The 83,122-nt window shown below is 61.0% G+C and carries 69 protein-coding genes and 1 tRNA gene; 23 read left to right on the top strand and 47 right to left on the bottom strand.

The window, feature by feature from the left end; genetic code table 11:
- The first annotated feature begins 199 nt into the window (after positions 1-199).
- Positions 200-406 carry a hypothetical protein gene (locus HUU46_19655; protein NUM55863.1) on the top strand — a complete coding sequence of 69 codons (207 nt, stop codon included), beginning with the start codon at positions 200-202 and terminating at the stop codon, positions 404-406.
- A 243-nt stretch (positions 407-649) separates the two neighbouring features.
- On the opposite strand, the gene HUU46_19650 is transcribed toward HUU46_19655, so the two are convergent.
- Both HUU46_19650 and HUU46_19645 read right to left on the bottom strand, forming a co-directional pair.
- Positions 650-1,138, bottom strand: coding sequence for a hypothetical protein (locus tag HUU46_19650; protein NUM55862.1), 489 nt, complete (start codon positions 1,136-1,138; stop codon positions 650-652).
- Positions 1,139-1,178: 40 nt separating this feature from the next.
- On the bottom strand, positions 1,179-3,767 hold the full coding sequence (locus tag HUU46_19645; protein ID NUM55861.1) for a VCBS repeat-containing protein: 2,589 nt from the start codon (positions 3,765-3,767) through the stop codon (positions 1,179-1,181).
- 125 nt (positions 3,768-3,892) lie between these two features.
- Here HUU46_19645 and HUU46_19640 point away from each other — a divergent pair, with 125 nt between their 5' ends.
- Together HUU46_19640 and HUU46_19635 are read left to right on the top strand one after the other, a co-directional pair.
- Positions 3,893-4,885, top strand: a complete 993-nt coding sequence (locus tag HUU46_19640) for a TonB C-terminal domain-containing protein (protein ID NUM55860.1) — start codon at positions 3,893-3,895, stop codon at positions 4,883-4,885.
- An 88-nt stretch (positions 4,886-4,973) separates the two neighbouring features.
- The gene (locus HUU46_19635) at positions 4,974-5,516 is read left to right on the top strand and encodes a hypothetical protein (protein NUM55859.1); all 543 of its coding nucleotides are present in this window, start codon (positions 4,974-4,976) and stop codon (positions 5,514-5,516) included.
- 25 nt (positions 5,517-5,541) lie between these two features.
- On the opposite strand, the gene HUU46_19630 is transcribed toward HUU46_19635, so the two are convergent.
- From HUU46_19630 to HUU46_19495, 28 genes are all read right to left on the bottom strand, one after another.
- Positions 5,542-5,961 carry a response regulator gene (locus HUU46_19630; GenBank protein NUM55858.1) on the bottom strand — a complete coding sequence of 140 codons (420 nt, stop codon included), beginning with the start codon at positions 5,959-5,961 and terminating at the stop codon, positions 5,542-5,544.
- Positions 5,962-6,024: 63 nt separating this feature from the next.
- Positions 6,025-6,657, bottom strand: a complete 633-nt coding sequence (locus tag HUU46_19625; protein ID NUM55857.1) for a V-type ATP synthase subunit D — start codon at positions 6,655-6,657, stop codon at positions 6,025-6,027.
- Positions 6,658-6,666: 9 nt separating this feature from the next.
- On the bottom strand, positions 6,667-8,043 hold the full coding sequence (locus HUU46_19620) for a V-type ATP synthase subunit B (GenBank protein ID NUM55856.1): 1,377 nt from the start codon (positions 8,041-8,043) through the stop codon (positions 6,667-6,669).
- 24 nt (positions 8,044-8,067) lie between these two features.
- Complete coding sequence (locus HUU46_19615; GenBank protein NUM55855.1) at positions 8,068-9,828, bottom strand: V-type ATP synthase subunit A; 1,761 nt, start codon at positions 9,826-9,828, stop codon at positions 8,068-8,070.
- 16 nt (positions 9,829-9,844) lie between these two features.
- Positions 9,845-10,267, bottom strand: a complete 423-nt coding sequence (locus HUU46_19610; GenBank protein ID NUM55854.1) for a four helix bundle protein — start codon at positions 10,265-10,267, stop codon at positions 9,845-9,847.
- A gap of 55 nt (positions 10,268-10,322) precedes the next feature.
- The gene (locus tag HUU46_19605; protein NUM55853.1) at positions 10,323-10,643 is read right to left on the bottom strand and encodes a hypothetical protein; all 321 of its coding nucleotides are present in this window, start codon (positions 10,641-10,643) and stop codon (positions 10,323-10,325) included.
- Positions 10,636-11,628, bottom strand: coding sequence for a V-type ATPase subunit (locus HUU46_19600; protein NUM55852.1), 993 nt, complete (start codon positions 11,626-11,628; stop codon positions 10,636-10,638). Before HUU46_19600 ends, HUU46_19605 begins: the two co-directional genes overlap by 8 nt.
- A gap of 3 nt (positions 11,629-11,631) precedes the next feature.
- Positions 11,632-12,222, bottom strand: a complete 591-nt coding sequence (locus tag HUU46_19595; protein NUM55851.1) for a hypothetical protein — start codon at positions 12,220-12,222, stop codon at positions 11,632-11,634.
- Between the two features lie 12 nt (positions 12,223-12,234).
- Positions 12,235-12,804, bottom strand: a complete 570-nt coding sequence (locus HUU46_19590; protein NUM55850.1) for a V-type ATP synthase subunit K — start codon at positions 12,802-12,804, stop codon at positions 12,235-12,237.
- Positions 12,805-12,913: 109 nt separating this feature from the next.
- Complete coding sequence (locus HUU46_19585) at positions 12,914-14,986, bottom strand: V-type ATP synthase subunit I (GenBank protein NUM55849.1); 2,073 nt, start codon at positions 14,984-14,986, stop codon at positions 12,914-12,916.
- A 9-nt stretch (positions 14,987-14,995) separates the two neighbouring features.
- Positions 14,996-15,307 carry a hypothetical protein gene (locus HUU46_19580; GenBank protein ID NUM55848.1) on the bottom strand — a complete coding sequence of 104 codons (312 nt, stop codon included), beginning with the start codon at positions 15,305-15,307 and terminating at the stop codon, positions 14,996-14,998.
- A 130-nt stretch (positions 15,308-15,437) separates the two neighbouring features.
- Complete coding sequence (locus tag HUU46_19575; protein ID NUM55847.1) at positions 15,438-15,794, bottom strand: ATP synthase subunit I; 357 nt, start codon at positions 15,792-15,794, stop codon at positions 15,438-15,440.
- 61 nt (positions 15,795-15,855) lie between these two features.
- Positions 15,856-17,310: a hypothetical protein gene (locus HUU46_19570; protein NUM55846.1), complete on the bottom strand. Its 1,455-nt coding sequence runs from the start codon at positions 17,308-17,310 to the stop codon at positions 15,856-15,858.
- A 92-nt stretch (positions 17,311-17,402) separates the two neighbouring features.
- Entirely contained in the window at positions 17,403-17,762 is a 360-nt protein-coding gene (locus tag HUU46_19565) for a DUF1428 family protein (GenBank protein NUM55845.1), read from the bottom strand.
- Between the two features lie 24 nt (positions 17,763-17,786).
- On the bottom strand, positions 17,787-18,155 hold the full coding sequence (locus HUU46_19560; protein ID NUM55844.1) for a DoxX family protein: 369 nt from the start codon (positions 18,153-18,155) through the stop codon (positions 17,787-17,789).
- A gap of 85 nt (positions 18,156-18,240) precedes the next feature.
- Positions 18,241-18,699, bottom strand: a complete 459-nt coding sequence (locus HUU46_19555; GenBank protein ID NUM55843.1) for an SRPBCC domain-containing protein — start codon at positions 18,697-18,699, stop codon at positions 18,241-18,243.
- 15 nt (positions 18,700-18,714) lie between these two features.
- Complete coding sequence (gene moeB, locus HUU46_19550) at positions 18,715-19,881, bottom strand: molybdopterin-synthase adenylyltransferase MoeB (GenBank protein ID NUM55842.1); 1,167 nt, start codon at positions 19,879-19,881, stop codon at positions 18,715-18,717.
- A 361-nt stretch (positions 19,882-20,242) separates the two neighbouring features.
- Positions 20,243-20,536 carry a MoaD/ThiS family protein gene (locus tag HUU46_19545; protein ID NUM55841.1) on the bottom strand — a complete coding sequence of 98 codons (294 nt, stop codon included), beginning with the start codon at positions 20,534-20,536 and terminating at the stop codon, positions 20,243-20,245.
- Positions 20,537-20,575: 39 nt separating this feature from the next.
- Positions 20,576-20,932, bottom strand: coding sequence for a glyoxalase (locus HUU46_19540; GenBank protein NUM55840.1), 357 nt, complete (start codon positions 20,930-20,932; stop codon positions 20,576-20,578).
- 18 nt (positions 20,933-20,950) lie between these two features.
- Positions 20,951-21,844 carry a VOC family protein gene (locus tag HUU46_19535; GenBank protein NUM55839.1) on the bottom strand — a complete coding sequence of 298 codons (894 nt, stop codon included), beginning with the start codon at positions 21,842-21,844 and terminating at the stop codon, positions 20,951-20,953.
- 24 nt (positions 21,845-21,868) lie between these two features.
- Positions 21,869-23,053: an exo-alpha-sialidase gene (locus HUU46_19530; GenBank protein NUM55838.1), complete on the bottom strand. Its 1,185-nt coding sequence runs from the start codon at positions 23,051-23,053 to the stop codon at positions 21,869-21,871.
- A gap of 84 nt (positions 23,054-23,137) precedes the next feature.
- Positions 23,138-23,680, bottom strand: a complete 543-nt coding sequence (locus HUU46_19525) for an SRPBCC family protein (protein NUM55837.1) — start codon at positions 23,678-23,680, stop codon at positions 23,138-23,140.
- Positions 23,681-23,728: 48 nt separating this feature from the next.
- On the bottom strand, positions 23,729-24,139 hold the full coding sequence (locus tag HUU46_19520) for a VOC family protein (GenBank protein NUM55836.1): 411 nt from the start codon (positions 24,137-24,139) through the stop codon (positions 23,729-23,731).
- 49 nt (positions 24,140-24,188) lie between these two features.
- Positions 24,189-24,653, bottom strand: a complete 465-nt coding sequence (locus HUU46_19515; protein ID NUM55835.1) for an SRPBCC domain-containing protein — start codon at positions 24,651-24,653, stop codon at positions 24,189-24,191.
- A gap of 72 nt (positions 24,654-24,725) precedes the next feature.
- On the bottom strand, positions 24,726-25,184 hold the full coding sequence (locus HUU46_19510; GenBank protein ID NUM55834.1) for an SRPBCC domain-containing protein: 459 nt from the start codon (positions 25,182-25,184) through the stop codon (positions 24,726-24,728).
- Positions 25,177-25,527, bottom strand: a complete 351-nt coding sequence (locus HUU46_19505; protein ID NUM55833.1) for a winged helix-turn-helix transcriptional regulator — start codon at positions 25,525-25,527, stop codon at positions 25,177-25,179. The genes HUU46_19510 and HUU46_19505 overlap by 8 nt, the downstream gene beginning before the upstream one ends.
- Before the next feature lie 111 nt (positions 25,528-25,638).
- Positions 25,639-26,787 carry a dienelactone hydrolase family protein gene (locus tag HUU46_19500; protein ID NUM55832.1) on the bottom strand — a complete coding sequence of 383 codons (1,149 nt, stop codon included), beginning with the start codon at positions 26,785-26,787 and terminating at the stop codon, positions 25,639-25,641.
- Positions 26,788-28,431: a hypothetical protein gene (locus HUU46_19495; protein ID NUM55831.1), complete on the bottom strand. Its 1,644-nt coding sequence runs from the start codon at positions 28,429-28,431 to the stop codon at positions 26,788-26,790. It abuts the gene before it with no gap.
- A gap of 220 nt (positions 28,432-28,651) precedes the next feature.
- Between HUU46_19495 and HUU46_19490 the strand changes: the two genes are divergently transcribed.
- The 4 genes from HUU46_19490 to HUU46_19475 all read left to right on the top strand — a co-directional run bounded on the left by HUU46_19490 (position 28,652) and on the right by HUU46_19475 (position 32,902).
- Positions 28,652-29,866, top strand: a complete 1,215-nt coding sequence (locus HUU46_19490; protein NUM55830.1) for an efflux RND transporter periplasmic adaptor subunit — start codon at positions 28,652-28,654, stop codon at positions 29,864-29,866.
- 86 nt (positions 29,867-29,952) lie between these two features.
- Positions 29,953-30,561: an ABC transporter ATP-binding protein gene (locus HUU46_19485; GenBank protein ID NUM55829.1), complete on the top strand. Its 609-nt coding sequence runs from the start codon at positions 29,953-29,955 to the stop codon at positions 30,559-30,561.
- Positions 30,558-31,715 carry an ABC transporter permease gene (locus HUU46_19480; protein NUM55828.1) on the top strand — a complete coding sequence of 386 codons (1,158 nt, stop codon included), beginning with the start codon at positions 30,558-30,560 and terminating at the stop codon, positions 31,713-31,715. The genes HUU46_19485 and HUU46_19480 overlap by 4 nt, the downstream gene beginning before the upstream one ends.
- The gene (locus tag HUU46_19475; protein NUM55827.1) at positions 31,715-32,902 is read left to right on the top strand and encodes an ABC transporter permease; all 1,188 of its coding nucleotides are present in this window, start codon (positions 31,715-31,717) and stop codon (positions 32,900-32,902) included. Before HUU46_19480 ends, HUU46_19475 begins: the two co-directional genes overlap by 1 nt.
- A 6-nt stretch (positions 32,903-32,908) precedes the next feature.
- Here HUU46_19475 and HUU46_19470 read toward each other — a convergent pair whose 3' ends face one another.
- The 4 genes from HUU46_19470 to HUU46_19455 all read right to left on the bottom strand — a co-directional run bounded on the left by HUU46_19470 (position 32,909) and on the right by HUU46_19455 (position 38,308).
- A complete protein-coding gene (locus HUU46_19470) occupies positions 32,909-33,319 on the bottom strand; it encodes a type II toxin-antitoxin system VapC family toxin (protein NUM55826.1) in 411 nt (136 codons plus the stop codon).
- Positions 33,320-33,547: 228 nt separating this feature from the next.
- Entirely contained in the window at positions 33,548-33,766 is a 219-nt protein-coding gene (locus HUU46_19465) for a hypothetical protein (protein NUM55825.1), read from the bottom strand.
- An 89-nt stretch (positions 33,767-33,855) separates the two neighbouring features.
- Entirely contained in the window at positions 33,856-35,241 is a 1,386-nt protein-coding gene (locus HUU46_19460; GenBank protein ID NUM55824.1) for a DUF1501 domain-containing protein, read from the bottom strand.
- A gap of 61 nt (positions 35,242-35,302) precedes the next feature.
- On the bottom strand, positions 35,303-38,308 hold the full coding sequence (locus tag HUU46_19455) for a DUF1553 domain-containing protein (protein ID NUM55823.1): 3,006 nt from the start codon (positions 38,306-38,308) through the stop codon (positions 35,303-35,305).
- Positions 38,309-38,585: 277 nt separating this feature from the next.
- Between HUU46_19455 and HUU46_19450 the strand changes: the two genes are divergently transcribed.
- The 6 genes from HUU46_19450 to HUU46_19425 all read left to right on the top strand — a co-directional run bounded on the left by HUU46_19450 (position 38,586) and on the right by HUU46_19425 (position 47,855).
- Complete coding sequence (locus HUU46_19450; GenBank protein NUM55822.1) at positions 38,586-42,023, top strand: c-type cytochrome; 3,438 nt, start codon at positions 38,586-38,588, stop codon at positions 42,021-42,023.
- A gap of 70 nt (positions 42,024-42,093) precedes the next feature.
- Complete coding sequence (locus tag HUU46_19445; protein NUM55821.1) at positions 42,094-43,140, top strand: ThuA domain-containing protein; 1,047 nt, start codon at positions 42,094-42,096, stop codon at positions 43,138-43,140.
- An 18-nt stretch (positions 43,141-43,158) separates the two neighbouring features.
- Positions 43,159-43,749 carry a ComF family protein gene (locus tag HUU46_19440; protein NUM55820.1) on the top strand — a complete coding sequence of 197 codons (591 nt, stop codon included), beginning with the start codon at positions 43,159-43,161 and terminating at the stop codon, positions 43,747-43,749.
- 74 nt (positions 43,750-43,823) lie between these two features.
- A complete protein-coding gene (locus HUU46_19435; protein ID NUM55819.1) occupies positions 43,824-44,300 on the top strand; it encodes a hypothetical protein in 477 nt (158 codons plus the stop codon).
- A gap of 44 nt (positions 44,301-44,344) precedes the next feature.
- Positions 44,345-46,183 (top strand): DUF2961 domain-containing protein, encoded by a 1,839-nt coding sequence (locus HUU46_19430; protein ID NUM55818.1) that lies wholly within the window; start codon positions 44,345-44,347, stop codon positions 46,181-46,183.
- A 43-nt stretch (positions 46,184-46,226) separates the two neighbouring features.
- The gene (locus HUU46_19425) at positions 46,227-47,855 is read left to right on the top strand and encodes an FAD-dependent oxidoreductase (GenBank protein ID NUM55817.1); all 1,629 of its coding nucleotides are present in this window, start codon (positions 46,227-46,229) and stop codon (positions 47,853-47,855) included.
- Positions 47,856-47,925: 70 nt separating this feature from the next.
- On the opposite strand, the gene HUU46_19420 is transcribed toward HUU46_19425, so the two are convergent.
- Entirely contained in the window at positions 47,926-49,167 is a 1,242-nt protein-coding gene (locus HUU46_19420; protein ID NUM55816.1) for a PQQ-binding-like beta-propeller repeat protein, read from the bottom strand.
- A 251-nt stretch (positions 49,168-49,418) separates the two neighbouring features.
- Here HUU46_19420 and HUU46_19415 point away from each other — a divergent pair, with 251 nt between their 5' ends.
- The gene (locus HUU46_19415) at positions 49,419-49,802 is read left to right on the top strand and encodes a hypothetical protein (protein NUM55815.1); all 384 of its coding nucleotides are present in this window, start codon (positions 49,419-49,421) and stop codon (positions 49,800-49,802) included.
- Positions 49,803-50,207: 405 nt separating this feature from the next.
- On the opposite strand, the gene HUU46_19410 is transcribed toward HUU46_19415, so the two are convergent.
- From HUU46_19410 to HUU46_19395, 4 genes are all read right to left on the bottom strand, one after another.
- Positions 50,208-52,469 (bottom strand): hypothetical protein, encoded by a 2,262-nt coding sequence (locus HUU46_19410; protein NUM55814.1) that lies wholly within the window; start codon positions 52,467-52,469, stop codon positions 50,208-50,210.
- Positions 52,470-52,710: 241 nt separating this feature from the next.
- Positions 52,711-53,067: a hypothetical protein gene (locus HUU46_19405; GenBank protein ID NUM55813.1), complete on the bottom strand. Its 357-nt coding sequence runs from the start codon at positions 53,065-53,067 to the stop codon at positions 52,711-52,713.
- Positions 53,068-53,126: 59 nt separating this feature from the next.
- Positions 53,127-54,491, bottom strand: a complete 1,365-nt coding sequence (locus tag HUU46_19400; GenBank protein ID NUM55812.1) for a glycoside hydrolase family 88 protein — start codon at positions 54,489-54,491, stop codon at positions 53,127-53,129.
- 43 nt (positions 54,492-54,534) lie between these two features.
- On the bottom strand, positions 54,535-55,242 hold the full coding sequence (locus HUU46_19395) for a sulfite exporter TauE/SafE family protein (protein NUM55811.1): 708 nt from the start codon (positions 55,240-55,242) through the stop codon (positions 54,535-54,537).
- 104 nt (positions 55,243-55,346) lie between these two features.
- Between HUU46_19395 and HUU46_19390 the strand changes: the two genes are divergently transcribed.
- From HUU46_19390 to HUU46_19365, 6 genes are all read left to right on the top strand, one after another.
- Positions 55,347-55,430: transfer RNA gene (locus tag HUU46_19390), tRNA-Ser, on the top strand.
- A 114-nt stretch (positions 55,431-55,544) separates the two neighbouring features.
- Positions 55,545-56,549, top strand: coding sequence for an alcohol dehydrogenase catalytic domain-containing protein (locus tag HUU46_19385; GenBank protein NUM55810.1), 1,005 nt, complete (start codon positions 55,545-55,547; stop codon positions 56,547-56,549).
- Positions 56,550-56,601: 52 nt separating this feature from the next.
- Positions 56,602-57,762, top strand: a complete 1,161-nt coding sequence (locus tag HUU46_19380; protein NUM55809.1) for an exo-alpha-sialidase — start codon at positions 56,602-56,604, stop codon at positions 57,760-57,762.
- Positions 57,763-57,783: 21 nt separating this feature from the next.
- Positions 57,784-59,373, top strand: a complete 1,590-nt coding sequence (locus HUU46_19375) for an ADP-ribosylglycohydrolase family protein (protein ID NUM55808.1) — start codon at positions 57,784-57,786, stop codon at positions 59,371-59,373.
- A gap of 96 nt (positions 59,374-59,469) precedes the next feature.
- On the top strand, positions 59,470-60,714 hold the full coding sequence (locus HUU46_19370; GenBank protein NUM55807.1) for a hypothetical protein: 1,245 nt from the start codon (positions 59,470-59,472) through the stop codon (positions 60,712-60,714).
- A 68-nt stretch (positions 60,715-60,782) separates the two neighbouring features.
- A complete protein-coding gene (locus tag HUU46_19365; protein NUM55806.1) occupies positions 60,783-61,589 on the top strand; it encodes an SDR family NAD(P)-dependent oxidoreductase in 807 nt (268 codons plus the stop codon).
- 123 nt (positions 61,590-61,712) lie between these two features.
- On the opposite strand, the gene HUU46_19360 is transcribed toward HUU46_19365, so the two are convergent.
- The 8 genes from HUU46_19360 to rny all read right to left on the bottom strand — a co-directional run bounded on the left by HUU46_19360 (position 61,713) and on the right by rny (position 75,357).
- On the bottom strand, positions 61,713-65,822 hold the full coding sequence (locus HUU46_19360; GenBank protein ID NUM55805.1) for an amino acid adenylation domain-containing protein: 4,110 nt from the start codon (positions 65,820-65,822) through the stop codon (positions 61,713-61,715).
- Between the two features lie 5 nt (positions 65,823-65,827).
- Positions 65,828-66,784: a hypothetical protein gene (locus tag HUU46_19355; protein NUM55804.1), complete on the bottom strand. Its 957-nt coding sequence runs from the start codon at positions 66,782-66,784 to the stop codon at positions 65,828-65,830.
- A gap of 16 nt (positions 66,785-66,800) precedes the next feature.
- Entirely contained in the window at positions 66,801-67,937 is a 1,137-nt protein-coding gene (locus HUU46_19350; GenBank protein ID NUM55803.1) for a glycosyltransferase family 4 protein, read from the bottom strand.
- 329 nt (positions 67,938-68,266) lie between these two features.
- Entirely contained in the window at positions 68,267-68,626 is a 360-nt protein-coding gene (locus HUU46_19345; GenBank protein ID NUM55802.1) for a DUF5615 family PIN-like protein, read from the bottom strand.
- Entirely contained in the window at positions 68,623-68,859 is a 237-nt protein-coding gene (locus HUU46_19340; GenBank protein NUM55801.1) for a DUF433 domain-containing protein, read from the bottom strand. The genes HUU46_19345 and HUU46_19340 overlap by 4 nt, the downstream gene beginning before the upstream one ends.
- A 110-nt stretch (positions 68,860-68,969) precedes the next feature.
- A complete protein-coding gene (smc, locus tag HUU46_19335) occupies positions 68,970-72,530 on the bottom strand; it encodes a chromosome segregation protein SMC (GenBank protein NUM55800.1) in 3,561 nt (1,186 codons plus the stop codon).
- A gap of 477 nt (positions 72,531-73,007) precedes the next feature.
- Complete coding sequence (locus HUU46_19330; protein ID NUM55799.1) at positions 73,008-73,790, bottom strand: TIGR00282 family metallophosphoesterase; 783 nt, start codon at positions 73,788-73,790, stop codon at positions 73,008-73,010.
- 13 nt (positions 73,791-73,803) lie between these two features.
- Positions 73,804-75,357 carry a ribonuclease Y gene (rny, locus tag HUU46_19325; protein NUM55798.1) on the bottom strand — a complete coding sequence of 518 codons (1,554 nt, stop codon included), beginning with the start codon at positions 75,355-75,357 and terminating at the stop codon, positions 73,804-73,806.
- Between the two features lie 1,459 nt (positions 75,358-76,816).
- Between rny and HUU46_19320 the strand changes: the two genes are divergently transcribed.
- Genes HUU46_19320 through HUU46_19310 form a run of 3 tightly spaced genes read left to right on the top strand, consistent with a single transcriptional unit; the run spans position 76,817 to position 83,000 of the window.
- Complete coding sequence (locus HUU46_19320) at positions 76,817-78,133, top strand: DUF1501 domain-containing protein (protein NUM55797.1); 1,317 nt, start codon at positions 76,817-76,819, stop codon at positions 78,131-78,133.
- A gap of 12 nt (positions 78,134-78,145) precedes the next feature.
- Positions 78,146-80,533 (top strand): PPC domain-containing protein, encoded by a 2,388-nt coding sequence (locus tag HUU46_19315; protein NUM55796.1) that lies wholly within the window; start codon positions 78,146-78,148, stop codon positions 80,531-80,533.
- A gap of 40 nt (positions 80,534-80,573) precedes the next feature.
- Complete coding sequence (locus tag HUU46_19310; GenBank protein NUM55795.1) at positions 80,574-83,000, top strand: DUF1549 domain-containing protein; 2,427 nt, start codon at positions 80,574-80,576, stop codon at positions 82,998-83,000.
- Positions 83,001-83,122: the final 122 nt, after the last annotated feature.

Genomic DNA, 83,122 nt, shown 5'->3' with positions numbered 1-83,122 from the left:
CGTCATCGTACTCGCACTCGAAACTCGAAACGATCGAGTACGATGACGAGCATGAGCACGAGCACGCGGTGCGGCCGTCCGAGAGACGTCGCAGTGGACGTAAAATCCTTCGGTGCGGTGAGAAATGCTCGCGAGTAAGCCCTTGAGCGCATGGCGAGATGCGCGGGACGTGCTACGATGACGTTCGGGAGAAAGACGTATGGCGTCCACACAAATCACCGACGAGTTCCGGCAGGCCATCAAGGAAGCCGTCGCCGAAGCAATTGAGGGACAGGCGGATTTTCTGCGGGCCATCGTGGAAGACGTAATCGAGGACATTGCACTTGGCCGGGCAATGGACGATGTGGCGGGCGCGCCGGAAGTATCTCGCGCTGACGTTCTGATAGTTCTTGAGACCAAATTGTGAGGTGTGTACCTGGCGCCGTTTCGCAAGGACCTGGAGAAGTTACGCGATAGCGAACTAAGAGCACAAGTCCACGAACTCATCCGAATCGCGGAAGCCGCCGAGTCACCGCGGCAGATACCCGGCATCAAGAAGTTGCGCGGCCGTACTTCGCATTACCGCATTCGTATAGGCGAATACCGTGTCGGCGTAATATATCGAATCGAACTGCGTGACGTTTGTTCGGTGTCTCAGTCGCGCGGACATCTACAGGCATTTCCCATGAGCCAGGCTCGACACGATTTCCCGTAGCTCGTCGATCAACGGCGCGCTTGCGGGCGTGTAGGTCTCATGTGCTGCCGGCGGGTTTGCGCACGCCTCCGCCAATTCGGCCACGTCGCAGATGACACGGCCCCAGCCGCGCGCCGCGACCGCGCGCGCGAGGTCCATCTGATGGTCGTTCATGTGTTCGTTGTAGCGCTTCAATCGCGGTACGACAATCAACGGACGCTTCATGCGCAGCGCGTCGGACACGCACCCGATCCCCGCGTGGCACACCACGACCCGGGCCTCGCGCTGCACCGCGAGCACTTCCTCGCGCGGTTTGAAATCGAAGTGTTCGCAATGTTTCGGCAGCGTCGTGCCCAAGCCGGTCTGAATCACGACGCGCTCGCCCGATCCGCGCGCAATGTCGTCCATCGCGTTGATCAAGCGCGGAAAGTCGAGAAACATTGTGCCGACGGTGACGTAGATCATTCGGGAACCGTGGATCGGATGCCGAGTTTCGCGAAGCGAATCATGGGGCCGCTTGTGCCTGGAACAGCGTAACGTAGCCGTCCGCACTCGGCACGACTACGTCGCTCTTCCCATCGCCCGAGATGTCCGCGACGATTGGCGCGCCCGCCGCGCCGGTCAGTTTGGATGTCCACACGGTCTTCGGAGCGCCGTTATCGTCGCGCACGGCGAGCAACTCGGCGTGGCTCGTGCCGAAGACGAACTCCTGCAGGCCGTCGCCGTCGATATCGCACGACACGGCGTCCGAGCATGTCGCCTCGATCGGCAACTCCCAGCGTACCGATCCGTCGCCCGCGTTGACGCACGCGAACGATCCGTTCTGCCTGCCATACCCGATCAGCCAATTCCCGTCGGGCAGTTGAACGAACCCTTCTTCCGCGCTGCGCGCCGCGCCGATGCCGGGAACCGCGTGCCAGAGCGGTTCCGCCTTGATACTCATCACTCCCTGAAAATAGTGGCCGCCAACCAGCGCTACCAGCGGTATCAGGTCCTTCCGTTGCAGGATCGCGGGCAACGTGTACAGCCCTTGGCACGGCTGGCTGAAAATATGCGGCGGGAACGCGGGGCCCAGTAACGCGTCGCCCGTAGCGCCGGACGCAATGCAGTAATAGTCGGGATTGGTAAATACGAGGTCTTCTTTTCCGTCGGTGTCGTAGTCGATCGTTGACGCGAGATTCACTGTCGGCGCCCAGTAGCGCTCGATGTTCCCCGGCGTTTCGCCTTTTTCCCAGATGACCTCGCCGGTACGGCCGTTGATCGCCACGCTCCGCACGATGGGCGTTCCCGCATAGAGATACAAATCCGGAGTCGCGTTGCCGGTGAATCGCGCCGTGCGTAGATATGCAAGCCGCGGGTGCGGCAGGCTGGCGCGATTTGGCGGCGGCAACTCCGAGCGCCACAGCATTTTGTTTTCCATCGAGGGCGTGACCGCTTCGATTATCGGCGTGTGCGCCGGCGCGACGTTCGCCGTCACGATCTCGAGTTTCGCATCGCCATCGAGGTCCGCGATCACCGGCATCGAACTCGAAGCGTACGCGCCGATCCCCTCGAACGAGGTACCGTTCCACGAATAGACGCGCGCCGTCGCATCCTGATACAGGACCAGCTCGTTTTTGCCGTCGTTGTTCAGGTCTGCCGCAAGCAGTTTCGGCATCGGCGGACCGACGGACGCCGGAATGCCGGTGAACACCGGTTTGTCCGGGCCCTTCACGGGTTTCTCCCACGCTTCGAGCGAAATCGATTCGGACGGATCGATTCGCACGCGGAGCCGTTCGCCGTTTCGTTCCACGCGGAGTTCTCCGCGCTTGTCGGGCGGCAGTGCGGTCACCGCGGGGTCTTCCCAGATCGTTTTCACCGCGCCGCCCTTGAACGTCACGAGGCGAACACCATCAAGTTTTGCCTTTGCGGGGTCGGATGTCGCGTTCCCGATAACCTCGTGCGCGCCGTCGCCGTCGAGGTCGGCCGTGCCGAGGGCAACGATCCCGGGCACGCGGTACTTGAGCGTTCCAGTGATGGCATCGTACACGCGCGTCAACCACGCGCCTTCGCCTTCGGAGTTGAACATGGACAACACGATTTCGATGGCGCCGTCGCCATCCACGTCCACGTCTGGCGGTTCGGGATACACCGTGGCGACCTTGCCCGTGGTCACGCTTTCGCCCCAGCCGTACCCCCACGCCTTTTCGAATTTGCCGTCCTTGTTCAACAATACCTCATGGTGTTGCGCGAACGTGGCGATGCAGAGAAAGTCGTCGCGCCCGTCCTTGTTCACGTCGGTGAATTTCACCAACCCGTAACTGCGCTCGTTGCCGGGCGCGGTGTCCCAATGGATGTGATGTTTCACCGCGCCGCTGAGCGCATCGAGGTGCCACATCCGGCTGTGCGTTTGCACAACGATCTCGTTCACGCCGTCGGCATCGATGTCGTTCTGCATGAGGGTCGGGAAGCACGTGTATTCGTCGAACGCGTAGCGCCATTTCTGTACCGGCGCGCGGGCGCCCTCGTACGCAAACAGCGCGATGTACCCATTGTCCTTGTCGGGCGGGTACGCATGCTCAATCACGATAATCTGCTTCTTCGGATCGTCCGGCCAGTAAGTGCCCGCGTAGAGATACCAGGCGTACGACATGGGCTCCACGTCGTACCGCCACAGCAGGCTTCCGTCGTTCAGCGAGACCAACGCAGCCGCGCCGAACGGTTGCGTCGGGCGCCCGGCTTGCAGCAATACTTCGGGTTCCCCGTCACCGTCGAGGTCCTCGTGCGCGATGATCGCGTCGAAATTCAGGCCCCCGGGATGCGACTCCCACCGCAGCGTCCCGGTCACGTCGTAACAGTGGAGCGAACCCGAGACGATGGCAAGACCGACGACTGTCCCGTCGTTCAACGTGGCTGCCGCGATCGCCGGCGCGCCGCGGCCAAGATCGATTTGTCCCGTGGCCACCGGCGCGGTTGTCATTCCGCCGGCAAGCGGTTGAATCGCGGTCAGCATCGGATTCTGTCGCGGTTCAGGCCAGTCACCCGGCGCCGCGTCCGCGAGGTATGCAGGAGAGATAGATGAAACCAGCAGGCAAACCGGCAGGATAATACGCATGATCAACTTTCGTTGTGGTTCGACAATCCGAATGGTCCGGCAATCGGCCCGTATTCTCTTCGGATCGGTGTCGGCGATCCACTTCTGGTAGTATAGGGGCGCTCCCGGTTTTCCGGCGAACACGTATGGAAGAACACCCGATTCACAACCAACCGCGCGACTTTCGCAGGCGCATGCGCTGGGCGGTCGCCGCCGCGATCCTGACGCATGCGCTGTTGCTGCTGTTGCCGATGGGGTTCGGATCCAACGGCACATTATTCGTCCCTCCCGCGGCCGATCAGCAGCCCGTCGTTATCGCGCTTCAGCCGGACGACAAGCCGGCGAGGCTCATCGCGCCCGGCGCGCCCGCGGATGCGCCAGTGGACCCGTCAACCGACTTGATTGCCGAGCGCGCGTCAAAGGCGCAGGACTTGGCGCCCGGCGACACGGGCGGCATCACCCCGGACGCCGGGGCAGTAGGCCCGGTTGACGACATCGTCGCGGCGCCCCAACCCGCGCCCACACCGGCGCCCGTTCCTGATCCAGCACCGCAGAACTCTCCTGAGCCGGTTGTGCCGGAATCGAATCCCGACCCCAATGCAACTCCGAGACCAGCCGCGGAGGACGCGACGCCTTCCCCTCCAATTCCCGCACCGTTGGAAAAGGTCGATGCGCCAGCCCCGGTGGTACCGGACGCGCCGGAAGCGCCACGTGACGCGGCGGTCCAGCTTGCCAAGGCGGAAACGCCCCTAATCCCGCCGCATACGATGGGCCAGACGCAAAGCCGTGCAAGCGGAGGGGTTGGAAGCCAGGGCTTCTTGAGTTTCGAGGCAAAGCAGAGCGAGTTCGCTCCTTATCTTCGGGATGTTCGGGACCGTGTCGAGAAGCGTTGGAAAGCCTTGATGCACGTGCGCTATTCGGGTTCGTCGACGGCCGAGGCCGTCATCGATTGCGTGATCGCGCCGGACGGCAAGCTCGACCGGGTCGCGATTGTCGAGTCCGGGGAGTCGGCAACCTTCGCGGGGTTGTGCAAACAAGCCATCGAGCAGGCTGGACCGTTCAAGCCTTTCCCATTTCAGGTGCCGGAAGTGTATCAGAGCAAGAATATCGAGATACGGTGGACGTTCAATTTCCTCTGAAATCCGGCGTTGCCTTGTTGTCTACAATTTTCCGGCAAGTTGTGTTAGACTGCCCGTCGGCATGATTGCACGAAGAAGGGGTCTAACCATGAACTTGTCCTATTTTCGCCTTGGATTGGGGCTCGTCCTAGCTGCTGTGCTCGCTTCCAGTCAGTTCGCGTATGCGCAGGCGGAAGCGCCCGCAACACCCGAACCCGGCGATGCGCCCGTCGTTGAGAAAGTCGAAGTAGTGCCCGCCGAACCGCCGGCAGCCGAACCGGCCGCCGAACCGGCCGAGACAGAAGCAGCCGCCGCCGATACCACCGCGACTGTCCCGTTTGATGCAAAGCGGATCGAGCAGCGGGTAGACGGGACCAATCAGCAAGAGATCATCCGCATAGCGCAGAAGCCGAAGAAGAACGTGACACGCATCGACAATAGACCGAACCGGCCCAAAGTGACGCCGATCGCCGTGATCAAGGGGCCGGTGTCGCCGTGGGGGTACGGGCCACGATATCTTGCGGGCGAGGTGAACCGGCCGGCGGCGAGGGACATTCAGGGCGTTGGTCCCGATGCCACGGGCGGTCAAGCTGGCGCACTCGCCGGTCGTCGAGGTCTCGGCGGCCGCAGGCGGGACAGGGACGAAGAGTAGGCCGAGCGGAATCGGAGGGACGCGCCTATCGCGTCGGCGTGTCCTCGTGAGCAGCCCACCAATCTTCACGGGATAGTGCGTTCCAGTACGCCTGCTCGAAGATCAAGGAAAACTTGCGCAGGCTGAAAGGCTTCGAGATATAACCGTCCGCCCCCGCGCGCAACGCCTCCGACAGCGGGTGGCTTTCTGTATAGCCCGTCATCAAGACGATGCCGATTTTCGGATACTTCTCGCGGGTTTGGCGCAGCAGTTCGTAGCCGTTCATCTCGGCCATTTCGATATCGCTAATCACCAGATCGAAGGATTCGGTTTCGAGCACGGCGAGGGCTTCGCGCCCGTTTCGGCAGGTTTCGACGGTGTATCCCCGCGTATCCAGGAACGCCTTTAACAGATCGAGGACGCCGGGATCGTCATCGACGACGAGGACTTTCAGGTGCTTGATCATGTCGATGGCGTTGCCCCGCCGTTCGATGGAACGCGACCCGGACTCGAGCGTCTCACCGCGGCGTCACGCCTCTTGGGCGAGCCGCTGGTCCTTGATCTTCATGAGACGGCTGGTGTTCGAGCGCTCCATCTCGTCCAGCTTGTTCTTGATGTACTTAATCGTTTCGCGCATGCGCGGAATGAACGAGTGCTCGAGCGCATTCACCCGCCTCCGCGTCTTCTCGATTTCCTCGCACAACCGGCGGACTGCCTCTTCGAGTTCCGCCATCTTGAGCAGCTTCGGTAAGAACTCTCGCAGACCGGCGATGGCCTGGTCAAGTTCGATCGACGTGTGCACCGTGCTGTAGCCGCCCTGCACCTCGCCGAAGGCGATATCCATATGCGGCACCGACACGCTCATCACGCGGCGCATCGTGCGCTGAATCGTCAGTTCCTGACGAGTGCTCTCGAGCGCGTCTTCGGTGACAAGGCGCGACGAGGTGACCTCTGCCAGTACAAACAATTTCATGACCCTTGGCAATTCCGCGTCGACTTCGAGGCGGAACGCGCGGTACTCGCGCGCGATAAGCATGAACTCTTTCATCAACCCGTCAAGCTTGTCTTTCAACAACTTGTGACCGCGCACGGCGACTTGCAGCCGCTTGCGCAGCCGCAGCATTTCCATGCGCGTGGGGTTGACGGGTAACCGATTCGCCATGCTTCGGCGCTATCCCTTCGACGGGTGGTACTTCTCCACCCATTTGTCGCGCACGCGCTTCAATTCGGTGCGTGGCAGCATCGCCAAGAGCTCCCAGCCGATACGCAAACTTTCTTCGATCGTGCGGTTCTCGTTTTCGCCCTGGGTCACGAAGCGGGCGTCGAAGGCGTCGGCGAATTTCACGTAAAGCAGGTCGGCTTCGCTCAGGGCGGATTCGCCGAGGACGACCGCGAGTTCTTTTGCGTTCTTGCCGCGGGCGTACGCGGAGTACAACTGGTTCATGACGTCGGCGTGGTCTTCGCGTGTTTTACCGTCGCCGATGCCTTTGTCTTTCAGGCGCGATAGTGACGGCAGGACGTCCACCGGCGGGTAGATGCCCTGCGCGTGAATCGATCGGCTGATGATGACCTGGCCCTCGGTGATGTAGCCGGTAAGATCGGGAATGGGGTGCGTCTTGTCGTCTTCCGGCATGGTCAGAACGGGAATCTGCGTGATCGACCCGCTCTTGCCCTTGATGCGGCCGGCGCGTTCGTAGAGCGTGGAGAGGTCGGTGTAGAGGTAGCCGGGATACCCGCGGCGGCCGGGCACTTCCTTGCGCGCGGCGGAGATTTCACGGAGCGCTTCGCAGTAGTTCGTGAGATCGGTGAGGATCACGAGCACGTGCATGTCTTTTTCGTACGCGAGGTATTCGGCGGCGGTGAGGGCCATGCGCGGCACCGCGATGCGTTCGATGGGCGGGTCGTCCGCGAGGTTCATGAAAAGGACGGCGCGTTCGAGGGCGCCGGTGCGGCGGAAGTCGGCAATGAAAAACTCCGATTCCTCGAAGGTGATGCCCATCGCGGCGAAGATCACGGCGAACTTTTCGCCGGTCTTGAGCACGCTCGCCTGGCGCGCGATCTGCGCGGCGAGACGCGAATGTGGAAGCCCGGATCCGCTGAAGATCGGCAGCTTCTGCCCGCGCACGAGTGTGTTCAACAAATCAATTGTCGAGATACCCGTCTGGATGAATTCATTTGGGTAGTCCCGCGCGAACGGGTTCATCGGGTTGCCGTTGATGTTCAGCCATTTCTCGGGAATGATCGCGGGGCCGTCGTCAATCGGGCGACCGAAGCCGTCGAACACGCGGCCGAGCATGTCGGGTGACACGGCGAGTTCGAGGCCTTTGCCGAGAAACTTCACCTTGAGGTCCTGCGGTGAAAGTCCGCTGGTGCCTTCGAAGACCTGCACGAGGGCTCTGTCGCCGCTCACCTCGAGCACGCGTCCACGGCGCAGACTTCCGTCCGCCTGCTTAATGTCCGTCAGTTCGCCGTACGTAATGCCGTCAACGCCTTCGACCATGATGAGCGGGCCGACGACCTGTTTTACGGTGCGGTATTCTTTCGTGATGACTGCCATGTTCCGTGTGCCTCGTTATGTTGTCGGAACGGCGTGAATCTCGCCGCTGATCTTCTTTTCGAGCGCAACAAATTCGCCGTTGCTGTCTTCGGGAATGAGCTTCGCGCGTGCAATGTCGTCGAGCGCTTTAATGCCGAGGAGCGCGGTCAAGGCGGCGCCTTTTTTCAGGGCCGCGCGCGCTTCGTCGAAGTAGTGCAACAGGATTTTCAGCAGGCGCAGTTGCTTGTGCAGCGACGTGTAGCTGTCGCGTTCGTCGAATGCGTTTTGGTGGAGAAAATCTTCGCGCACCATTTTCGCCGCCTGCATGAGCAAGCGGTCTTCGTGCGCGAGCGCGTCCATGCCGACCAATCGCACGAGTTCTTCGAGTTCCGCTTCGCGCTGCAGGAGCGCCATAGCGCGCTTGCGAACCTCCTGCCATCCCCTGTCGAGCTTCTCGTTGGCGTACGAGTCGATCACCTCTTGATAGAGCGAATAGGACGTCAGCCAGTTGATCGCGGGGAAATGCCGCGCAAACGCGAGCTTGTCGTCGAGTCCCCAGAAGACCTTCACGACGCGCAACGTCGCCTGCACGACCGGCTCGGACATGTCGCCGCCCGGCGGCGACACCGCGCCGATCAGCGACAGCGAGCCGGGGCGTTGATCCTTTCCAAGGCATAGCACATTGCCGGAACGCTCGTAGAAACTCGCGATTCGCGAACCGAGATACGCCGGGTACCCTTCTTCGCCCGGCATCTCTTCGAGACGGCCGGAGATTTCGCGCATGGCCTCGGCCCAACGGCTCGTCGAATCGGCCATCAACGCTACCGAGTACCCCATGTCGCGGAAGTATTCGGCGATGGTAATTCCCGTGAACACGCTCGCTTCGCGCGCGGCCACCGGCATGTTCGACGTATTCGCGACAAGCACCGTGCGTTCCATCAGCGGTTCGCCGGACTCCGGGTCCTTCAGGTGCGGGAATTCCATGAGCACGTCGGTCATTTCGTTGCCGCGCTCGCCGCACCCGACGTACACGATGATGTTCGCGTTGGACCATTTCGCGAGCTGGTGCTGCACCACCGTCTTGCCGCTGCCGAACGGCCCCGGCACGCACGCGGTGCCTCCCTTGGTCAGCGGGAAGAACATATCGATGACGCGCTGACCTGTAACCAAAGGTTCGACCGGCGGCAGCTTGCGCGAGACCTTGCGCGGCTGGCGCACAGGCCAGCGTTGAATCATGTTTACGTTGACCGCGCCACCGGCAGTTTCAATGGCCGCAACGGTCGTTTCCACGTTACCCTTAATCGGCGCGATGTGCTTGACTGTTCCAGACACACCGTAGGGGACCATGATCTTGTGGACGACCAGCTTGCTTTCCTGCACCGTGCCGAGAACGTCGCCCGATTCGACGGTATCGCCGATCTTCACAACCGGTACGAAATCCCACACAGCGCTGCGGTCCAACGAGGGGCTCTCCGTGCCGCGCACGATGAAGTCGCCGCTGACTTCCCACAGCTTGTCGAGCGGACGCTGCACGCCGTCGTAGATCGACCGAATCAGCCCCGGCCCGAGCTCGACGCTCAATGCTTCGCCGGTCGGAAACACCGGCTGTCCCGGCCCGATGCCCTCGGTCTCCTCGTACACCTGGATCGAGTAATCGTCGCCGCGGATTTCGATGATCTCGCCAAAGAGCCGTGCTTCGCCCACGCGCACCATTTCGAACATGCGCGAACCCGTAAGGCCCTTCGCGACGACGAGAGGCCCCGATACCTTGATTACTTCGCCTTGATTTTCGCTCACTGAAAACGTCCTTATGTCATTTTGGATTTTGGATTTTGGATTTTGGATTGAAATACCGCTCGGCCTTTTGTGGCGTTCTACTTCTCTCGGCAGACCTGCGAAGAGTCTTAATTGACGCAACCGTCATGGCCAATATCTCGGTCGTTTCTTTCATCAGCGGCTCCAGACGTTTCTTCGGCACTACATCCGCTTCAATCGGCAATTCCAACCAATACAGCGTCTCGTCGGCTTCTTCCTCGACAATTCCCAACCTGGCGATTACGTCTGCCGCGCTACGCCCACGACATGCCGCGCGATAATTCGCTCCGATGGATGTACCCGAGCGAATCAACTGTTTGGCAATAACGCTTGCTGTGGCCGTCTTCGGCAGCGCTTCCACCAGCCGGATAATACGCAATGCCAACCGATACGTTCGTTCCTTAAACTGGCGCTCGTTCATGGCCGGTGTAACCGCTTCCTTAATCCAAAATCCAAAATCCAAAATCCAAAATTTTTCACTCCTTCCCCAAAATATCCACGCCAATCGACATTTCGACGGCTTTTTTCATCTGACCAAAACTGGTGTGCTTGCTGCCTTCGTGCGTCGGAATAACGGTCAGCACCGCGCTGCTGCGCTCGCGGAACGTATCCAATGCGTCCGGCGCTTCCATCGCCATACTCTCGGTTACGAGTGCGATCGCAATATCTGTCTCGCGCGACAAATTGCCCAGTTCGCGCCGCAGCGATTCCGCGTCGTTGCACTCGACGATCTCGAAGCCCGCGCCTTTGAAGCCGAGGATGTATTGTTTCTCGCCGACGGCGACCGCTCTAAGCATGACTCTTGCGCAGCCTCCGCTTGAGCACGTCCGCATCGATCTTGCTCAGCCGCCCGCACACGACCAGTTTCAGGTTGTATGCCTGCGTTGCGAGTTCGCAGATGTACGAAAACACGCGCTCCGGCCCGAAAACCTGTCCCTTGCCCTCGCGCGACACTTCGCTCAGGTACTCGTTCGCGGCGAGCTCGAACCGCTGCGGCGCGTCCGAGTCTTCAGACGACGCAAACTCGGTCAACAGGGCGCCGATGCGTCCTTTGGCGACTCCACCCCAGTTCTTGGGTTCCGCCGCGGCGGCCAAGTCGCGCACTGTCTCGTTGGCCGGTCCATCCAGCGGGAGAATGCGCGCGGCAGGCGCGCTCAGGGAGTTGCCCGCGAGATAGCTGCGCCACATCATCACGATCGCGCGTAGCAGCGCGTGCGTTTCGAAATACTCGCTTACCAAAGGGACCTTTGTTTCCCTCGCGGAAGCGACGATGTGTTGGAGGTACGCGCCGTCGAGCGCCCGATCGAGTTCCGCGCGATTACGCCCCTCGTCGAGCAGCTGCATCGCCATGCGCGCCGTCTCTGAAAACGGCTTCGGCAACGCCAGCACATCGCCGCCCGCAACGGCCGCAAGATTCTCCGGCGTCAACATCGCATGCGGGAACGGATACACTGCGTCCTTCAACAACGCGCGCTTGAGGTTCTGATAGTCGCCCTGCAGCAGGAACAAATCCGGCACGCGTTTGTCGGGGCAGTCTTTGCGCAGCGACGCGACCTGGTGATAGAAGTTGCGATCGATAATTGCGCTCCAGTCCTCCCACGATCCCGCGGCCGTCACGTCATCGCGCAGCGGCGTTTCCTGCAAATGGCGCAAGAGGTCTTCCGTGCGCAGATGGCCCAGCAACGCGTGGTAAAAGTCCGCGCCCAGCAGCCCGCGTTCGAGCACGCACACGCGCCCGCACACGAAGCCCCACGTGAAAGCGTTTTGCGTCAAGGCCGCCATCGGTTATCCCGGGAACAATTCCGCCGCAAGTTGCGGCTCCATTTCGTGGCGCAAATTCGCCAGCAACGAATCCAGCGTCTGGTCCACGTCGTACGCGCCCGCAACGAATACGAAGCCGCCGCGATTCGGCAGCGGCGCGGACGCATCGAGCGTTACGCGCGCATCCGCTGCGCGCGCCGCGTTAAACGAAGCGAGCATGGATTCGAATGCGCCTGCGTCATCCGGGTGGACCCGCACGGCGCCGCCGCTATTGCCCGCGGCCAGTTCGAGCCGCTTGCGCATTTCCGCGGCGTACCGATCGCGCGGCATCGCGAGGATGTTCGCGCGCGCCTCGCCGAAGATGCGATCGAGCAGGGCATTGCGCCGTTCGAGCAGGCGCTTTGACGCCTCGCCCTTTGCGCGCGAGACTTTCCGCGCCGCTTCGTCTTCGATCGCCCGCGCGGCGAGCTGGTACCGGTGCGTCTGCTCGCGCCGGATCGATTCCAACTCGCGCACCACGCGATCGCCCGCATGCTGTTCCGCCGCCTTCACAATCCGGTTCGCCTCCGCCGACGCGGACGCGAGGACCGATCGTTGAATCGTGTCTAGCCCCACAGCGTAGTCCTTTTAACCTTGCGCGGCGGTTTCGGCAATGACCTTGGCGCCGCCGATGTACTCGAGCACGTTCGATGGCGACTCCGCCGTACCCGCGTTCGTCAGCCACAGGATGAAGAGAATCGCCGCCAGCAACGCGACGACCGCGTACGTTTCGACAAGTGCCGGAAACAGAATCGCGCGGCCCGCCGCGTCTTCACGCCGAGCAACCAAGGCGATACCCGCCGCAGACGCATGGCCCTGATACACAGCACTTACATAGAGGGCAAGGCCCGTGCCGAACCCAACCAGGAGCAGCGCAAAACCCGTCCCGGGCGTCACGGCGATTTTGCCGCCGACGAGACCCGTCTGCATCGCCAACATGAACGCCGCGATAAATCCGTAGAACCCCTGCGTGCCCGGCAGCGCCACCATGACGAGCAACCGCCCGAACAGGTCCGGCTTTTCGCCGAGCACGCCGGCGGCCTGTTGCGACGCGATCGCGATGCCGCGCGCGGAACCGCACCCGCCCAGTCCGAACGCAAGCGCAGCGCCCGAGTATGCCAGACCGCGGCCAACCTCAACCCAGATAGAACTGTCCATCGCCAATTGTCCTCCGTTCCGCCCGGCGCGACCGCGCGCGAGCAGGTGTCACGCCGCCCTCATTCGGTCGCCGGGCACGTATTCCCTTCCAACAATTCCATTCCGCCGCCTACGACGCCGAGTCGACGGGCCGCTGCAACGCGTGCGAAGGCGAGTCGAAGCCCACGGGATCGAACGGTTTCGCTCCGCCTTCGTAGAACCTTCCAAAGAACTCCACAAAGATCAGGCGCATCGCATGCACGAACGCGCCCAATAGACTAATCGCGAAATTGAACGTGTGCCCCAGCACGAGCACGATGACGAACAGCACCGGGCCCACCACCGGCGCGCCCCGCATGAGGTCGGCGATAAGATTGATCGTTAGCGCCACAATCGATGTCGTCAGCGCCAGCGCGAGCAGACGGCAATACGACAGCACGTCCCCGACGAACGCCGTGCACCCGTAGCTGCCGACGATCCCATACAAGCTGACGAGACCCGTGCCCAGCCTGCCGACCAATCCTTGTTGGTCGCGGCCCTGTGTCAACACCAGGCCGAGCGCGCCTATCCCGAACATGGCGAGGCCCGTCGTCAGAATGGGACCGGGAATCGGCGCGAACAGGGTGCCGACAAGTATCACCATGCCCGGCAGCGTGATGAGCCACAACAGGCCGTCGCAAATCGCCGCCGCCGTATCGCCGGACCGCAGCGCGCCGTACATCTTCAGCGCGATGCCGTAGAACTGGTTCAACATCCCGATGCCCAGCGCCGCCAACAGCATTGTTACGGGGTCGGCGAGCGGATCGAGCACGGTCAGCGACTGCTGCGCGCGCAGCAGGAAATTGCCTTCGCCAAGGTATTTCGCCTGGTACAGATCGCCAAACCACGACCCGAGGAGCACTCCGAAGATTGTCGTGCTGATGCCGGCGTAGAAGAGCAGTTTCGAAAAATTGTTCACGCCCTGGTATGCGCGCGTTTTCCGCGACAAATAGTAGCCGAGAACCGTCAGCATCAATCCGTAGCCGACGTCCCCGAAGCAGATGCCGAAGAACAAGAGGAAGTTACCGATAATGAAGGGCGACGGATCGAACGAAGAGTACGGCGGTAATCCGAAAAGATTGATCAGCATTTGAATCGGGCGGATGTTTCTCGATGACGTGATACTTACCGGCACAGGCTCGCCCGGCGCAGGGTCTTCCGCGAAGAGGACCGCCTCCGGCACGTCCTTGCGCAGCGTTTGCTCGACGCGCGAGAGATCGCGTTCGCGGCAATACCCGCAGACCATATGGACCCAGCGGCCCTCGATCGCCTCGCCCATTGCGCGTTTCGCGCGCCGCACACCATCCCAATGGCCTTCGAGCACCTGCAAGGCCCTGCGGTGTTTCGTCATCGCGGTTATGCGCTTGCGGATTTCGTCCAACTCGTCAAGGCAAGCAGCGTAATCGCCCTCGAGTTCGCGAACGCGATCGCGAACGGAACCGGAAATCTGCGGCAGCACGATTTCTTCAAACTGTTCCGCGGCCAGCGCGCGCCGCGCCGCGGGTTCGTCGTCCACAAGACACGCGGCCAGAATACGCGCGCGATCGGATTTTGCCGACGCTTTCGCGTCCGTGCCACCGTCCGCGCGAAAAGCCGCCGCGGCAGGTACCACCTCCCAGGCAAACGAACCGGGCAGGTCCGTGCGCGTCTTCAGCGATTCGATGTTCTTTGCCGGGAGAGTGCCGAAGAAGACCCGCGAATACTTCGACCGGCGCAAGTCGGACACGTGAAACGGCACATCGGCCAATGGGGCCAACGAATCGATCTGGCCTCGCACTTCGGCCATCCGGCGTTCGGCGCGCTTTCGAATATCGTCGAGCGAACGCGCCTCGTCGTGGATCGAATCGAGGTCGAAGGAATGCAGCGTCTTACTCAATTCGCTCGGCTCGACAAGAATGGGCAGTGGCGTCAGGCCTTCAAAAAATCCCTTCTCTTCCGGCGCCACCTCATTCAGCAGCGTTAAGACAAGTTTGATCTTGATTGTATGCTGGTCGGACTCGTCAATTGACGCTTCGTGGTGTTTGAAGAATTCCCGGGCGTTCTCATGAACGTCGAGCGCGTCCACCACTTCAACCGCATTCGCGTCGTACAAGGCCCGGTTAACGCGGTTCGCCGAGTGCACGGGGCACGCGATCGTGACCTTTTTCATGCGATCGATTGCCATCGGCCCGCGCTACCCCTGCGTGAACGCCGCCGCAATTTTTGCGGCATGCTCGCGAATCGCGGAGTCGGAGATGCCGTCAATCGCCGCGCACGCCGCCTGGAACTCCGCTTCGACGCCGGCAAGTTCGCGTTTGCACCGCTCCTGCGTCGCCGCTTCGAGTTCCGCGAGCTTAGCGTCGGTTTCCGCAACCAGCTTCTCTCGCGCGCTTGCGATTTCAGCCTCGGCCCGCCTGTCCATCGCCTCCGCATCGGCGTGCGCTTTCGCCACGAGATCGGTGGCCTGCGCCTCGATGGCGAGGATGTTGTTTATCAGGGTCGGCATCAACGACTCCAATTTCGGCGCATCGTGACGAAATTCACGATTTCGCCGGAGCAAACAAATTCCCACGCCGCCTTGTTTGGAGCCTCCAAACGGGAAGTCGTGGAAAGAAATCCCAGTCTCACCCTAACTGCTAGGAATTTGTCTCGGCCCCGGACTGCTCGCGCCGCCGCCACATGGCCAACCCCGTGACCAACATCACGGCCCTCGCGATGAACAGACCCGCCGCCGCGCCTAGCAGGGCGTTTTGTCCGTTTGGCGCAGCGAGGTATGCCGAAAACAAACCGAAAGCATACACAATCATCCGCGCAAAAGTCCAGCGGTAGACCCGAAACGGAATCTCTTCCTTCGGGATTGATGTAAGTGTTCTAGCGCTGCGGACGATCATCCAGAACCCAAGCGCCCCCGCCCCGCCGCCCACGGCGACCCCGCGCGCGGCGGATTCGTCCCATTGCCACGCCGCCAATGTCGCCAAAAGGGTAACGACCACCGTCCCAATTAGTGTCGCCCGCGCGAAACCTCGGTCGGATATGTAACCGGAAGCGGACACCTCAGAGTTTCTTCAGCAGGTCCAACGCCGCGCGATCAAAGACGGGCCGCCACTCCGGCGCGAGGACGGTGTCGCAGTCCTCCTGGGCATACCCCGTGTTTCGGAGCTGCTCCGTTGTCGGCGCGTAGTAGATGTAGCCATTCGTGTAGCCCGCCACAAACGTGTACTCGTGCGGCGACGCCTTCTTAATATCGAGACCGATTTGCACCGTCAACTCGCCCGGAAAGGTAATCAACACGAAGTCGCCAATACGGATGCCCATCAGTTCGACCTCCACGGCCGGCGACGCGGCGGCTTCATTTTCCTTGTGGTGCATGCGCAGCAGCCGCAGGTTTTCCTGCAACCGTGCCAACTCCTCCATCGTGTGGATGTTGTCGATGTAGTTCTGGATGTTCGCGCGGTTCTCCGCGTCATGCTTCTCGAGATCGTCCCTGCCCAACATCTCTTCGTGCATGTACCGATGGGCATAGAACGAGGGGGATTCGTCAGACAAGCCATACTTCACTACCAGCGGGACGAATGTTTTCAAATTGATCGGTGTGCCCTTGAGCGAATTCAGCAGGCGCTGCTGTTCAGCCTCCATCGCCGCGATGCGCTCCGCCGTATTGGCGCGCGGCAACGCAATTGTTTCATTCAACACGGTGAGCCGCGCATCGTCTTTGCATGCGATTGACCGCGCCGCGCGCAGCGTGCTGAGCCCAAGCAGGTTGCCCAACGGCTCCGCATCGTGCGGATGATCGACGTCCTTGTACTTCGCGGGATTGATGTCGCCCGCGCAGCCCTGTAAAAACAGCGCCATCGCGCCGTCGCTCAGGTTCTCCTCGATCGCCTTCGACGCAAACCCGACGAGATCGGCCGTATTCCCGCCGCTCGGCACGCCCTGAATCGGGTGCACCGCGAAGTTATAGACGACGGCGAGCGTTCCGCCCGCTTTCTTGTCCAACCGAAGCACGCCGATCTCGGGATCGATCGGGCCGGCCTCGGCGAACGCATCGTCCGGCGGCAACGGATACGCGCGCCGGCTGTCCGCCTGCCGCCCATCTTTCAAAAGATAACGCCGGTTCTCGCTGATGCGATCCTCGTGGCCGCTCCCCGCGCCGACGATGACGGGAACCATGTTCCGCGCCGCTTCCTTCACCGCCCGCACCGTCAACTCCGCGACGTCCGTGCGAACCGCGCCATGACAATGGCTCGCGTTCACCAACACGTTCGATGGCGCGATCCCCAAATCCTTTTCGAGCGCCGCGCGAACCGTGGGCACGAAATCGTTGCCGATATATCCAATCTCGCCAAGCGCGACCGCATCTACCGTCACAATCGCCAGCGTCGTCGCCCCATCGCCCACCACCAGCGCCTTCGCGTACAAGGGATCGTTCACCGGCCCCGCATCGCGGTTCGTGATATCGACCTTCGCCACTCCGGCAATCAAATTCGCGGCGGTGGATTGCCAGGCAATAGTAACGACGAGTAGCGCGAAGCAGATTCGCTTCCATCTCAATGCACTGTTCCCATTCCGGCACGTTGCGCGCATCGGCAAGACTCAATCCCTCATGCTCGATCGACAATCGTCTTGAACCCGCCGTACACCATGCGCTTCATGTCGAAGGGCATTTTCTTCGGCGACATCTTTGCGAGGCGCGGGTCCTTCATCACCTTCATATTCACTTTGTCGCGGTGCGCACGAGACTTGAACACGATATATGAAAAGACGACCACTTCGCTCAGCTTCGTCTTCATGAGCTTGGTGAACGAAGGACAGTGCGGCGAAGACATGTCGTCGCCGATGCACTCCTTATAGTCCAGCGCGCCGTGGTCCATCCAGACCTTTCCCGCCTTTGCTGCCATGTGTTGATACGCCTTCAGGTTTTTCTTTGGCACCACCAACACGTATCCATCGACATATTTCATGACGTTGCTCCCAGTTGCAGGTCCTTACTTCGAGCGTAGCGGAATCAGCGCGCGAATCCGCGCATCGCGCAGGAACAGCCCGCCCCAAACCAGAATGCCGAAGACGATGGGCGTCGCAACCTGAGCGATCGGATCGCCGTTGCGCACGTGCACGTCCACCGCACCGCCGAGGTAGCCGGTCAAGAGAATCGCGCCCAACACGGACGTCTGCGGCACCAAATAGAGCACGGTGCACAGCAGTTCCACAATGCCAAGCGGCACCAACGCGCCCGCGGGATATCCCATCTTCGAGAACCCGTCGACAGCGGGGGCCGCCTTCGTGATTTTGAATGTAAAGCTCATGGCCAGCATCGGCACGGGCAACAGGGACATGACCCATCCCGCCCAGAGCATTTTCTTCGATGTGACCGGCGGCGCCGCGGTATCCTGCGTCATGCGCATTCTCCTGTTTGATGAACTGCTTCGTGTACGTTGAAACCTATCGATTCTCGACGAACGCCGCGAGGCGATCCATGCACTGCGACCAGCCACCGTTGTGGGCGTCGCGTTCTTCCACGCTCTCGAACATCGCCTGGTGCAAGGCGAACGCCGTCTTTTCGCCGCGATCGGTGAATGTCAGCGTTACGACATTATCGAGCCACACGTTGCCGTTGAGGTCTTCGCGCACCCACGTGAACACAAGCCGCTCCGGCTCCTTGATTTCCTTGTACGTGCCGCTGACCCAATGGTCCATGCCGTCCGGCGCGCGCATGCAGAACCGGTACGACCCGCCGACGCGAAAATCCATCTCGCATTGCGGCACGCTGAAATCCTTCGGGCCGAACCACCGCACGACGTGCTCGGGTTTCGACCATGCTTCAAACACGAGTCGCCGTGGCGCGTCAAACGTGCGCGAGTAAATCAGAACTCGTTCCTTGCCTGGGGCCTGCGTTGGCATAGACTGGTTGCTCCGTTAATACGTCGGCATCGATGGGTCGACCGCATGCGCCCATTCGAGTATGCCGCCTTGCACATTCTTCACTCTGCGGAACCCCGCTTCGCGCAACATTGCCACGGCCTTCGCGCTGCGCACGCCGCCCTTGCAGTGCACGACGATCTCGCGCGACAAATCGAGTTCGTGCATGCGCGACGGCAGGTCTCCGAGCGGGATCAATTTGGCGCCGTCGATGTGGCATATCTGCCACTCCTCCGGGTTGCGCACATCGAGTATGTCGAAGTCCTCGCCACGATCGATCCGCGCTTTCACGTCCAGCACGGTTGTGTCGAACTCCGCGTCCAACGTCGCGCTTGCTCCTTCTTCCCCGCGTACGCCGCAGAACTGCTCGTAATCGATCAGTTCCCTGATCGACGGGTTGTCGCCGCAGATCGGGCATTCCGGGTTTCGCTTGATCTTCACTTCGCGGAACTTCATCTCGAGCGCGTCGTACAGGAGCAACCGCCCGATGAGCGGCCGGCCTTTGCCGAGAATCAACTTGATCGCTTCCGTGGCCTGAATGCAGCCGATGACGCCCGGCAAAATCCCCAGCACGCCGCCTTCCGCGCAGCTTGGCACCGCGCCGGGCGGTGGCGGTTCGGAAAACAGGCAGCGGTAACACGGTCCGCCTTTCGTCGCGAATACGGACGCCTGTCCCTCGAAGCGGTAGATCGAACCGTAGATGTTTGGTTTGCCAAGCAGCACGCACGCGTCGTTCGTGAGGTAGCGCGTCGGAAAATTGTCCGTGCCGTCGATTACGATGTCGTAGGGTTCGATCAAGCCCAACGCATTCGCCGAAGTAATCCGCGTCTCGTGCGTTTCGATTTCGATTTCCGGGTTTATCGCGCGCAGATGGTCCGCGGCCGACTCGATCTTGCGCCGCCCCACGTCATTCGTTGTGTGCATCACCTGCCGCTGCAAATTCGAGTAATCGACCACGTCGAAGTCGACGATGCCGATGCGGCCGACGCCGGCGGCCGCGAGATACAGCCCCAACGGCGAACCCAGGCCGCCCGCGCCTATCAGTAGCACCTTGGCGGCCTTCAACCGCTTCTGCCCCTCCATCGCCACTTCCGGCATGATCAAATGCCGGCTGTACCGCGCGATTTCCTGCGGAGAAAGTTCGACTGTTCGGTTGGCAGCCATTAAACGGCCTTCCCACGCGGCGCGGCGCCACTCGGATACTTGCGAGGAAAGCCCTTGAAGTCCCCCTTTGAAGGGGGATTTAGGGGGATGTCAGATGCCACACGGTGCACGGAGTGGAAATACAACATCCCCCTAAATCCCCCTTCAAAGGGGGACTTAAGGTAACGCGCATTTCTATGTCCAACCTGAGACATGGTTAACTACTCGTTCCCAAATTTCCATTTAACTACTCGTTCCCAAATTTCCGTTTAACTACTCGTTCCCAAATTTCCATTTGGGAACGCGCTCTTGAAAAGCTCCGCTTTGATCGTCCACTCCATTGAAATCAACACGCTCGAATTTACCTCGATCCGCTTCCGGGCTATCCGCCGGCCATCGCCCCGACAACGAGATACGGCTCCGTACCGCTCGCCACGGCATCCGGCAACGGCGCGTCCATCGGCTCGTTCGACAAATCTTCCTCGCACGCATAGAACCGGATAAACGCGCGCCGCTTCTTCGTCACGTGATCGCGAATTGTACCGCACAACATCGGATACTTCGCCTCGACGGCGTCGATCACCGAGCGTTGCGTGACCTCGCCCTGCACATCTACGGTAATCTCGCCCGACACATGCGCCAGCGTCTTCAGGTGCGTCGGCAGCGATACACGAATCGTCACACTATACTCTCCTCGCCAGCCTGCGGCGATTGTTCATTGAACGAAGATTAAGAGCACGCCGGACGGATCGACGACGTGCAAGACAAGGGAACCGTCGACGTTCTCCGGCGCCATGATGCGTATGTTTCCGAACGCGCCACCCGCTGTAACCAGTTTGACGTGTTCGTGCCACGCTTCCACGTCGTCAACACCCATGACGACCATAAAATTCTCGGCCCAGTCTTTGACGTAGTAGTCCTGCAGCCGAAACCGGTTGCCGTTCAGTTCGAAGTCCGCCGTGCCGCCCCAGCCCTCGGACATCGCAAAACCGAGCGCGCTATAAAAGCGCTTGGACACCTCGAAGTCCTTCGCGGGCATATAGACTTTGAAATCCTTGATACTCGGCGCCATACCAGGCTCCCATTTCTTCTACGAGGCGGCCCGCGCGGCTGCCTCCAATGCCTTGATGTCGAGCTTGCGCATCTGCAACAGCGCCTGCATGGCGAGCCTTCCGCCTTTGGGGTCTTCCATCAGTTTCTCGAGTACGCGCGGGACAATCTGCCACGAAATCCCGAATTGGTCTTCGAGCCAACCGCACATGCTTTCCTTGCCGCCGCTCCCGCTCAGCTTCGCCCAATATCGATCGACTTCCTCTTGCGAGTCGCAATGCACGATAAACGAGATCGCGCCGGTGAACGAAAACCGATGGTCCATTGCGCTTTCCATCGCCCGGAATTCGTACCCGTCCAGCGTGAAGATACCCTGTTTCACGGCGCCTTCCGGTTCGTGTTCGCCGGGGCCAAAGCGCTGAACGCTTTCGATCTTCGCGTTGTCGAAGATCGAAACGAAAAACTCCAACGCTTCGCCAGCCTTGCCATGCTTGTCTTTCACGAACATCAGGAACGGATTTATCTTCTGTTTCCTGGCGCCGAGATTGATTTGCCACGACACGCCAAACCGGTCTTGCACCCAACCGAACTTTTCGCTGAACGGGTATTTGTCCAACGGCATCATGACGAGGCCATCCTGCGACAGGCCGGCCCAAAGCCGCTCCACCTCGTCCGCCGTGGCGCAGTTCACGAACAACGAAATCGCCGGCGTGAACTGATAATACGGCCCGCCGTTCAGGCCCATAAATTCCTGGCCTCCGAGCGTAAACATCATCGTCATCACGGCGCCTTCTTTTTGGCCCGAGACGTCCGCGGCTTCCTTGCCGTATCGCGCCGTCTTTCCAATCGAGGAACCGTCAAATAGCGAAGTGTAAAGGCCGATCGCGTCTTCGATGTTGTTGTTGAACCACAAACACGGTGTGATGCGTTGCATGTGACGTCCCTTTGGCCCGTTTGCTTACGACAACGTCTGCACTTCGACCGACAACACGGCCGGCAGATCGCGCACGATCGCTTCCCAACTATCGCCGCCGTTCGCCGAGCAGTACACCTGTCCGCCCGTCGTTCCAAAGTAAACGCCGCAATCGTCGAGCGAATCGACACACATCGCGTCGCGCAGAATGTTCACGTAGCAGTTCTCCTGCGGCAGGCCCTTTGTCAGCGGTTCCCAATCGTTGCCGCCGGACTTGCTGCGGTACACGCGCAGTTTGCCCTCGGGCGGATAGTGTTCGGAGTCGCTCTTGATGGGCACGACGTAGACCGTTTCCGGGTCGTGAGCGTGCACGTCGATCGGAAATCCAAAATCGGTCGGCAAATCGCCGCTGACTTCGTACCACGTGTCGCCTGCGTCGTCGCTGCGGCACACGTCCCAATGCTTCTGCATGAACAGCGTGTCCGGCTTCGACGGGTGCAACGCGATGCGGTGGATGCAGTGCCCGATCTCGGCGGTCGGGTTCGGAATGTAGAGCGAACTCAGTCCCTTGGTGATTGTCTTCCACGTCTTCCCGCCGTCGTCCGTGCGGAAGCACCCCGCGGACGAAATTGCCCCGAACATGCGATCGTGGTTTTTCGGATCGATGAGGATTGTGTGCAGTCCCAGGCCGCCCGCGCCCGGCGCCCATTGCGGCCCGGTTCCATTACCGCGCAAACCCGCCAGTTCGTGCCACGATTTGCCGCCGTCCGTCGAGCGAAACATCGCCGCGTCCTCGACGCCCGCGTAAATCGTGTCGGGATCCGAGAGTGACGGTTCGATGTGCCAGACGCGTTTGAACTCCCACGGGTGCTGCGTGCCGTCGTACCACAGGTGCGTCGTCAGCGGCGCGCCCTTCTCCGACGTGTCGTACACGAACTTGTTGCTTTCGCCCATCGGCATGCCGTCCGGCGTGGTCGTTGGCGCACCCGCGGGTGTGCCCGGCTGGAACCAAGTCTTGCCGCCATCGTCCGAGCGTTGAACGATCTGGCCGAACCAGCCGCTCGTCTGCGAGACATAGATGCGGTCCTTGTCCACAGTCGATCCCTTCATGTGGTAGATTTCCCACCCGGCAAAATGCGGGCCGCTGACGTCCCACTTCTTGCGCTTCGCGTCCGACGTCAGAATGAACGCGCCTTTGCGCGTACCCACGAGCACCCGTACTGAACTCATGATGGACTCCCCTTGCTGCGCCGCCAATCCTGGCAAACGCTGTCGTTTCGGTCCCTTGTATCCTTTACGTGCTTTTGAAAATCTTTACGCCGCCGGCTTCTCCACGATGGCTTTCAACTGCGATAGGCCCTGCTCGAAATTCCCGCCGATCATCGTGTCCATGTCCATGAACACGCAGAATATCTTCGCAACGAAATTGTTCGTTCCGTTCATGCTCCACGTCACGTTGGTGCCGTCGCCTTCCGGTTTGAAGTCGAACTGCGCCGTGCTCACCCCCGCCATTGGCTTGAAGAACTCGAGTTCGAGTACGACGCGCTCGTTCGCGGCGCTGTCCGTAATCGTCATCTTGCCTTCGCCAACGTTGCTATTCCCGACCCACGAGTACATCGCGCCTTTGCCGGACTCCGGCCCCTCGAAAGTTGTCTTCATATTCGGGTCCAACTTCTCCCACGGCGACCAATCCTTCCACTTGCGCAAATCGTTCACCAGCGGAAACACCACGGACGGGGACGCCGACATCGTCGCGCTGCGCACAACGCGAAACTCCGACGGCCGCGTCGAGACGAAAATCAAAAAACCAACGACAACGACGGCAATGACCGCAACCAAGACCAGGACTATTCGCATCTTCCTTCTCCTTCTAATCTGTTCGGGCGGCCATCGCGCCCCGCGTTCTCACTGTTCTAGCGGGTTGATCACCATCCAGTGCACGCCAAACTTGTCCGTGAGCATGCCGAACTTGGACGCGAAGAACGTCGGCCCCATCGGCATGAACACGTTGCCGCCTTCCGAAAGCGCGGCGAAGCATTTCTCCGCGTCGGCGTCGTTCGTCACGCCTAGTGACAGCATGATCCCCGCGAAGTTGGTTTGTCCGCTATTTCGTCCGTCGGAGGCGAACAGTTGGGTCTCGCCGATTTGAATGCACGAGTGCATTACCTTGTCGCCCGTCCCCGCCGCGCACGCGTTCGGATCGGGGCTGTCCTTGTAGCGCATCAGCATGACCACCTTCGCGCCCAGCGTTTTCTCGTAGAACGCGATCGCCTCGTCGCATCGTCCATTGAAATCCATGTATGCCTGAACACGCATAGTTCTACCCGCTCCTTTTTGTTGCATCGCCAGAAACAGCCCGCTGCGTTTACGCAGCCATCGTCTTTACGTACTCGGCCAAGCGCGCCAGCGTCTGCTGGCCGCCTTCGGCCGCACCGAATTCTTTCGCGCGCCGGAATTCGTCCGCGCTGGGGAACAGCGCGCGCAGCGTCACCTTTGTCTTGCCGCCGGCGTCGTCGAGCGTCACCGTGGAACGGAACAACACGGGGCCGTCGGGACGATCGCCGGAATGTTCGTAGACCAACCGCTCCGGCGGCAGCACTTCCACATATACTATCTTATTAGGGTAATCGGTGCCATCGGGGCCGTGCATGATGAACCGCCACACGCCGCCGGGCCGAACGTCCATCTCGTGAATCGTGTTCGTGAAACCGTTCGGTCCCCACCAATGCTTCACATGTTCCGGCTCGGTGAACGCGCGGAACACCAATTCGCGCGGCGCGTCAACGAGGCGTTCTATCACCATTTCACGGTCGACGGTATCGTTCAGCATGGTTAACCCTTCAACCGACAGCGTGGCGCCGTCAACACGATTTCGATGCGCAGCCTTACGCATCGGCGCAATCTAGCGGGCAACATACGCCGCCAGCCGATCGAAGCACTCGCTCCATCCGGTGTTGTGATCGTTCCGCGACGAGTCGGACTCGAACACCGCCTGGTGAAACGTGAACTTCGTCTTTCCGTTTGCATCCTCGAAGAGGACCGTCACGATCGTCTCGTGTCCTCGTTTACCTTCCGGCGTGTCCCATGAAAACGTGAACACCAGGCGCTCGGGTTCGACGACTTCGCGATACACGCCCTGCATCCAATAGTCTTTGCCCTCGCCGGAGCGGATGTGAATGCGGTAGAACCCGCCGGGCCGGACGTCTATGTTGCAGTCCGGCGTCGTGAAATTCTTCGGTCCCCACCACTGCGCCAGGTGCTGGGGCTGCGTCCACACCTTGAACACCAGTTCGCGCGGCGCGTCGAGCACGCGCGTGATTAGTAGCACCCGGCTGGCCGGCTCGGTGATGAGGTTACTCATCGGCACGGCCGTTCCTTTCCGCCGCCTGCAGTTCGCGGAGGTATTCCTCCAACCGGTCGAGGCGCTCTTCCCAGAATCTGCGGTATTGCTCGACCCAGTCGTACACCTCGCGCAGCGGCTTGGCGCGCAGACGCGCCGGCCGCCATTGGGCGTCGCGCCCGCGCTCGATTAGCTTGGCCCGCTCCAGGACCTTCAGATGCTTCGAGACCGCCGGCAGGGTCATCTTGAACGGCCGCGCCAAGTCCTTGACCGACGACTCGCCCGACGCCAACCGGGCCAGGATGGCCCGCCGCGTCGGGTCCGCCAGTGCCGAGAACGTCATACTGAGTTGATCCGCAGACATTTTATATACCGATTGGTTAATTAACTAATAGGTAAATTACACGAAATGAATTGGTTTGTCAATAGGCTTGCAAGCTTTTTAGCACCAATATATTACGCCAAACTGTGTTGTTCAGTGCCGAAGGTGGGTAATGAGCCAATCGGCCGACTTGTCCAGCGCCGCTGGTGGAATCGTGTGTCCCTGCCGGTGGTTGTACAGCCCGATTCGCGCGGACTCACCGTAGAGTTTGTAGACGGGCAGCGCGGCTTCGACGAACGGCCATGTGCGGTCGCCATCGGCGACCGACGTGTTCGGAGGCCCGGATTCGCCGGCGAGAATCAGGAACGCGCGCGGCGCAATGAGGGCAAGCAGTTGGTGGTGGTTTAGTTTGAACGCGGGATCGCGAATGCCTTGGCCGAGATACCAGGGGTCGTGCCAGTTCGTGAAGCCCAGACCAATCCCGCCTTCGCTGAAGACGGCCGCCTTCACGCGCTCGTCGAACGCGGCGAGGTAGAGCGTTTCCTTTGCGCCGAGCGAATGGCCCACCGCGCCGATGCGTTTTGCATCCACCTCCGGCAGGCTTGCGAGTATGTCCACCGCGCACTGCGCGTCGTTGAGCATCTTACGCATGCCCAGCGTATTCGGATGCCGCTCCTTGAACCTCGCGACGGCTTCGAGATACTCGATTGACGGATCGTTCCACAAAAAGCATTGCGGACAAAACACCACAATACCCTGTCGCGCGAATATCAGTCCCAGCGCCTGAGCGTCGCGGCCCTTGACGCCGGCGACTTCGTCGATCGTGTCGGGCGTTGTCGAGTGCAGCACTACCAGCGCCGCGCGCGGCGCCTCTCCAATCGGATCGGGATACAGCAAGTAGCCATCGACCGCAATGCCTGCCTCCGATTCGTAGCGCACGCGAATGCGGCGGCAGCCTTCCGGATGATCTTCCGCGACCGTGGTCAATTTCACCGGCGGACGTTCCGGCATAGGCCCCAAGAAATCCATCCAACGGTCTCGAAGCTGCGACCGCCGCTTCTCCCATTCCGCCACATTTGTGACCGGCGAACCGTCTTCCGCGACCAGGAGCGGCTCGAAATACCCCGTATCTACGGGTTTCAAGTCCCGTGGCGCTTGCTGCACCTCTGCCAGCCACGGCACATCGCGGTGACTTTCGGTATGGGTGACACGCGCGCTCACGACCGCGCCGAGCGCGGCGCAACTCCGTTGAAAAAAGCCGCGCCGAGTCATCGCGCTTGCGCTCAAGATTGAGTCCGGCACTTAGTACCGCACATCCAATTCGATTTCGGTAAGGTTCATCTTTCCGGCAATCTCGGAGTTCAATTTCGCTGGCGCCACGACGAGCGAGTTCTCGCCGCGGGCAATGTGATCGGCGCGCAGCGCAATCTCGAACTCGAGGAACGGCGCGAGCGTCACCGTGTGCATGCGCGTGTCGCGCCCGCTCCCCGCGAAGCGCAGCGAAATGGCGCCCGCATCGATCGCGCCTCCATTCAGCGCAATGGTGAACGCATCGGTGCGCGTGACATTATCGACTTTGAAGCGCAGCGTGATTGCGCGCGCGGCGCTCAGGTCCTCGTAGCAACGAAAGTCCGCCTTCAACGTGGCGCCTTCCGCGCCGCGTTCGATCGCGGGAATCGTCGGAGCGAAGTGCCGGTACCCCGTGTCGCCGCTGAAACCGAATAGATAATGCTTGTCCTTGCCTTTCAATGCGTCCGGATTTCCGATTTCGTCCAATGCCTGCGCAACCGTGCTGAAATCGAGCTGACCGTAGTGGCGGAGGTCCGGCAAGGTCATCGGCACTTCCTTCGCGTTGGACGCGACTTGCATCGCAAGTTCGAACAGACACGGATAGTTGAACAGGTAGACTCCGTCCGCTCCCGCGCCGTACGCATTCGCGGCCGCGGCGCGATATTCCTCCAGGCCGAGATACCGCCCCGTTTGCGGCGAACAATTCACGTACGCAAACACCGGGGTGCCGTTCACGAGCAATGTCTGCCACCGCTCGATGGCCGCGTTCATGTACACCTGATACGTGCCGACGCTTATGCAGTCGAAAAGTCTCTCGGCGTCCCACGCGGCGGCGTCGAGTCCGCTCTCCAAACACAGTTCCGGCGTGAGTGGAACATTCACGGTAAGCAGATAATCCGCTCGGTTGAGCCGTTTCGCCTGTTCCGCAAGGGCGGCCTTGATCGTGCGCACCAGTTCGGTGAACAGCGGCGCGTGTTCCTTGCCCTTATCGGGCGCGAAGAAATACGGCGACCGCATGGCGTCCAATTCGAGTCCATCGACATCCGGAAAGAGTTCCATAAACTCTACCACGCGCCGGTAGAAATGATCGCGCACAACGTCCGAGGCGTAGTCGAGGCAGCCGCCGTAATATCCGTACGCGGGGCCGAGCGCGTGTTGCGCGTGCTGCTTCCAGAATTCGCTGACGTCCGGATTGTCCGGCGTCGTGAAATGCGCATCGTTCATGCGGAAGCTTGCAAGCGTGGTCTTGCCCAGTTCGCGCAGTATCCGTAGCGCCGTCCCGATGAAGCCCCCCGGCTCGGACGAAAAATTGTCCACGTTGCGGTGGGCGCGCACGCGTTTCAAATCGCCGCCGGGACTCACCGCGCTGTAGTGCACACCGACCTTGGTCGGGTACAGGGTCGGCCACGACATGTCGCCAACGCAGAACGCAACGGCGTTCACGCCGGGCCGGCAATAACTCTCGAAGTAGCGCCGCAGGTCCGCCGCGTGCAGGTCGTCGTTCATGTAAATGAAGACGTTGCCGTCGTCGTTCAGCGTCAACCCACTGCGCACCGGCCGCCTTTCCGCCGGCAACGCGCCGCCCGCCAACGCACCAACCGCCGACAGCGCGGTAGCGTGTAGAAATGTCCTGCGGTCAAGTCCCTGATGTGTCACCCTGCCTCCTTGTCATGCGGGCGCACCAATGCCCGGTATGCATACGCATGGGTTCGCAAGTACGATACACTATCCTGTACGATTAGAATATTGGTGACTTTTCCGCGGGGTTGCGGTGCAACAGCGGACGCGAAATGCAGAAAGTCCTGCGCAATCTATGAAACGTGTGTGTGACGTTCCCGCGGAGCGCGGCGCCACCACTTCCAGAATGCAGTAAGCGATGAGTCTGGACAAGAACACCCTCGATCAGTTGCGTATTGACCGTGCCGCGGCGCCCCGGCGCGGTCCGTTTGTCGCCATTCTCGCCCTAATTCTCGTGGGAGCGCTCGCGGGCGCGGGGATTATCTTTTGGTCCATGTCACCGACGCAGGCGAGTGTCCGCACCGCCCTGGCGAAGGAAACCGTCAGCGGCGGATCGTCGACACTCCTGAATTCCTCGGGATACGTCACCGCACGGCGCGAAGCGACTGTTTCATCCAAGGTTACGGGCAAGGTGATGGAAGTGCTCGTCGAAGAAGGGATGAAGGTCGAAGCGGACCAGGTCGTCGCGACAATCGATTCGTCCAACGTCACACGAAGCCTTGAACTTGCGGACGCGCAAGTGATGTCCGCGCGCGAAGCGCTCGAGGAGACGCGCGCGAACATCCTCCTGGCCGAGCGCGAACTCAAACGCATCTCGGACTTGACCGCGCAGGAGGTGACCACCGAGTCGGAGCTTGACCGCGCCGTGGCGGAAGAGAAATCGTTGAAGGCTCGGCTCGATCGCCAGCAGGCCGACGTTACCGTGGCCGAGCGCCAGGTCGCTTTCTGGAAACAGGAACTCGCGGACTACACCATTCGCGCACCGTTCACCGGCATCGTGACCGCGAAGAACGCGCAGCCCGGCGAGATCATTTCGCTCATGTCCGCCGGCGGCGGGTTCACGCGCACCGGCATTTGCACGATAGTGGACATGAGTTCCCTCGAGATTGAAGTGGACGTGAGCGAGAGCTACATCAACCGCGTGCAGCCCGGCCAACCCGTGCAGGCCACGCTCGATTCGTATCCGGACTGGAAAATCCCCGCGAAGGTCATTGCAATCATCCCCACCGCCGACCGGCAGAAAGCGACGGTGAAAGTGCGCGTCGGGTTCGATGCGCTCGACCCTCGCATCCTGCCGGATATGAGCGTGAAAGTCGCGTTCATGAGCACCGGCGAGGCCGAAACGGCGCAGCGTAGCGTTTCCGTCCCCAAAGCAGCGGTGCGCCAACGCGACGGGAAAGACATCGTGTTCGTCGTGCGCGAAGGCACGGTGGAACGGCGCGCCGTCACCATCGGCGCGGAGAACGGCGACGAGGTAACCATCGCCGCGGGAATCGCCGGCGGCGAATCGGTTGTTGTGGATGGGCCGGAATCCCTGGCAGACGGCGACAAAGTAACGGAGGTGAAAGCGTGACGACAAACGGAAACCCGTTGGTGCGGGTTCAAAACGTCGATCGTACGTTTCGGCGCGGCTCGGAAGACATCCACGTCCTGTCCGGTATGAACTTCGACGTACCCAACGGCGAGTTCGTTGCGCTGATGGGGCCATCCGGTTCGGGCAAATCGACGCTGCTCAATCTTATCGGCGGGTTGGATCGCCCGACAACCGGAACGGTGACCATCGGCGGCGAACGTATAGACAGTATGTCCGATCGCCAACTCGCCGCGTGGCGCGCGCGCCACGTCGGGTTTGTCTTTCAGTTCTACAATTTGATGCCGGTCTTGAGTGCGGCGCGCAACGTAGAATTGCCGCTGCTGCTCACGCACCTCTCCGGCGCGCAGCGCAGGAAGCACGTCGAGACCGCGCTGTCGGTCGTCGGCCTGTCGCATCGCATGAACCACTACCCGCGCACGCTCTCCGGCGGCGAGCAGCAGCGCGTGGGCATTGCCCGCGCCATCGCCACGGACCCGACGCTGTTACTGTGCGACGAGCCCACCGGCGATCTCGATCGCAAATCCGGCGACGAAATCCTCACGCTCCTGCAGGCCCTCAACAGCGAACACGGCAAGACCATCATCATGGTCACGCACGATCCGCACGCGTCCGCTCGCGCGACGCGCACCGTCTACCTCGAGAAGGGCCAACTCTCGACGGAGAAGCCGGAATGAAGTTTGTCGGCCTCGTCTGGAGCAACCTCAAACGTAAAAAGCTGCGCACGTCGCTGACGCTGCTCTCAATCTTTGTCGCATTTTTCCTCTTCGGACTGCTCAGCACAATTAAGGAATCGTTCACCGCGGGTGTCGCGCTGGCGGGACAGGACCGGCTCATTGTGCGCCACAAGGTGTCGCTCATCCTGTCGCTGCCGGAATCGTATCGCGCGCGTATCGCGCGTATTCCCGGCGTTGCGTCGGCTGTAAACTTCACGTGGTTTGGCGGCATCTACATCGACGAGCGCAATTTCTTTGCTTCGATGCCCACGGACCCGGAGCCATTCCTTGCAATGTACCCGGAGTACCTTCTGCCGGAGGATCAAAAGCAGGCATGGCTCAACACGCGCACGGGCGCCATCGCCGGCCGCGCGCTCGTAGATCGATTTGGCTGGAAGATCGGTCAGAAGATTCAAATGTATTCGCCGATTTGGATGCGCGAAGGCGATGGCGCGTGGGAGTTCGACATTGTCGGCATCTACGAAGGCGCAAAAAAAGGCACCGATACTTCCGGATTCTATTTCCGGCATGACTACCTGGAGGAAGGGCGCGTACAGGGAAAAGGCGAGGTAGGCTGGTACGGAGTCCAAGTGACGGACCCGGAGCGCGCTGTCGAGGTCGCGTCCGCGATTGATGCCGAGTTCGCGAATTCGCCGTTTGAAACGAAGGCCGAACCGGAGGGCGCTTTCATCCAGGGGTTCGCGCAGCAGATTGGGGACATCGGCACGATCATGATCGCCGTGGTCAGCGCCGTGTTCTTCACCATTCTACTTGTCGCGGGCAATACGATGGCGCAGGCCGTGCGCGAGCGTACCGTCGAGATTGGCGTACTCAAGGCAATCGGATTCACTAACGGCCTCGTGTTGGCGCTCGTCTTGGTCGAGTCGTGCATTATCGCTGTCGTCGGTGGCCTGCCTGGCCTTGGTGCGGCGTGGTTGTACACTACGTTTGTCGGGAGTCCCGACCCCGCGAGCCTTCCCGTCTTCTATCTGCCGAGCCGTGATGTGGCGATTGGCGTCGTGTTGGCGGTTGCGCTGGGCCTTGTCGCGGGCATGTTTCCCGCGCTGCAGGCGATGCGGCTGCGGGTGGCCATGGCGTTGCGGAGGGAGGCGTAATGAATTGGCTCGTTCAAGTCTACGCAATCACCCTGTTCGCGCTCCGCACCATCCCCCTGCGGTTGGGTTCGTCGTTCGCCACCGTCGTCGGCATAGCGGGCGTGGTCGGCGTGTTCGTGGGCGTGCTCTCGATCGCGGAAGGGTTCCGCGCGGCGATGTCCGTTTCCGGCACAGACGACATCGCCGTCGTACTGCGCGGCGGGGCCGACAGCGAGTTGAGCAGCGGACTCTCCCGCGAGGAAACGCGCCTCATTGCGGACGCGCCCGGGATATTTCGCGCTGCCGACGGCCCGCTGGTCTCGTCAGAACTGTTTGTTATGATCAATCTGCCGAAGCGTTCGACAGGGACGGACGCAAACGTCCCATTGCGCGGCGTCCAAAAGGCGGCAATGGACGTCCGCAGTGATTTCAAAATTGTCGAAGGCCGCGCTTTCGATTTGGGACGCAACGAGGTCATTGTAGGCGTGGGGGCGTCGCGCGCATTCGCGGGCCTCGATGTCGGAAAAAAGATTCGCGTGGGACAGAACGAATGGGAGGTCGTCGGTATGTTCACCGGCGGCGGCGGCTCCGCGGAATCGGAGGTTTGGACAGACGCCGCCGTGCTCCAGCCCGCGTACAACCGGGGCGACACATTCCAGTCGGTCTACGCAAAACTGACCTCGCCGGAAGCGTTCACCGAATTCAAAGACGCACTGACGGCAAACCCTCAGCTTAAAGTAAAGCCGCTGCTCCAAGGCCAATACCTCGCGGAGAAATCCGTCGTCTTGACGAATATTATCCGCGGCATCGGCGTGCTGATTACCACGTTGATGGCGCTCGGCGCATTGTTCGGCGCGCTGAACACGATGTACAGCGCCGTCGCCGCGCGCACGCGCGAAATTGCCACCCTCCGCGCGCTCGGCTTTGGGTCCGGGCCGATTATTCTCTCAGTCATGTTCGAGTCGCTGGTGCTCGCCATCATCGGCGGATCGATTGGCGCGGCCGCCGCCTACGCCGCGTTCGACGGGTTCCAGGCGTCAACGATCAACTTTCAGACGTTCAGCCAGGTCGCGTTCGCGTTCGCCGTCACGCCGCAACTGCTCGTCTACTCCGTCATGTGGGTCGCGATGATCGGGTTACTCGGCGGCCTCTTCCCCGCTATCCGCGCGGCACGGCTGCCGATTGCCACGGCGCTGCGGGAAACGTAGTAGGGATCAGTCCAATTTGAGTAGAGCTCGAAACCCGGCTTGCTCAAAATGTCGGTCTGTCGTCAACGCATCCGTAATCCCCATGTCCTGCATGACTGTAAATGAGATGCAGTCCGTTAGGGACCAGTCTTTATCGGGCCGCTCGGACATAAGATGCAGTCCTCGTTCCAGAAGGTGCGATCCGAGCGGGACGACGGTGACGCGCTTAGTATCTCGGACCGCCTTTAACAGCCCAAGGAAATCGGCGAGGTCCTCCGCGCGCGAAAGTGAATTTCCCAATTCAAGAATGATGAATTCGGTTGTGACAATTGCCCGGTTGCTTTTCGATTCGGCCACCGCAAGGGTGTGCGCAGCATCATTGGCACGGAGCGCTGCCAGGTAATACGAGGTGTCGGCAAATGCGGTGGACGAACGCATCAGCGCTTCGGTTCACCATTCACATAGAAGCCGTGGTTCTTCACGAAATCCTCTGGCCAATGAGGACGGGGCTTCGCGAGTTTCAGGATGGCCGCCAATAGCGGATCTTCCTCCGGAGTTAGCTCCAAAGGCTCTATCCTGACTTCCGTACCTTCGGGGAGTTGGGCATCGGGAGGTAGTACGACGACCCCATTTTGAACTTTTCCTACGTATGTCATGTCCAATACTCTATTTTTTGGGCTCGCCTCTGACGTAGTGGCCGTGATTAAGCGCGTAATCCTCCGGCCAGTGCGGACGGGGTTTAGCGACGCGGCACAAAGCCGCGAGAAATGGATCGGCGTCCGACGCCGAGTCCAATGGCTCGATCTTTACTTCGGCGCCTTCCGGTAACTGCCCTTCCGGCGGCAACACCACCACACCGTTATGAACTTTTCCTACGTACGTCATACTTTCATTCTATATCGAATCAAAGCTACTTGGCAATAGAACGAACCGCAAATTAGGTCCGACATCCGCAAGAAGTGGGTCAATGTTGTTTATGCCAATATCGGCCGAATCACGTTTCCATGCACATCGGTCAACCGCATGTCGCGTCCGCCGAAGCGGTAGGTGAGCCGCTCATGGTCTACGCCGAGTTGGTGGAGAATGGTGGCGTGGATATCGTGGATATCGACCGGGTTCTCGACTGCGGCCATGCCCATTTCGTCGGTTGCGCCGTAGGTCATGCCGCCGCGGATGCCGCCGCCCGCCATCCAGATCGTGTAGCCGCTGACGTGGTGGTCGCGGCCGTCTTCGCCGGAGGAATGCGGCGTACGGCCCATCTCGCCCGCCCACAACACAAGCGTGTCATCGAGCAGGCCGCGCGCCTTCAGGTCTTTTAGCAGCGCCGCAACGGGCTGGTCGGTGATGCGCGCGTTCTCTTCGTGCCGCAACTTCAATTCGCCGTGCTGATCCCACGGCGCGTTGTTGTTGTGCGTGAGCGGGCAGGTGATTTCGACGAAGCGCACGCCCGCCTCGATCATGCGCCGCGCGCGCAGGCACTGCAGCGCGTAAAACTTGTCGTAGTCGATCTCGCGATCGACGCCGTACATCCTTCGCGTGGCCTCGCTCTCGCCGCTCACGTCGCACAGTTCGGGAATGAGCGACTGCATGTGCGCCGCGGTTTCGTAATTCCGAATCGCCGATTCAATTGCATCTGACCCACCAACCGACGCGGCGAACGCGCCGTCTTGCTCACGCAGGAACGCCAGCTTCGCGCGCTGCACCTCGGGCGAATCCGACGGCGCGATGTTATCGACCGGATCGCCGTGCGCGCGGACCATCGCCGCCTGGTGCGTCGCAGGCAGGAACGAACTCGCAAAATTCTGGGAACCGCCATTCGGCACCCAATCGTTGTTCAGCAGCACGTAGCCCGGCAGTTGTTCGTTTTCCGTGCCGAGCCCGTACGATATCCACGCGCCGAAGCTTGGCGCCGCGCCGATGCTGCGGCCCGTGTGCAACAACAGATTCTGCGCTCCGTGCAACGGCGTCTCGCCGACTACGGAACGAATAACGCACAGATCGTCCGCAACGTTCGCCACGTGCGGAAACAAATCGCTCACCCACAACCCGGACTCGCCGCGCTGCTTGAATTCCCACAAGTGCTTCAACCATTTCCGCGACGGACTGATCGCCTGTGATTTCAGATCGGCGACCCACTGCGCCTGTTGACCGTGCCGCTTCTCGAGTTCCGGTTTCGGATCGAACGTGTCGATGTGAGACACCCCTCCGTCCATAAACAAAAAGATCACGCGCTTTGCGCGCGGCGCGAACTGCGGTGTCGGAACGCGCGGCTCCGCCGCCGCCCAACGGCTGGCAAGCCCCGCGAGCGCGAGTTGGCCAAACCCCATGCTCGTGCGCCGCAGAAACCCGCGCCGCGTCATTGCCGGTGCTTCACACCCGGGACACAGCGGATTCACCGACAGCCGATTCGATTCCGCGCGCTCACTGGACATAGATGAATTCCTTCAAATTGAACAGCGCGTGCGCCACGTCCTGCCACACCGGCTGGCAGGTCATCATCGTTTCCGCCGGGACATTGTGAAGTTCGGCGCAACGGCTTGCGAGCGCGACAACGCGCGCGACTTCCGATTCGTCCGGCATTCGCCCAAGTGCCCCCGCGAACATGTGCTGTGCGCGCTGCTCCGCCGACGCCGCGCCATCCGCGACGGCGCGATCGCCCCAATGTTTCGCCATCGCAATAACAAACGGGTCATTCAACATCGCCAGCGCCTGGTTCGGCACGTTCGTCGCGTCCCGCTTGCCCGTGCACAGCTTCGGGATCGGCTGATTGAACAGCGCGAGGAACCTCGGCGGTTCCATCATCGTCATCTCGATGTAAATACTGCGTCGGCCGTCGCCATCGATTGGTCCGTTGTAGAGGCGCTTCGCGGGGTCTTCCGCGGCGCGATTCGGCTCGATTGGCGGGCCGTACATTGTATCGTCCCACCGGCCCGCGGCAACCAGCATCGCGTCGCGGATCGATTCCGCGTCGAGCCGGCGCATCGGCATATGGTGCCACAGCCGGTTCTCGGGGTCGGCGGCGACCGCATACTCGCTCGCAGCGCACGATTGCCGCCACGTCGCCGACATGACCATCAACTTCGCCAGCTTCTTCAACGACCACCCATCTTCCATAAACCGCCGCGCCAACCAGTCCAACAATTCCGGATGTGACGGCGTTTCGCCGAGGTGCCCGAAATCGTCGACTGTGCGTACAATCCCTTCACCAAAAAGTTGACACCACACGCGGTTCACGAACACGCGCGCCGTCAGCGGGTTCTCGTCGCTGGCAATACCGCGGGCGAACTCGAGTCGCCCGCTCGAGTTCTCTTCCGCGCGCGGAGCGGGTCCGCCAAGAAAGCGAATGGTGCCACGTGGCGCGGGGTCGCCAAATTCCGTGTACGACCCGCGCACGCCGATGCGCTCGTCGCGCCCTTCGCGCCAGTCGTCCACCGAACCAACGACGCGGTCCGGCTGCAGCCGTTTCTCCGTCTCGCGATACCGCGCGACCAACTGCGCCAATTTCTCGTTCGCCAGCGCATCGTTCGGCAGCCACGATGCTGCAAGCGCTTCGTTCAACGTCCGAACATCTCGCTCGTCACATGTCTCCGATCGCCAGTTTTCGACCGCCGCCATGATCCACGCAGCGAACCGCGCGGCCGCTTCCTGCTTCGACGCGGGCGCAGCGCCATCGAACAACTTCGCAAAATGCGCGAGTTCGTCCTTCGGCCCCGCGTCCGCCGCGTGCTTGTACACGCGCGTCACGCCAAACCACGAGCGAGGATCCTTTTCGTCGGCTTCCTTGAGTCCCTGGTACGCCGCGCGCGGCGGGAAATAATTGTTCAGCGCCTTTGTCACCATTTCGAGATACACGCGGCGCGGCGTGTTGTCTGTGCCGCCCGCGAGCGCGGGCAAGTTTCGCGCCGTCATCGTCATCCACCCGGTCATGGGTTGGTTCAGAAACTTCATGCGCTCGCTGTGGAACGCATTTTCGACGACGAGCGATTGCGCCGCGTGTTTGCCACCCGCGTATCCGACCGACATCGTCAGCGGCGGTTCCTGTTCGAGCAATGGACTGCGCACCGCTCCTGCAAGCCGTGACGACCACACGTGCGACCAGCGTCCCGCTGGAAGGACGTGCGCGATCGCCGCCCCGCCCTCCTCCGCGACAACGATTTCGCCGTCCCGCACACGCCCGTGCGCCATTCCGAATCCGTCCACTTTCCACCCATCGGGAATGGCGTCGCCGGTGAAGTCCGCGATCAGTTGCAGATTGGCCGTATTCTCCGACACGCGCTGGTCGTGCTTCACGCGGTAGTCTTCCGCAACCGTTTTCCATGTGGCGTCCGCCGTCTCACCGCTTTTCATCGCGGTGATCATCGCGCGCCACAGTGCAATCGCGGAATTTGGAAACTCCGGCAGCGCCGGCTTGTCCGCCGGCTTTGCGCCCGTTGTCTTCACGGGTTCCTCCGGGGGTGTTGCGAGGACGGCGTCTACGATTCTTTGCTCCGACTGCCGCCACACCTCCGCCATCTCCGCGCGAATGCCGCCCTTGATCGATTTCAATTCGTCCAGGACAGCACGATTCGGATCGGTCGTATCCGCGGTGCGCGCAATCCACCGTGAACTCATGAAGACCCCGGCGAGGCCGAAGTAGTCCTGTTGCGCGATGGCGTCCAGCTTGTGATCGTGGCACTGCGAGCAGGCGACCGTGGTGGCGAGATACCCCTTGCTCACCGTATCGATGATGTTCGCCATCGCCTCCTGCGTCACGCCCTCGGCGTCGCCGTTGTCGCCGTGGCGCCGCTCGCCAAGCCGCATCGCCGTGGGCGCGATGAGCGATTCGTTCAACCCCGTTGTGGCGTCGAACCGCGGTTCGATGAGGTCGCCCGCGATCTGTTCGAGGATGAGTTGATTGAACGACACGTCCGCATTGAACGCACGAATGAGGTAGTCGCGGTACATCCACGCGTTTTTCGCCGGCGTGTCCCACTCGTAGCCGTGCGTGTCTGAATAATGGACGACGTCCATCCAATGCCGCGCCCAGCGCTCGCCAAAGTGCGGGCTATCGAGCAGGGACTGCACATAGCGGTCGTAGGCATCCGGCGACTCGTCAGCGATGAAACGCTCGACTTCCCCGGGATTCGGAGGCAACCCGATGAGCGCGAAGCTCAATCGCCGCGCCAGCGTCCGCCTGTCTGCCTCCGGCGCGGGAGTGAGGCCATCGGCATCGAGACGCGAGAGGATGAACCGATCAACGTCGTTCCGTGCCCAGGACGGATTCGCTACCGCCGGCGGATCGACAAGAGCGACCGGACGGAGGCTCCACCACGTAAGCCGTTCGGCATAGGCGGCTTCCCAACCCTCATTTTCGGCGGCGCCGGCGCACCACGCCGAAGCAAACGCAGCGCCAAACGCAGCGAAAAACGTGCGCGCGCGGCGTCGCATCCCAGTTGGTCTGCCGGTTGTCGATTCCATCGTTCCGGACACATCCCTTGCAGCATCGCCGACAGCCCCGTGTGGCGAGCGGCATCCAGCCTAATGGCATGGCCGCGCGCATCGCAAGCTGCCGCGCCTTGAAGCGGGCCGCCGGTTCCGATTAGATTTGCCGGGGCTGTGACTGCATTGCTCAGGGGGCTGCGGCGCAATTGCTTCGCATGCAAACGCGGGTACGTTCCCTGGTCGTTGCTCCAATCGAATGGCATTCACCAAAGGAGTCGATGTAATGAGGGTTGGCCGAAGTGTCCCCGGGGCCGTTCTAACCGTTGTGGTGGCGCTGTGCGCCGCAACCGCACACGCGCAATTCGCCTTCGAGAAGGGCGACCGCGTCGCGCTTGTCGGCAACGCGCTGCCCGACCGCGCGCAACACGACGGGTGGCTCGAGGCGTACCTTCAAACCGCCAACCCCGGCAAGGACCTCGTGTTTCGCACCTTGGCGTTCTCCGGCGATGAAGTCGCCCGGCGCCCCCGCGAAGAAGGCTACCCCAGCCCGGACGAAATGCTGACGCTAATGAAGGCGAACGTTATCTTCGCGTTCTTCGGATACAACGAGTCGTTCTACCACGACCCGGAAGCGTTCAAACGCGACCTGCGCAACTTTATTGACGAGACGGCAAAGAAGAACTACGACGGAAAGAACGCCCCGCGCGTTGTACTGTTTTCGCCAATCGCGCACGAGAACCTGAACTCACCCAATTTCCCCGACGGCGTCGAAAACAATCTGTGGCTGTCGATCTACACCGATGCGATGGCGCGTGTCGCCGCGGAAAAAAGCGTGACCTTTGTCGATCTCTACGCGCCGACCCGCGCGCTCTACAGCGCAATCGAGGACCCGCTCACGATCAACGGCGTCCATCTGAACGATCGCGGTAACCGCGAACTCGCGAAGGTAATTGTCGAAGGCCTCGGCCAGAAGATCAACGAAGATTCGATAGACATGGTGCGCACCGCCGTACTGGACAAAAACTGGTGCTGGTTCAACCGCTATCACGCGACCGACGGCAACGACGTATGGGGCAATCGCTCCATCCTCAAGTTCGTTGACGACCAGACGAACGCGGAAGTGCTGCAACACGAATTGGTGATGCTTGACGCAATGTCCGCAAGCCGCGACGTGGCGATTTGGAGCGCTATTGGAGGGAAGTGCATCAAGCCCGACGACAGCAACGTACCGAAGCCGTTGCTCGTGAAAACAAATATCGCGCCCGACGGAAAAACAGGCTCAACGGCCTACGTGCCCCCGAGCGAAGGCGTGAACACATTCAAGCTCGCGAAAGGCCTGAGGGCGAACTTGTTCGCATCGGAAGAGCAATTCCCCGAACTGGTGAACCCGGTGCAGATGGACGTCGACACGAAGGGCCGCATCTGGGTGGCGGCGTGGGAGACCTACCCCAAGTGGCAACCCGACCACGAGATGCACGACCGTCTGCTCATCCTTCCGGATGAAGACCGCGACGGCGTCGCGGACAAGGCGATTACGTTCGCGTACGTCCATAATCCCACCGGATTTACTTTCTGGAACGGCGGCGTCATCGTCGTCAGCGCTCCGAACATTTGGTTCCTGAAAGACACGGACGGAGACGACGTGGCCGATGTGCGCGAACTGATGTTCACCGGTCTCGATTCCGCCGACACGCACCACTCCGCGAACAATTTCGATTATGGGGCGGATGGGTACATCTACTACCAGCGCGGCATTTTTAACGTTAGCAACGTCGAGACGCCGTGGGGCCCGGCGCACCTGCATTCGAGCAAGTCGGGCATGTACCGGTTCAACCCGCGCTCGCACCGGTTCTCGTTTCATGCGGTGAACGAGCCGAATCCGCACGGAGGCGACTTCGACTACTGGGGCTACCATTTCGCCACCGACGCAACCTCGGGCCGCGCGTTTCAGGTGCGGATGGACGGCGACGGCAAGTTCAAGATGCACGAACTGCTCACCAAGACCGTCCGGCCCGTGCCGTCGAGCGGAATCCTGTCCACAACGCAGTTTCCCGACGAGTTCAACGGCAACTTCATCATTCTGAACAGCATCGGATTTCTCGGCATCAAGCGCTACACACTCGAAAACAAGGACGGAAACTTCTGGGGCACCGAGGCCGAAGACCTGCTCGTGTCGAGCGATCCGAACTTCCGTCCGTCGGATTTCAGAGTGGGCGACGATGGCGCGCTGTACGTGTCCGATTGGCAAAACGCAATCATCGGGCACATGCAGCACAACATTCGCGACCCAAGCCGCGATCACCTGCACGGCCGCGTCTATCGCATCACCGCCGAAGGCCGTCCGTTGCTCGACAGCGTGAGGGTCGACGGCGAGCCAATCGAGGCGCTGCTCGACCTGCTCAAGCATCCAATGAACGGCATCCGGTTGCGCGCACGCACCGAACTCAGCGAACGCGACACGAATGAGGTCATTACCGCTGTCGCGAAATGGATTCAGCAGTTCGACGTCGGCGCCGAGAAAGACGCGCACCACCTGCTCGAAGCGCTCTGGCTGCATCAGCAGCACAACGTGCTGAACGAAGGCCTGCTCACCGTCGCGCTCAATTCGCCCCATCCCGATGCGCGCCGCGCCGCCGAACGCGTAAAGTACATCTGGGAGATTGAAGGGCGCATCGGCGCGCAAAAATCCGCGGCAATGGACCACATGGCGCACCGGCACGACGCGAGTGCCGACACCGCAAGCTATCTCGAACAGGAAAAGTCGCCCGATCCGAAGATGGAAGGCGACACGATGGTCGTCCACATCCAGACGCTCAAGGAGCAGATGCGATACGACCGCAAGGCGTTTGCGGTCGGGCCGGGTATGAAGGTCAAAATCGTCTTCTCGAACCCCGACGCAATGGACCACAATATGATCTTCGTGCAGCCCGGCTCGGGGTCCCAGGTCGCGCTCGCCGCGATGATGCTCGGCGCGGACGGCATCAAGAAGAATTGGACGCCGCAGATCGACAAAATCTTCGCCGCGTCGAAAATGCTGTCGATGGGCGGCAAGGAAACCATCGAGTTCACCGCGCCGAAGGAACTCGGCCAATACGAGTACATCTGCACCTATCCCGGCCATTACCAATTGATGAACGGCATCATGCACGTGGTCGAAGACCCGCAGAAGTGGATGAACGAGAACAAGGACGTGCTGAACACGCCGGGCCGCAAGTTCGTGCAGGAGTGGAAAATCGCCAATCTGATCAATGACGTGTCGCCAATGGGAACAAGCTGGTCGCCCGAACGCGGCGAGAAGATTTTCAAGGAGGCGTCCTGCACGGTCTGCCACCTTCAGAACGAGAAGGGGGGCCGCGTTGGCCCTGATCTCACCGATGGAACCAAGCCCATGGACGCCGCGGCGATCTTGACGGAACTGCTCGATCCGTCGAAGGTAATCAACGAGAAATACAAGACGTGGCATTTGAGCGTAGATACGGGCGACATTCTCGAAGACGGCGATGTCTACGGAATTATTGTCGAAGAAAACGCCGATTACGTGCGCGTTCTCACGAATCCCTTACAGGACCTCGAAGGCAAAAAGATTTTGTACGGGCACATCAAAGAGAGAACGCCCGCGCCACTCTCCACGATGCCGACGGGGCTTCTAAACAGCTACACACGCGAAGAGATTCTGGACTTAATCGCGTATTTGCAGTCGATTCGCGTTACGAAGAATTAGCGAACTATAGGGTCGAGCGCGGCAACGCAGACGAGATAAACGGCCAAGGGCCAGATGCTGGAGGTAAGCCATGGTTAGAGCACCCTTGACTGCAATTCCAATCATCATGATGGTAATGTCGGCGGCCGTATTCGCCGCAGAACCCACCCACGTCGTCTACGAAGGCTCCGGAGGCATCGGCGCGGGCAAACACATCGTGTTCATCGCGTCCGACCACGAATACCGCGGCGAAGAATCGTTGCCCGCGCTGGCGCGCATTCTTGCGAAGCACTACGGCTTCAAATGCACGGTCATCTTCGGCACCGATCCGAAGACCGGTTTCCTCCTTCCCGGAAGCAGCGATCTGCACGGCCTAAGCGTCCTGAAAGAAGCCGATCTCATGGTCATTTTCATGCGCTTCATCAACATGCCCGACGACGAGATGCAGCACTTCGTCGACTACGTCGATCGCGGCGGCCCGATCATCGGTCTGCGCACGTCGACGCACGCGTTCCAAATCCCGAAGGAGCGCAAGTTTCACTCCTATGACTGGCAATACGCGGGCAAAGAATTTGAGAAAGGCTTCGGCCGTCAGGTGCTCGGCGAAACGTGGGTAAGCCACTACGGGGACAATCACAAGCAGAGTTCGCGCCTTGAGATCGTCCCGGAACAGAAGGAACATCCCATTCTGCGGGGCGTGAGCGACATGCACGTGCAGGCCGGCTGCTACACCGCCGACCCAATCGAAGGCAGCGTTGTCCTGGCGAAAGGAATCGTGCTTAACGGCATGACGAAAGACTCGCCAGTAGACCCGGAGAAGGGCGCAAACCCGCAGCCCGTCGTGTGGGTGCGCAACTACAAAAGCAAATCGGGCAAAGAGGCGCGCGTCTTCGCGACGACGCAGGGCGCGTCTGAAGACATCTTGAACGACGGCTTCCGCCGCCTGCTCGTCAACGCTCACCTCTGGTGCCTCGGCATGGAAGACCAGATCAAACCAAGCAACAACATCGAATTCGTCGGGCCCTACCACCCGACAACGTTCAGTTTCACCGAGTTTCGCCGCGGCATTATGCCGGCCGACGTCGCCGGCTGGGACACGCCGATCCTCAATCCAAACGCGCCACTCGTCGATAGATGATCCTCCCGTGCGCTTGACATGAAAGTGAATCCAATTAAGCTTGACGGTGATTGGAAAGCGGGTTTCGCGCTTGATGTACAAACGTTAAGTAGCGTGTATATCGGAGACGACGAGTACGGGCATCCACAATTCGAAACAAGGCGCAGCGAGGTTGGCGAATTGGTTTACCGGTTGAAGTATGCGCGGGACGAGTCAGTAGTGCGGCCACTCGCGGACACGGCGGCGGCCTTCGTCAAATTCCGGCGTTGGCCGATAGACGTCATTGTGCCTGTCCCACCATCCCGAAAGTCTCGGGAGTATCAACCTCTGCTGCTATTAGCCGATGCCGTCGGCCAAGCATTGTCGCTGCCTGTGCTCCGGAATTGTATCGCCAAGGTTAAGGCAACCCCCGAACTGAAGTCGATATCGGACTACGCGGAAAGGCTGGAACTCCTTGTGGACGCCTACCGTGTGTCGGCCGAACGGATCGAGAACCGGACGATACTATTGCTGGACGACCTATACCGATCCGGTGCTACACTGAAAGCTGCCGCCGGCGCACTTTCGGCGTCTGGCGGCGCGCAAAGTATCTACGTGCTGACGTTTACCAAGACGCGGGTAAAGCGATGACGACAATTTTCATAGGTGGTTCGAGGAAGGTTGCGCGCCTCGATCCTCGGGTCTTGAGCCGTATCAGGAATATCATGGACCGGTCCCTGTCCATTATTTTGGGGGATGCAAACGGTGTCGACAAAGCCGTACAGCGAATTCTGGCGGACGAGAATTATCGCAACGTGCGCATATACCACTCCGGAAGCGTGTGTAGAAATAATCTCGGAAATTGGTGCACGCGGCAAATCGAAACCGATTGCGCCACCGGCAATTTCTGGTTCTATGCCGCGAAGGATATTGCAATGAGCGATGACGCGGACTATGGGCTCATGGTCTGGGACGGCGAGAGTGCCGGGACCGTTCACAACATTCTCAATCTTGTAGACAAGGGAAAACCCGTCGTCGTGTACTTCGCGCCGGAAAGCCGGTTCGCGAACTTGAGGAACCCGGCCGATCTGGAATCGCTACTGGAACGTTGTCCGGGAGATGCTTTGCGGGATTTCGATCGTAAGCTTGACCTTGCCGCGCGGCTGCACGCTCGGCGCGGTAAGATCGGATTGGCCCAATAAGGGGCGCCTCACATTCTGGGCTGAAAAAAAAGGGGGACTATTCCATGAAGTGTTACGTCATCCACTTAGCCGTCGTCGTGGCGTTCTCTATTTCCTGCGCCACCGCTACGTCGCAGGAGATAGGCATGGACAAACTATACGAACTCAAGGACGCGAAGACCCGCTCGATCAGCCCGGAGAATTTTACGGGAGAGAAGGGCAAGGGCGGCATGGCCACGCTCGAGGAAGGTAACGCCAAGCGCGCGGCCCGTGAACTTGGGCAGGGGTGGAAGGTCAACCCGTACATCTACATCGAGCCGGGCCAGACATTCACCCTCGCGGAGATGAAAGGCCCCGGCGTCATCAACCACATGTGGATGACGCCCGTCGGCGATTACCGGCTGATGATCTTCCGGTTCTATTGGGACGACGAAAAGGAGCCGTCGGTTGAAGTGCCCGTCGGCGATTTCTTCGCGGCGGGCTGGGGCCTCGGCAACGAGCCGCGCATCACCTCGCTGGCGGTGTGCGTGAACCCGCGCAGCGGTTTCAATTCGTACTGGCAGATGCCGTTCCGCAAGAAGTGCCGTATCACGATGGAAAATCTCGGCGACAAGCGCGCAAGCCTCTATTACCAAATCGACTACTCGCTTGAACCCGTGGCAAAGAACACGCCGTACTTCCACGCGCAGTTCCGCCGCGTGAACCCGCTTCCATACAAAGACGTTTACACGATCGTCGACGGAATCAAGGGCCGCGGGCACTACGTCGGCACCTACCTCGCTCACGGCGCGAACAGCCCGGGCTGGTGGGGCGAAGGCGAGATCAAGTTCTACATGGACGGCGACACGGATTTCCCGACCATCTGCGGCACCGGCGAAGAAGACTACTTCTGCGGCTCATACGGCTACAACGAACGCATGGAAAACGGCCGCGACGCATACGAAAGCTTTACCAGCCCGTACACGGGCTTTTATCACGTGAAATACGAAGGTTCGCAACGCCGCTTCGGCCAATACCGCTGGCACATCACCGATCCCATTCGCTTCGAAAGCGATCTCCGCGTGACCATCCAGAGCCTTGGCTGGCAGAGCGAAGGCCGATACCTTCCGCTGCAGGACGACCAGGCATCTGTCGCGTACTGGTATCAGCTCGAACCGCACAATCCCTTCCCGCCGCTGCCTGCAAAGGAAAAGCTCGTCATCGCAAACGAGATACCGCTGGAAGGATTTCTGAAGAGCAACGTCTTCATCGACAAGACGAGCGTGGAAATTAAGGGCCGCGCCGGCGTCGCGGAAATCCGCTACACACGTGACGGCTCCGAACCCACAACGAGTTCCACACTCTACAACGGCCCCTTCGACGTGACTACTTCGTGCGTGGTGAAAGCGCGTGGCTTCGCCAACGGCAAAAGCGTTACGCCGATTCTCGAAGGCTCTTTCGTGCAAAAATCCGCGCGCGGCGCCGCGAAAATCGGCAAGACCAAACCCGGACTCGCGCTCGAATTCTTCTCGCTCGAAGATACCCTCGAATCGACCCAGGGCCTGGCCGGGCGTAAACCGGCCGAGAAGAGTGTCGCCAGCACAATCGCCCTTCCCGCAAGGGACTTGCCGGATCGCTTCGGAATGATCTTCACCGGTTACGTCACCGTCGCCGCGCGCGGCATCTATACGTTCTCGACGCTATCGAACGACGGCAGCCGCCTCTACATCGGCGACGAACTGGTCGTTGACAACGACGGTCCGCACGGCGACCGCGAAGTCTCCGGCCAGATCGCACTCGAACCCGGCGCGCACCCGATCCGCGTCGAATACTTCCAAGCGGGCAACATGAGTGTACTCGAGGCATCAATTGAAGGCGGCGGAATGGCGAAGCAGGCAATCCCAGCGCAAATGTTGTCTCACTGAGGTTCTCGACATTCAATCCAAAATCCAAAATCTAAAATCCAAAATGCAGCGGCAGTCTTCTGTGTTGCTGATTGCGCTGGCGCTGACGGGCAGCGCGTCAGCGGCCGAATATGACGCGGATGTCGCCATCTACGGCGGCACCTCGTCCGCCATTGCCGCCGCGGTACAGGTCGCGCGGATGGGCCATTCCGTTGTTGTCGTTTCGCCGGACAAACACCTCGGCGGATTGAGCAGCGGCGGTCTCGGCTGGACCGACACCGGCAAGAAGGAAACGATTGGCGGCATTGCGCGCGAGTTCTATCATCGCGTGTGGAAGCATTACGACAGTGCCGAGGCGTGGCGTTGGCAAACGCGCGAGGAGTACGGCAACAAGGGCCAGGGCACGCCCGCGATCGACGGCGACAACCGCACGATGTGGATATTCGAGCCGCACGTCGCGGAGGCGGTCTTCGAGGAGTTCGTCAAAGAGCATTCGATTCCCGTCCACCGCGATGCGTGGCTCGACCGCGAACATGGCGTAACCAAGGAGGACGGCCACATTGTCGCGATACGCACGCTCGCGGGCGATGCGTATCGCGCGAAGGTGTTCATCGACGCGACGTACGAAGGCGATCTCATGGCCGCGGCGGGTGTGTCGTACCACGTGGGCCGCGAATCGACCGCGGCGTACGGCGAGAAATGGAACGGCGTGCAGACCGGCGTGCTGCACCATCGCCACTACTTCATGGCGGAAATCAGCCCATACAAGGTCCCCGGCGATCCCGCGAGCGGGTTGCTGCCGCGTGTCTCTGCCGATCCGCCGGGCGAATTCGGCGCGGCGGACAAGCGCGTGCAGGCGTACTGCTACCGCATGTGCCTCACCGATCACCCGGAGAACCGCGTGCCGTTCGAGAAACCGGAAGGCTATGACGCCGCGCAATACGAACTGCTGTTGCGTGTGTTCGAGTCCGGCTGGCGCGAACACTTCCAAAAATTCGACCCCATTCCGAACCGCAAGACCGACACCAACAATCACGGCCCCTTCAGCACGGACAATATCGGCGCGAATTACGACTATCCCGAAGCGTCGTACGAACGCAGGCGCAAGATTCTCGACGAGCATACGCGGTATCAGAAGGGATTAATGTACTTCATGGCCAACGATCCGCGCGTGCCGCAGGACGTGCGCGAGGCAATGGGCAAGTGGGGCCTCGCGAAAGACGAGTTCACGGACAACGGCAACTGGCCGCACCAGATTTACGTGCGCGAAGCGAGGCGCATGATCGGCGCGTTCGTCATGACCGAACATGAGGTGCTCGGCAAACGCGACGTGGCGATGTCCGTGGGAATGGGTTCCTATGCGATGGACAGCCACAACGTGCAACGCTATATAAAACCTGACGGATTCGTGCAGAACGAGGGCGATATCGGCGTCAAGCCCGACAAACCTTATGCTATCGACTACCGGGCGCTCACGCCGAAACAAGACGAATGCGAGAACCTGCTCGTCCCAATTTGCCTGTCCAGCTCGCACATCGCCTTCGGCTCCATCCGCATGGAGCCCGTCTTCATGATCCTCGGCCAGAGCGCCGCCACCGCCGCCGTCATGGCTATCGACACGGGAATTGCCGTGCAGGCCGTGCCCTATGACAAACTGCGCGAACGCCTCCTCGCTGATGATCAGCGGCTGTAATTATCGCTCAGCCGCTCCGCTTCCGCACGAAATAGCGCTCGTCTTCGCCCGCGCAACCTTCTGAAGCGCCTCACCCCTTCAACTCATACGCAATCACCGCGTCGCCGTGGCGGATGTAGAGGACGCCATTGGCGACAGTGGGATGCGCCCAATGCTTGTCGTCGCCGCCGTCGGTGATCTCGAAGGAGCCGGTGCGCTCGAAGCCGGAGGGCTGCGCTTTGACGAGGCTGACGAGGCCCTTTTTCGGGCCTTCGTACACGTACAGCATGCCGTCCGCGTAGACGACGATGCCTTCCTGAATCTCGGGCGCGCTCCACTTCACCGCGCCGGTGTCGAACTCCAGGCACTCGAGCGCGGCGTCCGCGCGGTAGCCCGTGCCGTAGAGGTGTCCGTCAACCAACACGACACCGCTATGCACGCAATCGAGCGACTTGTTTTCCCACGTGGGCGTCACGCTTGCGCCATCTTCCGATAATCTCAGCATACCGCCGCCGAAACCGTCGCCCGCGACGTAATAGAGTCCGCCGTCCTTGTAAATAGGCGTGACGGCATGGATGTCGTAGGGCCCTTTGTGCGCGAAGGCCCACAGCAGTTTTCCGGTATCGGGTTCCGCGCCGACGATGGTGGCTGCGGTGGCAGTCGTGAGGATGCGCCTGCCGTTATGTGTGAAGATCGCCGGCGAGCAGTACGATGCGGTGTCTTCGAAACCGGTTGTGGTCCAGACGGTGTCACCCGTCATCTTGTTCAGCGCTGCAAGCCGGCCTTCCTTCCCACCGGGGGTACAAATGACGTTGTTGCCGTCGATCAGTACCGACTCGGCGATATGCCACATCGGCAACGCGCCGCCGAAACGTTCGAGGATATTCACGTCCCATATGGCTTTCCCCGCCGTCAGGTCGATGCAGTACAGCACGCCGATTCCGGACAGGAAGTACACGCGTTCCCCGTCGAGCGTGGGGGTCGATCGGGCGCCGGGTGCCTGTTTTTCCATGGTTTCTTTGCCGTACGGGATTGTGCGCTCGAGTTTCCCGCTCAAGTCGAAGATCGACAGCACGCCCGTCTCGTCGTCGCGCATGCCGGTCACATAAATCTTCCCGCCCGCGACGGACACCGACGAATAGCCCCTGCCGATCCCCGCCGCAACCCACAACTTCTTCGGCCCGCCTTCCGGCCACGATTTCAGCAGGCCCGTTTCATCGGCGAATACGCCGTCTCGATTCGGCCCGCGGAACTGCGGCGACTCGCCCGCCACCGCGCACGTCGCGATGACCGCACCGGCGGCAAAAACAAAAGACCTCACAAGCGAATGCATGTCGCAAGTACTCCTCTGGATAACCGCGAATCCGGGGCACGCCTGCAGCGGTACGTACTGCCCGATAACAGGCTCCATCCTACGGTCTCGGGGTCGCGCGCGCAATTCGCCGCCTCGCACAATCCCTACCGCCGGGTCTACAATGATGCGGGGGAGGCGCATCGCGCCGATACATTGGGGAACCCATCTATGTGGCATCGCGGCGCCGTTCGTGTTCGCCTTGTTTTGACAGCCATAACAGCGATCCTCGTTTGCCTGTCAATTGGCTGCGCTTCGCTGCGACCGCAGCCGGCGCCGCATCGATCGGGCTCACCATGTATCCGCCGTACCCCGCCGGGTACTTCAAGAACCCGGCCATGGCGAAACCCTACAGCTATCAAAATGGCGGCGACTGGACCTGGTTCGGCGCGCGCATGATCCGGCAGCTTGTCCGGTATGGGTTCGCCGAAGACGCTTACCGCGAACTAATACCGATGGCGCAGCGCGTTATCGACAACGACGGGTTCCACGAATGGTACGCCCTCGACAACTCGCCCCGCGGTTCGGGCCAGTATCGCGGCGCGGCCGGCGTCCTCTACACCGCCATCCGCGATCTCCGCGCGTGGGCCGAACAACAAATCGATTCAAGAGGCTAATGGTTCCCGTCAATCGATTCTGTTGATGTTTATAGCGCCCGGTCTCCGTGCCGGGCGGTGCGGTATTTGTCTGCGTGTCGGCGCCCTGTTTCTTGAGGCGCACCGAACTTTAAGAGGCACGAACCACTAGTGGTTCCCGTCAATCGATTTGGTTGATGTTTGTAGCGCCCGGTCTCCGTGCCGGGCGGTATTTGTCTGCGCGTCGGCGCCCTGTTTCTTGAGGCACACCGAACTTTAAGAGGCACGAACCACTAGTGGTTCCCGTCAATCGATTCTGTTGATGTTTGTAGCGCCCGGTCTCCGTGCCGGGCGGTATTCCACGTGACTGGGACCGCCAAATTCAAATGACGCAGACCACGAGCGCTTCGCGCTCACACGAAACCCGGACACCTTCCGGCCGGCCTGTCATCCCGCTATATACCCGTGCACGACGCCGAGGTAGTACGCGAGAAGATACGAGACGCCCTCGCGCAGCCGAGTGCCATCGGCCTTGTGCGTGAGCGCCCAGGGATCGTCGCCCCAGTAGATGGAATGGTTCTCGTCAATGCGGTAGACGTATCCATCGTTGCGATGACCCGCACCGAGGTGACCGCCCCCGGGGTCCCGCGTATGGTCGCCCAAAGGCGCCATGTCGATGCGATGCGCGTTCGACACCGGCCAATCCACGAGGTCCAGTGGATACCGCTTCAGCGTGTCGATGCTGTCTTCAAGCCACGGCCCATACGGCGACAAGTCCGTCTCGCCCCACTGATCGATCCGCGATTTCCCGAAGTTGCACGCCGCATAGACGAAATTGAAGAACGGGTTCCGCTCATACTTCTCGACGCGCCAGTGATAGTACATTGCGTTCTGAAACATGTTCAGCAGTTTCGGATCGGATTCGTACCGGACCAGGTGGTAATAGTTCATAAACGCCATGTTGTCGTCTGCCTGCCCGAACGCGCCCGGCGCCAGCACGACTTTTGGCTGCGTCATCAGGTTCATGGCATAGCCCTCGTCGGTCGCAAGGGTCATGAAAATGTCCCGATATTTCTGATCGCCGGTGATATGGTGCGCGACCGTCAAATACGTGAGGATGCTGGACGAATTGAGTCCGCGTTCGACCCACCAGTGTGAATTCCGGTTCAGATCGTCCGGCGAAAAATGCGCCCATCGCGTCGGCTTCCCGTCGTGATCGACCAGGCTGTAATCGTGCTCGATGATGTGGTCCGTTATGCGCCGCACCACTTCGCGCACCGCGTCTTTCTCGCCCTCCGTTTTACACACACGGTCGTAATAGATTCCGAATCCGAAGTAGTAGCCGTCCAACTCGTCCGAACTCGAATCGCACTTCCAATACCATTCGCCCGTCTCGTCGATCGGCCAGCGCGGCTCGATCAATTTCCACAGCGCATCGTTCTTCTGGCGGCGCTGGTTGTATTCCGCGTCCTCCAATTCGTTCGGGTTCGGTTCGCCGGTTGGCGCGACAGCCCGGGCGATGAACCCTTTCGGCGCGGGGTGTGTGCCACCTTCGGTCACCTTACTCAGAAATGCCAGCGCCTCAAATGCGCGCACTGCGTCTTCGCGTAGTTTCTCGCGCTTCGTCGCGGCGTACCCCAAACTCGCCGCACCAAGATACAACCCGCCGAAGTGCCCGTCGTTGTCCGTCGCTTCGGGGACTGACGTACTCTTATCGCCCGGTGTGGACAGCGTGGCGGGGTTCACATACCCAAGCCGCGTGCGGCGATGGTACTTGTCAATCTGCTCGGCGAAGTATGTTGCCTTGTCCGCTAAGGTTGTCGGTCGAAATTCAATTCGAGACACGCCGGCGGACGTCGCGAACCACGCGCCGCCGTCCGCATCGACCACGACGCCGCGCACATAGTTGTCGAGCAACCATCGCCGGCCCTGCCGGAACTCGAAATCGCCGTCAACGTACCGTATTGCGCCGTTCGTCGTGCCGAACCACACGCCCTTTGGCCCCGTCGCCATACACGTGAAGTCGTTAAACGGCAGCCCATCCGCACCCGTGAACAGCCGCCACGCGTTCGCGCTCTCCCGGAATCCCACGCCCTGCGGACACGCAAACCAAAGTCTGCCTTGTCCGTCGTATCCGGCCGCGCGCACGTCCGTCGGCGCCCATCGAATCGCGCCCTGATGCGGCAGCGCCATGGTCCAGTGTTCGCCGTCGCCTATAAAAAGCCCGTTCTCCGCGGCGACGGCGTATTCGCCTTCGTGTTGCGCGGCTTCGCGGATCGCGGACTCGTTGCCCACAAACTGTGCAAGGCCCGGAAACCAGTTGGCCGTTTGCCAGTCTGTATTCGAGAACGCCGACGAGTCCTCTTCCTTCGTCCAGCCTCCATCGGCAAACTTCGCCAGACCGCTTGCAGTTCGCACGACGATCGCGCCATCACCGTCTTGAGCGATCGCGTGCACGTCGTTCGATGGAAGCCCGTCCGCTTCCGTATACGCCGTGTGCACCTGCTGTTCGAATTCTCCGACCTTCACCGGAAGCGGTGAATGCGAATCGTCCGCACCGGCGCGGGCCGAAAGGCAAAATGCGGCTAAGGCGAAAAAAAGCAGTTCCCACGCTGCGTAGTTCTGTTTCAATAGGACTCGTGTTATCGGCATGGCGGCGCGCCGCCGCTCGCGCCCGATAATCGAATAATGGTTGATGTACGTATTCACAGTCCGTTCCGAGAATAGAACTTTACCCGTTACGACGCTTTCCACTTCGTGACGCGCCCTTGAAAAGCCCCGCTTCGCTCTTTCATGGTTTCCGCGCACCCGGATGCGGGTGTGACAACTATTCCAGTGCCACTCGACTTTCTTTGTTTGGTTGCGCAGAAACGCGCAAATGCGCGGCGCATCCGCACTCGAACCAAGAAGAAGCAGTTCAAGAGCGCGCGCTAACGTATCGCGAAATGGACTAACTCGGCTTCGACCCGAGAATGAGAAACGCCCAGCACCCCAGCGCCAGACCCAGCGCGCCCGCGCGTACGATCGAAAGAGTTATCTCGCGGCCCGTGTCAAAGTCGTCACGCTTGCGTTCGCCGACCAGCATGCCGGTCACGCCGATCCAAAACGCCGTCGCCATGAACGCCAGCCACAGCGCGCCGCGCTCCGGAATGATCACCCACAACACGATCGGAAGAAATACCAGCGACATCCACCGCCATGAAAGCGGCGGGGCCGGTTTGCGCTCTACAATGTCCAACTTGATCTCCCGCTTGCGAATGTCTTCGCGCGTGACTCGTTTCCGTGGCGTTGACTGCGATTGGGCCATGAAGTTTCTCCCCCGCCGCGCGCGATGAACGTAACACGCACCGCACACCATTCGCACCGTCACCCGCGATCGTAGAACGCAAGGTACGGCCCACCATGAATTGTTCGCATAAGATACACCGCAAGCTCCATCGCATGGAAGTCCCCCCACATCGATGATTCCCCTTGCGGCACGCGCTTGCCCTTCGGAACGTAGTCCCAACCGTTCGGACGATGGTAGACAGAGTGCAGGAGTATCCCTTCATGTTGATAACTTGTGGATAAGTACGGCGGCGCGAACAGCGACCGCGCAACCGTGAGGCCCGCTTGCGTGAACCGTTTCCCTTTCGCGCCGAGCGCGCGGCCAAGACGCAGCAACCCTTGCGCGGTGATAACCGCGGCCGAACTGTCCACGGGCTCGTATGGATTGTCGATTTGCGCAGGCCGGTCAATATATCCGGGCATATTCGCAAGTCCGGGTGCGCCCGTGTCCCAATACGGAATACCATCGGCCGGCGTGCGCTCGATATAGAATTCCGCCGCGGAAATCGCGGCTTTCTGGAAAATCGCGGTAAGTTTCTTTTTTCCACCGAATGACTTGAACGCCGACTCCGGAAACGCGCCTAGCGCTTCAAGGAATTCCGCGTACCCGAGCACGACCCACGCAAGCCCGCGCGTCCACGTCGTGAACGGTGAATAACCCTGCTGCGTGCTCGGGCAACGGTACCGGCCATCCTTCGTGTTGAAAATGCTCTCGTGCGCCACGCGCCCGCGAACGTCGTACGCGTCCCGGCCCTCGCCGTAGTAGACATTGTATCGTGCCGTGGCGATCGCGTGTTCGATTGCGCGGTCGAGCAACGATATCTTTCTATCGTTCTCGGCCATCAAACAATGTCCAAGTTGGTGTCCGAGCACCAGCACGCGGCACGAGCGAATCGTATCGCTGAATAGCGAGTGCGGCCCGTTGAACGAATGTATGAACCCTCCGCCATCGTGCGTCGCGGTCCAGCGCGCCGCCTGCACCGCGCCCGACGCTTTAAGGGCCATCTCGTAAAAATGGACCGCGTCCGCGCCCTCTTTTGTGCGGCCTTCTCGCGCCAGCCGGCGCAGGTTGCCGTACGTGGACACATTGTTAAATCCGTGATCGTGGACCCCGACGTGGCTGACGTGCGGCGCCATATACCGCAGCGTGTTCTCGCGGCCCATCTTCAGGAACGCGGCCTCGTTTGTGGCATCAAACTGCAGAATCTGACAACCGAATTGAAACCCCTGCGTCCACTCCGTCCACCCGCGCGACGTGTATTTTCCTGCGCGCGTGAACACCGGGGAACCCTTTGCCGGGTCCCACGCCCTGTTCAGACGCCGGATTTTTCGCCCCGCAACGCCAAAGAATTCGTGCAGGGCCGATTGCAGATCGGAAGGTCGGATTCGCATGTCGACAATCATGACGGCACCCCAAAGATCGTTGCGTGCGGAGTCGAACGAGTGGTCACAGTCCGAGAAAGCGCATCGACAGGCCCGCGGCGCAAAGCGTCGCGCCAGCGAGCGCATGCGTGTAACGCTCGAGCGCGCCGAGCCGTACGAGACTCGCTCCGCGCAAAGCAACCAACACAGCGGCCGTCATCGCCGCGAGCGTCACGAGACCGAAGACTGCTGTCACGCATGCGACACCCCACACGCTGTGCTGCGCCGCGGGATACATGAGCAGCGGAATCAACGGTTCGCAAGGCCCGAGAATGAACACGGTAAACAGCACCCACGGCGTAACGCGGGACACGTTGCCGTGGACGTGCGCGTGGGCCGGATCGTGGACATGTTCGTGCGTATGGACCGCGCCGGCCTCGTGCGCATGCCAATGCGTGTGCGGCCGATTGCGATACGCCGCGCGTATGCCCCAAAGCATATACGCGAACCCAAACCCCGCCAGCACCCACGCGGCAAGGCCGCCGCGGATGGTTTCAATGGCTTCGAGCCGGGTTATGGCGAGACCGGCCGCGGCCCCCACGCACCCGAGCAGCACGGAACTGGCTACATGCCCTGCGCCGCAGAGCAACGTGACGCGCACGGTCTTGGCCAAAGACCACCCCTGCGCCCGGCTCAACATGATGAACGGCAGGTAGTGGTCTGGACCGAGCAACGTGTGGACCAGTCCAATCGCAGCGGCGCTCAGGCAGAGTACTTCAATTTCGTGAACCATCCGGAATTAGCGTCTCCAATTCAGACGAGTATACCAGTTTTGAAAAGACCGTCGACGGTGCGCGTACGGTGCGCGATGCGGTAAACTACCATCGATCCGCCCGCGGAGGGTTAGGATAACTGGCAATCCACCGGTCTTGAAAACCGGCGCCTTCGGGCTTGTGGGTTCGAGTCCCACACCCTCCGCCATTTTTTCACCAGATTCGTTGAAGACCTTTGCGCGCCAAGGTGCGGCTGCGGGCAATGTGCCCACGTTTTGCGCGGACATTTGTATTCCTTCGGTATGGCGAAATTCGGGGGCGTATGAAATCAGTCTATTTTTCCGGACCGCGCCGCCCGTTTGAGGTTCGCGACGAGGATATGCCGGAACCGGGCCCTTGCGAGGTGCGAATCTCCACCCGCGCGAGTGGGGTGTGCGGGACCGACATCCATTATTGGACCGGAATATTACCGCTGGCGAGTCCGTGGGTGCTTGGACACGAGCCAGTCGGCGTTGTGGACGCATTGGGGCCGGGCGTGACGAGTCTGCGTATTGGCGACCGGGTCGGCGTGTCGTGGGTTCAGGAAGGGTGCGGTCGGTGCCGCTGGTGCCAGATCCGCAAGCCGGATTATTGCGCCGATCAGTATTCGTGGATGACATTGGGTGGCGGGCACCGCGAGTTCATGATCGCGCGCGCCGCGGGGTGTACGTTGCTGCCGGAGGCCCTTGACTGGCGCATAGCCGCGCCACTGTTTTGCGCGGGGTATACCGTGATGAGCGGATACCGCAACGCGAGCCCGAAGCCGGGGGACCGCATCGGCGTCATCGGCATCGGCGGGCTGGGGCATCTCGCGATCCAGATTGCGAAAGCGTATGGACACGAGGTGATCGGGATTACCTCGCAGGAGGTAAAGCGCAAAGAGATATTGCAGATCGGCGCGGATGAGGCGTTGGTCGTTCGCAATCATGTCGGCAAGGAATTGGCGGACGCGGGTGGCGTCGATGTGTTGTTGTCAACGTCGAATTTGATGCGGTACAACAGCGAAGCGATTGCGGGGATTCGGCGCGAGGGCAAGTTGATTTCGATGGCAATTGGGAAAGACGCGATTGCGATTGACCCGCTGCATTTGCTCGATCACCAGATATCGATCGTCGGGTCGCAACAGTGCGGCCGCAACGATTTGGTGGAAGTCTTAGAACTTGCCGCACGGGGCAAGGTGACACCGATGATCGAGGTATATCGCCCAGACGCGATCAACGAAGTGATGGCGCGCCTCGCGGATGGGAAGGTGCGATACCGCGCGGTCTTGGATTTTGGCGGCGCATAAGGATTTGTACGTCGGCAAGCCTGATGTTAAACATGGCAAGGAGACTTTCCGCATGACTACATTGTTTGCTATCGCATTCGTTACGGGGGCGTCAGCCGGGGCGCAATCGGAACTGATCTTCCCGCCGCAGGAGAAACACTGCCACGGAAGCGCCGTCGTCGAATGCAAGAACGGAGACCTCATCGCATGCTGGTTCTACGGGTCCGGCGAACGCAGCGCGAACGATGTGAAAATCCAGGGCGCCCGCCTGAAGAAGGGCGCGAAATCGTGGAGTCCCGTCTTCACCATGGCGGACACGCCGGACCATCCCGACTGCAACCCAACCTTGTTCATCGACTCGAGGGACCGGCTCTGGCTGTTCTGGGTCGTGGTGCAGGCGAACAAGTGGGAGCAATGCCTCTTGAAATACCGGCGCGCCGACGACTACACCGGCAAAGGTGCGCCCAATTGGTCGTGGCAGGACGTAATCCTGTTGCAGCCCGGCGACGAATTCGCGAAAGCCACCGAGGATCGCTTCAAGGAGCTGAACCCCGATGAACCAATGTGGGCGGAGTACGCGCCGCAATACACCAAAATGCTCGTCGACGCATCGAAGGACCGCATCAAGCGCCAGCTCGGCTGGATGACCCGCGCGGTCCCGGTCGCGTTGCCATCGGGCCGTATCCTGGTGCCGCTGTATTCGGATGGCTACAACGCCGGATTGATCGCCATCACCGACGATCTCGGCGAGACGTGGAAACCGAGCTTGCCGATCATCGGGTTCGCGCCGATCCAGCCCACCATCTTCCGCAAAAAGAGCGGGCAACTCGTCGCATTCTGCCGCGATAGTGGCGGCCCGCCAAATCGCGTGCTCTTCGCAACGTCGGGCGACGACGGCGCGACGTGGTCCGCGGCACGCGATACGGAACTGCCAAACCCCGGCGCAAGCGTCGCCGCGTTGAACCTGGCGGACGGCCGCTGGGCGTTCGTGTACAACGACACGGAAAACGGCCGTCACTCGCTGGCCGTCACAATGTCCGATGACGAAGGCGCGACGTGGAAATGGACGCGCCACCTGGATCGCAGCGAACCCCGCAAAGGCAGCTACGCGTATCCCACGGCCATCCAGGGTAAGGACGGCCGCATCCACGTGTCGTATACGCACTCGGACGACGCAGGCAAGTCAATCAAACACGCCGCGTTCACGCCGGAGTGGATCGTGGAAGGCGACTAATCGCCTTCAGGGAGGGCGCACATGTACCGATTTGTCGTGGCCGCGATTTATGCAAGCATATTCATTGCGTCCGCCGATACCGTGACCTTGTCAAAGGAGAAATACCTCGACAAATGCAAGGGCGCATGGGCGGGACAGATGATCGGCGTGTGCTATGGCGCGCCCTACGAATTCCGCTCGAACGCAAAACCGATTACCGATCCGCTTCGAGAGTGGACGTCCGATCGCATCGCTGGCGCCATCGATCAGGACGACTGCTACGTCGAGCTGACGTTTCTGAAGGCCATCGAAGATCATGGCCTCGGCGTAACCTACGAGCAGGCGGGCAAAGCCTTCGCGAACACCGGCTATCCGCTCTGGCACGCAAACCACTACGGCCGCGAGAATTGCCGTCACGGCATCATGCCTCCAATGTCCGGTCATCCCATGTACAACCGCCACGCAGACGACATCGATTTCCAGATCGAAGCAGACCTGTTTGGAATTCTCTGCCCGGGCCTTCCGCGCGAATCGAACCGCCTCTGCGATGTCTTCGGCCGCATCATGAACTACGGCGACGGCCTCTACGGCGGCATGTTCGTCGCCGGCATGTACACAGCGGCCTACTTTGAAGACAACGACGTGCGCAAGGTCGTCGAAGCGGGACTCGCCTGCATTCCGAAAGAGTCGCTATACCACCAGTGCATATCCGATGTGATCGAATGGCACGCGGAATCGCCCGACGACTGGCTCGCGGCATGGAACAAGATCGAGAAAAAGTGGCAAGACGACGTCGACTGCGCGCCCGGCGATCCCTTCAATATCGACGCAAAACTCAACGGCGCCTACATCGTCATGGGCCTGCTCTACGGCAACGGCGATTTCGCCAAGACCGTCGAAATCGCCACGCGTTGCGGACAAGACGCCGACTGCAATCCGTCGAACGCCGCGGGCGTGCTCGGCTGCATGAAGGGGTTCAACGCGATCGAAGAATCGTTCACCGGCGGCATCGCGGCAATCGCCGACAGGAAGTTCTCGCACACCGGCTATTCGTTCAACACGCTCTTACCCGCGTGCCAACGCGTCACCGAAGATATCGTCCGGCGCGCCGGCGGGACCGTGTCCGCGGATGCGTATTCGTTCGCCGCGCAATCGCCGCAGCCCCCAGCCACGCTAGAACAATGGACCGATCAGAAGGAAATGCTCGCCGTACCCGTCGCACAACAGGAATTGAACTGGTGGGACCCCAATTGGACCTTGCTTTCCTGCGGCCGCGACATGCAGCCCGGCGTTCGTGGGAGCGCCCTGGGCCGCGACAACGTACTCGTGCTGCATCCTGTCAGCGAATCGGAGCCCGCGGCAATCGTCGCCTCGTTCCATGTTCCCGCCGGCGGACGCCCGCAGTTGATGATCGATACGGCGTCCGACAGGCGGGGCGACTACCTGTTGAAGGTCTCTATCAACAACGAACCGAAGATCGAAAAAATCGTCGGCACCAAGGGCGAATGGACGACCGTCACGTTCGACCTCATGCCCTATACAAACAAAGACATCGACGTCCGCGTCGAGAACTGCGCCAACGGATGGTCCTACGAGGCGGCGTACTTTGCGGCAATCAAGGTTGCCAACTAGCTGACCCGAGGGCGCGGTGAAACCAACGCTTCATTATCCTTGTCCAATATCTACACTCAGACTAGGGCTGCAATCTGTCCGGCTGTGGAGGAACTCTTGAGCAATCTACCGGCGAATGGCCGCCCCCTCAAGTTCATGTTTGCGCCCATGTCCTACATGCTCTCGCACATCTGCCGGTGTGTCGAGATAGGCAAAGTGTTGCGCGACCGGGGACACCAGGTTGTCTTCGCAGTCGAGGACCCCGAACGGCCCGGCTGGCGCAGCAACGTCGCCGTCAAGAGCGGCTTCCCGTGGGTACACGTCCAGGAACAGGACTACGGGTACATCTTCAATCGCTTGGAGACCAAGGGCTTCCTGTTTGTCGGGCTCGATCTGCTCAACCTCGGCCATTGGACACCGCTGGACAAAATATTCCAGGGCTACATCGACGCAATCGACAAGGAGAAGCCCGACATTATTTGTGGGGACGCCTCGATCGCCGCCAGCAACGCGGCCTACGTGCGCGGCATTCCCGCCGCGGGAATTACGAATTCCTACGCGGGCAAGTTCGTCTCGTGGCCCTCAATTACCTATCCCGCAATTCAGGTGTGGGACAAGCTCTATCTCGAACGCTTTCGCCGTCCCATCTACGCCAAGTACAACAAGAAACCGATCGACTCCGTCCGATTGTTCAAGTCCATCCCCATGATCTCGCCCGACCTCGACGGACTCTACGAGTATCCAAAAGATTGGAACTGGAAGATGGTCGGCCCAATTCTTTCCGAGCCGCCGGTGCCCATGCCGGACTGGTTCGACGAACTGCAGGATGGCCAGACCAACATCTATTTCTCGCTCGGCACAACGGGCATGCTCGATCCGCTTTTGCGCCGCGTGTACGCCGACTTCGCAAAACTGCCGTACCGGTTTGTCGTCACCACCGGCGGCCAGGCCACGCAGGAAACCATCGCCATGGCGCCGCCCAATTTCCGCATCGCCGAATACGCGCCCGGCCGCGCCGTGCTGAAGCACTGCAAAGCGATTATCTTCCACGGCGGCAACAGCACCATGTACCAGGCGCTGGAAGCGGGCGTGCCCATGATTGCGCTGTGGAACCAGCTCGAACAAAAGCTCACCGGGGAAATGCTCCAGCGCCGCGGCATGGGCCTGTGCAGCCAGGCGCGCAAGACGTCGTCCAAATGGTTGGTCGATGCGCTGAACGAAGTCATGTCCAATCCCAAGTACCGCGAGGCGTCCCAACGCTTCTCGTCCACCGTCGCGAGCGCCACGGGTGCAGCGACCGCCGCGCGCATTCTCGAGGAGGTTGCGCGCAGCGGCGAACCGGCCGGTCACACGCTCACATAGCGCGCGCTGCCACGCCCTCCCCGCTTCCTGTACACTCTCGCCATTCCGAAGTTCACTCCAGAAATGCCATGAAAGACCTGAAGCACTACAACGGCTGGGCGCTCGTCACCGGCGCGTCGTCCGGATTGGGACGCGAGTTCGCACGGCAGATCGCCGCGGCGGGCGTGAATTGCGTGCTCGTCGGATTGGGTGAGGAAGCGCTGTCCGCGTTGGCGCATGAACTGTCGGAAAAGCATGCCATCGCATGCCGGCCGCTGGAACTCGACCTCGCGTCAGACCGCGCAGTAGCGCGGCTGGTCGAATTCACATCCGATATTCCCATCGGCATTCTCGTAAACTGCGCCGGCGTGGCGCACGGCGGAAACTTTGAGACCCGCGACCCCGCGAAGCTCGAACTGCTCGTGAAACTAAACTGCCTTGCGCCCGTTCTGCTCACGCGTGCGTATCTCCCACAAATGTTCGAACGCAACGCCGGAGCGGTCATCATCGTGTCCTCGCTGCAAGCGTTTATCTCCTGCCCCTACGAATCCGTGTACTGCGGGTCGAAAGCGTTTCTGCTGCACTTCGGCGAATCGTTGTGGGGCGAACTGCGGAACTCGCCGATCGACTGCTTGACAGTGTGCCCCGCGGGAATGAAGACGGACTTCTTCAGGACCGAAGGGTTCTCGAAGGAGGACTGCGACCGGATTCAGCAGTACTCGTCGACACCGGAGAGTATTGCCGCGCTTGCGCTGAATACCTTGGGTAAACGCGCCATCGCGGCGCCGTTCTTCACGCAGTTCGCCGCGTTCCTCGTGAGGCTTTCGCCCCGTTGGCTCACGCTGCGTCTTGTGCGCCTCATCACGCGCCAGCTCGTCAACCACGCTGGCCTGTAACACGTCGCGCCGGTCGGAAGCGCTCCGCGCACCGGGACCCCCACCGCTTCGATGGCTCTCCCCAATAACAGCCCGTCGACCCGCCTCGCCGCTCGGCCCAGGCGGCATGGAACAATAGCCCGATCAGCGCGCCGCCGTCGAGTCCGCGGTGTCGAGACACTCCGAAAGTATCCTCGCAACGTCCTTCGCATTCGGTTCGGTCAGCATCGTGATGTGGTTTCCGGGGACCGGATGCACCGACACCGGCTGGGTTGTGTAGCGCCGCCAGCCGAGCGACTCGTCGGAAAAGTATTTCCGCAGCGCGCCGGAGCGGAACAGCGTCGTCAACATGTCGCGCAAAATCTGCGGAAGCACGCGCAGCGACACGCGCCAATTCGTGACGAGCGCCTTGATGTATTTCAGTATCGATTCCACCATGATTCCGTCCGGCATCGCGGTGAACAAATCGTTCGTGCGCAGAAACGCGATTTTCCCGTCATACACGTCCGGCCGGTATTGCATGGTCGATTGCAGCGTGCGCTTGAAATTCTCGACCATGCCCCGAATGGCGCCCGTATCCGCCGTCGGCGCCACAAACTTGATGCGCTTCAACGCGTCCAGCACGGTTTCGAGTTGCCGCTCCATCGGCATCCCGCGAAGCTGCTTGTACGTGACGCCCAGGTTGGCTGAGAAGAAATGCTCGACCAGCAGAACGATACTCGCGAGCCAGATCGTGTCGTTCGTCACGTCCACGATGATGCGGTACAAATCTTCCGAACGGCCACCCGGCACGGGGGCCATGCTGTCGAGCATCACGAGCAGGCGGACCTCTTCGCCCTGCGCCCGCAACTGCTGCGCCATCTCGAACGCAATGTTCCCTCCCGACGAATGGCCACCCAACATGTATGGGCCATGTGGCTGCTGCTCGCGAATCGCCGCGATGTACATGCGCGCCGCTTCCGGTATCGACGTGATGACCGTCCCCACGCCGTCCACGGTCGGCGCTTGAATCCCGTAAAACGGCCGGTCTTCGTCCAAATGCGCGACGATCGGCATGTAACAGAACACCGTGCCCGGCGCGGGATGGATGCAGTAAAACGGCGTCTTCGTGCCCGCGCCGTGCAACGGTACGACGATGGGCGCGGGAACGCTCTTGTTGCTGTCGCGAATCAGTCCGGCCTGCGACTCGATCGTCGGCGAGTCGAACAGGGTGGCCGGCGAGAGCCGCACGCCAAAGTGCCGGTGAATCTGGTCCATGAGATGCACTGCCGACAACGAATGGCCGCCAACATCGAAAAAATGGTCTGAAACGCCGATGGGGCTAACCTCGAGCACGCGCTCCCAGATCAGTTTCAACTCGAGTTCGATGGAATCGCGCGGCGAGTCCGCTTCCGTGTGAGCGTGCGCCTGGCGGTCGGGCTTCGGAAGCGCCTGCCGATCGATCTTTCCGTTCGTGTTCAGCGGAAGCGTATCGAGCGTCACGTACGCGGCCGGCAGCATATACTCCGGCAGCAGCATGCGGAGAAACCCCTTGAGTTCGCCGTCGAAGAGCTGTCCAGTGCGCCGAGGCACGACATACGCCACAAGCTTCGTTTCGCCCGAAGCGTCCTCGCGCGCATCCACCACACACTCGCGAACGTCCGGAAACTGAATAAGCACCGATTCGATCTCGCCAAGTTCGACGCGATGCCCGCGGATTTTCACCTGCTGATCGACGCGGCCAAGGAATTCGATGTTTCCATCTTCACGGTACCGCACACGGTCGCCGGACCGGTACAACCGATCGCCGCCGATCCCGTTGAATGGGTTCTTCACAAACCGTTCCGCGGTGAGATCCGGACGGTTCAGGTAACCGCGCCCCACTCCCACGCCGCCGATATACAACTCGCCGGGCACGCCGGGCGGAACCAGTCGCATCTGATCGTCCAACACATACAGACGCGTATTCGGTATTGGCTTTCCGATCGGCGGGTCCTCGCTGGTCCCCGCGTCGCACAACGCCTCGGACACGCACACCGTCGCCTCGGTCGGACCGTACGCGTTGAACAACTTCCGTCCCTTGCCCCAGCGCGTCACCAGCGATGCCGAACACACCTCTCCGCCGGATTCGATCACTTTCAAATCCGGAAGTTCCTCGTTGGGGAGCGACCGAAGCAATGACGGCGTCATCAGCGCCGCGTTGATCCGTTCGTGCTTTAGAATGCGCGCAATCTCGTCCGGCGCCCTTACCTTCTCCTGCGGCACCAAATACAGCGTTCCGCCACTGCACAAGGTCATGAATATTTCGCATACCGACGGGTCGAAGTTCAGCGAGCAGAACTGGAGCACGCGGCTGCCCGGGCCAACTTGCAGCACCCGCGCCTTGTGCGAAATCAGATTGCACACGCCGCGGTGTTCGAGCATGCTCCCCTTAGGCTTGCCCGTCGATCCGGACGTATAGATCACATACGCAAGGTTGCCCGCCTCGACGCCGTTGACGAGGTTCTCCGAACCGCGCCCGGCGATCGTCTCCGAATCGCTGTCCAGACATACGACCTTCGCGCCGTTCGTCGGCAGCGTCGCGCGTAACCGCTCATTCGTGACGAGGAAGTGCACGCCCGAATCCTCGAGCATGAACGCGATCCGGTCCGATGGATACGCGGGATCGAGCGGCACGTACGCGCCGCCAGCTTTCAAAATGCCGAGCAGACCGATCACCATTTCCGGCGACCGTTCGACACACAGGCCCACCAGGACCTCTTTCTCGACCCCGAGTTCCTTCAGATGGCGGGCAAGTTGATTTGCGCGCGCATTCAGCTCGCGATACGAAAGCGTGCGCCCCTCGAAGGCCACGGCGGCCGCATCCGGTGTGCGCTCCACCTGCGCCTCGAACAGTTGATGGATCGTTTGCTTCTCGGGGAACGGCGCATCCGATCCGCTCCACTCGACCAGCAATCGCCGTTTGTCGGCATCCGACAGCAAATCGATGTCGCGAATCGCCGTGTTCGGATTGTCCAGCAACGCATGCGCCACCCGGTCGTAATCGTGGATAAGTAGCTGGCGCATCTCCGCGTTAAAAATCGCCGAATTGAAGATGAACACGTTCCCGAAATTGCCGGTGGCCGGGTTCTCGTAGAAATTCAGCACGATCGGATCGAGCACGTTGCGGAACAGCGGCCAATGCATGTCGCACGTGACGCCTGCAAACTCCGGAAATGGAGCGAACAATCCGTTCACCAACACGTCGTGCGCCTGCGTGTGCATCAAGTTGTGGATGAAATACGGGCTGTTGCGAAGGTTGGACGCCGCCTCGGCGCCAATCTTGTCGAGCAGCGACATCAGGGTATCGCCATCATCGATGTCAACGCTCAGCGGCAATACGCTCATGAACACGCCGACGGTCTGCTTGCGGACGTCGTCGCGCCGGTTGTGGAACGGCATCCCCAGTGACGGGCGGTTCACCGAGCAAATTCGATTGAGGTACGCGAACAAAATCGCCGCAAAAATATTGAACTGCGCGGCGTGGCCCGATTTCGTCGTCGCCGTTAGCTCGCAAGCCAACTCGCGTATCTGCCGCGACAGTTTCTCGCCAAGATCCACGTTCTCGCGATAGTTCGCGCCCACCAGCCGCGGCACCGGCTTGCCGTAGAACGAGATCGGATCGGGCTCGCGCGCTAGCCGCGCTTCCCAGTACGCGCGCTGTTGCGCATCGCCCAGCGCGCCGCGGTTCGCAAGTTCCTCCTCGATGTACGCGGCGAACGCCGGAAACGGCTCGACCTCGTCCAGCGTCCCTTCGAGCGCCTTCTCGTAGAGCGCCGACATGTACTGAATCGCAATGAGAAACGAGAACATGTCGCAGATAATGTGGTGCTGGCAGGTGTACCACACGTACTGGTCGTCGGCGAGCTTTGCCAGCGCGCAGTCGAACAGACGCGTCTGAAAGTCGAACGGGCGGTGGCAGCGCTCGTCTGACCACGCGCAATACGCCGCGTGCGGATCCGCCTCGGACGAGAAATCGACATAGTCGACATCGAACGCGATCGCTTCAAGCGCGTGCTGCTGCGGCACGCCATGTTCGAGCGTGACGACGGTCCGCAAGGCGTCGCTGCATTCCACGAGCTTCTTGAACGCCGCGGTAAACGCGGCCGGGTCAATCCGCTTGGGGATAATAAGCCCCATCGAGGAATGGTATAACGGTGTGTCGGGGTGCAGCTTCTGCCCAAGCCAAAGCGCGAGTTGCGTCCGCGTCAGGTTAGATTGGTCGAATGCGTCCAACGCCCTCACTCCGTCACGGGGACCGGGCTAGACTGCAAATCGACGGGCCGGTCCTGAAGTGAAGGGGCCGGCGCCAGCGGCACGTCCAAACGCCGCAGCACCGTTCGAATCTCGCTCGTAAGCGTGTCCGCAAGTTCGCCGCGTTCCTTCAGGAATCCCGGGCCATTGTGGCGGCCCGTCGCGAGCGGCATCAGATGCACTCCCGCTATCGTCTTGCAGATTTCCGCCTGCGCCGCGTCGGGTCGGCAGCGCTCCCCGTAAATGATCGTGCCCGTCGGCCGCGGGTTCGCGTCGCGATAACGCGGGTACACGTCCCACATGCGGTCCGGCGGAATCGTTCGGTTCAGCGTATGTTTGATGACATTCGCGGCCAGCGCTACAAGAATGACCTCGAAGTAATCGAGCGGTCGCGTGAACAACAGCCCTAAGTCCGCAATTGCGCGCAGTTGGTTTCCCAGCCCCGTCCATACCGTTTCGGGAAACGCCGGGCTAAACCCGATCACGTGATCGAAACCGCACCGCGTGCCAAAGTAAAACGCCGCGCTGCCGCCGCCCGACGCGCCCATCGCGATGTTCACGCGCGCGCCCAACTGCCGCTTCAGTTCGTCCACCTTGCGCGTGTAGTACTCGAGGCCGTCCGATTCGCCGCTGGGCGAATTGTGGTATGCCGTCCGCCGCAACTCGCGAATGAACACAAAGTTCGTCGGGTGCCCGATGCCCTCGAGTTGCTTGCGAAACTCGAACCGCGGTTCTCCCGCGAAGAGCACGTCCATTCCCGAAAACACGAAGATGGTCACGTCCGCGCCGTTGTCGTAGATGCGGAAGTACTCGTTCTCGTCGGTAATCGCGCTCCCCCCCTCGAACATCTGGAACGTCCCTTCCTGCTCCATGTTCCGCGCAAGGCTCGGCAGGAACAGCTTGGTCAGAATTCGGAAGAGCACCTCTTTGATCTGAAGGAACACGTCGATTCGCCTTACATTACGCCCGCCGTTCCTCGAGAACGGCCTCATAGCCCGTCAACACTGCGCGCGCCTGCGCCTCGAGCGAAAACGTCGAAACCGCCTTGTTCCGCGCGGCGCGGCTCATGCGCTCGCGGCGCGGCCTGTCTGTAGCCAGCGCGCTCAACGCCCGGTACAGCGCCTCCGGCGACCCGTCGCAAACGAATCCGTCCACACCGTCCGCTACGATCTCGGGAAGCATCCCGCGCTCGGAAACGACCGCGGGCTTTCCCATCGCCATGGCCTCGCGCACTGCGCGGCATGTTCCGTCGCTTCCGGGAACGAGAAAAACCTTGGTGTCGAATGCGCCCAGCACGCCAACGTAGTCGTCCCCGCTGACGTAACCCGGAAAATGGACCCGATCGCCCAGCCCAATGCGGCGCGCGGGGACCTTCCCCACGGACTCCTGGTTCGTGCCGCGACCCACTACTATAGCATGCGCATCAACGCCCGCGTCGGTCAGCAGCCGCATCGCGCTGAAGAAGTCCTCGTATCGTCTATGTGTCTGCATACGCGCCACGATGCCGATAACAAACGCCCCCGCCGGAATTCCAAGCTTGCCCCGGCCATCGGGTACTTCACGGGCAGGGTCGAATCGCGCCACATCTATAGCCCCTGAAACTACTTGCATAGACCCCAGGGGATACCCGTAGGTTTCATGGTCGTGCCGAAGCGCCCGCTGCGACGGCTGGAACAACCGCGCCGTCCGGCGGAGTAGCGGCCGGTGGCGCCGGGGCTTGGACAGTCCCAGACCCTCGTAACTGCTCCGGACCACGGGGATACCGCGAACGCGGGTCGCGGCCAGGGCGATACGATGGTCGTTATCCAAATGGCAATGAATCAGGTCGTACGGCGACCTATCCAGAAACCGCGCCAGCGCCCGCGCATCCAGCCAATTCACTACCGGATTCTCGTGCTTGCTCAAGCGTAAATCGAGGATGGGTTCGATGCCCCGCGCCCGCGCCGTATCAAGCAACGTGTGCGCGCGCCCCGTCGGCAACGCCGGAAACGCCAAGTCTACCCCCACCCCAAGCGACCGCAGCGTGACGCAAAGGTTCAACGCCAATTCCGCCGGCCCGGTAAACTTCGCGTTGCTGAAAAGGTGGAGGACGTTCATTCTAACTTGGGCAGCGCGAGGGATGCACCCGCGCAGATCAGTACTCGAAAATCGTCGTCTTGCCGCAGGTTGGGCAAAGAGGGCTAACGACTCTCGCGTTTGTGTTCCGGCCTTCGCCCGAAATGATGCCAACAACGCAATACAACGGTGGTCCTTCGCCGGGTTCTGATTGCGGCATTTCCGCGTCGCAGTGGACGCCATTTCGAGGAAATGGACGGTCGTAGTCTTCCGGGCGCAAGTCTCTGGTTGCTTCAGCGGGCGCCGCCCGGATTTCATGCAGACGGTCCATCATGTTACTCACGGTGGATCACCTCGCATACCTGGTTGATTCAGGAACTTGCCCGGCTCCGGGTAACGCTCTGCGCCACGTCACGCATCGTGACGAGCAGGTTGGGCCACTCCGTTTCGCCGAACTGGCTAATGGCCTGCATGATGCGCGAGTGAATATTGTGCCTGTTCGGCCGCCGAAGCCTCACAATTAGAACTCCATAATGCGCGGACTGTCTGTATTGCGAAAACCCTTTGTCCGTCGTAATCAGTGTACGTGTCTCGCCTTGGGCGAGAGCCCACAGAGCGGTGTCGGGCAGTCCTTCCCGCTCGGTTCCACGAATGTCCAGCACGTCGTGTCCCAAATCACGTAGCGCCCGAACGGTCATCAATGGAATGTGCTCGTCAACGATCAGTTTCATGCGCCCGCGGACAGTGCGTCAAGCGGAGTGATCTGTTCCTCCGCCAACGACGCTCCGTAATCCAGACAGGCCAGAATGTCTTCGTGCGTGAGGGAGGGATACTCCGTAAGGAGTTCCGCTTCGGTATCGCCGTTCGCCAACATACGCAGAATGAGGTGCACCGGAATTCTCGTACCTTTCACGCACGCCTCTCCATGACATATATTCGGATCGATCGATATGCGCTCGGCCATCTTCCAGACTCCTGCTGTCGTTCAATTCTCTACGATTCCTCAGGAGTTCGCAACACCAAACGACCAATGGGCGTTTCCAGGAAAGTCTCAACGTATGCCGCTTCGCGATGCTACTTCCCGTCGAACTTCACGCTCACCAGTTGTGAAACGCCGCGTTCCTGCTGCGTGACGCCGTAGAGCGCGTCCGCCTTCGCCATCGTCTGCTTGTTGTGCGTGATGACCACGAACTGGCTCTGATCGACGAACTCTTCAAGCAAACCCAGAAAGCGGCCGATGTTCGCGTCATCGAGCGGCGCGTCCACCTCGTCCAGCACGCAAAACGGGCTCGGTTTGGCCTTGAAAATACTGAACAGCAGCGCGACGGCAGTCATCGCGCTTTCGCCGCCTGACAACAACGATATCGACGTCGGCTTCTTGCCCGGCGGCCGCGCTTCGATCTCGATGCCGCTTTCGAGCGGATCGTCCTCGTCGATCAGGTACACGCGCGCCTGACCGCCGTTGAACAAGCGCCGGAAATAGTGGCCGAAATTCTCGCCAATCCGGTTGAACGTGTCCATGAACATCTCGCGGATGCGCTTGTCGCTGCGCTCGATGACACCCAGCAACGCTTCCCGCGCCTGGTTCAGATCGCGCATCTGCGTTTGCAGAAAGGCGTGCCGCTTCTCGAGCTCCTCGTATTCCTCGATCGCCGTGAGGTTCACATCGCCCATCTTCTGCAGCCTGCCGCGGATGTCCGCGACCATCTGCGTGCGCGTTTCTTCGTCGTAATCGTCCGTGCCGACCTGCTCCGCTTCGAGCGCGGCGAGCGACACCGCGTACTCGCTCGCGATCCGCTCCTGGAAAAAGCCCACGCGGTCTTCGTCGTGCCGCAATCCCATCTCGATGCGGTGGACGTCCGCCTGCGCCGCGCGCGCGATTTCGCGCTGTTCCTTGAGTTCCTTGTCGAGCGCTTCGGTTTCGTCCAGCAACGTCTGCAACTGGTTCTGCGCTTCGACGGCCTTCTTGCTCGCTTCCTCGCGCGATTCCGAAAGCGACTTCGATCGCTCGATTTGCTGCGCGATCTCCGCTTCGACCGTCGTCTGTTCTTTCGTCAACTGCTCGATCAACTGATCGCGTTGCTCCGCCGCGGCAAGCGCCTGATCGCGGTCGCGCGACTCGCGCTGCCGATCGCGCTCGATTTCCTCGAGCCGCTGCGCCAACGCCGCCTGCTGCACGCGCAAGTCCGCCAACTCGCTCGCCAACACGGACAACGCTTCCCGCGCCGCTGACGCCGCCTCCTGCGCGTCCGACATTTCAATCTGCAACGCCTCGTCGCCGCTTTGAATCGTGTCCGCGCGCTGCATCGCTTCCTTGCGCTGGTCCTCGAACTGGTTGCGCCGCGAGCTCAGTTCGTCGCGTTGGCGATCAAGGCCGTGCGCGGCGTCCACCACGTTATCGAGTTCCGTGCTCTGCCGCGCGATATCGACGCCGAGATCGTTGATCTCCTTGCGCAACGTATTGAGGTTCGATTCGAGTTGCGCAATCTCGGTCGAGGCCGCCGCAATCGCTTGGTTGATGCCGTTGCGCTGATCGACAAGCCCGCCAAGGTCCTGTTCCATCGCACGCGCGCGTTCCTCGAGTTCGGCGATTTCCGCGCTGCGCCCGAGCAGGCCGCGGCTCTCGTGCTTCGTCCGGCCGCCGGTAACCGCGCCCGCGGACGACACGACTTCGCCGTCCAGCGTCACGAGGCGCGGGTGGTGTGCCCGGCCACGTGTAATACGGATTGCATCATCCAGCGTCTCGACGATCACCGTGCTGTGCAAAAGGTATTCGACGGCGCTCCGCAGGCGCGGTTCATAGCGCACGAACCGAATCGCCGGGCCCACTACGCCCGGCTGGCCTTCGAGCGCATCGCTGTCGTCGCGCATGCCCCCGCGCATCGTATCGAGCGGAAGGAACGTCACCCGCCCCGCCGTATTTCGCTTCAGAAATTCAATCGCCTGCTTCGCGTTGTCCGCGTTTTCCGCGACGACGTTGTTGATGTTGCCCCCAAGCGCCGCCTCGATCGCGCGCTCGTATTCCTTGTCCGACGAAAGCAAATCGCCGATGGGACCGACGATGCCGTCCAGCTCGCCCGCGTCGCGCGCCTTCATTACCGCGCGCACGCCAAACGCAAACCCCTCGTACGTGTCGCGCAATTCGCGCAACGACCGCAAACGCGCATCGACGCTGCTCTTCTCCTCGCGCATCGCGCGCCAACGCTCGTCGACTTCCTGCAAACTCTTTTGGTGCGCCGCCCGCGTTGCGGCCGCCTGTTCGCGCCGCGAATCCTGCTCCGCGTACGACGCCAGCTTTTCCGATTCGGAACGCCGCGCCGTTTCGAGCACGGAAAGCAGTTCCTCGCGGCGTTTCGTCAGCCGGTCCTGGTTCTCGTACAACGCCTCGAGCAGTCCGTCAACACTCGCGATGCTTTCCGCCAACGTCTCCAACGCCGACTGGGTGCGCGCGCGGTCCGTGACACGCTCCGTCACCTGCGCGCGGATTTGTTCGAGCCGCGCGTCCGCCTCCGCTACATGTTCCGACGCCGCCGCATGAGCGGCGTTCTTGTCCGCGATGGCCGTTGTGCACGCGTCGATCTCCGCGCGCGCGACGACGGCGCGTTCGTCTGTCTGCGCCGTCTGCGCCGCGAGCGACGCCGCGCGCGCCAGAAGCTCGTCCCGGTCCGTGCTCGCTTCGTCGCAACGGCTCTTCGCGTATTCGATTTGCTGGCGGTGCAACGCGATCTGCCGCTCGATCTTCTCCATCTCGGACTCGATCTCGTACACACCCTGCTGCCGCGCAAGGCGCACACGCTCGACCTCGAGCCGCTGCAGCGCAAGTTCCTCGTGCCGCGCTTCCAACGTGGAAATCCGCGCCGAAACGCCCTCGTACTGGTCCCGCGCGTCCGCAAACTGAGCGCGCAACGACTCGATCTCCGCCGTCAGCCGCACGAACTCGAGCCACGCCGCGCGAATTTCGATCTCGCGCAACTGCTCGCTCAACTCCCGGTACCGTATCGCCGCATTCACTTGCCGTTTGAGCGAACGCATCTGGCGTTCGACCTCGTTCACGATGTCGCCGAGTCGCAACAAATTTTGTTCCGCCGATTCGAGACGCCGGATCGCCAGTTTCTTGCGCGTCTTGTATTTGATGATTCCCGCGGCTTCCTCGAACAGATAGCGGCGGTCTTCGGGCTTCGACGACAGAATCATGTCCATCTTGCCCTGGCTCACCATCGAATACGCCTGCGTGCCGATACCCGTGTCCATGAACATCTCGTGGATGTCCTTGAGTCGGCACGCGGCCTTGTTGATGAAGTACTCGCTTTCGCCCGAGCGATACACGCGCCGCGTAATCTGCACCTCGGAAAAATCGACGGGGAGCGCCGAATCGGAATTGTCGAACGTCACCGACACTTCCGCCATGCCCGCGGGATGCCGGTTCTCGCTGCCGTTGAACACCACGTCCTGCATGTGCGAACCGCGCAACTCTTTTGCGCGCTGTTCGCCCAACACCCACCGCAGCGAATCCAGTATGTTGCTCTTGCCGCAACCGTTCGGACCGACAATCGCGGTGACACCCGGTTCGAGCCGCACGACCGTCCGGTCCGCGAACGATTTGAAACCAATCAGCTCAAGCTGTTTGAAGTACATCTATATCAACCAACCCTGTCTCAACGAGTCGGCCCGAATCATCGTGCTCGTGCTCGTAATCGTGCTCGTAATCGCAATCGCTTCACTCGCTACGGAGTTTCCACTTCGTAACGCGCCCGTGACTTCTCCGACGAAGTCACCCGCTTCGCGTGACGAAGGAAGGAAAAGCGTTGCTTTGCCACTTCGCGGTCTCCCGGCGCCCCGGAAAGAATGCCAACTACCCTTGAAATACCTCGCGAGTGCACACGCCCTCGTTAGATCGATTCTGCCAAAGATATCCAAGATATTTTGCACTTCTCGCGTAAGCTCATTGGCTTAAGTGCGTTAGTTCTTTGAAATCTCAAATTTGAAATTGATTGACCGAACTCATTGGTTACCGCTACGCCGCGCTGCGTCCCTCGGGTCCCTTTAGTCCTTTGCGTCCGCGTAACCGTCAGTCTCCGTATTCAATCCAATCTGACACGCAAGGTTGCATGGCTATCCGTTCTCTCTATACACCCGCTCGATCGTATTCGCCTTGCCGCTCGCATCGTCCGCATCGATAATCACGCCGCACAGCGCGGGCCGCCCCTCCGCCACCGTATGCTTCCCCGGCAGACCCGTCGTAAACTTGCGAATACTCTCCGCGGCGTCAAGACCGATAACCGAATCCTGCGGCCCCGTCATTCCAACGTCCGTAATGAACGCCGTGCCCTTCGGCATGATGCGTTCGTCCGCGGTCTGCACGTGCGTGTGCGTGCCCACAATCGCCGTGCACGCCCCGTCAAGGTGCCACGCCATCGCGGCTTTCTCCGCCGTCGCCTCCGCGTGAAAATCGACGAGCACCACCGGCGTCTGCGCGCGCAATTCGTCGCACACCCGCTTTCCCGTCGCAAACGGGCAGTCGAAGGGCTCCATGTATACGCGGCCAAGCAAACTCACAATGCCCGCCCTGCGTCCGTCCGGCAGTTCCACAACAACACTGCCGCGCCCCGGAACGCCGGCGGGATAATTCGCCGGCCGCACAACCAACGGTAACGCATCGATTTCCGGCAGCAGTTCCTTCTTGCGCCACGTATGGTTGCCCATCGTGACCGCCTGGACCCCGGAATTCACCAGTTCGCGAATAACCTGCGGCGTCGCCCCCAGACCGCCCGCGGCATTTTCCCCGTTCGCAACCGCCAAATCAATCCGCTGCTCTTCGCGCAACGCGGGCAACAAGGCCCTCACACACTCGCGGCCGCTGCCCGCGACCACGTCGCCGATGAACAGAATCCGCATCCGCGCGCGGCGCCTACTTCGCCATTTCGGTGGCGCGCGTCTCCCGGACCACGGTCACCCGAATCTGACCCGGATACGTCATCTCCGCTTCAACCTTGCGCGCAACGTCGCGTGCGAGCTGCAAGGCCTCCGCGTCGCTGATCTTCTCCGGCAACACCGCAATGCGCACCTCCCGGCCCGCCTGCAACGCGTACGACCGATCGACGCCGGGAAATTCGTTCGCAATCTTCTCGAGTTGTTCGAGCCGCTTGATATACGTCTCGACCGTCTCGCGCCGCGCCCCGGGGCGTGCCGCGCTCAACGCGTCCGCCGCCTGCACCACCAGCGCCATCACGGTCTTCTGCTCCATCTCGTTGTGGTGCGCGCCGACCGCGTTCGCAATGAACTCGTTCTCCCCGAACTTCTTGCAGAAGTCGTGCCCAATGACCGCGTGCGAACCTTCCATCTCGTGGCTCACCGCCTTGCCGATATCGTGAATCAACGCCGCGCGCTTGCACTCCGCAATGTTGATGCCAAGTTCCGCCGCCATGATCGCCGCAAGGTGCGCCACTTCCATCGAGTGCTTCAACACGTTCTGACCGTACGACGTGCGGTACCCAAGCCGGCCCAGCAACTTGATCAGTTCCGGGTGCAGTCCGTGCACGTCCACTTCGAGGCACGCCTGCTCGCCCATCTCCTTGATCGTCTGCGCAAGCTCTTCTTTGACTTTCTCGACCACTTCCTCGATCCGCGCGGGATGGATTCGCCCGTCCGCGATGAGCCGTTCGAGCGAAATCCGCGCAACTTCGCGGCGCACCGGATCGAACCCCGACAAAATCACCGCCTCCGGCGTGTCGTCGATAATGACGTTGATACCCGTCGCCGATTCCAGCGCGCGGATGTTGCGCCCCTCGCGTCCGATAATCCGGCCCTTCATTTCGTCGCTCGGCAGCGGGACCATCGACACCGTCGATTCCGTCACATGGTCTGCCGCGCACCGCTGGATCGCCTGCCCGATGATCCACTTCGCCTTCTTGTCGGCGTTTTCGACCAACTCCTCCTCAACGCGCTTGAGCCGCAGCGCGGTGTCGCGCCGTACCTCGGTTTCGAGTTGGTGGAACAGTTCCTTGCGCGCGTCGTCGGCGCTCAGACCGGATATGACTTCCAGTTTCTGCGTCTGGTCGGCGATGAGCGCTTCGAGCCGTTCGTTCCTCTTCGCAAGCGATGCGTCGCGCTGCGCAAGTTCCCGGTCCTTCTGGCCCAGTTCTGCCGCCTTCTTCTCCAACTGTTCCGCGCGCTTGTCAACAGTCTCCTCTTTCGCCAATATCCGCTTCTCTACCGCCACCAACTCCTTGCGCAGTTCCCGCGCCTCTCGCTCCGCCTCCTCGCGAAGCTGGATGCGCTGTTCCTTCAGTGTGGTGTTGGATTCCTTGAGGATCGAGGCCGCTTCTCGTTCTGCATCCGAGATGGTTTGGGCCGCCTGGCGGCGCGCCGTTCCCATCAAATTCCTGCCCATGACCTTGGCGCCAACCGTAGTCGCAATAACGCCAACGAGTATGCCGGCCCCAATCCAAACGACGATCATCATCGTTGGATCGAGCATGGAAAAACCTCCGTCCCAAAACAGGGATAACTTCTAGACCCGGTTCGTCCCCGAGACGGACCAGAGGGAGGAGGCCCAGCGGCGAATAAACGTAACTAGCTGTCAGTTATGACTTTGGAAAGGGAAAACCCTTGCTCCGCCAACACTTCCCAACGCTAAGAAAACCGCTGCCGCGGTAAGCTGCACGCATCCGGCCAATTCCCCTGTCACGAGGACATCGCGAAGCGAAGCCAAGGACTTCGCCCCGCCCAAGTATAGGTACACCCTCGCGTAATGTCAATCTAAAGCAAATCGAGATATAACGTAGCCGCGTTTTCGTGCTCGTGCTCGCAATTTGTCCTCCGAAGCCGATCCGGTGAAGGAGGATCGTGCTCGTAATCGTAATCGCACACTCGATTTGCACCGAAACCTACCGGACATGTCGGCTACGACATTTCGCAATTTGCGCTTACGCAAGGCCCCGCTCCCCAACGTTCCATCCCGCCCCCAGGCGGCTGTCCACCCGTTCATTTCCTCGACGTACGAGCAACGAGGCCACCCTCATACCCACGCCGTCGGCTTCGCGATCATGACTGCCCCGTTTTCGAAATAGACCAATCATGCCCCATCCCTTCTGGGCCGTCCAAACCGTTGGCCCGGATTCTTCACGCGAACAGCAAAGACGTGTACAATCCATTGCGTCACACGAAGTTCCATAGGTTCCCGCCTTTACAGGGTGTTCGCGTGAAGAATCCTCCCGCCATGCGCTCAAGGGTTTACTCGTGAGCATTTCTCACCGCACCGAAGGGATTTTACATCCACTGCGATGTCGTGGGGCGGGGAGAAATGCGGGTTATACCGATTCTGCCGAAGATATCTAGAAAATCCTGCGCATCTCGCGTAAGCTCTATTGCGTCAACGAGTTGCTTACTCAAATTCTGAAATTTCAAATCTGAAATTGATTGACAAAACTCTTCGGCTGCGGCCACAAGCCGCGCACCGTCCATTCTTGGTTCTCATACGTCCGTCTCACAACCAATATTGACACCTGTACCGACATCCGTCCGCCTAAATCACCGCCCGGCAACGACTCGTAATCGGAATCAGCCATTTGGCTTGCATCCAAGAACGACCCGCCAACCGCCAACCTCCGGGAATATTCCCCGCCCCCGAACCGGCGGCTACCCCGGCTCCCCGCAAGATCCACCCAAAAACCCTCACAAAACCCTTACATTTCACTCCGGACGTATACCTGATATTCCATGCAACTTTGGGCCTCGGTTCGGGTATACTATGGGCCAGTGCTACAAGGGGAAGGTGTATCCGGTCCGGCAAAGGCCGCTACTCGCGAGAAGGTGGCAGTACCGGCAAGACGATTGGATACCCTCGTACGATGAAATAGTTTCCCGAGAGCCGGATTCGGTCCCGGCCGCGGTGGGGAATTACCACGGAGGTTGCTGTACCAATGGAACGTTGCGATTCAGTTGGATGCCAAGGCTACCACAGAATGCTCTCGAGCTCCCGGCGGGACTTTCTCAAAGTGGGGTTCATCTCCGGCCTCGGGCTCACCTTAGGCGACTACTTCCGGTTGCAGGACGCGCAGGCCGAGAGCACCGCGAAAGCAGAGTCGTGTATCTTCATCTACCTCGCCGGCGGCATGAGCCACGTCGACACCTTTGACCCCAAGCCCTACTCGCCGATCGAATACCGCGGCGAACTCGGCTTCGCCAATACCAATACCGGCGACGTGTTCGGCGCCGCAATGTCCCGTCTCGCGCAGCAGGCCGACAAGCTCGCCGTAATCCGCTCAATGACGCACGGCGAAGCGGCCCACGAACGCGGCACGCACAACATGATGACCGGCTTTAAGCCAAGCCCCGCGATCGTGTACCCGAGCATGGGCGCGGTCGTTTCGCACGAGTTCGGTCCACGCAACGATCTGCCGGCCTACGTTGCGGTCCCCGACGCGAACACCTTGTTCATGGGTACCGGCTACCTCAGTTCCGCATACGGCGCGTTCGCCGTGGGGGGCGAGCCGGTGAACCAGGGATTCCAGGTGCGCGATCTCAATCTCGCCGGCGGCGTGTCGCCCGAACGCATGGAAGGCCGCAAGGGCCTGCTCAACGCAGTTGACAGCCACTTCCGCTCGATGGAAAAAACGGACGTGCTCGAAGCGATGGACAGCTACTACCAGCGCGCCTACGCCCTCATCAGTTCGCAGAACGCGCGCGAAGCCTTCAATGTCGCCGCCGAACCGGACGCGATGAAGGACGCGTACGGCCGCACCGCGATGGGCCAGCGCCTTCTGTTGGCGCGCCGCCTCGTCGAAGCGGGCGCGCGCTTTGTCTCCGTCGTGGACGGCGGCTACGACATGCACGTCAACGTAAAATCGGGGATGCAGAACACCGGCGCGCAGATGGACCAAGGCGTCGCAGCCCTCATCTCCGACCTGGCGTCGCGCGGTCTGCTCGAAAAGACGCTCGTCGTGCTCTCGACCGAATTCGGACGTACGGTCCGCATCAACAAGGACGCGGGCCGCGACCACTGGCCCAAGGCCTTCAGCGTGGTCATGGCGGGCGGCGGCCTTAAAGGCGGCACGATTCACGGCGCGACCGACGCCTACGGCTCCGAGCCGTCGAAAGACCCGGTCGGACCGGCCGACATTTCCGCGACGGTCTTCAACCAGCTCGGCATCGATATTCACAAGAAACTGATGAGCGACGGCAACCGTCCCATCGATCTGGTGCGTGACGGCAATGTCATCGCGCCGATCGTTGCGTAGAGGTAAGCCGCAATGCGTAGTGGAACCCGGGCCGCCTTGGGCGTGGCCTTCAGCATCGTCCTATTTTCCTCCGCCGCATCGGCGGTAGCTCCAAGCCTGGGCGATATACTGCCGCGCGGCGCAGCCCGCGGTGGCACCGTCGAAGTCGATTTCCACGGCGGCAACCTCGCCGACGCCTGCGACGTCATGTTTCACGATCCCGGCATCACCGTTGCCGAGATGGTCTCGGCCGAAGCGGGCAAAGCGCGGTTCAAGCTCAACATCGCGCCGGACTGCCCGCTCGGCACCCACGCGCTCCGCGTGCGCACCAAGTCGGGCCTCACCAACCTCAAACTCTTCAGCGTCGGCGCGCTCACCGAGGTCGACGAAAACGAGGCCGCGAACAACGATCAAAAAAACCCGGTCGTGTTCCCTCTCGGCACCACGATTAACGGCCAGGTCACCAACGAGGACGCCGACTACTTCGCGTTCGATCTCAACGCGGGCGACAAACTGTCCGCGGAAATCGAGGCCATTCGTCTTGGTGGTCCGCTCTTCGATCCCAAGCTGCGTTTGTTCGACACCGCGGGCCGCGAGATCATCGCGGAAGACGATACGCCGATGATGAAGCAGGATGCCGCATTCGTCCACGAAGTGAAGGAAGCAGGCCGCTACGTCATCGCCGTGAGCGAAGCCGCGTTCGGCGGCGGCGGCGGGTTCTACTACCGCCTGCACGTCGGCAAGTTTCCGCGTCCGCTCGCTGTGACGCCCATGGGCGGCGCGCCGGGATCGGAAGTGAATGTCTCGTGGCTCGGCGATCCCACCCTGACGGCGCAACCCGTCGCCGCTCCCGCCGATTCCGTGATGCCGACGGTCGTCTTTGCCTCGAACGATTCAGGCGTGTCTCCCACCCCGGTCCCCTTCCGCGCAAGCCCATTGCCAACGACGCTCGAAGTCGAACCCAACAACGACGCCGCAACCGCAACGCCCGCGCCCGCCGCCGCGCCCGTCGCCTTCGACGGCGTTATCAATCAAGACGGCGACATCGACTTCTTCAAATTTGAAGGTACCGCCGGCCAGGTCTTCGACGTGCGCGTCTATGCCCGCGAAATGGGTTCGCCGCTCGACAGCGTCGCCGTTTTACTCAATCCGTCGGGAAGCGCGCTGGCGAGCAACGACGACGCAATCGGCCCCGATTCCTACATGCGCGTGACGCTCGCGGAGACCGGCACCCACGTTGTCTACGTAAACGACCACCTCTCGCGCGGCGGGCCGACCTTCGCGTACCGAATCGAAATCGCGCCGGTTTCGCCTTCGCTCAGCTTCAGCACGTTCCTCGGCGTCGGCAACTACGAACCGGCGAACATGGCCGTCCACGCCGGCAACCGCAATTTCATGCTGCTCAACATCGCGCGCGCGGAATTCGACGGCCCGCTCAGTCTCGCGTTTGACGGGCTGCCCCAGGGCGTCACCGCGGACTTCGATCCGATCGCCGCGGGACAGACTCAGGTCCCCGTCGTCTTCTCCGCGGCGCCTGACGCGCCGGTCGCCGGATCGATGGTCACGCTGAACGGCAAGCTCGAACAGGAAGGCGCGAACGTCACCGGCGGTCTCAAACAGGACGTCGTCCTCATCTATGGCGACAACCTCGTGGTCTTCCAGACGCGCCGCGTCGAGAAACTCGCGACCGCCGTCGGCGAAGCCGCGCCGTTCTCGATCGAAATCGTCCAACCCAAGGTTCCCATCGTGCAGAACGGTACGATGAACCTGAAAGTCGTCGCCAAACGAAGCGAAGGCTTCACCGCACCCATCAATTTGCGCACGTTGTGGATGCCCGGCGGCCTTGGAGCGGGTACGGCAGACATCCCCGAAGGCGGCACCGAAGCGGCCATCTTCATGAACGCGAACGGAAACGCCGGCGCGGGCACATTCCGCATCGCCGTCATCGGCACGAGTTCGGGGTACACCGTCAGCACCCCCCTCACCCCCATCACTATCGCCGCGCCCTGGGTCACCTTCGACGTCGCCACGGCCGAGTCCGAACAAGGCAAACCCGCACAGTTGAAAGTCACCGTAAATCAGCAACACGAATATGCCGGCAACTTCAATGCGGAGTTGCTCGGCCTGCCGAAAGGATGCACGACGGGACCGCAGCAATTCTCGAAGGACACCAAAGAACTGGTGTTCCCCATCGAAATCGCCGCGGATGCGCCCGTCGGCAAGTTCGGAAATCTGTTCGTGCGCGCGGTTATCCAGGCCGAAGGCGAGGACGTCCTGCACCAATGGGGCGGCGGACAACTGCAGGTCTTTGCGCCGTTGCCTCCCGCCGCCGCGCCCGCGCCGGAGGCCCCGAAACCGGAAGAAAAGAAGCCCGACGAACCGGAAAGAAAGACGCGGTTCCCCGTCGCGGCGGCAGGGTAAACTCGATTTGTACGATAGCGGAAAGACCGGAGATGTAGCCGTGAGATATCTGAATTACTTCAGTTCGCTCGTTGCGATCGCGACTTGCGCGGCATCGGCATACGCCGATCCGTTCGCTGTATACCCGTCGGCGATTTCGCTCGAAAACCAAACCGACGTCCAACGCCTGATCGCCGTCGAATCGCGCGAAGACGGCGTGACACTCGATCGCACGCCCGATATCGCCGTAACCTTCGACAAGGAAGGCGTTGCGAAGTTCGAGAACGGCGCGTTCATCGCGGTTGGCGATGGCGAAGCGGTCGCAACCGTCACGCACGGCGACAAGTCCGCCGCCGTGCCCGTGAAAGTGACTAACGCAGCACTCAATCCGGAAGAGAGCTTTAAGAACGACGTCGAGCCCGTACTCATGAAGGCCGGCTGCAACGCCGGGTCCTGCCACGGCAGCGCTTCGGGCAAGAACGGGTTCCGTGTATCGCTGTTCGGCTTCGACCCCGGCCTCGATTACATCAACCTCACGCGCGACAACCGCGCGCGCCGCATGAACGCCGGCAGTCCCGCCGAGAGTCTGTTGCTGCAAAAGGCCACGGGCGACGTCGTGCACGACGGCGGCTCGCGCTTCGAAAAGAACACGCCGCTGTACGACACGCTCCACAAGTGGATTTCCGAAGGCGCGAAGAACGACCCCGCGCCGCCGCCATCGCTGACCGGCGTCGAAATCCTTCCCAGGTCCGCCGTGCTCGAAGGCGCGGGCGCGCAGCAGCGATTCGTCGTGCGCGGGTTGTACTCGGACGGTTCCGATCGCGACGTCACAAACCTCGCGATCCTCAGTTCGAGCGACGACTTGACCTGTCCGCTCGACGTGCCCACTGCAAAAACCACTGCCGCCGATCCCGGCGAGGGCTATATCATGGCGCGCTACGGCAGTTTCGCCGTCGTGTCGAAAGTCATCGTAATCCCACAGGGCCTTACGATGGCGTGGCCGGAAGACGCCAAGCCCGTCAACTACGTCGATGACTTCATCTTCGACAAGCTCAAGAAACTCCGCGTGCTTCCCGCGGCGTCCTGCGACGACGCCACCTTTGTCCGGCGCGCGTATATGGACGTTCTCGGCATCCTGCCCACCGCGGACGAGACGCGCTCCTTCCTCGCCGACACTGCGGCGGACAAGCGCGCGAAACTGATCGACACCCTGCTCGAACGCCCCGAGTTCAACGAACTCTGGGCCATGAAATGGGCCGACCTGCTCCGCGTGCAGACAGTGCCCAACCAGGTCGACCGCAAGGCGCTCAACCGCTACAACGACTGGCTGCGCAACGCCATCACGACCAACAAACCCATCGACCAGCTCGTCCGTGAACTCCTCACCGCGCAGGGCGGCAACTTCACCGAACCCGCCGTCAACTTCTACGTCGCCGAGCCGAACCCGCTGCAAATGGCGGAAAACGTCGCCCAGGTATTCATGGGCATTCAGCTCAAATGCGCGCAGTGCCACAACCACCCCTTCGAACGCTGGACCATGGACGATTACTACTCGTTCTCCGCGTTCTTCGCGCAGGTGGGGCAAAAAGGCTCGAGCGACCCGCGCGAACGCATCGTGTTCGACCGGCGCGGCGGCGAAGTCAACCACATCAAAGACAACCGCGCCATGGCGCCCAAGTTCCTCGGCGGCGACACGCCGGATTGCACCGGCAAAGACCGCCGCACCGTTCTCGCCGATTGGCTCACCGCCCCCGACAATCCGTGGTTCGCAAAAACCATCGGCAATCGCGTGTGGGCGCAATTCTTCGGCCGCGGCATCACCGATCCGCCGGACGACGTCCGCGTCACCAACCCCCCCACGCATCCCGAACTCGAGGACGCCCTCGCGAAACGATTGGTTGAAGTGAAATACGATCTGCGCGCGCTCGTCCGCGACATCTGCAATTCGTACACGTACCAGATGTCCACGCAGCCGCGGAACGAAACTGTCACCGACAAGCGCAACTTTGCGTATCAGAATGTTCGCCGCCTCGGAGCGGAACAGTTGCTCGACGCAATCGCCAAAGTTACCGAGAGCAAAGTGAAGTTCCCCGTCCTGCCGCTCGGCGCAAACGCCGTCCAGGTCGCGGACGGCAACAGCGGCAATTACTTCCTCGGATTGTTCGGCCGGCCCGCGCGCTCGACCGTGTGTACGTGCGAGCGCCGCGCCGAGCCCACGCTCGCGCAAGTGCTGCACCTCATTAACGGCGACACGATGACCAACGCGCTGAACGCGTCGGGCGGACGTCTCGAAAAGCTCGCAAGTTCGCAACTGACCCCGGCTCAAATGGCCGAGGACATCTGGCTAGCCGCCTACTCGCGGACGCCGACGACCGACGAACAGGCCTACGTCGAGAACTACGTCAACACCGCCGCCGACAAAAAGGTTGCGATCGAAGACGTCATGTGGAGTGTGCTGAACTCGAAAGAGTTTGTCTTCAATCACTGAGTAAATTTGAATAGGTTCCGGACCTCTTTATCCCGAAGGGATTACGGCGCGCAGCCCAGGGTACGAAATAGCCTTTGTCGCGGTGTCCGCTCTTTATCCCGAAGGGATTACGGCGCGCAGCC

The sequence above is a fragment of the Candidatus Hydrogenedentota bacterium genome (genome assembly GCA_013359265.1).
Classification (GTDB): domain Bacteria; phylum Hydrogenedentota; class Hydrogenedentia; order Hydrogenedentales; family SLHB01; genus JABWCD01.
The sequence above is the reverse complement of the archived record's forward strand: the minus strand, read 5'-3'. Positions and strand labels throughout refer to the sequence as shown.

What these genes read in the sequence shown, in the direction of transcription:
- HUU46_19655 (NUM55863.1), top strand. Translation starts at nt 200, where the DNA reads ATGGCGTCCACACAAATCACCGACGAGTTCCGGCAGGCCATCAAGGAA.
- HUU46_19650 (NUM55862.1), bottom strand. Translation starts at nt 1,138, where the DNA reads ATGATCTACGTCACCGTCGGCACAATGTTTCTCGACTTTCCGCGCTTG.
- HUU46_19645 (NUM55861.1), bottom strand. Translation starts at nt 3,767, where the DNA reads ATGCGTATTATCCTGCCGGTTTGCCTGCTGGTTTCATCTATCTCTCCT.
- HUU46_19640 (NUM55860.1), top strand. Translation starts at nt 3,893, where the DNA reads ATGGAAGAACACCCGATTCACAACCAACCGCGCGACTTTCGCAGGCGC.
- HUU46_19635 (NUM55859.1), top strand. Translation starts at nt 4,974, where the DNA reads ATGAACTTGTCCTATTTTCGCCTTGGATTGGGGCTCGTCCTAGCTGCT.
- HUU46_19630 (NUM55858.1), bottom strand. Translation starts at nt 5,961, where the DNA reads ATGATCAAGCACCTGAAAGTCCTCGTCGTCGATGACGATCCCGGCGTC.
- HUU46_19625 (NUM55857.1), bottom strand. Translation starts at nt 6,657, where the DNA reads ATGGCGAATCGGTTACCCGTCAACCCCACGCGCATGGAAATGCTGCGG.
- HUU46_19610 (NUM55854.1), bottom strand. Translation starts at nt 10,267, where the DNA reads ATGAACGAGCGCCAGTTTAAGGAACGAACGTATCGGTTGGCATTGCGT.
- HUU46_19605 (NUM55853.1), bottom strand. Translation starts at nt 10,643, where the DNA reads ATGCTTAGAGCGGTCGCCGTCGGCGAGAAACAATACATCCTCGGCTTC.
- HUU46_19600 (NUM55852.1), bottom strand. Translation starts at nt 11,628, where the DNA reads ATGGCGGCCTTGACGCAAAACGCTTTCACGTGGGGCTTCGTGTGCGGG.
- HUU46_19590 (NUM55850.1), bottom strand. Translation starts at nt 12,804, where the DNA reads ATGGACAGTTCTATCTGGGTTGAGGTTGGCCGCGGTCTGGCATACTCG.
- HUU46_19585 (NUM55849.1), bottom strand. Translation starts at nt 14,986, where the DNA reads ATGGCAATCGATCGCATGAAAAAGGTCACGATCGCGTGCCCCGTGCAC.
- HUU46_19580 (NUM55848.1), bottom strand. Translation starts at nt 15,307, where the DNA reads ATGCCGACCCTGATAAACAACATCCTCGCCATCGAGGCGCAGGCCACC.
- HUU46_19565 (NUM55845.1), bottom strand. Translation starts at nt 17,762, where the DNA reads ATGAAATATGTCGATGGATACGTGTTGGTGGTGCCAAAGAAAAACCTG.
- HUU46_19560 (NUM55844.1), bottom strand. Translation starts at nt 18,155, where the DNA reads ATGCTCTGGGCGGGATGGGTCATGTCCCTGTTGCCCGTGCCGATGCTG.
- HUU46_19555 (NUM55843.1), bottom strand. Translation starts at nt 18,699, where the DNA reads ATGCCAACGCAGGCCCCAGGCAAGGAACGAGTTCTGATTTACTCGCGC.
- moeB (NUM55842.1), bottom strand. Translation starts at nt 19,881, where the DNA reads ATGGCTGCCAACCGAACAGTCGAACTTTCTCCGCAGGAAATCGCGCGG.
- HUU46_19540 (NUM55840.1), bottom strand. Translation starts at nt 20,932, where the DNA reads ATGGCGCCGAGTATCAAGGATTTCAAAGTCTATATGCCCGCGAAGGAC.
- HUU46_19535 (NUM55839.1), bottom strand. Translation starts at nt 21,844, where the DNA reads ATGCAACGCATCACACCGTGTTTGTGGTTCAACAACAACATCGAAGAC.
- HUU46_19530 (NUM55838.1), bottom strand. Translation starts at nt 23,053, where the DNA reads ATGAGTTCAGTACGGGTGCTCGTGGGTACGCGCAAAGGCGCGTTCATT.
- HUU46_19525 (NUM55837.1), bottom strand. Translation starts at nt 23,680, where the DNA reads ATGCGAATAGTCCTGGTCTTGGTTGCGGTCATTGCCGTCGTTGTCGTT.
- HUU46_19520 (NUM55836.1), bottom strand. Translation starts at nt 24,139, where the DNA reads ATGCGTGTTCAGGCATACATGGATTTCAATGGACGATGCGACGAGGCG.
- HUU46_19515 (NUM55835.1), bottom strand. Translation starts at nt 24,653, where the DNA reads ATGCTGAACGATACCGTCGACCGTGAAATGGTGATAGAACGCCTCGTT.
- HUU46_19510 (NUM55834.1), bottom strand. Translation starts at nt 25,184, where the DNA reads ATGAGTAACCTCATCACCGAGCCGGCCAGCCGGGTGCTACTAATCACG.
- HUU46_19505 (NUM55833.1), bottom strand. Translation starts at nt 25,527, where the DNA reads ATGTCTGCGGATCAACTCAGTATGACGTTCTCGGCACTGGCGGACCCG.
- HUU46_19490 (NUM55830.1), top strand. Translation starts at nt 28,652, where the DNA reads ATGAGTCTGGACAAGAACACCCTCGATCAGTTGCGTATTGACCGTGCC.
- HUU46_19485 (NUM55829.1), top strand. Translation starts at nt 29,953, where the DNA reads ATGAACTTCGACGTACCCAACGGCGAGTTCGTTGCGCTGATGGGGCCA.
- HUU46_19480 (NUM55828.1), top strand. Translation starts at nt 30,558, where the DNA reads ATGAAGTTTGTCGGCCTCGTCTGGAGCAACCTCAAACGTAAAAAGCTG.
- HUU46_19475 (NUM55827.1), top strand. Translation starts at nt 31,715, where the DNA reads ATGAATTGGCTCGTTCAAGTCTACGCAATCACCCTGTTCGCGCTCCGC.
- HUU46_19470 (NUM55826.1), bottom strand. Translation starts at nt 33,319, where the DNA reads ATGCGTTCGTCCACCGCATTTGCCGACACCTCGTATTACCTGGCAGCG.
- HUU46_19465 (NUM55825.1), bottom strand. Translation starts at nt 33,766, where the DNA reads ATGACGTACGTAGGAAAAGTTCATAACGGTGTGGTGGTGTTGCCGCCG.
- HUU46_19460 (NUM55824.1), bottom strand. Translation starts at nt 35,241, where the DNA reads ATGACGCGGCGCGGGTTTCTGCGGCGCACGAGCATGGGGTTTGGCCAA.
- HUU46_19455 (NUM55823.1), bottom strand. Translation starts at nt 38,308, where the DNA reads ATGCGACGCCGCGCGCGCACGTTTTTCGCTGCGTTTGGCGCTGCGTTT.
- HUU46_19450 (NUM55822.1), top strand. Translation starts at nt 38,586, where the DNA reads ATGAGGGTTGGCCGAAGTGTCCCCGGGGCCGTTCTAACCGTTGTGGTG.
- HUU46_19445 (NUM55821.1), top strand. Translation starts at nt 42,094, where the DNA reads ATGGTTAGAGCACCCTTGACTGCAATTCCAATCATCATGATGGTAATG.
- HUU46_19440 (NUM55820.1), top strand. Translation starts at nt 43,159, where the DNA reads ATGAAAGTGAATCCAATTAAGCTTGACGGTGATTGGAAAGCGGGTTTC.
- HUU46_19435 (NUM55819.1), top strand. Translation starts at nt 43,824, where the DNA reads ATGGACCGGTCCCTGTCCATTATTTTGGGGGATGCAAACGGTGTCGAC.
- HUU46_19430 (NUM55818.1), top strand. Translation starts at nt 44,345, where the DNA reads ATGAAGTGTTACGTCATCCACTTAGCCGTCGTCGTGGCGTTCTCTATT.
- HUU46_19425 (NUM55817.1), top strand. Translation starts at nt 46,227, where the DNA reads ATGCAGCGGCAGTCTTCTGTGTTGCTGATTGCGCTGGCGCTGACGGGC.
- HUU46_19420 (NUM55816.1), bottom strand. Translation starts at nt 49,167, where the DNA reads ATGCATTCGCTTGTGAGGTCTTTTGTTTTTGCCGCCGGTGCGGTCATC.
- HUU46_19405 (NUM55813.1), bottom strand. Translation starts at nt 53,067, where the DNA reads ATGGCCCAATCGCAGTCAACGCCACGGAAACGAGTCACGCGCGAAGAC.
- HUU46_19400 (NUM55812.1), bottom strand. Translation starts at nt 54,491, where the DNA reads ATGATTGTCGACATGCGAATCCGACCTTCCGATCTGCAATCGGCCCTG.
- HUU46_19395 (NUM55811.1), bottom strand. Translation starts at nt 55,242, where the DNA reads ATGGTTCACGAAATTGAAGTACTCTGCCTGAGCGCCGCTGCGATTGGA.
- HUU46_19385 (NUM55810.1), top strand. Translation starts at nt 55,545, where the DNA reads ATGAAATCAGTCTATTTTTCCGGACCGCGCCGCCCGTTTGAGGTTCGC.
- HUU46_19380 (NUM55809.1), top strand. Translation starts at nt 56,602, where the DNA reads ATGACTACATTGTTTGCTATCGCATTCGTTACGGGGGCGTCAGCCGGG.
- HUU46_19375 (NUM55808.1), top strand. Translation starts at nt 57,784, where the DNA reads ATGTACCGATTTGTCGTGGCCGCGATTTATGCAAGCATATTCATTGCG.
- HUU46_19365 (NUM55806.1), top strand. Translation starts at nt 60,783, where the DNA reads ATGAAAGACCTGAAGCACTACAACGGCTGGGCGCTCGTCACCGGCGCG.
- HUU46_19350 (NUM55803.1), bottom strand. Translation starts at nt 67,937, where the DNA reads ATGAACGTCCTCCACCTTTTCAGCAACGCGAAGTTTACCGGGCCGGCG.
- HUU46_19345 (NUM55802.1), bottom strand. Translation starts at nt 68,626, where the DNA reads ATGAAACTGATCGTTGACGAGCACATTCCATTGATGACCGTTCGGGCG.
- HUU46_19340 (NUM55801.1), bottom strand. Translation starts at nt 68,859, where the DNA reads ATGGCCGAGCGCATATCGATCGATCCGAATATATGTCATGGAGAGGCG.
- smc (NUM55800.1), bottom strand. Translation starts at nt 72,530, where the DNA reads ATGTACTTCAAACAGCTTGAGCTGATTGGTTTCAAATCGTTCGCGGAC.
- HUU46_19330 (NUM55799.1), bottom strand. Translation starts at nt 73,790, where the DNA reads ATGCGGATTCTGTTCATCGGCGACGTGGTCGCGGGCAGCGGCCGCGAG.
- rny (NUM55798.1), bottom strand. Translation starts at nt 75,357, where the DNA reads ATGATGATCGTCGTTTGGATTGGGGCCGGCATACTCGTTGGCGTTATT.
- HUU46_19320 (NUM55797.1), top strand. Translation starts at nt 76,817, where the DNA reads ATGGAACGTTGCGATTCAGTTGGATGCCAAGGCTACCACAGAATGCTC.
- HUU46_19315 (NUM55796.1), top strand. Translation starts at nt 78,146, where the DNA reads ATGCGTAGTGGAACCCGGGCCGCCTTGGGCGTGGCCTTCAGCATCGTC.